The 113,001-nt window shown below is 61.9% G+C and carries 104 protein-coding genes, 1 tRNA gene and 2 rRNA genes (1 of these 107 only partly in view); 58 read left to right on the forward strand and 49 right to left on the reverse strand.

Annotation, left to right across the window (positions count from 1 at the left end; all coding sequences use genetic code 11):
- The 10 genes from rrf (ACB031_RS18725) to ACB031_RS18770 all read left to right on the forward strand — a co-directional run.
- A 5S ribosomal RNA gene (rrf, locus tag ACB031_RS18725) occupies positions 1-103 on the forward strand; the annotation flags it as partial.
- 47 nt (positions 104-150) lie between these two features.
- Positions 151-226: transfer RNA gene (locus ACB031_RS18730), tRNA-Thr, on the forward strand.
- A gap of 22 nt (positions 227-248) precedes the next feature.
- Positions 249-363 (forward strand): 5S ribosomal RNA (rrf, locus tag ACB031_RS18735).
- A gap of 154 nt (positions 364-517) precedes the next feature.
- Positions 518-1,483, forward strand: coding sequence for a transcriptional regulator EbgR (gene ebgR / locus ACB031_RS18740; RefSeq protein WP_010635499.1), 966 nt, complete (start codon positions 518-520; stop codon positions 1,481-1,483).
- Positions 1,484-1,804: 321 nt separating this feature from the next.
- Positions 1,805-4,879 (forward strand): beta-galactosidase subunit alpha, encoded by a 3,075-nt coding sequence (ebgA, locus tag ACB031_RS18745; protein ID WP_371140057.1) that lies wholly within the window; start codon positions 1,805-1,807, stop codon positions 4,877-4,879.
- On the forward strand, positions 4,876-5,331 hold the full coding sequence (locus ACB031_RS18750; protein WP_371140058.1) for a beta-galactosidase subunit beta: 456 nt from the start codon (positions 4,876-4,878) through the stop codon (positions 5,329-5,331). The genes ebgA and ACB031_RS18750 overlap by 4 nt, the downstream gene beginning before the upstream one ends.
- A gap of 101 nt (positions 5,332-5,432) precedes the next feature.
- Positions 5,433-6,878, forward strand: a complete 1,446-nt coding sequence (locus tag ACB031_RS18755) for an amino acid permease (RefSeq protein WP_324039955.1) — start codon at positions 5,433-5,435, stop codon at positions 6,876-6,878.
- A gap of 76 nt (positions 6,879-6,954) precedes the next feature.
- Positions 6,955-7,293 carry a tRNA-binding protein gene (locus tag ACB031_RS18760; protein ID WP_058056268.1) on the forward strand — a complete coding sequence of 113 codons (339 nt, stop codon included), beginning with the start codon at positions 6,955-6,957 and terminating at the stop codon, positions 7,291-7,293.
- Positions 7,294-7,459: 166 nt separating this feature from the next.
- Positions 7,460-8,899: an amino acid permease gene (locus ACB031_RS18765; protein ID WP_371140059.1), complete on the forward strand. Its 1,440-nt coding sequence runs from the start codon at positions 7,460-7,462 to the stop codon at positions 8,897-8,899.
- A gap of 211 nt (positions 8,900-9,110) precedes the next feature.
- A complete protein-coding gene (locus ACB031_RS18770) occupies positions 9,111-10,082 on the forward strand; it encodes a bile acid:sodium symporter family protein (RefSeq protein ID WP_371140060.1) in 972 nt (323 codons plus the stop codon).
- A gap of 57 nt (positions 10,083-10,139) precedes the next feature.
- Here ACB031_RS18770 and ovoA read toward each other — a convergent pair whose 3' ends face one another.
- Positions 10,140-12,290, reverse strand: coding sequence for a 5-histidylcysteine sulfoxide synthase (ovoA, locus tag ACB031_RS18775; RefSeq protein ID WP_017778651.1), 2,151 nt, complete (start codon positions 12,288-12,290; stop codon positions 10,140-10,142).
- A 364-nt stretch (positions 12,291-12,654) separates the two neighbouring features.
- Between ovoA and ACB031_RS18780 the strand changes: the two genes are divergently transcribed.
- Positions 12,655-13,377 (forward strand): head GIN domain-containing protein, encoded by a 723-nt coding sequence (locus tag ACB031_RS18780; protein ID WP_371140061.1) that lies wholly within the window; start codon positions 12,655-12,657, stop codon positions 13,375-13,377.
- A 53-nt stretch (positions 13,378-13,430) separates the two neighbouring features.
- Here ACB031_RS18780 and fghA read toward each other — a convergent pair whose 3' ends face one another.
- Positions 13,431-14,267, reverse strand: a complete 837-nt coding sequence (gene fghA / locus ACB031_RS18785) for an S-formylglutathione hydrolase (protein WP_371140062.1) — start codon at positions 14,265-14,267, stop codon at positions 13,431-13,433.
- 49 nt (positions 14,268-14,316) lie between these two features.
- Positions 14,317-15,444, reverse strand: coding sequence for an S-(hydroxymethyl)glutathione dehydrogenase/class III alcohol dehydrogenase (locus ACB031_RS18790; RefSeq protein ID WP_005307638.1), 1,128 nt, complete (start codon positions 15,442-15,444; stop codon positions 14,317-14,319).
- A gap of 118 nt (positions 15,445-15,562) precedes the next feature.
- Between ACB031_RS18790 and ACB031_RS18795 the strand changes: the two genes are divergently transcribed.
- Entirely contained in the window at positions 15,563-16,468 is a 906-nt protein-coding gene (locus tag ACB031_RS18795) for a LysR substrate-binding domain-containing protein (protein WP_005307641.1), read from the forward strand.
- A gap of 59 nt (positions 16,469-16,527) precedes the next feature.
- On the opposite strand, the gene ACB031_RS18800 is transcribed toward ACB031_RS18795, so the two are convergent.
- The 4 genes from ACB031_RS18800 to ACB031_RS18815 all read right to left on the reverse strand — a co-directional run bounded on the left by ACB031_RS18800 (position 16,528) and on the right by ACB031_RS18815 (position 21,356).
- A complete protein-coding gene (locus ACB031_RS18800; RefSeq protein ID WP_024943032.1) occupies positions 16,528-17,493 on the reverse strand; it encodes an ABC transporter permease in 966 nt (321 codons plus the stop codon).
- Positions 17,494-17,495: 2 nt separating this feature from the next.
- Positions 17,496-18,611, reverse strand: coding sequence for an ABC transporter permease (locus tag ACB031_RS18805; RefSeq protein WP_005307647.1), 1,116 nt, complete (start codon positions 18,609-18,611; stop codon positions 17,496-17,498).
- 82 nt (positions 18,612-18,693) lie between these two features.
- On the reverse strand, positions 18,694-20,274 hold the full coding sequence (locus ACB031_RS18810; RefSeq protein ID WP_054543849.1) for an ABC transporter ATP-binding protein: 1,581 nt from the start codon (positions 20,272-20,274) through the stop codon (positions 18,694-18,696).
- An 83-nt stretch (positions 20,275-20,357) separates the two neighbouring features.
- Entirely contained in the window at positions 20,358-21,356 is a 999-nt protein-coding gene (locus ACB031_RS18815; protein WP_024943029.1) for a BMP family protein, read from the reverse strand.
- Positions 21,357-21,788: 432 nt separating this feature from the next.
- Between ACB031_RS18815 and uvrD the strand changes: the two genes are divergently transcribed.
- From uvrD to ACB031_RS18830, 3 genes are all read left to right on the forward strand, one after another.
- Positions 21,789-23,960: a DNA helicase II gene (gene uvrD / locus ACB031_RS18820; RefSeq protein ID WP_371140063.1), complete on the forward strand. Its 2,172-nt coding sequence runs from the start codon at positions 21,789-21,791 to the stop codon at positions 23,958-23,960.
- Positions 23,961-24,180: 220 nt separating this feature from the next.
- Positions 24,181-25,602 carry a deoxyguanosinetriphosphate triphosphohydrolase family protein gene (locus ACB031_RS18825; RefSeq protein WP_268037831.1) on the forward strand — a complete coding sequence of 474 codons (1,422 nt, stop codon included), beginning with the start codon at positions 24,181-24,183 and terminating at the stop codon, positions 25,600-25,602.
- Positions 25,589-26,395, forward strand: coding sequence for a hypothetical protein (locus ACB031_RS18830; protein WP_371140064.1), 807 nt, complete (start codon positions 25,589-25,591; stop codon positions 26,393-26,395). Before ACB031_RS18825 ends, ACB031_RS18830 begins: the two co-directional genes overlap by 14 nt.
- A gap of 135 nt (positions 26,396-26,530) precedes the next feature.
- Here the strand turns inward: ACB031_RS18830 and ACB031_RS18835 are convergent, their stop codons facing one another.
- The 6 genes from ACB031_RS18835 to ydfZ all read right to left on the reverse strand — a co-directional run bounded on the left by ACB031_RS18835 (position 26,531) and on the right by ydfZ (position 31,953).
- Complete coding sequence (locus ACB031_RS18835) at positions 26,531-27,061, reverse strand: transposase (RefSeq protein WP_371140065.1); 531 nt, start codon at positions 27,059-27,061, stop codon at positions 26,531-26,533.
- 212 nt (positions 27,062-27,273) lie between these two features.
- The gene (locus tag ACB031_RS18840) at positions 27,274-27,711 is read right to left on the reverse strand and encodes a DUF2846 domain-containing protein (RefSeq protein WP_124250699.1); all 438 of its coding nucleotides are present in this window, start codon (positions 27,709-27,711) and stop codon (positions 27,274-27,276) included.
- Positions 27,712-28,003: 292 nt separating this feature from the next.
- Positions 28,004-29,164, reverse strand: a complete 1,161-nt coding sequence (locus ACB031_RS18845; protein ID WP_371140066.1) for a glycosyltransferase — start codon at positions 29,162-29,164, stop codon at positions 28,004-28,006.
- 486 nt (positions 29,165-29,650) lie between these two features.
- Positions 29,651-30,544, reverse strand: coding sequence for a LysR family transcriptional regulator (locus ACB031_RS18850; protein WP_371140067.1), 894 nt, complete (start codon positions 30,542-30,544; stop codon positions 29,651-29,653).
- A 148-nt stretch (positions 30,545-30,692) separates the two neighbouring features.
- Entirely contained in the window at positions 30,693-31,478 is a 786-nt protein-coding gene (locus ACB031_RS18855) for a hypothetical protein (RefSeq protein ID WP_371140068.1), read from the reverse strand.
- Positions 31,479-31,755: 277 nt separating this feature from the next.
- A complete protein-coding gene (gene ydfZ, locus ACB031_RS18860) occupies positions 31,756-31,953 on the reverse strand; it encodes a putative selenium delivery protein YdfZ (protein ID WP_010635475.1) in 198 nt (65 codons plus the stop codon).
- A 262-nt stretch (positions 31,954-32,215) separates the two neighbouring features.
- Here ydfZ and ACB031_RS18865 point away from each other — a divergent pair, with 262 nt between their 5' ends.
- Together ACB031_RS18865 and ACB031_RS18870 are read left to right on the forward strand one after the other, a co-directional pair.
- Entirely contained in the window at positions 32,216-32,716 is a 501-nt protein-coding gene (locus ACB031_RS18865; protein ID WP_213344305.1) for a DUF1993 domain-containing protein, read from the forward strand.
- Positions 32,717-32,904: 188 nt separating this feature from the next.
- Positions 32,905-33,570: a hypothetical protein gene (locus ACB031_RS18870; RefSeq protein WP_371140083.1), complete on the forward strand. Its 666-nt coding sequence runs from the start codon at positions 32,905-32,907 to the stop codon at positions 33,568-33,570.
- Positions 33,571-33,649: 79 nt separating this feature from the next.
- Here the strand turns inward: ACB031_RS18870 and ACB031_RS18875 are convergent, their stop codons facing one another.
- The 4 genes from ACB031_RS18875 to ACB031_RS18890 all read right to left on the reverse strand — a co-directional run bounded on the left by ACB031_RS18875 (position 33,650) and on the right by ACB031_RS18890 (position 35,936).
- On the reverse strand, positions 33,650-34,099 hold the full coding sequence (locus tag ACB031_RS18875; RefSeq protein ID WP_005307686.1) for an SRPBCC family protein: 450 nt from the start codon (positions 34,097-34,099) through the stop codon (positions 33,650-33,652).
- A gap of 78 nt (positions 34,100-34,177) precedes the next feature.
- Positions 34,178-34,690: a cupin domain-containing protein gene (locus ACB031_RS18880; protein WP_117405644.1), complete on the reverse strand. Its 513-nt coding sequence runs from the start codon at positions 34,688-34,690 to the stop codon at positions 34,178-34,180.
- A 124-nt stretch (positions 34,691-34,814) separates the two neighbouring features.
- Positions 34,815-35,177, reverse strand: coding sequence for a cystatin domain-containing protein (locus ACB031_RS18885; RefSeq protein WP_017788678.1), 363 nt, complete (start codon positions 35,175-35,177; stop codon positions 34,815-34,817).
- A 102-nt stretch (positions 35,178-35,279) separates the two neighbouring features.
- Positions 35,280-35,936, reverse strand: coding sequence for a DUF3313 domain-containing protein (locus tag ACB031_RS18890; RefSeq protein WP_362817317.1), 657 nt, complete (start codon positions 35,934-35,936; stop codon positions 35,280-35,282).
- A 270-nt stretch (positions 35,937-36,206) separates the two neighbouring features.
- Between ACB031_RS18890 and ACB031_RS18895 the strand changes: the two genes are divergently transcribed.
- The gene (locus ACB031_RS18895) at positions 36,207-36,881 is read left to right on the forward strand and encodes a chromophore lyase CpcT/CpeT (RefSeq protein WP_010635469.1); all 675 of its coding nucleotides are present in this window, start codon (positions 36,207-36,209) and stop codon (positions 36,879-36,881) included.
- A 9-nt stretch (positions 36,882-36,890) separates the two neighbouring features.
- On the opposite strand, the gene ACB031_RS18900 is transcribed toward ACB031_RS18895, so the two are convergent.
- Positions 36,891-37,775, reverse strand: coding sequence for a LysR substrate-binding domain-containing protein (locus ACB031_RS18900; protein ID WP_371140069.1), 885 nt, complete (start codon positions 37,773-37,775; stop codon positions 36,891-36,893).
- Between the two features lie 101 nt (positions 37,776-37,876).
- Between ACB031_RS18900 and ACB031_RS18905 the strand changes: the two genes are divergently transcribed.
- Positions 37,877-38,497: a LysE family translocator gene (locus ACB031_RS18905; protein WP_025202405.1), complete on the forward strand. Its 621-nt coding sequence runs from the start codon at positions 37,877-37,879 to the stop codon at positions 38,495-38,497.
- 96 nt (positions 38,498-38,593) lie between these two features.
- On the opposite strand, the gene ACB031_RS18910 is transcribed toward ACB031_RS18905, so the two are convergent.
- On the reverse strand, positions 38,594-39,703 hold the full coding sequence (locus tag ACB031_RS18910) for a YeeE/YedE thiosulfate transporter family protein (RefSeq protein ID WP_226009158.1): 1,110 nt from the start codon (positions 39,701-39,703) through the stop codon (positions 38,594-38,596).
- A 1,232-nt stretch (positions 39,704-40,935) separates the two neighbouring features.
- Between ACB031_RS18910 and mgtA the strand changes: the two genes are divergently transcribed.
- Positions 40,936-43,698 (forward strand): magnesium-translocating P-type ATPase, encoded by a 2,763-nt coding sequence (gene mgtA / locus ACB031_RS18915; protein WP_371140070.1) that lies wholly within the window; start codon positions 40,936-40,938, stop codon positions 43,696-43,698.
- Positions 43,699-43,797: 99 nt separating this feature from the next.
- On the opposite strand, the gene ACB031_RS18920 is transcribed toward mgtA, so the two are convergent.
- The 6 genes from ACB031_RS18920 to ACB031_RS18945 form a co-directional block, all read right to left on the reverse strand.
- On the reverse strand, positions 43,798-44,445 hold the full coding sequence (locus ACB031_RS18920; RefSeq protein ID WP_005307710.1) for a LysE family translocator: 648 nt from the start codon (positions 44,443-44,445) through the stop codon (positions 43,798-43,800).
- An 80-nt stretch (positions 44,446-44,525) separates the two neighbouring features.
- Positions 44,526-45,344: a helix-turn-helix domain-containing protein gene (locus tag ACB031_RS18925; protein WP_371140071.1), complete on the reverse strand. Its 819-nt coding sequence runs from the start codon at positions 45,342-45,344 to the stop codon at positions 44,526-44,528.
- A 66-nt stretch (positions 45,345-45,410) separates the two neighbouring features.
- On the reverse strand, positions 45,411-46,313 hold the full coding sequence (gene rarD, locus ACB031_RS18930) for an EamA family transporter RarD (protein WP_017766217.1): 903 nt from the start codon (positions 46,311-46,313) through the stop codon (positions 45,411-45,413).
- 125 nt (positions 46,314-46,438) lie between these two features.
- A complete protein-coding gene (locus tag ACB031_RS18935) occupies positions 46,439-46,612 on the reverse strand; it encodes a hypothetical protein (RefSeq protein WP_005307716.1) in 174 nt (57 codons plus the stop codon).
- 125 nt (positions 46,613-46,737) lie between these two features.
- A complete protein-coding gene (locus ACB031_RS18940) occupies positions 46,738-48,234 on the reverse strand; it encodes an aldehyde dehydrogenase (RefSeq protein WP_319906874.1) in 1,497 nt (498 codons plus the stop codon).
- A 260-nt stretch (positions 48,235-48,494) separates the two neighbouring features.
- Positions 48,495-49,037 carry a cupin domain-containing protein gene (locus ACB031_RS18945; protein ID WP_005307724.1) on the reverse strand — a complete coding sequence of 181 codons (543 nt, stop codon included), beginning with the start codon at positions 49,035-49,037 and terminating at the stop codon, positions 48,495-48,497.
- A gap of 185 nt (positions 49,038-49,222) precedes the next feature.
- On the opposite strand from ACB031_RS18945, the gene ACB031_RS18950 reads away from it, so the two are divergent.
- The 6 genes from ACB031_RS18950 to ACB031_RS18975 all read left to right on the forward strand — a co-directional run bounded on the left by ACB031_RS18950 (position 49,223) and on the right by ACB031_RS18975 (position 55,811).
- A complete protein-coding gene (locus tag ACB031_RS18950; RefSeq protein ID WP_017778620.1) occupies positions 49,223-50,554 on the forward strand; it encodes an aspartate aminotransferase family protein in 1,332 nt (443 codons plus the stop codon).
- Positions 50,555-50,652: 98 nt separating this feature from the next.
- Positions 50,653-52,149 (forward strand): CoA-acylating methylmalonate-semialdehyde dehydrogenase, encoded by a 1,497-nt coding sequence (locus tag ACB031_RS18955; RefSeq protein ID WP_216973673.1) that lies wholly within the window; start codon positions 50,653-50,655, stop codon positions 52,147-52,149.
- A gap of 84 nt (positions 52,150-52,233) precedes the next feature.
- Positions 52,234-52,989, forward strand: a complete 756-nt coding sequence (locus tag ACB031_RS18960; protein ID WP_017778618.1) for a glutamine amidotransferase — start codon at positions 52,234-52,236, stop codon at positions 52,987-52,989.
- Positions 52,986-54,101, forward strand: a complete 1,116-nt coding sequence (ald, locus tag ACB031_RS18965) for an alanine dehydrogenase (RefSeq protein WP_010635456.1) — start codon at positions 52,986-52,988, stop codon at positions 54,099-54,101. The genes ACB031_RS18960 and ald overlap by 4 nt, the downstream gene beginning before the upstream one ends.
- A 119-nt stretch (positions 54,102-54,220) precedes the next feature.
- Complete coding sequence (locus ACB031_RS18970; protein ID WP_139431002.1) at positions 54,221-55,060, forward strand: PfkB family carbohydrate kinase; 840 nt, start codon at positions 54,221-54,223, stop codon at positions 55,058-55,060.
- Positions 55,061-55,358: 298 nt separating this feature from the next.
- Positions 55,359-55,811, forward strand: a complete 453-nt coding sequence (locus ACB031_RS18975; RefSeq protein WP_005307739.1) for an Rrf2 family transcriptional regulator — start codon at positions 55,359-55,361, stop codon at positions 55,809-55,811.
- A 60-nt stretch (positions 55,812-55,871) separates the two neighbouring features.
- Here ACB031_RS18975 and ACB031_RS18980 read toward each other — a convergent pair whose 3' ends face one another.
- Entirely contained in the window at positions 55,872-56,384 is a 513-nt protein-coding gene (locus tag ACB031_RS18980) for a ferredoxin-type protein NapF (RefSeq protein ID WP_005307741.1), read from the reverse strand.
- Positions 56,385-56,522: 138 nt separating this feature from the next.
- On the opposite strand from ACB031_RS18980, the gene ACB031_RS18985 reads away from it, so the two are divergent.
- Both ACB031_RS18985 and rmuC read left to right on the forward strand, forming a co-directional pair.
- Positions 56,523-56,738 carry a hypothetical protein gene (locus tag ACB031_RS18985; protein WP_042005813.1) on the forward strand — a complete coding sequence of 72 codons (216 nt, stop codon included), beginning with the start codon at positions 56,523-56,525 and terminating at the stop codon, positions 56,736-56,738.
- Positions 56,735-58,075, forward strand: a complete 1,341-nt coding sequence (gene rmuC / locus ACB031_RS18990; protein WP_048018446.1) for a DNA recombination protein RmuC — start codon at positions 56,735-56,737, stop codon at positions 58,073-58,075. Before ACB031_RS18985 ends, rmuC begins: the two co-directional genes overlap by 4 nt.
- A gap of 128 nt (positions 58,076-58,203) precedes the next feature.
- Here the strand turns inward: rmuC and ACB031_RS18995 are convergent, their stop codons facing one another.
- From ACB031_RS18995 to def, 5 genes are all read right to left on the reverse strand, one after another.
- Entirely contained in the window at positions 58,204-59,646 is a 1,443-nt protein-coding gene (locus tag ACB031_RS18995) for a TrkH family potassium uptake protein (protein ID WP_005307750.1), read from the reverse strand.
- Between the two features lie 96 nt (positions 59,647-59,742).
- A complete protein-coding gene (gene trkA / locus ACB031_RS19000; protein ID WP_005307752.1) occupies positions 59,743-61,119 on the reverse strand; it encodes a Trk system potassium transporter TrkA in 1,377 nt (458 codons plus the stop codon).
- A gap of 147 nt (positions 61,120-61,266) precedes the next feature.
- A complete protein-coding gene (gene rsmB / locus ACB031_RS19005) occupies positions 61,267-62,559 on the reverse strand; it encodes a 16S rRNA (cytosine(967)-C(5))-methyltransferase RsmB (RefSeq protein ID WP_201885362.1) in 1,293 nt (430 codons plus the stop codon).
- Positions 62,560-62,615: 56 nt separating this feature from the next.
- On the reverse strand, positions 62,616-63,560 hold the full coding sequence (gene fmt / locus ACB031_RS19010; RefSeq protein WP_371140072.1) for a methionyl-tRNA formyltransferase: 945 nt from the start codon (positions 63,558-63,560) through the stop codon (positions 62,616-62,618).
- A 12-nt stretch (positions 63,561-63,572) separates the two neighbouring features.
- A complete protein-coding gene (gene def / locus ACB031_RS19015) occupies positions 63,573-64,085 on the reverse strand; it encodes a peptide deformylase (protein WP_011704266.1) in 513 nt (170 codons plus the stop codon).
- 108 nt (positions 64,086-64,193) lie between these two features.
- On the opposite strand from def, the gene ACB031_RS19020 reads away from it, so the two are divergent.
- From ACB031_RS19020 to ACB031_RS19060, 9 genes are all read left to right on the forward strand, one after another.
- A complete protein-coding gene (locus ACB031_RS19020) occupies positions 64,194-65,282 on the forward strand; it encodes a LysM peptidoglycan-binding domain-containing protein (protein ID WP_017778614.1) in 1,089 nt (362 codons plus the stop codon).
- Position 65,283: 1 nt separating this feature from the next.
- Positions 65,284-66,399, forward strand: coding sequence for a DNA-processing protein DprA (gene dprA, locus ACB031_RS19025; RefSeq protein ID WP_010635448.1), 1,116 nt, complete (start codon positions 65,284-65,286; stop codon positions 66,397-66,399).
- Positions 66,392-66,865, forward strand: a complete 474-nt coding sequence (locus tag ACB031_RS19030; protein ID WP_005307774.1) for a DUF494 family protein — start codon at positions 66,392-66,394, stop codon at positions 66,863-66,865. The genes dprA and ACB031_RS19030 overlap by 8 nt, the downstream gene beginning before the upstream one ends.
- A 55-nt stretch (positions 66,866-66,920) precedes the next feature.
- Complete coding sequence (locus ACB031_RS19035; RefSeq protein ID WP_201971803.1) at positions 66,921-67,478, forward strand: type I DNA topoisomerase; 558 nt, start codon at positions 66,921-66,923, stop codon at positions 67,476-67,478.
- 74 nt (positions 67,479-67,552) lie between these two features.
- Positions 67,553-68,056 carry a 5-(carboxyamino)imidazole ribonucleotide mutase gene (gene purE / locus ACB031_RS19040; RefSeq protein WP_005307779.1) on the forward strand — a complete coding sequence of 168 codons (504 nt, stop codon included), beginning with the start codon at positions 67,553-67,555 and terminating at the stop codon, positions 68,054-68,056.
- A 133-nt stretch (positions 68,057-68,189) separates the two neighbouring features.
- A complete protein-coding gene (locus ACB031_RS19045; RefSeq protein ID WP_211027863.1) occupies positions 68,190-68,750 on the forward strand; it encodes a Sua5/YciO/YrdC/YwlC family protein in 561 nt (186 codons plus the stop codon).
- A gap of 106 nt (positions 68,751-68,856) precedes the next feature.
- Positions 68,857-69,765 carry an oxygen-dependent coproporphyrinogen oxidase gene (gene hemF, locus ACB031_RS19050; RefSeq protein WP_005307785.1) on the forward strand — a complete coding sequence of 303 codons (909 nt, stop codon included), beginning with the start codon at positions 68,857-68,859 and terminating at the stop codon, positions 69,763-69,765.
- A gap of 102 nt (positions 69,766-69,867) precedes the next feature.
- A complete protein-coding gene (gene aroE, locus ACB031_RS19055) occupies positions 69,868-70,689 on the forward strand; it encodes a shikimate dehydrogenase (RefSeq protein WP_211027864.1) in 822 nt (273 codons plus the stop codon).
- Positions 70,686-70,946, forward strand: a complete 261-nt coding sequence (locus ACB031_RS19060) for a DUF1488 domain-containing protein (protein WP_005307791.1) — start codon at positions 70,686-70,688, stop codon at positions 70,944-70,946. Before aroE ends, ACB031_RS19060 begins: the two co-directional genes overlap by 4 nt.
- Before the next feature lie 790 nt (positions 70,947-71,736).
- Here ACB031_RS19060 and yihA read toward each other — a convergent pair.
- Entirely contained in the window at positions 71,737-72,387 is a 651-nt protein-coding gene (gene yihA / locus ACB031_RS19065) for a ribosome biogenesis GTP-binding protein YihA/YsxC (protein WP_005307794.1), read from the reverse strand.
- A gap of 142 nt (positions 72,388-72,529) precedes the next feature.
- Between yihA and ACB031_RS19070 the strand changes: the two genes are divergently transcribed.
- The 4 genes from ACB031_RS19070 to hemN all read left to right on the forward strand — a co-directional run bounded on the left by ACB031_RS19070 (position 72,530) and on the right by hemN (position 76,408).
- Positions 72,530-73,147, forward strand: a complete 618-nt coding sequence (locus tag ACB031_RS19070) for a cytochrome c (RefSeq protein WP_005307797.1) — start codon at positions 72,530-72,532, stop codon at positions 73,145-73,147.
- Positions 73,148-73,977: 830 nt separating this feature from the next.
- Positions 73,978-74,556, forward strand: coding sequence for a Der GTPase-activating protein YihI (gene yihI, locus ACB031_RS19075; protein ID WP_371140073.1), 579 nt, complete (start codon positions 73,978-73,980; stop codon positions 74,554-74,556).
- 11 nt (positions 74,557-74,567) lie between these two features.
- Positions 74,568-75,008 carry a DUF2489 domain-containing protein gene (locus ACB031_RS19080; RefSeq protein WP_005307801.1) on the forward strand — a complete coding sequence of 147 codons (441 nt, stop codon included), beginning with the start codon at positions 74,568-74,570 and terminating at the stop codon, positions 75,006-75,008.
- Positions 75,009-75,034: 26 nt separating this feature from the next.
- A complete protein-coding gene (gene hemN, locus ACB031_RS19085) occupies positions 75,035-76,408 on the forward strand; it encodes an oxygen-independent coproporphyrinogen III oxidase (RefSeq protein WP_371140074.1) in 1,374 nt (457 codons plus the stop codon).
- A 68-nt stretch (positions 76,409-76,476) separates the two neighbouring features.
- Here the strand turns inward: hemN and add are convergent, their stop codons facing one another.
- The 5 genes from add to glnA form a co-directional block, all read right to left on the reverse strand.
- Positions 76,477-77,478 carry an adenosine deaminase gene (add, locus tag ACB031_RS19090; RefSeq protein WP_371140075.1) on the reverse strand — a complete coding sequence of 334 codons (1,002 nt, stop codon included), beginning with the start codon at positions 77,476-77,478 and terminating at the stop codon, positions 76,477-76,479.
- A gap of 141 nt (positions 77,479-77,619) precedes the next feature.
- Positions 77,620-79,038 carry a nitrogen regulation protein NR(I) gene (gene glnG / locus ACB031_RS19095; protein WP_005307804.1) on the reverse strand — a complete coding sequence of 473 codons (1,419 nt, stop codon included), beginning with the start codon at positions 79,036-79,038 and terminating at the stop codon, positions 77,620-77,622.
- A 9-nt stretch (positions 79,039-79,047) separates the two neighbouring features.
- The gene (glnL, locus tag ACB031_RS19100) at positions 79,048-80,103 is read right to left on the reverse strand and encodes a nitrogen regulation protein NR(II) (protein WP_005307805.1); all 1,056 of its coding nucleotides are present in this window, start codon (positions 80,101-80,103) and stop codon (positions 79,048-79,050) included.
- A gap of 80 nt (positions 80,104-80,183) precedes the next feature.
- On the reverse strand, positions 80,184-80,765 hold the full coding sequence (locus ACB031_RS19105; RefSeq protein ID WP_201882193.1) for a DUF4124 domain-containing protein: 582 nt from the start codon (positions 80,763-80,765) through the stop codon (positions 80,184-80,186).
- Positions 80,766-80,856: 91 nt separating this feature from the next.
- Complete coding sequence (gene glnA / locus ACB031_RS19110; RefSeq protein ID WP_005307807.1) at positions 80,857-82,266, reverse strand: glutamate--ammonia ligase; 1,410 nt, start codon at positions 82,264-82,266, stop codon at positions 80,857-80,859.
- A 352-nt stretch (positions 82,267-82,618) separates the two neighbouring features.
- Between glnA and typA the strand changes: the two genes are divergently transcribed.
- The 3 genes from typA to dtd all read left to right on the forward strand — a co-directional run bounded on the left by typA (position 82,619) and on the right by dtd (position 85,992).
- Positions 82,619-84,430: a translational GTPase TypA gene (gene typA / locus ACB031_RS19115; protein WP_005307808.1), complete on the forward strand. Its 1,812-nt coding sequence runs from the start codon at positions 82,619-82,621 to the stop codon at positions 84,428-84,430.
- A gap of 171 nt (positions 84,431-84,601) precedes the next feature.
- Complete coding sequence (locus ACB031_RS19120) at positions 84,602-85,474, forward strand: virulence factor BrkB family protein (protein WP_017766237.1); 873 nt, start codon at positions 84,602-84,604, stop codon at positions 85,472-85,474.
- Positions 85,475-85,554: 80 nt separating this feature from the next.
- Positions 85,555-85,992, forward strand: a complete 438-nt coding sequence (gene dtd / locus ACB031_RS19125; RefSeq protein ID WP_005307813.1) for a D-aminoacyl-tRNA deacylase — start codon at positions 85,555-85,557, stop codon at positions 85,990-85,992.
- On the opposite strand, the gene ACB031_RS19130 is transcribed toward dtd, so the two are convergent.
- Complete coding sequence (locus tag ACB031_RS19130; RefSeq protein ID WP_005307819.1) at positions 85,981-86,658, reverse strand: spermidine synthase; 678 nt, start codon at positions 86,656-86,658, stop codon at positions 85,981-85,983. The two genes, dtd and ACB031_RS19130, sit on opposite strands and share 12 nt — an antisense overlap.
- 51 nt (positions 86,659-86,709) lie before the next feature.
- On the opposite strand from ACB031_RS19130, the gene ACB031_RS19135 reads away from it, so the two are divergent.
- On the forward strand, positions 86,710-86,844 hold the full coding sequence (locus ACB031_RS19135; protein ID WP_371140076.1) for a hypothetical protein: 135 nt from the start codon (positions 86,710-86,712) through the stop codon (positions 86,842-86,844).
- A gap of 109 nt (positions 86,845-86,953) precedes the next feature.
- Positions 86,954-87,862 carry a bifunctional GNAT family N-acetyltransferase/hotdog fold thioesterase gene (locus tag ACB031_RS19140; protein ID WP_005307835.1) on the forward strand — a complete coding sequence of 303 codons (909 nt, stop codon included), beginning with the start codon at positions 86,954-86,956 and terminating at the stop codon, positions 87,860-87,862.
- A gap of 62 nt (positions 87,863-87,924) precedes the next feature.
- Here the strand turns inward: ACB031_RS19140 and ACB031_RS19145 are convergent, their stop codons facing one another.
- The 4 genes from ACB031_RS19145 to gntU form a co-directional block, all read right to left on the reverse strand.
- Positions 87,925-89,991: an AsmA-like C-terminal region-containing protein gene (locus ACB031_RS19145; protein WP_371140077.1), complete on the reverse strand. Its 2,067-nt coding sequence runs from the start codon at positions 89,989-89,991 to the stop codon at positions 87,925-87,927.
- A 141-nt stretch (positions 89,992-90,132) separates the two neighbouring features.
- On the reverse strand, positions 90,133-92,202 hold the full coding sequence (gene recG, locus ACB031_RS19150) for an ATP-dependent DNA helicase RecG (protein ID WP_371140078.1): 2,070 nt from the start codon (positions 92,200-92,202) through the stop codon (positions 90,133-90,135).
- 178 nt (positions 92,203-92,380) lie between these two features.
- Complete coding sequence (gene pssA, locus ACB031_RS19155; protein WP_005307852.1) at positions 92,381-93,730, reverse strand: CDP-diacylglycerol--serine O-phosphatidyltransferase; 1,350 nt, start codon at positions 93,728-93,730, stop codon at positions 92,381-92,383.
- Between the two features lie 146 nt (positions 93,731-93,876).
- The gene (gntU, locus tag ACB031_RS19160) at positions 93,877-95,217 is read right to left on the reverse strand and encodes a gluconate transporter (RefSeq protein WP_214454437.1); all 1,341 of its coding nucleotides are present in this window, start codon (positions 95,215-95,217) and stop codon (positions 93,877-93,879) included.
- Positions 95,218-95,462: 245 nt separating this feature from the next.
- Here gntU and ACB031_RS19165 point away from each other — a divergent pair, with 245 nt between their 5' ends.
- Genes ACB031_RS19165 through ACB031_RS19175 form a run of 3 tightly spaced genes read left to right on the forward strand, consistent with a single transcriptional unit; the run spans position 95,463 to position 98,416 of the window.
- Positions 95,463-95,972 carry a gluconokinase gene (locus ACB031_RS19165; RefSeq protein WP_005307862.1) on the forward strand — a complete coding sequence of 170 codons (510 nt, stop codon included), beginning with the start codon at positions 95,463-95,465 and terminating at the stop codon, positions 95,970-95,972.
- A complete protein-coding gene (gene edd, locus ACB031_RS19170; protein WP_371140079.1) occupies positions 95,969-97,765 on the forward strand; it encodes a phosphogluconate dehydratase in 1,797 nt (598 codons plus the stop codon). The genes ACB031_RS19165 and edd overlap by 4 nt, the downstream gene beginning before the upstream one ends.
- Before the next feature lie 9 nt (positions 97,766-97,774).
- The gene (locus tag ACB031_RS19175) at positions 97,775-98,416 is read left to right on the forward strand and encodes a bifunctional 4-hydroxy-2-oxoglutarate aldolase/2-dehydro-3-deoxy-phosphogluconate aldolase (protein ID WP_371140080.1); all 642 of its coding nucleotides are present in this window, start codon (positions 97,775-97,777) and stop codon (positions 98,414-98,416) included.
- A 97-nt stretch (positions 98,417-98,513) separates the two neighbouring features.
- Here ACB031_RS19175 and ACB031_RS19180 read toward each other — a convergent pair whose 3' ends face one another.
- Positions 98,514-99,521: a substrate-binding domain-containing protein gene (locus ACB031_RS19180; RefSeq protein ID WP_005307868.1), complete on the reverse strand. Its 1,008-nt coding sequence runs from the start codon at positions 99,519-99,521 to the stop codon at positions 98,514-98,516.
- A gap of 90 nt (positions 99,522-99,611) precedes the next feature.
- On the opposite strand from ACB031_RS19180, the gene ACB031_RS19185 reads away from it, so the two are divergent.
- Positions 99,612-100,262, forward strand: a complete 651-nt coding sequence (locus ACB031_RS19185; protein WP_017778597.1) for a Qnr family pentapeptide repeat protein — start codon at positions 99,612-99,614, stop codon at positions 100,260-100,262.
- A 110-nt stretch (positions 100,263-100,372) separates the two neighbouring features.
- On the opposite strand, the gene ACB031_RS19190 is transcribed toward ACB031_RS19185, so the two are convergent.
- Positions 100,373-101,713: a peptidoglycan DD-metalloendopeptidase family protein gene (locus ACB031_RS19190; protein WP_017788649.1), complete on the reverse strand. Its 1,341-nt coding sequence runs from the start codon at positions 101,711-101,713 to the stop codon at positions 100,373-100,375.
- Between the two features lie 9 nt (positions 101,714-101,722).
- A complete protein-coding gene (gpmM, locus tag ACB031_RS19195) occupies positions 101,723-103,252 on the reverse strand; it encodes a 2,3-bisphosphoglycerate-independent phosphoglycerate mutase (RefSeq protein ID WP_025202381.1) in 1,530 nt (509 codons plus the stop codon).
- 325 nt (positions 103,253-103,577) lie between these two features.
- On the opposite strand from gpmM, the gene ACB031_RS19200 reads away from it, so the two are divergent.
- From ACB031_RS19200 to gpsA, 3 genes are read left to right on the forward strand one after another with little or no spacing between them, the layout of a single operon-like run.
- Positions 103,578-104,009, forward strand: coding sequence for a rhodanese-like domain-containing protein (locus ACB031_RS19200; protein WP_005307875.1), 432 nt, complete (start codon positions 103,578-103,580; stop codon positions 104,007-104,009).
- Between the two features lie 47 nt (positions 104,010-104,056).
- Entirely contained in the window at positions 104,057-104,527 is a 471-nt protein-coding gene (secB, locus tag ACB031_RS19205; RefSeq protein ID WP_005307878.1) for a protein-export chaperone SecB, read from the forward strand.
- Positions 104,528-104,529: 2 nt separating this feature from the next.
- Positions 104,530-105,534 (forward strand): NAD(P)H-dependent glycerol-3-phosphate dehydrogenase, encoded by a 1,005-nt coding sequence (gene gpsA, locus ACB031_RS19210; RefSeq protein WP_005307887.1) that lies wholly within the window; start codon positions 104,530-104,532, stop codon positions 105,532-105,534.
- A gap of 83 nt (positions 105,535-105,617) precedes the next feature.
- On the opposite strand, the gene nfuA is transcribed toward gpsA, so the two are convergent.
- Together nfuA and ACB031_RS19220 are read right to left on the reverse strand one after the other, a co-directional pair.
- Positions 105,618-106,196, reverse strand: a complete 579-nt coding sequence (gene nfuA, locus ACB031_RS19215) for a Fe-S biogenesis protein NfuA (RefSeq protein WP_371140081.1) — start codon at positions 106,194-106,196, stop codon at positions 105,618-105,620.
- A gap of 80 nt (positions 106,197-106,276) precedes the next feature.
- The gene (locus ACB031_RS19220; protein ID WP_005307894.1) at positions 106,277-107,005 is read right to left on the reverse strand and encodes a ComF family protein; all 729 of its coding nucleotides are present in this window, start codon (positions 107,003-107,005) and stop codon (positions 106,277-106,279) included.
- Positions 107,006-107,042: 37 nt separating this feature from the next.
- On the opposite strand from ACB031_RS19220, the gene bioH reads away from it, so the two are divergent.
- From bioH to ACB031_RS19240, 4 genes are all read left to right on the forward strand, one after another.
- On the forward strand, positions 107,043-107,807 hold the full coding sequence (bioH, locus tag ACB031_RS19225) for a pimeloyl-ACP methyl ester esterase BioH (protein WP_267996344.1): 765 nt from the start codon (positions 107,043-107,045) through the stop codon (positions 107,805-107,807).
- 71 nt (positions 107,808-107,878) lie between these two features.
- Positions 107,879-108,112, forward strand: a complete 234-nt coding sequence (locus ACB031_RS19230; RefSeq protein WP_005307918.1) for a flagellar basal body rod C-terminal domain-containing protein — start codon at positions 107,879-107,881, stop codon at positions 108,110-108,112.
- A gap of 1 nt (position 108,113) precedes the next feature.
- Positions 108,114-108,911 (forward strand): putative metalloprotease CJM1_0395 family protein, encoded by a 798-nt coding sequence (locus ACB031_RS19235; protein ID WP_017778594.1) that lies wholly within the window; start codon positions 108,114-108,116, stop codon positions 108,909-108,911.
- Positions 108,912-108,999: 88 nt separating this feature from the next.
- Complete coding sequence (locus tag ACB031_RS19240; RefSeq protein WP_005307922.1) at positions 109,000-109,278, forward strand: hypothetical protein; 279 nt, start codon at positions 109,000-109,002, stop codon at positions 109,276-109,278.
- Between the two features lie 57 nt (positions 109,279-109,335).
- Here ACB031_RS19240 and ACB031_RS19245 read toward each other — a convergent pair whose 3' ends face one another.
- Together ACB031_RS19245 and greB are read right to left on the reverse strand one after the other, a co-directional pair.
- A complete protein-coding gene (locus ACB031_RS19245) occupies positions 109,336-111,645 on the reverse strand; it encodes a Tex family protein (RefSeq protein WP_274181981.1) in 2,310 nt (769 codons plus the stop codon).
- A gap of 279 nt (positions 111,646-111,924) precedes the next feature.
- The gene (greB, locus tag ACB031_RS19250) at positions 111,925-112,398 is read right to left on the reverse strand and encodes a transcription elongation factor GreB (protein ID WP_011704309.1); all 474 of its coding nucleotides are present in this window, start codon (positions 112,396-112,398) and stop codon (positions 111,925-111,927) included.
- 225 nt (positions 112,399-112,623) lie between these two features.
- Between greB and ompR the strand changes: the two genes are divergently transcribed.
- On the forward strand, positions 112,624-113,001 hold the 5' portion of the coding sequence (gene ompR, locus ACB031_RS19255; RefSeq protein WP_005307934.1) for a two-component system response regulator OmpR. The gene runs 342 nt beyond the window's last position; the window shows 378 of its 720 coding nt (coding positions 1-378); it begins with the start codon at positions 112,624-112,626; its stop codon lies beyond the right edge, outside the window.

Raw genomic sequence — 113,001 nt, forward strand, 5'->3', positions numbered from 1 at the left:
AGCGCAGTGGAACCACCTGACCCCATGCCGAACTCAGAAGTGAAACGCTGTAGCGCCGATGGTAGTGTGGCATTCGCCATGCGAGAGTAGGACACTGCCAGGCACCCAATTTTAGATTACGCGGTGAGCGTGGTCTTTACCGGTTAGTGTGCTGATATGGCTCAGTCGGTAGAGCGCATCCTTGGTAAGGATGAGGTCCCCAGTTCGATTCTGGGTATCAGCACCATTTTCAAGTAGTACAGCTTTTGCCTGACGGCAATAGCGCCGTGGAACCACCTGATCCCATGCCGAACTCAGAAGTGAAACGCGGTAGCGTCGATGGTAGTGTGGCATTCGCCATGCGAGAGTAGAACACTGTCAGGCACCCATTTAGAAGAGGCCTCCCATTCGGGAGGCCTTTTTGCATTGGAAATTTGCCGTTCTGATGGGTTTCTTTTAGTAAAAATGCTGGGATGTCAGCACGTTGCCCGTTACTCTTGGTCTGGTGTTGTCGCGCGTCATTGCCAGAGGAGTATGCATGGCCACGTTGAAGGAAATTGCACAGGAGGCGGGGGTATCCCAGGCTACCGTGTCGCGGGTGCTCAATGAAGATCCGACGCTGAGCGTCAAGGAAGAGACCAAGCAGAAGATCTTCGAGATCGCCGAGCGGCTGGAGTACAAGACCAGTGGTGCCCGCAAGGGGGTTCACAAGAGCAAGCTGCACTTCCTGGCGGTCTATGCCTACCCGCAGAGCACCGAGGTCAACGATCCCTACTATCTGGCCATCCGCTACGGCATCGAGACCCAGTGTGCCCGCCTCAACATCGAACTGACCCACTTCTACAACGGTGCCGAGGGGCGTGAGCTCTCTGCCGTCGACGGTATCCTGGTCATCGGCCATCTGCCCGCAGAGCGTCTTGCCGCGCTTCACTCCCTCTCTGCCCAGCTGGTGTTCGTGGATTGCCGCTCTCAAGGTGACTTTGACTCGATTGACGTGGATCTGGCGCTGATCAGCCAGCAGGTCGTGGATTTCTTCATGGCCCAGGGGCACCAGCGCATCGGCTATATCGGCGGTCAGGATGATGGCCCGGATCTGCGCGAACTGGCCTTCCTCGACTACGGTCAACGGCTGGGTGTGGTGCAGGAGAGCGACCTCTATCGCGGGGATTTCTCCAGCGCTTCCGGCTACACGTTGGCCAAAGAGATGCTGGCCGGGAATTGGCCCAAGGCACTGTTTGTGGCCTCCGACTCCATCGCCATCGGCGTGCTGCGTGCCATCCACGAGAAGGGACTGGCGATTCCCCAGCAGATCGAGCTGATCAGCGTCAACGATATCCCGACCGCCAAGTTCACCTTCCCGCCACTCTCCACGGTGCGGATCCACTCCGAGTTGATGGGCTCCCAGGGGGTCAATCTGCTGGTTGAACGGCTGCGTGACGAGCGGGATATCCCGTTGCGGGTGCTGGTACCGAGCAAGCTGACCCTGCGCGGCACCACACGATAATTTTAGTAAAACACCCCTGTTTTTAGTCGCGCCATCTTGCGGTGGCGCAACACCTCTCCCAAGCAAATCTCTTTCCCATCTCTTCCAAGAAACTAATATCATATTGTTTTATAGTTAATTTAATTACATCATGGCCTGCTGTTATCAACATCCATGCCACTCATCCATATCTTGCCCTCCTTTATCTCCCGCTTCTGATCTCGCTCACAAAACCATCTGTTCATTGTGATCAGGTTAAAACTTTACCAATTCAAAGCTGATATTTAGTAAATGTTTATCTAGAGTTTACCCAGTTAACGTTGCCTTGTTCCGGGAGGACATGTGAATAACTGGGAAAACGTCCAATTCGTTGGTGAAAACAGGCTGGCCCCGCGCGCCTACTTCTTCTCTTATGCCGACCACGGGCTGGCGGCCACCATGCAGCGCGAGCTGAGCCGCCGTTTTCTGAGCCTGAGCGGCCAGTGGCAGTTCCACTACTTCGACCACCCCCTGCAGGTGCCGGAGGCCTTCTATCACAGCCCCATGGACGAGTGGGGCCAGATCACCGTGCCCAACATGTGGCAGATGGAAGGGCATGGTCAGCTGCAGTACACCGACGAGGGTTTTCCCTTCCCCATCGATGTGCCCTTCGTGCCGACCAACAACCCCACCGGCGCCTATCAGCGCAGCTTCACGCTGAGCCCGGCCTGGGACGGCGAGCAGGTGATCATCAAGTTTGACGGGGTGGAGACCTACTTCGAGGTCTATGTAAACGGCCACTACGTCGGCTTCAGCAAGGGGAGCCGCCTCACCGCCGAATTCGACATCAGCGCCTATGCCAAAACCGGCGAGAACCTGCTCTCGGTGCGGGTGATGCAGTGGGCGGACTCCACTTACATCGAAGATCAGGACATGTGGTGGATGGCGGGTATCTTCCGCGACGTCTACCTGGTGGGCAAACCGGCGGTCCATGTGCAGGACTTCTTCATTCAGACCGCGCTGGCTGACGACAACCAGAGCGCCACCCTGAGCTGTGATATCCAGCTCGAAAACCTGGGCGAGTCGGCCAAGGATCACCGTCTGGTCTGGTCGCTGCTGGATCAGGGCAGCGAGATCGCCAGCGGCTCGCTCGACCATCTCGCCATCGACGGCAAGCTCGACTGCCGCTTCACGCTGGATCTGGCCAACCCCCATCTGTGGAGCGCCGAAGACCCTTACCTCTATCAGCTGCAACTCTCCCTCTACAACGCTCAGGGCGAGCTGCTGGAGGTGATCCCGCAGCGGGTCGGGGTGCGTGAAATCACCGTCAAGGATGGCCTCTTCCATGTCAACGGCCACTACCTCAAGCTGCACGGGGTGAACCGCCACGACAACGACCACCTCAAGAGCCGCGCGGTCGGCATGGACCGTGTTGAACGCGATATCGTGCTGATGAAGCAGCACAACCTCAACTCGGTGCGCACCGCCCACTACCCGAATGACCCGCGCTTCTACGAGCTGTGCGACCAGTACGGTCTGTTCGTGATGGCGGAGACCGACGTGGAGACCCACGGCTTTGCCAACGTCGGCGATCTCAGCCGCATCACCGACGACCCCTTCTGGGAGCCGGTGTTCGTGGATCGCATCGAGCGCCACGTGCACGCCCAGAAGAACCACCCCTCCATCATCATCTGGTCGCTCGGCAACGAGTCCGGCTACGGCTGCAATATCAGAGCCATGTACCAGCGCTGCAAGGCGATCGACCCGACCCGGCTGGTGCACTACGAAGAGGATCGCGATGCCGAGGTGGTGGATGTGGTGAGCACCATGTACTCGCGCGTCTCCCAGATGAACTGCTTCGGCGAGTTCCCTATGACCAAGCCGCGCATCCTCTGTGAATACGCCCACGCCATGGGCAACGGCCCGGGTGGCCTCAGCGAATACCAGCAGGTGTTTGACCGTCATCCCCACATTCAGGGTCACTACATCTGGGAGTGGTGCGATCACGGCATCCTAGATCAGGACGAGCAGGGGCGCCCGGTCTACAAGTACGGCGGCGACTACGGCGACTACCCCAACAACTACAACTTCTGCATGGATGGCCTCATCTACCCGGATCAGACCCCGGGGCCGGGCCTGCGCGAATACAAGCAGGTGATCTGCCCGGTCAAGGTGCGGGCGCTGGATCTGGCGAGCGGCAAGCTTGAGCTGGAAAACCGCTACTGGTTCTCCACTCTCGACGACATCCGTCTGCTGGTCGAGGTGAAGGCCGAGGGCGAGCTGCTGGCCAGCCAGCAGATCCGGTTGGAAGGGGTGGCCCCCGGTGCCACCACAGATCTGCAACTCGAACTGCCCGCTCTCGATGGGCGGGAAACCTTCGTCCAACTGCGGGTCATCAAGGCCAGTGCGACCCGCTACAGCGCGGCGGAACACGAGCTGGGCCAGTACCAGTTCCAGCTGAAGGCATCGACTCGTCAGCTGCGACCTTTTGCCAACCCCAACGCGACCCCGTTGCACATTGCCGATGAGCGCCTCGCGCTGACCTTGAGCGGCAGCGGCTTTGCCCTGCGCTTCTCGCGCCTCGACGGCAAGCTGGTGAGCTGGCAGCAGGATGGCAATGAGCTTATCGAGCGCTCGCCCCGCCTCACCTTCTTCAAGCCGATGATCGACAACCACAAGCAGGAGTACGAGAGCCTGTGGCACCCGAACCACCTGCAGATCATGCAGGAGCACTTCCGTACCTTGAGCTGGCGTCAGCTGGGCGAGGCGGTCGAGGTGACGGTCGAGAGCCTGATCGCCCCGCCGGTGTTCGACTTCGGTATGCGTTGCCGCTACGTCTACACCCTGAGTCCGAACGGTCAGCTGCATGTGGCGCTCTGTGGCCAACCCTATGGCGGTTATGACGACATCATTCCCAAGATCGGCTTCGAGCTGGGTATTCGTCAGGATCTCGATCGGGTGCACTACCTTGGCATGGGGCCGGGTGAGAACTATCAGGACAGCCGCCAGAGCAACTGGATCGACAGCTTCAACAGCACGGTGGGCGAGATGTGGGAGCATTACCCCTTCCCGCAGGACAACGGCAACCGTCAGCAGGTGCGCTGGGCGACCCTGACCAACCGTCACGGCGCCGGTCTCTACGTGCGGCCCGATGCCCCCATCAACCTGAGCGTCTGGCCCTACAGCTGGGAGCATATCCACGCGGCGCAGCACATCAACGAGCTGGAGCCCTGCGGTTATCTCACCCTCAATCTGGATCACAAGGTGCTGGGGCTGGGTTCCAACTCCTGGGGCTCCGAGGTGCTGGACTCCTGGCGGGTGCGCTTCGAGCCGTTCAGCTTCGGCCTGACCCTGCTGCCCATCGCCCGTGGCAACCTCAATCCGGCTGCGCTGGCCGGGCTCGATCTCACCATCAACGGCGGGAGGAACCTCGCATGATCACCCTGGACAACCTGACCCTGTTCAAAAATATCTACCGGGAGGGCAAGAAGTGGGGCCGCTGCGTGGAGGCCATCAACAACCTGCCGAACCTCAAGCCCGGCATCTGCCACTCCATCGGTGACTCCCTCACCTACCGCTTGCAGGAGGGGGCCAGCCCGGCCACCTCACTGTTCGAGGGGCAGCGCCGCTACTTCGACGTCCACTACTACCTGGAAGGGGCAGAGACGGTGGAGTGGGCTGCCAAGTCGGAGCTGCGGGTCGAACAGGCTTACGACGACACCACTGATCGCGAGTGGCTGGCTGGGGAGGTGCGTGAGCGCCAGCAGGTGGGCAACGGTCAGGTGGTGATCTTCGAGAACGACGAGGCTTACCGATTCGTCGGCGACAGCCCGGTGCGCAAGCTGATCATCAAGGTCACCGTCGAAGGCGGCTACTTCAAAAACAAATAACAAGCCGCTGGTTCTGCACTGACAAAGCCGGAAGGGCGGGGCTCACCCTACAAATCATGCCCCGCCTTTTCGCGAGATAACTACGGGTCTGGAGATGCACCATGTCTGATTCCAAACGCAATACGATCGGCAAGTTTGGTCTGCTGTCGCTTACCTTCGCGGCGGTATTCAGCTTCAACAACGTCATCAACAACAACATCGAGATCGGTCTGGCCTCGGCCCCGATGTTCTTTCTGGCCACCATTTTTTACTTCATTCCGTTTTGCCTGATCATTGCGGAATTTGTGTCGCTGAACAAAAACTCCGAGGCGGGGGTGTATGCCTGGGTGAAGAGCTCCCTCGGCGGTCGCTGGGCCTTTATCTCCGCCTACACCTACTGGTTCGTGAACCTGTTCTTCTTTACCTCCTTGCTGCCGCGGGTCATCGCCTACGCCTCCTATGCCTTCCTCGGTTACGAGTACATTCTCACCCCGGTAGCGACCACGGCCTTGAGCATGGTGCTGTTCGCCTTTGCCACCTACGTCTCTACCAACGGCGCCAAGATGCTCGGCCCCATCACCTCGGTGACCTCGTCCCTGATGCTGCTGCTGACCCTATCCTACATCCTGCTGGCAGGTGCGGCTCTGGTGGGCGGCGTGCAGCCGGCAGACCCCATCACGGTAGAGGCCATGATCCCCGATTTCAGCTGGGCCTTCTTGGGTATCACCACCTGGATCTTTATGGCGGCTGGTGGCGCCGAGTCGGTGGCGGTCTACGTCAATGACGTAAAAGGCGGCTCCAAGTCCTTCGTGAAGGTGATCATCGTCGCCGGGATCTTTATCGGGGTGCTCTACTCCATCGCCTCGCTGTTGATCAACGTGTTCGTACCGAGTGGTACCCTGAAATATACCGGCGGCTCGGTACAGGTGTTCGAGGGGCTGGCGGCCTACTTCGGCCTACCGGAGATCCTGATGAACCGCTTCGTGGGGCTGGTCTCCTTCACCGCCATGTTCGGCTCCCTGCTGATGTGGACCGCGACCCCGGTGAAGATCTTCTTCTCCGAGATCCCGGCCGGCATCTTCGGCAAGAAGACGGTCGAGCTCAACGAGAACGGCGTGCCCGCCCGCGCAGCCTGGATCCAGTACCTCATCGTGCTGCCGCTGATGGTGATCCCGACCCTGGGCTCCAACACCGCACAGGATCTGATGAACACCGTCATCAACATGACCGCTGCCGCTTCCATGCTGCCGCCGCTGTTCATCATGCTGGCCTACCTCAATCTGCGGCTGAAGCTCGACCACCTGCCGCGGGAGTTCAAGATGGGCTCGCGCACTACCGGCATCGCCGTGGTGTCGGTGCTGATCGCCATCTTCACGGTGGGCTTCCTGGCCTCCACCTTCCCGACCGGCGCCGACATCATGACCATCATCTTCTACAACGTCGGCGGCATCGTCATCTTCCTGGGCTTCGCCTGGTGGAAATACAACAGATATGAGGCCTCCCTGAGTGCCGAGGCGCGTGAGCAAGAGGCCAGGCCGACGGCCCAGGTCTCCATGCCGGCGTCATGAGCGCCGTCCTTACCCCAGATCAGATCGGGTGGCAGTTGGCCACCCGCAAACCGTTGAACCAGAGAAGGAGAAGAGCATGAGCGAGACGATCGAGTTTGCCGAATTCAAGCGGGTCGAGATGAAGGTGGGCAAGGTGCTGGAGGTGGTGCGCCACCCCGGTGCCGACAAACTCTACATCGTCCAGATCGACGTGGGTGGCGAGCGGCCACTGCAGACCGTCACCAGTCTGGTGCCTTACTACAGCGAAGAGGAACTGATGAGCAGCGAGGTGGTGGTGCTGACCAACCTCAAGCCGACCAGGATGCGCGGCGAGCGTTCCGAGTGCATGTTGCTCTGCGCCGAGACCCCGGACGAGAGTCAGAGCGTGCTGCTGCAGCCGCGGGTGCCGATGGCGCCGGGCACCCCGATCGTCTGACTGAGATTGCGAGCCGGTGCGGGAGACTGCACCGGTTCACCAAGGAGGCCGTCCACGCGGCCCGATCATAACAAGAGAGTAAAGGGCGGGGCCGACAGACCCTTGCCGAACACATCACAGAGTCACTGCGTTACCCGCAGGGAGCGCGAGTCCACTGGAGGACACCATGTCTGAATCCGTACGCGGCACCATAGGCAAGTTTGCCCTGTTGTCGATGACCTTTGCCGCCGTGTTCAACGTGCGCAACATCGTCAACAACAACATCGAGCTGGGGCTCAGTTCCGCTCCCATCTTCCTGCTGGCGACCCTCGTCTACTTCATCCCGTTCGTCTTCATCATCGCCGAGTTCGTCTCGGCCAACAAAAACTCCGAGTCGGGGATGTACGACTGGCTTAAAAAACCGCTCGGCACCCGGATGGCCTATCTGGGTTCGTTTCTCTACTGGTTCGTGAACCTGTTCTGGTTCGTCTCATTGCTGCCCAACGTCATCGCCTACGCCTCCTACGCCATGCTGGGCTATGAGTACAGTTTCTCGCCCATGGTCACCTCGATCATCTCCATCGTGCTGTTTGCGGCGGCGACCCACATCTCCACCAAGGGGGCGAGCTGGCTCGGCAAGATTGCCGAGATCGTGGCCTACGGCGTGTTTGCCCTGTTCGCCATCTATGTGCTGGGCGCCCTGATGGCTTTGAGTGGCGATCATGTACCGGCCCAGCCCATCACCCTGGAGGCGATGACTCCCACCGTCAACTGGGCGACGCTCGGCATCATGTGCTGGATCTTCCAGGCGGCGGGCGGTGCCGAGACGGCGGCGGCCTACCTCAATGACGTGAAGGGCGGCCAGAAATCCTTCATCAAGGTGATCATCAGTGCCGGCATCGTCATCGGTGCCATGTATGCGGTCGGTTCCCTGCTGGTGAACGTGTTCGTGCCGCGCGAGAGTCTCACCTATGCCGGCGGCATGGTGGAGATCTTCACCGGCATGGCCCAATACTTCGGGCTCTCCGAGGCGCTGGTGGGCCGATTTGTCGGCGTGGTGCTGTTCATCGCCATGTTCGGCTCCATGATGATGTGGACCTCGGCGCCGGTGAAGATCCACTTCTCCGAGATCCCGCAGGGGGTTTACGGCGAGAAGACCACCCAGCTCAACGAGCACGGCGTGCCGGTGCGCGCCGCCTGGTGGCAGTTTGCCTTCGTGTTCGTGATGCTGGTGGTCAACGGGTTCGGCTCCGAGTCGGTGCAGCAGATGATGAACACCGCCATCAACCTCACCGCCGGTACCGCCATGCTGCCGCCGATCTTCATCATGGTGGCCTACTTTGTGTTCCGCTGGAAACATGACGACACCCCGCGCGAGTTCCGCATGGGGTCGCGCAAATTCGGGATGGGGGTGGTGTCGGTGCTGATCGCCATCTTCGTGGTGAGCATGAGCGCCTCCGCCTTCCCAGCCGGGGTGGATCTGGTGCGCGCCTTCTTCATCAACGTCTTCATGACCGCGGTCTTCTCGGCGCTGGCCTACTGGTGGATCTCCCGCTTCGAGAAGCGTCAGGCCCGCAGGCTGGCCAGGGGGGCGAACGACAGCGGCACGCTGGCCAAGCAGAGCTGAAGCACAAGGCTGGCCGGCTCCGGTGGCCAGCCGGGTTTGCTTAATTTCCGGCAGATAAAGAGGGGTCGCTCAACTTTGCGCCTCCCGCTTATCGGGGTAAGCTGGGGATCCGTTTCAACAGGAGCTGTGCCACAGCTCCTGTTGTGTTTCCTGTCGTCCCCGATCACCGGCCCCGCGCGGGGACGGGATCTGCTTTCACCGGAGACCGCTCGTGCGTCTGGATCCCTTTACCTCTGTACTGATTGTGGTGGTCGCGCTGGCCTCCTTCTTCCCCTGCGAGGGGCAGGTGGCCGTCTGGTTCGGTCTGCTGACCAAGCTGGCGGTGGCGCTGCTGTTCTTCATGCATGGCGCCAAGCTGTCGCGCCAGAACCTGCTGGCGGGCCTCGGCCACTGGCGGCTCCATCTGGTGGTGATGCTCAGTACCTTCGTGCTGTTTCCGCTGCTGGGGCTGCTGCTCACGCCACTGGTGCCCCACTGGCTGAGCCCGGCCATCTACCTCGGTTTCTTGTATCTGTGCGCCCTGCCCGCCACCGTGCAGTCGGCCATCGCCTTCACCTCCATGGCGGGCGGCAATGTGTCGGCGGCGGTGTGCAGCGCCTCGGCCTCCAGCATCCTCGGCATCTTCCTCTCGCCGGTGCTGGTGGGGTTGATGATCAATGTACAGGGGGAGGGGGTCGACACCTGGCACTCCATTCAGGCCATCATGGTGCAGCTGATGCTGCCGTTCGTGGTGGGCCATCTGTCGCGCCCGCTCATCGGTCGCTGGGTCGATAGCCACCGGCCGCTCATCGGCAAGCTGGATCAGAGCTCCATTCTGCTGGTGGTCTATGTGGCCTTCAGCGAGGCGGTGGTGCAGGGGATCTGGCATCAGGTAGGCTGGTACGATCTGGCCAGTATCGTGCTGCTGAGCTGCGTGCTGCTGGCACTGGTGCTGGGCTGGAACGTCTGGATCAGCCGCCGCCTCGGCTTCAACAGGGCGGACGAGATCACCATCGTCTTCTGCGGCTCCAAGAAGAGCCTGGCCAACGGGGTGCCCATGGCCAACGTCATGTTCCCGGCTGCCAGCGTCGGGGTCATGGTGCTGCCGCTGATGATCTTCCACCAGATCCAGCTGATGGTGTGCGCCGTGCTGGCCCGCCGCTACCACGAGCAGGAGGCGGTGCCTCAGGTGCAGCAGGGGTAAGCCATCGGGATAAAAAAGAGGGAGGCCATGGGCCTCCCTCTTTCGTTTGTCGCCTCGTCAGCGCTTGCGCCAGACGGTGAGCTGGGCCACCGTGTGCTGGTACTTGCGGGCGGTCTCGCGGATGACGAAGGGGACGTCCCGCGGGGGCATGTGCTCCTCGAACTCCGCCGCCAGCAGCCGTTGCAGCGCCTGATAGGTGCCGAGGGCCTCGCCGTTCTCGCGCACACCGCCGAGCCAGTTGGCTTTGGGGGTGTAGTCGGTTAGCCAGGTGTAGGGGCTGGTGAGCACCAGCAGGCCTCCGCTGCGCAGTCTGGGAGCAATGTCCCGCAGGAAGCGGGCGGGTTCCCGCAGCCGGTCGATCAGGTTGGAGGCGAGCACCAGGTCGTAGTCGCCGTACTTGGGCTTGAGGTTGCAGGCATCCCCCTGGCTGAAGTGGACGCGATCGGCCTGCTCACGGCCGAGCTCATGGCGGGAGAGCCGCGCCTCGCAATACTCCACCAGCTCCCCTTCCACCGGCACCGCATAGCGGAAGCTGTCCTGTCTTGCCAGGGTCAGGGCCACGTCGATGAAGCGGGCCGAGTAGTCCACTCCATCCACGTGGGCGAAGCGGCGAGCCAGTTCGAAGCTGGCGCGACCGGTGGCGCAGCCGATGTCGAGCGCCCGCTCATGGCGGCCGCAGAGCTCGCTGGCAAGACCGGCCAGAGCCTGGGCGTAGTTGGCGACCCCGAAGTGGCTTGGGCCGTACTGGAAGTCGAGGTACTGAGCGACGAGCGTGTCGGTTTCATAAGGATTCACGATGACGGGCTCCTGATGGCGTGAGACCAGGTAGCGGAAGCCCGCGTGCTGGAAGAAGTGGCGACGGAAGGCGTAGCGGGAGGACTTGAGCGCCTCGTTGCCGGTACTGATCCAGCTGCCCCCCTTGATGAGGGTGTGCTTGCCATCGAAGGTGGGGGTGGAGAAGTCGTCGTAGAGGGGATGCACCTTGAACCCCTCGAAGCCGTCGATGGCGGTGCTGGTCCACTGCCAGACGTTGCCCACCAGATCGAAGAAGCTGCCCTGCGGGCAGGCATCCACCGGACAAGACGACGCGAAGCGGGCCAGGTTGATGTTGCCGGGCGCCTCGATCCAGTCTGGCTGGTCACCAGCCAGCTGTTCGCGCAGCAGCATCCACTCCGCCTCGCTTGGCAACTGGACGGGCAGACCGGTCTGGGCCGCCTGCCAGCGACAGAAGGCGGCGGCCTCCAGCTGGTTCACCTCCGCCGGCCAGTCCCAGGGCATAGGGACCTGCTCGGTCATCAGCCGCAGTTGCAGTTGCTCGGGTTCGAGGGGGTCGCCGACCCAGAAGGTGGGCATGCGCGCCCCGGCATACTGGCGCCAGCCCCAGCCTTCATCATCCCACCAGGCGCGGGTCTCGTAGCCGCCCGCCTGCACGAAGTCGAAAAATTCTGCGTTGCTCACCAGCATGCGGCTGGCCTGGAAGGGGGCCAGTTCGATGTGGCGCTCGCCGTATTCGTTGTCCCAGCCGTAGGTGGCGTCCTGTTTGCCGAGCCGCACCCGGCCGCCGGCCACCGGCAGCAGGCTGTTGGCGGGTACCTCGTCACGGCGATGGCGCGCCTCGGGGCAGACCGGCCACTGGGGTTGGCTGCGCACCCAGGCCAGCGGCAGCTGGCGGATCAGTACGCTGGAGGTCTCGAGGTGGATGCGCTCGTGCTCTATCCCCATCAAGATGACCCAGGCCGGGCTCTGCCAGTCGATGGGCAGGGTCAGCGGCATCCGCTCGATGAAATCACACACCAGGGCGCGCACCCGGCCACGATAGTCGCGCAGCTCGCTGACGGAGGGCCAGTCGTAGTGGGTCTCGTCCAGATCGTCCCAGCTCATCTCGTCCACCCCGATGGCGACCATGGCCTCGATGCGGGCGTCGAGTCGCCCCTCGATGAGGCGGGCCGCCAGCAGCTTGTTGATGAAGAAGGCGGCGGTATGGCCGTAGTAGAAGATGAGCGGGTGGCGCAGGGGGATCGCCTTGTCAAACCAGGCGCGCTCGTCGGCCAGGCAGTCGAACAGCGAGTCGTAGAGATCGAAGGTCTGGCAGAAGTAGGCGAGCAGCTCGCGGCGTTTTTGTTCGGGATCGCTGCCGGTCAGCAGCGGGGTTCGGGTAGGTTCCGGCAGGCCGGTGGCGGTGGAATAGAGAAGAGTGGCTTGGGTCACGCTCTGACTCCTTGTTGGCAGTGAAGACTGACAAGACAGTGGTAATGGCATTACCGCAATGGAGAGCTTTGTACGCACAAAGTATCACTATTGGCTCAACAGACCGGTTCGGCAACCAAAAACTTCCACGGCTTGTCAGCATAGCGACCCCGCGAACGGCTCGCCAGCCAACCCTCCGCCTGCCCGTTCGGGGATGGTCAGATTCGCCAGTTTATGGTCTGAATGACTCTCTCTTTGCTGTGCCCATGTGGAGTGAAAATGGATATCTTCTTGAAAATCATGCGGTTGATTAACTGGCACAGGCTTTGCGATGGATGCTGACCAAGGGGCCGCGACTGGCCAATACACAATGAGGAGAGTGGCGATGAAATGGATGATGGGCGTGGTGCTGGCGGTCGGGCTCAGCGGGTGCAGCTGGTTGGATGATACCCGGGTGAGCGGGGCGGGGGCCGTGATCGAGCAGCAGCACGGGATGGGCCGGCAGGTGACCCGGGTGCTGGCCGGGGTGCCTGCCAGTGTCCATCTGGTGGCCGGTGAGCCGCGCGGGGTACACATCCGTGGGCAGGAGAACCTGCTGCCTTACCTAGTGCTGAGCGAGCGGGGCGACAAGCTGGAGATCGAGGTAAAGGACGGCTACCGGCTCGATCCGACCGAACCGCTGGAGATCACCATCACCCTGCCCGCGCTTCATGAGCTGGCGCTGGCAGGGGTTGCCAGCGGCGAGCTGCGCGGCTTCAAGGGGGAGGCGCTGGTGCTGTCGGTGGCCGGGGTCGGTGACATCGTTGCCGACGGGCTCGAACTGGATCGGCTGGAGGGCAACATCGCGGGCACAGGCAGCCTGGATCTGGGGAACAGCACGGCGAGGGCCGTCGAGCTCAACATCGCCGGCTCGGGGGATGTGCTGGGGACCGGGCTCAAGGGTCGCGAGGTGGAGGTCAATATCGCCGGCAGCGGCGACGTGGAGGTTCGGGCGCAGGATCGGCTCAAGGTGGGCATCGCCGGCTCTGGCTCGGTCAGCTACTGGGGTGATCCCGTGCTGCAGAGCGAGATCGCCGGCTCCGGCGAGGTGAGCCGGCAGGGCAGCTGAATGGTCTTGTCCACCGACAAGAAGAAAACAGGCCCGTGACGGGCCTGTTTCGATCAGAGGTGGCGGGCGTGAAAGCGCAGGTGCGCCTCGATGAAGCTCGCCACGAAGTAGTAGCTGTGATCGTACCCGGGGTGGCGGTTGAGCTCCAGCGGCCACTCCTTGCTGGCGGCCACATCGGCCAGGGCGTCGATGTGCAGCTGTTCGGCCAGGAAGGGATCGTCCAGCCCCACGTCTACCAAAGTCGGCAGTGGTTTGACCGACTCATTGCGCAGCAGCTGGCAGGCGTCCCACTCCTGCCACAGCAAGGGGTTGTTGCCGAGGTAGGCACCGAGCGCCTTCTGGCCCCAGGGGCAGCGGCTCGGGTGGCTGATGGGGCTGAAGGCCGACACCGAGCGGTAACGACCTGGCTCGCGCAGAGCGACGATGAGCGCCCCGTGACCACCCATGGAGTGGCCGCTGATGGCGCGTTTCGTCGAGACCGGGAAGTGGGTCTCGATGAGCTCGGGCAGCTCGCGGGTGATGTAGTCGTACATCTGGTAGTGATCGCGCCAGGGATGCTGGGTGGCGTTGACGTAGAAGCCGGCGCCCATGCCGAGATCGTAACCGGGGTCGTCCGCGACGTCTTCGCCGCGCGGGCTGGTGTCCGGCGCCACCAGGGCGATGCCGAGCTCGGCGGCGATGCGCTGGGCGCCCGCCTTCTGCATGAAGTTTTCATCGGTGCAGGTGAGGCCGGAGAGCCAGTAGAGCACGGGCACCTTCTGGCCGGTGAGGGCCTGGGGCGGCAGATAGATGGCGAAGCGCATCTCGCAACCCAGCACCTCGGAGGCGTGGCTGTAGCGCTTGTGCCAGCCGCCGAAGCTCTTGTTGCTGCTGATTATGTCCAGATTCATCGGGGGAACTCCTGCACCCCGCCCACGGTGGCGGGCGGGGTGATCATGCTCAGTAGTGGATGACGCTGCGGATGCTCTTGCCTTCGTGCATCAGATCGAACGCCTCGTTGATCTGCTCAAGCCCCATGGTGTGGGTGATGAAGTCGTCCAGCTTGAACTCGCCCTGCATGTAGCGCTGTACATAGCTCGGCAGTTCGCTGCGACCGCGCACTCCGCCGAAGGCGCTGCCGCGCCAGACCCGGCCGGTGACCAGCTGGAACGGACGGGTGCTGATCTCCTGGCCGGCGCCGGCCACGCCGATGATGACCGACTCGCCCCAGCCCTTGTGGCAGCACTCCAGCGCCGCGCGCATCACCTTGACGTTGCCGATGCACTCGAACGAGAAGTCGACGCCGCCGTCGGTGAGCTCGACGATCACCTCCTGGATGGGCTTGTCGTAGTCGTTCGGGTTGATGCAGTCGGTGGCGCCCAGCTTGCGGGCCAGTTCGAACTTGCTCTCGTTGATGTCGATGGCGATGATGCGGCCGGCCTTGGCCAGGCGAGCGCCGATCACGGCGGAGAGGCCGATGCCGCCCAGCCCGAAGATGGCGACGCTCTCACCCTCTTTCACCTTGGCGGTGTTCATCACGGCGCCGATGCCGGTGGTGACGCCGCAGCCGAGCAGGCAGACCTCTTCCAGCGGGGCGGCCGGGTCCACCTTGGCGATGGAGATCTCGGGCAGTACCGTGTACTCGCTGAAGGTGGAGGTGCCCATGTAGTGATAGATGGGCTGGCCATCCTTGGAGAAGCGGGTGGTGCCGTCCGGCATCAGCCCCTTGCCCTGGGTGGCGCGGATCTTCTGGCACAGGTTGGTCTTGCCGGATTTGCAGAATTTGCACTCGCCGCACTCGGGGGTGTAGAGCGGGATCACGTGATCGCCCACCTTGACACTGGTGACGCCCTCGCCGACGGATTCGACGATGCCGCCCCCCTCGTGACCGAGGATGCAGGGGAAGACCCCTTCCGGATCTTCACCGGAGAGGGTGAAGGCATCGGTGTGGCAGACGCCGGTGGCGACGATGCGTACCCGCACTTCGCCCGCCTGGGGCGGCATGACCTCGACTTCTTCGATGGAGAGGGGCTGGCCCGGGCCCCAGGCGATGGCGGCCTTACACTTGATGCTTTGAACCTGTGCCATGACGGATGTCCTTATTGTTGAGCAGCGTGAGGAGAATGGGTTCGGACATCAGTGTAGTTTCCCGCTTATTTGGTGATAATAAGGCGAAATCTGAAATCACTTTTACAGACAGGTAATAATGTTCGGCTGGGAAGGGATCTGTGAATTTGTCAGCGTGGCGGAGCAGGGGGGGTTTACCCCGGCGGCGCGCAAGCTGGGGGTGTCGGTGGCGCAAGTGAGCCGGCAGGTGGCACAGCTGGAGGATCGTCTGCAGGCCAAGCTGCTGCTGCGCACCACCCGTCAGGTGCGGCTCACCGAGCTCGGCGAGATCTACTATCGCCACTGTCGCCAGTTGCTGGACAACCTCTACGAGGCGGAGCTGGCGGTGGGGCGCCATCAGGCTGTGCCGCAGGGCACCCTGCGCATCACGGCCCCGGTCTCCTACGGCGAGAGCCGCATCGCCCCGCTGGTGAACGACTTCATGGTGCGCTTTCCCCAGCTGGAGGTGACCCTCAACCTCACCAACCAGCTGCTGGATCTGGTGCACGAGGGCTACGATCTGGCGCTGCGACTCGGCCACCTCAAGGATTCCAGCCTGGTGGCGCGCAAGCTGGCGCAGCGGGTGCCCTATGTGTGTGCCTCGCCGGCTTATACCGCCCGCCACGGCATGCCCAACAGCCTCTCCGAACTCACCCGCCACACCTGCCTGGTGGGCAACAGCGACGAGTGGCACTTCACCCTGGATGGCCGCCCCCACAGCGTGCGGGTGCACGGCCTGCTGCACTGCAACAGCGGCCACGCCCTGCTGGATGCGGCGCTCAAGGGGATCGGCATCATCCAGCTGCCGGACTACTACGTGAGCGACCACCTGGCCCAAGGCGAGCTTATCGAGCTGCTGCCGGAACTGCGGGCGCCGGCGGAGGGGATCTGGGCCCTCTATCCCCACAACCGCCATCTCTCTCCCAAGGTGCGGCTGCTGGTGGACTATCTGGCGGAGCGGCTGAGCGATCCCCATCAGCCCGCGCTGGTGCGCCCCGTCGGCTGACTTCGCTCAATAAAAAAGGCCCGCATGTGCGGGCCTTTTGCATGGTATCAAGGGGAGCGCTATTCCCGCTCCTTGACGTAGGGGGTGCCGAGCGCCTTGGGTGCCACCGCCTTGCCGATGAAGCCGGCCAGCAGGAACACGGTCAGGATGTAGGGCAGTGCCTCGATGGCCTGCACCGGGATCGGGAAACCACCGATGCTGACCCCTTGCAGCCGGATGGCGACCGCATCGAGGAAACCGAACAGCAGGCAGGCCGCCATGGCGTTCCAGGGACGCCACTTGCCAAACACCAGCGCCGCCAGCGCCATGAAGCCCTTGCCCGCGCTCATGTTGGGGATGAACTGGGCAGTCTGGGCCACCGCCAGGTAGGTGCCGCCGATGCCGGCCAGCAGGCCGCCGATGATGAGCGCCGTGTAGCGCATGCGCACCACCGAGATACCGGCGGTATCTACCGCTGCCGGTGCCTCGCCCACCGCCCGCAGGCGCAGGCCGAAGCGGGTACGGAACAGCACCCACCAGGCCAGCGGCACGGCGGCGAACGCCACGTACTCCAGCAGGGAGTGGCCGCTCAAGAGCTCGCTGTAGAGCTGGCCAACGACAGGCACGTCATACAGCTCCTTGGCATAGGGCAGGTCGATGGGGGCGAAGCGGGCCGCGCCGGACAGTGCCGGGGTCTGGCCGCCCTGATCGAACCAGTAACGGCCCAGGGTGACGGTGAGGCCGGCCGCCAGGATGTTGATGGCCATGCCGCTCACCACCTGATCACCGCGGTGGGTGATGGTGGCAAAGCCGTGCATCAGGGCGAACAGGATGGAGACACCCACCCCGGCACCCAGCCCAATCCAGGCAGAGCCGGAGACGGCTGCCGCCGCCGCGCTGGCGAACGCCGCCGCCAGCAGCTTGCCCTCCAGGGCGATGTTGACCACCCCGGAACGCTCGCAGAACATGCCGGCCATGGCCGCCAGGATCAACGGTGGCGCGGTGCGGATGGTGGCATCCAGCATCAGGATCAGAATTTCGAACATGATCAGGCCCCCTTGACTTGCGCAGAGCGGTTGGCAAACGCCAGATAGAGCTGCTCGATGCGCGGACGCATCATGTGCTCAAGGGCGCCACAGAACAGGATCACCAGACCCTGCAACACCACCACTATGTTGCGGTCCACCCCGAACTCGAAGCTCAGCTCGGCGCCGCCCTGATAGAGGAAGCCGAACAGCAGGCTGGCGATGATGACGCCGACCGGGTGGTTGCGTCCCATCAGCGCCACTGCGATACCGGTGAAGCCGAACCCTTCCACGAAGTTGAGCTTGATCTGGTGCAGTTCACCCTGCAGCACGTTGAGGGCGAAGAAGCCCGACAGCATGCCGGAGATCACCATGGCCAGGATCACCACCTTGGGATAGGAGATGCCGGCATAGGCGGACGCACTCTGGCTGGCGCCGACCGAGCGGATCTCGTAGCCCCAGCGGGTATGCCAGATGAAGACCCATACCAGGGCCGCGCAGAGCAGTGCCCAGAAGAAGCTGATGTTGAGCGGGCTGTTCGACATCTCCATGCCGAATGCCCCCGCCAGTTCGCTCATCTTCGGCAGCCAGCTCGCCTCAGCGAACACCTTGCTCTCGGTGGCCATGGAGCCCGCCGGCTTGAACACCTCGACCAGCAGGTAGGCCATCAGGGAGGCGGCGATGAAGTTGAACATGATGGTGGTGATGACGATGTGGCTGCCGCGCTTGGCTTGCAGCCAGGCCGGGATGAAGGCCCAGGCCGCACCGAACAGGCCGCCGGCGATGATGGCCAGCGGCAGCAGCAGGGCAAATGGCAGGGAGTCACCCAGCAGCAGACAGACTAGACCGACGCCGAGGCCGCCGATATAGGCCTGCCCCTCGCCACCGATGTTGAACAGGCCGGCGTGGAAGGCCACCGCCACCGACAGACCGGTAAAGATGAAGCCGGTCGCGTAGTAGAGGGTGAAACCGACCCCTTCACCGGTGCCGAAGGCGCCGTACCACATGATCTCGGCGGCATCGACCGGGTTGATGTCGAGGTAGTAGAACAGGATGGCCGACACCAGGAAGGCCAGCAGGATGTTGACCGCGGGCAGTACGCCCACGGAGATCCAGGCAGGGATACGTGCTTGGCTCATGGGCGAGCCTCCTTGGCAATCTGGTCGGAGACGGGGGGGTTGACCATCAGCAGGCCGAATCCGTTACAAGTGGCGGTGACCTTCATGATGTGGCTCCTTGTGATTGGCTTGCCGCCACCTCGTCAGGAACTATGTTCGCCATCATCAGACCGATGGTGCGCTCATCCGCCTTGGCGGCATCCAGCTCACCGACGATGCGACCGTCGGCGATGACCAGAATGCGGTCAGAGAGGCTCATGATCTCGTCCAGCTCCACCGAGACCAGCAGCACCGCCTTGCCCTTGTCGCGCATGGCAATGATCTGCTGGTGGATGTACTCGATGGCGCCGATGTCGACCCCGCGGGTCGGCTGGCCGATCAGCAGCACGTCCGGGTCCTGCTCCACTTCCCGGGCGATCACCAGCTTCTGCTGGTTGCCGCCGGAGAAGTTGGCGGTCTTGTGCTCGGGATGGGGCGGGCGCACGTCCCACTTGTCCATCTTGGCCTGGCAATCCTGCAGGATCGCCTCCTTGTTCTGCAGCCAGCCCTTGTTGTACTGGGGGCGGCGGTGATAACCGAGGATGAAGGCCTCTTTCGCCTCGAAGCGGTTGATGAGACCCATCTTGTGTCTGTCTTCCGGCACGTGGCCGAGACCGAAGTTGCGCACCCGCTCCGGGTCGGCCGGGTGGCTCACGCTCACCTCGTGGGCCTGACCGTTGCCGGTGATGGTGAAGCTGCCTTTGCTTGGCTTGAGGATGCCGCCGAGCAGGCTGAGCAGTTCGGACTGGCCGTTGCCGGAGACACCGGCGATGCCGACCACTTCACCGGCCCGCACCTCGAAGCTGACGGATTTGACCCGCTCCACCCTGGCGTCGTCCACATAGCTGAGGCCATCGACCTTGAGCTTGGCGTCGCCAGGCTGGGTCGGCCCCTTGTCGACCTTGAGGCGCACCTTGCGGCCCACCATGAGTTCGGCCAGCTGCTCCTTGTCGGTATCCCTGGTGGCGACGTGGGCCACCATTTCACCCCGGCGCATGATGGAGACCTGATCCGTGATGGCCAGGATCTCGCGCAGCTTGTGGGTGATGAGGATGATGGTGGCGCCCTGATCGCGCAGCTTCTTGAGCACCTCGAACAGGTGATCCGCCTCTTGCGGGGTCAGTACCCCGGTCGGCTCGTCCAGGATCAGGATGCGGGCGCCGCGATAGAGCGCCTTGAGGATCTCGACCCGCTGTTGCAGGCCCACCGGCAGATCTTCGACCTTCTCGTGCAGCGGCACTTCGAGACCATAGTCCCGTGCCAGCTCGCCCAGCAGCTTTTCGGCCGCCGCCAGGCTCTGGCCCAGGTGCCAGCCGTTTTCCGCGCCGAGAATGACGTTTTCTAACACTGTAAAATTGTTCACCAGCATAAAGTGCTGGTGCACCATGCCCACGCCTGCGGCGATCGCATCTTGTGAGCCATGGGGTTTGAAGGGGTTGCCGTCGATGAACATCTCGCCTTTGTCGGCGTGGTAGAAACCGTAGATGATGCTCATCAGGGTCGACTTGCCGGCGCCATTTTCGCCGACGATGCCGTGAATGCTGCCTTTACGAACCTTAAGGTCGATCTGCTTGTTGGCGTACACTTCGCCAAACCGCTTATCGATACCCCTTAATTCGATGGCATAGCGATCTGTCTGGTCCATGATGCAGTCCTTGCGGGTCATGAAAAGAGACTAAAAACCGGCCCGTGCGGGCCGGTCGTTGGGTTGAGAGTAGTAGCGGTTACTCAGTATTTGCAGGTGCTGTCGCTCATATAGTCGTGCACCTTGACCTTGCCGGAGATGATCTCGGCCTTGATGGCCTCCACCTTGGCTTTCATCTCGGGGGTGATCAGTTTCTCGTTGTCTTTGTCGAGTGCCCAATCCACCCCGCCCTCGGCCAGGCCCAGGTTCTTGATACCCGGTTTCCAGGTGCCCTTGGCGGCGTCATCCCAGGTCTGGTAGGCGGCGAGGCCCACCGACTTGACCATGGAGGTCAGCATGGTGCCCGGTTGCAGGTGGTTCTGGTTGGAGTCCACGCCGATGGCCAGCTTGCCTTCGTCCTTGGCGGCCTGGTAAACACCGATGCCGGTACCGCCGGCGGCGGCATAGACAACATCGGCGCCCTTGGCGAACTGGGACTTGGCCAGTTCCGCACCCTTGGCCGGGTCAGCAAACGCCGCCGGGGTGGAGCCGGTCATGTTCTGGAACACTTCGATCTTCGGATTGACGTACTTGGCGCCCTGCTCGTAGCCGCACTCGAATTTGCGGATCAGCGGGATGTCCATGCCGCCCACGAAGCCGACCTTGCCGCTCTTGGAGGCGATGGCCGCCAGCGCGCCTACCAGGAAGGAACCTTCATGCTCCTTGAAGATGACGGACTGGACGTTCGGCTTGTCGACCACCATGTCGATGATGGTGAACTGGGTTTTCGGGAACTCGGTCGCGACCTTCTCTACCGCGGAACCCATGTTGAAGCCGACGGCCACGATCGGGCCATTGCCACGGCTGGCCAGACGACGCAGACCCTGCTCGCGCTGGGCTTCGTTCTGGGGTTCGAACTCCTTGACCTTGACGCCTTTGTCCTTGTTGTAGACTTCGACGCCATTGCGGAACACGGCTTCGTTGAACGATTTGTCGAATTTGCCTGCGGTGTCGTAGATGACGGCGGGCTGGGAGGCTGCCTGGGCAGAAAGGGCAGCGAGAGTGAGGGCGGCAACGGTGGCCAGCTTGAGCACTTTAGTCACGATCGTATCCTTGATTGTTATGTGAGGGTCCACAACCTGCCGGGGCAGGCCATAAAGCACGCCGGCTAACTGTAAGTGAGCCGTGGTACGGGTCAAGGAGATCATAAAGGAAAAACGTTTGCGTTAACGGTTTGAAATATAAGCAAATGACTTTATAAGTTGTTGTTTTGATGCCTGTTTTTAGATTTAAATTCTGTGAATAATTGGCTCCAAATGACATTTCTGTTTGTATTCATGAGGTTATAAGCAAGCGTTTTCCTTAAGTCGGCCAAAAAGTGGCTTCCAATGGTGCCAGCTGATGGATTTTTCTCGGTTGGAACGCCTCGGCCGGGGTGACAAGAAACCGGGCCGTGGTGATCACCCCTACGCCGATTTGGTCTGTGGCGCCGCAGGTCGTATAATCCCCGCCTGTATAAATAAACAGGAGTGGTGATGGACGTTTCAACCCTGCTCGACGGGCTCAATGACAAGCAAAGAGACGCGGTGGCGGCCCCCCGTTGCAACCTGCTGGTGCTGGCCGGTGCCGGTTCGGGCAAGACCCGGGTGCTGGTGCACCGTATCGCCTGGCTGATGCAGGTGGAACGCTGTTCACCCTTCTCCATCATCGCGGTGACCTTTACCAACAAGGCGGCGGCCGAGATGCGCGGCCGGGTCGAGAAGGTGATTGGCGACGGCGTGCGCGGCATGTGGATCGGCACCTTCCACGGCATCGCCCACCGATTGCTGCGGGCCCACCATCTGGATGCGGGGCTGCCGCAGGACTTCCAGATCCTCGACTCCGACGACCAGTACCGCCTCATTCGCCGGGTGCTCAAGGCCCTCAACCTCGACGAGAAGCACTGGGCCCCGCGCGCCGTGATGGGCTACATCAACGGCAAGAAGGACGAGGGGCTGCGCCCCGGCGACATCGACCTCTACGGCGACCCTGTCACCCGCACCTATCAGCAGATCTACAAGACCTATCAGGAGACCTGTGATCGCTCCGGTCTGGTGGATTTTGCCGAACTCCTGCTGCGCGCCCACGAGCTGTGGCTCAACAAGCCCCACATCCTCGAGCACTACCGCGACCGCTTCCAGAACATCCTGGTGGACGAGTTCCAGGATACCAACGGCATTCAGTACGCCTGGCTGCGGATGCTGGCCGGCGACACCGGCAAGGTGATGATCGTCGGCGACGATGACCAGTCCATCTACGGCTGGCGCGGCGCCAAGATCGAGAACATCCAGCGCTTCCTGACCGACTATCAGGGGGCGCAGACCATCCGCCTGGAGCAGAACTACCGCTCCACCGCCAACATCCTGAAAGCGGCCAACTGCGTCATCGCCAACAACGCCGAGCGCCTTGGCAAGGAGCTGTGGACCGAGGGGGCCGAGGGTGAGCCGATTTCGCTGTACGCCGCTTTCAACGAGGTGGACGAGGCCCGCTTCGTGGTCGGCCGCCTCAAGGATTGGAAAGAGAAAGGTGGCCTGCTCGCCGATTGCGCCATCCTCTATCGCTCCAACGCCCAGTCACGGGTGCTGGAAGAGGCGCTGATGCAGGACGCCATGCCGTACCGCATCTATGGCGGCTTGCGCTTCTTCGAGCGCCAGGAAATCAAGGACGCCATGGCGTACCTGCGCCTCATCAACAACCGGGGCGATGACGCCAGCTTCGAGCGAGTGGTCAACACCCCGACCCGCGGCATCGGCGATCGCACCCTCGAGATACTGCGCAACAACGCTCGCGATCAGGGCCAGAACCTGTGGCAATCGGCCAAGGCGCTGCTCAACGACAAGGTGCTGACCGGTCGCGCCGGCAACGCGGTGCGCGGCTTTGTGGAGTTGATCGACGCGCTGGAGGAGCAGGTTTCCATGCTGCCGCTGCACCAGCAGGCGGATATCGCCATCCAGCACTCCGGCCTCAAGGCCATGTATCTGGCGGAAAAAGGCGAGAAATCCCAGGCGCGGGTAGAGAACCTGGACGAACTGGTCACCGCCTGCCGTCAGTACCAGCGTCCTGACGAGCTGGAAGACATGAGCGATCTCTCCGCCTTCCTCGCCCACGCGGCGCTGGAATCCGGCGAGAATCAGGCGGACGAATATGCCGACGCGGTGCAGCTGATGACCTTGCACAGCGCCAAGGGGCTGGAGTTCCCGCTGGTGCTGCTGGTCGGCGTCGAAGAGGGCATGTTCCCCAGCCAGCAATCGACCGAGGAGTCGGGCCGCCTGGAAGAGGAGCGCCGCCTCTGTTACGTCGGCATGACCCGCGCCATGGAGAAGCTCTACATCTGTTATGCCGAGAGCCGCCGCATCTACGGCCGCGAGATGTTCCACAAGCCGAGCCGCTTTATCCGCGAGATGCCCGCCGAGTGCCTGGAAGAGATCCGGCTGCGCACCCAGGTCAGCAGACCCACGCAATATGGCCGCTTTAGCCAGAACGAGGTGCAGCAGAGCTTTGACGCCAGCGGCATCAAGCTTGGCCAGCGGGTACTCCATCCGAAATTCGGGGAGGGGATAGTGCTCAACTTCGAAGGGGTCGGCCAGCAGAGCCGGGTGCAGATCCAGTTCGACGACGTCGGCGCCAAGTGGCTGGTGACGGCGTATGCCCGCCTTGAGGCGCTGTAATCTGTGTCTTTCATTCAATTATTACTGGTCTGGATTTAGTTCATCTTTTCGTATAGTTATGAACATTTCAGTACCAGCAACACGTTCCATCATAAGAAGGAAAAGAAGATAGTGTTTTTGTGATGGCTGCGATTGTGATACCTAGTTCATCTGTCGCAGCATCCAAAGAATTGATTTAAGATGTGTCACATTGACAAGAACATTTCTGAGTAGGTCGCGTATGAACTGGGATGTATTGCTAAATAGTGAGAGACGGAAAGATAACAACCCAAGTCAACCTTCTACAGGTACTGCATTTGGCAGAACTGAGTTGGAAAGAGATTTTGACAGAATTTTGTTCTGTGCACCAACGAGAAGATTAGCAGATAAAACTCAGGTTTTTCCCTTAGAGCCTAACGATAGCGTCCGGACGAGGTTAACACATTCCTATGAGGTCTCGAATTTAGCTAGAGGTATTGGTACCCGGCTTGTATTCGAGTTACACGAAAAAATATTCCCATCTATTACTGATCAAATAAGAAGAGATGTTCCTTCACTTCTTGCTGCAATTGGTTTAGCTCATGATCTTGGTAACCCTCCATTTGGTCATCAGGGGGAGGTTGCAATACAGAAATGGTTTTTTAGGAACAAAGATAATCTTTTGGTTCCACCAGAAGAAACTTTCATGATGAATGATTTCATTAAGTTTGATGGTAATTCTCAAACACTACGTTTACTTACACGTCTGCAGATACTGAATGATAACTATGGGCTTAACCTTACATACGCTACAATTGCAGGCCTTATTAAATATCCACTAAGTTCGGCGACCAAAAGCGAGCATCCTTGGAAAAAGCATGGCTTCTTTTTATCTGAAAAAGATATTGTAAGTGATGTGTGGGCTAAAACTGGGTTAGGCGAGGGAGTTAGGCATCCATTTACATATATTATGGAGGCGTGTGATGATATTGCATATTCCGTTTTGGATGCAGAAGATATAGTGAAGAAAGGTTTAGCATCCTTCCATGACTTAATGGATGAGCTGCAATCCACTTTAACTAAGGCGAAAACCACTGCTGAATTCAGTCAGGCACAAATCGAGCTGCTAGAACGTGTGGTGACTAAAAGTATAAGTAAAAATAATGCATATAAGAAAGAAGGTGTTTCCCCCTCAGAACTAAATGATCTGAGTATGCAAATGTTCAGAGTTTTTGCAATAGCTGAACTTATTGATAGTGTTGTAGTTTATTTTTCTGATAATTTCACTTCACTTCACCTTAAGGATATAATCAGCAAGTCGAATGGTGCTTTGCTTTGTAAGGCTCTCAAAGGATTTGATAGTACATTAGGTTACCAGCATAAGTCAGTGCTGAAATTAGAACTTCATGGCTTTAACTACATTAATAATTTAATGGACATGCTTTGGGTTGGTATACACGGAGCTATAGAAAAAAGCCATAAATCTCAAACCGTTTTTGGCAGATATGTTTATGGAAAGATTTCTGAAAATTATAGGCGTGTATTTGAATCAAAGGATAATACACTCCCTATTTGGTATAAAGAGGCTCAGCTCCTAACTGATGCGATTTCAGGTATGACTGACGGATATCTTATTTCTTTGCATGATGAGCTAATTAAGTTGTACAAGCATGAGTATTGTTAAGAATAAGTCCTCACTGCAGAAACGTATTGGGCGTTTTTTTGATTATAAAAAAAACGAACGATACTCTGCGGTAGACTTTCTCATTTCAATATCAAAAACACAAAAAGTCTACATTTTTGGTGGGATGATTAGAGATATTGCCACCCTTGGTCTATCCGCTTTTAAATCAGATATAGACTTAGTTGTTGATGCGTCTCGGGATGAAATTTACTCATTCCTGATATCACATAATCCAGAGAGCTTAACTAAGAACAAATTTGGTGGTTTTCGTGTGCATCTCGGGCTATGGGATATTGATATTTGGTCTATTAGAGATACATGGGCTATTAAAAATGACATGATTACTTATACAGGTATAGAAAGCATTTTAAATACCACACTCATGTCTTGGGATTCCATATTATATGATGTGCAGGATAAAAAAATTATTTGTGGGGAGAAATACTTTTCAGATTTGATTCGTGGGAGGCTAGAGTTAGTGCTTTCCAAAAACCCGAATTCCCTTGGCTCAATAGTTAGGATTTTTAGAACAATAATAGGTAAGCATGCTGATATCTTAGGGTATAAAATATGTGATTATATATTGTATTCATTAAGCATCTTTTCTGAAGGCGATATAATTTCATATGAAAAAAATAACTACCGCTCCCTTTTTATTACAAAGGAACGTATTGATTTAGTTAAAAGGAAAATAGAGAGCAAGTCTTTTAAAAAAAGTCCTGATGAGGATTTATTTATCGGTGATTTGTCATTGTCGCCGAGACAATTAGATTTTTGGAAAGATAAATATTAAGCGTGAAAAAACTGGGATATCCATCTTTCTGATAGACGGTGGTAGCGGGCCATCAGGGCCGTAGGTTCGATTAGCGAAGCGTAATCGGACGATCGCGTAATCGGACGCTTACAACAGAACAACCCTTTTAGGGATTTACTCCAATCCCTCCAACACCCCATCCACCGATCCACACCAATCCGGCGGATAGATGCCGCTCGCCACATAACGATGGAAGGTGGAATACGGCCAATCGGCCACCCGTGTGACATGACCATGTTTGAGGGGGTTGATATGGACATAATCCATATGGTGGCGGTAATCCCGCTCATCCCGGATCAGGTGTTCCCAGTAGTGACGTTGCCAGATGCCCCGCTCCCCGTTGCGTAACCGGGTCTGGCTGCGGCGCTCGTTCACCGGCAAGGCGCGAGAAAAGTGGCTTTTGATCAACCGCCAACGCAGGGGGAAATCGGTGTCCCCTTCCGGCAAAGAGAGAATGCAGTGGAGATGGTCGGGCAGCACCACCCATGCGTGGATGGTGAAGGGGTGATCTTGTTGCACCTTGGCAACACTGTGGCGCAGCAGGTCGATCTGCTCCACCAGTAACCGGTTGTTGCGCCGCTCCAGCAGGTTGACGGTAAAGAACCAGGTTCCTCCGGGCCACCATGCCCGCCGCCAGTTGGCCATACCCTTCCTCTCGCCTCGGCCGAAAAGCCAAGCATAGCCTTGCCTCACTTCGATCTGCTTGCAGGCCATGATTACGCGGATGTTCCATTACGCGATCGTCCGATTACGCTTCGCTAATCGAACCTACACGGACAGGAAATATGGGCCACCCACCTTTCTGACAGAGGCGTAGCTGATAAGGCTACGCCGTGTTTGTTAGGGGAAATATCTGGTCACTTAACCAACTTGCTCTCCATCACCCCTTGCTTGCCTTCCTCTTCACTGACCTGACTCAGCTTGGTGCGGGCCATCAGCAGGCCCATCTTGACCTCCTGCCAGACGTAGTAGTTTTTGCCCGCCTCGGTGCTGAGGGTCAGGGTGGCGTCGTTCTCCGACTTGGAGGTGATGGTGTGGCTACCCGGCGTCACCTGCTTGAGGATATAGGTGTGGGCCACGGTGTCGCCGACCGCCACACCATCCACCAGCAGCGGCATTTTCACCGCCGCACCGAAGGTTTCGTTGCGATAGATATAGAGGTTGGCCGCATCTTTGGGCGCCACAAACTGCTTGGCCTGCGCGTCTGCGGTGGCATCGGCCATGGGAACGGAAGCACAACCGGAAAGCAGCGCCGCCGACAGCAGGGCAGCACTCATCATTATTTGCCTGAACATAGTGTTTGGTTTTAGTGGGTTAACGGGATTTAAAGGTTCGCATGAGGCTTTGTGGCCGGGCAACCACTCAAACCGCTGCCGGTGTGACGGGATTCAATATTCCGGCAATTTACCGGCATGGCGCGGCACTTGGACGGTGCAGCGAACCGCGGCATGCCGCTTGTCATTGATGCCTAAATGGATGCTGACGCTACGCAGGCCAGGGACTTAGGTTCGATTGCACCTCGCTGATCGAACCTGCACGGGCTGACAGGGGGTATGGCCACTCAGCGTCTGATATCAAACAGGGCCGTCAGTTATTCGAATGCGCTTTTACGTCAGGGTGTTGCATGCTTGCCAGCTCACTCTGGACAGTCTGGAACAAGCTGATCAGGCGCGCTCGATAGGTGTGGTGGGTCAGCACCGTCTGCTGCCCATGGGCGGCGATGGCGGCGCGCTCTTCCTCGTGGCTCAGGTAATAGCGACAGATCTCCAGCAGATCCTGCTTGTCGCGGAAGATCACCAGATCCTTGCCCGGGGTGAAGAGATGGTGCAGATCCTCCTTGTCGTTGGTCACCATGAATCCACCGGCGCCAAGAATATCAAACACCCGCATGGGGAGCCCCGACTCGACGAAACTGCGCACCAGATTCAGGTTGATCCTGCTGCGTTGAAACAGGCGTGGCATCGCTTGGTAATGTTCTGCGTATCCGCAATAGCTCTGCGTGTGTGTCGCCCACTCCGGGTTTCCGTACACGGCGACCCGTTCAAACCGGGCCGCCAGAGCCTGGATACAGGACACCCTTTCACGATAGGAGTGTTCACGGCCCAGCAGATAGGCCAGTTTTTCATATTCGCTCAGGTAGGGTAGCCCGCTCAGCGGGTACACCTCTTTCACAAGCCGTAGATGAGATTCCGTGAGTTGTGCGGTCAGGGGCCGCCCCTCCAGGTGCGCATCGATGTGCCCAATCAACTCTTCCAGCGTTTGCTGCGGTCCCGGGGCCAGCCGTGGCTTGATGTGGGTCTGGTATTCCGGCGGGGTCAGGTTGGCGATGAAGGAGATATCGTGATCATAACCCGGCTCGGCTGGCAGTTGGCGCTGCTCGTTGATGGCGACCGGCAGGTAGTAGACGTTGCCATTGCTCCGCTCCTTGAGCCTGCTTGCTACGGCAAGGTCGTAGACAAACGTGAAGGAGAGGGGGTTGGAGATGGCGTCATGATGCATGCCATAGCAAGGCGTATCGACCACCCAGGCGATGTAGGGCTTGCGCAACGCTTCGGCCGCTTGAGAGAGGAGGGGGTTGAAGTTGATGCTGAAGAGGTAATCAAAATTGAGAAATGGCAGCCTGGTAAACACCTCGGCAGAATAGGCGATGCGAATCACGTTAAACCCCAGCGCCTGGAGCGTGTCCATGCAGTCTCTCGCGATAGTGACATGTTCAAAGCAGAGTACGGTTGCAGCCTGATCCTTCATGTTTGCTCCCCTGTGTCTGGTCATGGAGAGGGGGTGATCTTGCAGGCTCCTGCGTCATGTCATTGAGCCCTGTACCCTCGTCATGTCCTGATGACTGTTTTGCTGCCTCATCATGGGATGGGCCTGTTTTTGGCCCTGGCCTTCTGGCTTGTCAGGACAGAGGGGTCGTCAAGGCGACGTTGTCCATACTGGTCTCAATTGTCCCTGGATAACGCGATGACGAGTCTCGCACGAAGCTTGGTGATCAACAATCACCCAGGCAGGGTGTCAACGAGTGACACATCTTCAGATGCGGGCACCCGTCTAGCTCCCCATATGCCCGATGACGCTTGGTCAATCGAACCAACATGTCGCTCTTGGCGGTAACTCGGGGGCAGAAAAGCGTGTGGGCGTAGGCAAGAGGGTTGGCAAGGCCGTAGGTGCGATTACGCTTCGCTAATCGAACCTACATGCAGGCGGGTTCCAACAGGCATCCGCCTATCGGGCTCACCTCAGCTGAAACGCTTTGACGATAAATTCGATAAAGAGCCGCACGTTGGGGGACTGCTCCTTGTGGAAGGGGTAGACGGCGAACAGGGCGTGGGAGTCGGGTTGCCAGTCGGGGAGCAGGGTCACCAGGGTGCCGTCCACCAGTTCGTTCGCTACGAACTCGTGCGGCACCAGGATCACCCCAAGCCCTTGCAACGCTGCCTGTTTGAGGGCGATGCCGTTGTTGGCGCAGAAGCTGGCGGGGCGTACGTCCACCGCCAGGCTCTCCTCTGCCCGGCTAAAGCACCACTTATCGGGGGAGGAGGAGAGGCTGTAGCGCAGGCAGTTGTGCTCTTTGAGATCCTCCGGGTGGGCGGGCTGACCCGCCTCTTTGAGATAGTCGGGGGCGGCGCAGAGCACCCGCTGCACCTGGCACAGGGGTTTGGCGCGCAGGGTGGAGTCCTCCAGGGTGCCAGCCCCCCGGATCACCACGTCCAGCCCCTGATCCACCAGGTCCATATAGGCGTCGCTCAGGATCACCTCGATACCGATCGCCGGATAGCGGCGCTGAAACTCGCAGACCAGGGGGTTGAGCCGGATCAGCCCGTAGGACATGGGCATGCCGATCCTCAGCCTGCCCCTGGGGGTGAAAGAGGTGGCCATGATGGACTGGTCGGCGGCGTCCAGGCCGTCCAGCACGGCGCATATCTGGCGGTAATAGGTCATGCCGGCTTCGGTGACGCTCAGCCGCCGGGTGGTGCGGTTGATGAGGGCGATGCCGAGATAGGCTTCCAGCTCGTTGATGTTCTTGCTGACCGCCGCCTGTGAAAGGTGCAGGTCATCTGCCGCTGCCCTGAAGGTGCCCATCTCCACCACCCGGCGAAAGACGTTCAGCGCCGTGATCTTGTTCATCCTGCCCCCGATAATTCACCACTGGTAAACGATGGTGCCATCATGGCGCGGTGAATTCACCCAATCCGGTTCGCCGGGCGCCAGGAAAGAGAGATATGCAACAAGGGCGGCAGGGCCTTGACCCGACCGCCCGGTGCCGCGCGAAGGCTTATTGCACCTTGCTGGGGGTGGGGGGCAGGCTGATGCCGACATCGGCCCAGGGGTTGGTGCCGAGCAGTTGGGCGTGGGGCACGTCGGCCTGGTAGCGCATGGTGAACTCCCTGGGGCCGTGGGCGAAGGCCACCAGCAGCCCCTGTTTGGCATCCATCAGTCCGGCGTGCATGCCCAGCCCGTGATAGCTGATCCGCACGGCCTTGTCCTCAAGGCCCACCTTGTCGATCTGGAAGCGGGCGATGCTGCCGTCTTTGAGGGTAAAGCCCCAGCGGAACGGCCCGCCGCTGACCACCGTCATCACCTCGTCGATATCGGTGCCGTCTTTCGCAGAGTTGACGTGCATGCGGCCATATTTGCCGAGCACGGCGCTGCGGGTGCGCTCGTCCAGCGCCATCAGGTCATAGACCTTGGGGTAGGGGCCGACGCCTGTCTCTTCGGTGGCGACGCCACCACCTTGCACCGCTGGCTCGCGGCCTGCGAGCCTGGCCTGCTCCAGCAGCTCCCCCTGACTCAGGTTGAAGGCTGCAATCAGGGCGCCGTGCTCCGCTTTGGTCAACGCGCGGCGGTGGGAGGCCTCCAGCAGCGGCCTGGCGGCCTCGGGAATGTCGACAGTGACCACGTTGACGCCGATGGGGTTGAGCGCTTTGTTGACCGCCTCGACCCCGGTCACGGCGGGGCGGCCATCGCTGAACTGCACCGAGACCAGGTCACCGGCGAAGGTGTTGAAAGAGAGGGCCGAAGCGATGGTGCCGGCTAGCAAAGTGATATGGGTGAGTTTCATACAAGACTCCTCGTTAAGGTTCGATGAGCAGTCTAGGGCGGTGGAAAGTGCACTGAAATAGCATCAAATGAATATCAAAATTCACTACTGGTAATCAATCGTATGGGTGGCCGCCATCATGCTGCCCGGAGCCGCAGGGGCAAGGTTGATTGACGCATCCTTGCTCGAACCAGCGTAGACACGGGGAACATAGGGAAGGGAGAGCAGAAACCCGGCCCCAACGGGGCGTGGCGGCCGGGTGAATTGTAAAGAGTAGGGTGACAGGTAACGCCGGGTATCAGCCTAGTCTAATCAACTCGATGGGGGCGTAGCGCTCCCGGGAGTTGGCCAGCAGCACGCACTGCTCGTGCTCGGCCTGATAGGGGGTCAGGTTGTCGGTGTGGGCCTCTTTCAGTACGTCGACGGCGCCGGTGGCGGCGATCATCACCCGCTGACCCGGTGTGAGAGCATTGCGGTTTCGGTCATAGATTTTCATGGCACTCTCCTTTTGTGGTGCCCGGCGGCATGCCCGGGCTGCGCGAATCAGCCTACGCCCCTGCCAAAGAGTGATGCATGTCACAGATCAAAAAAGAGCCAAAGAGGGCCTCGGCATATCGGCAGCCGCAGGGGCCGTCCAATCCTGTCGCTGGGCAGCTGGCCGGGGCCGGCATTTTGCGGGGGCGGGCTCGAACAAACGGGGGGATACGCTATAGTGGATGCCGCTCGTGCAACCGCCTTCAACCAACCGAGAGCGCATTATGAATCGTGAGATCGCCGCCCAGTTTATCAAGATGCTGACCAACCTCGACCACTGTCTGGCCAAGGCCGAGGCCCATGCCGCCGCCAAGAAGTTCAACGTGGAGAACTTCTTCAATGAGCGGCTCATCGTCGACATGCTGCCGCTGGCCAAGCAGGTGCTGATCTGCTGCGACAGCGCCCGTGCCGTGGTGGCCACCGCCAGCCTGAGCGAGCCGCCGGTGCTGGGGGATGACCCCAAGACCATGGCGGATCTGCGCGCCCATGTGACCAAGACCCTCACCTATCTGCAGAGCAAGCTGGATGCCGACTTCAGCCAGTATGCGAGCGGCCACTACACCCCCTACTGGGCCGGTGGCAAGGGAATGGACGGTCACACCTGCGTGCACGAGTACGGCATCCCCAACTTCTACTTCCACCTCACCATGACCTATGCCCTGTTGCGACAGGCCGGGGTCGAGCTCGGCAAGGGAGATTACCTGGGCGCCATCAAGCTGCAATAAGCTGTATTCAGGAACGAAAATGCCTGCCCGCTGGCAGGCTTTTTTTATCCGCGAACGGGGGGCGAGCCAGATCTAGCGGCATGGTCGCTGGCGACGGCTCTGGGCATAAAGGCGTGGTCTTCGGCCCTCGCGCGGTTACAATCCGGCGTCAAAGTAGAAAGGGTAAGAGAAACATGAAGATCCGAGTAATAATGCTGGCGGCCTTGCTGTGCCATGGCGCCGCGCAGGCGCAGGAAAGCGTCGCCGCAAGCTGGCCCGACACCCCCGTCACCCGTCTCAAGGCGCAGGCGCTGCTGCAGACCCTCAATGCCACCCTGCTCAGCAACCCGAGCGCCACCGTCACCCTGCAGAACTGGTGCGCCGACCACCGGATGGCCGGTGAGCCGCGCATCCGCGCCCTGCGTGATCTGGATACCCGCAAACCGGCCGATGCCGCCGTCCGCGAGCAGCTCAAGATCGCGGCCGACGAGCCCGTCGGCTATCGCCGGGTACAGCTCGCCTGCGGCGATCATGTCTTCTCCGAAGCGGACAACTGGTACGTGCAAAGCCGCCTCACACCCGAGATGAACCGGCTCCTCGACACCAGCGATACCCCGTTTGGCCTGGCCGTCAAGGCGCTGAACTTCAGCCGCCGGACCCTCTCTTCCACCCTGCTGTGGGCCCCCCTGCCGACCGGTTGGGAGATGCAGATGCCCACCCTCACCAGCAGTGACCAGCCGCTGGCGATCCCCGAGCGGGTGCTGCAGCATAGGGCCATCCTCTCACGGGGGGATGGCGTGCCGTTCAGCCTGGTGGTCGAGACCTATCGCCGCGATCTCTTCGCCTTCCCGCTGGACAAGGCCCCCGGCCGCTGAGCCCGGATGATGGTTTGGCGCACAGGCCGCCAGCAATAAAAAAAGCCTGCCGGCTGGCAGGCTTTTTCGTGGGCGTCACTCAGCCCGGCGGGATCTCCGGCTCCACCAGGGCCGCCAGCTGGGCCAGGGACTCCTGCCAGCCGAGATAGCACATCTCCACCGGGATGGCTGCGGGGATCCCCTCCTGCACGATGACGAGTTCGGTGCCGCACACCACCCCGGTCAGGATCACGGTCACGTGCATCACCCCCGGCAGGTTGGGGTCGTCGAAGCTGTCGGTGTAGCGAATGCGCTTGCCCGGTTCGAGCTCCAGGTATTCGCCGCCAAAGGCGTGGCTGTGGCCGTTGCCGAACTGGGTGAACGCCATCCGGAAGTGGCCGCCGACCCTGGCCTCCAGCTGTTCCACCTGGCAGGTGAAGCCGTGGGGGGGCAGCCATTTGGCCAGCGCATCGGCCTCGATAAAGGCCCGGTAGATCCGCATCGGCGGCGCCTTGAGCACCCGATGCAGTCGCACTGTTCCTGTCTTCATCTCTCTTCCTCGTTGCCTTGGGTCCATCAAGGATAGTCGGTTGCGTCCGCTTGCCGACCAGGGGCCGGCCGCGGCGGCCTAGAAGGGGCCGTTGCGCTCGCGCAGCTGGTCGGGCAGGCCGTCGTGATCCCCCAGCTCGCGCTCGGGTACCGTATCCCAGTGCCGCGCACCGATGAAGCGGTTGCGCTCAGGGTGCAGGGCGTAGTGGATGTGGTTGTCCGCCCGATCGGTGTCGCCCACGCAGAGCAGCCGCACCGGCTGATCGGTATTGTTGATGAAGGTATGGGCCAGCCCGTCTCCCGCCTTGAAGCCGACCGAGTCACCGGGTTGCAGCCGATGGAGCACGCCGTCGAGCCAGACATCCGGAGTGCCTTCCAGCACGTGGACGAACTCGTCCTCGGTCTCCTCGGCGTGAGGCCAGCTGGTGCGCCGGCCCGGCGGCAGCAGCTCGTGGTGAATGCCGAGACGGGCAAAGCCGTAGTGTCTGCCGAGGGCACTGCCCAGAGAGAGCGGCTCCTCGCTGCCGGAGTAGCGGCCGGGTTCGGGCTCCTGCAGCTCGCGCCAGTGCTTGATGCTGGGGTGACGGGTCATAGTGGTTCCTTTTCTATGGGGATGTGGTCACGGGAAGGGTCATCCTGACTGCCGGAGTGCGGGGAGAACAGCAGAGATTTGCTGGTCAGATGAGCCCCTCTGGCGAGGGGCCCGATGGTCGCGGCTATTTGGCCTTGACGCAAGGCATGGCGGGCAGTTCCCCCTGGGCGGCCGGTCGGGTCATCTGGTAGTGGCCGGCGAGATCCCGATAGACGCGGGTATTCCACACCTCGCCGTTGTCGAGCTGGAAGGCGATGTCGTAGTTGATCCCGGAGACCACCTGGCTGCGCACCTCGAGAATGCGCTCCAGCCTGGCGGAGGTGTTCATGCGCGCCAGCACGCTGGCCAGCGCCGCTTCGGCCTCTGCGTTCGGCAACGGCTGACTCTGCCATCCGCCAGCCATGGGGGCGCACTCCTGCTGCTGCGGAGCCATGCTGCAGGCGCTCAGCAGGCCGGCAACCAGAATGGGAAACAGCGCTTTTTTCATCTCGTTTTCTCCAGCCAATAAAGTAATGACCTTATCAACATTCAGGCGATAACGCAGCTGCTATGGCTCCAAAAGCCCCCCTTTTGGGGGCGGCCAGCCCGTTCAGCGCCCCAGGTTGTCGGCCAGTTGCTTGGCGCGGCCGGCGGCCCACTGGTCGATCATTTTCGCCATCTCGCCGGCGGTGATGGGGCTCTCCTTGTGGGTGGTGTCCGGGCTCTCGCGTGCATCCATCACCCGCACCAGCAGCTTGCCGCTTTGGGAGTCGAGCAGCTGGGCCATGCTGCCCACCCTGAGCAGATAGGGTTCCTTGCCGATCACCTCGCGGGTGACGTTGATGGCGATCTTGGCGGGCAGCAGATCCCGCAGCTTGGGGTCGGGCCGGGTCAGGTCGAAGTTGGTGATGGCGGCCTGCACCCGCAGCACGCCGGGGCCGGGGGCAGTGGCAATCTTGACGCCGTGGTTTATCAGCTCGCGCTGGAAGGTGGCGTGGTAGTAGCGGCCGATCTCGTTCTGCTCGTTGGCGGTCAACAGGTACCACTGGCCGTTCTCCTGCCGGATAAACTGGAGCGGATCGAGCAGCACCTCATTGTATTGGCGCAGATCCACACCGGGCTCCTTGTAGATGCGCTGGTTGGGGTTGCTTTCACTCTGCTGGAAGGCGGTCAGCGGGATCGCCTGCAGGCTGTGGGAGACCTGGTTCTTCACCGCGCAGCCACTCAGCAGAATGGCCACCATGCCCGCGATTACGGCTCTCTTCATCTCTTGCTCCTGATTGCGCTGCTTGTCTGACCCTGGCATCCGCTGCCCAGGGCATGGCAAGAGAGATAACCGATTCAAAGAGCGCCCACAAGGACAGAATGCGGGGTGTTCAGGCCGGATCCAGCCTGGCGTAGATGGCTGTCCGGTTGCCGGGACATGACGCTAATACGATGATTTTGCTTCGGATCGGCAATCATTTGATCAAGGTTGCGGATATTGACGCCGTTCGCTCATATAATCGCCGCCATGACACTGATTCGGAAGGATTCGATGACCAGCCTGATGGCGGCCCTGTGGGGGCTGCTCTTCTCCTGCCTGGCCTGGGCGGCACCCAGCCCCTTCGTCACCACGCCCCCTGACAGCACCACCACGGCACCCTCCGCCAGCATGGAGCCGCTGCTCTCCTGGTTTACCGGCGAGTTCTCCAGCCGCGAGCAGGCCAGCTACGACAGCCGCTTCACCAGCGCCGAACTGCGGTTGGTGGAGATCTGGCCCGGCTACAAGGGCTTTCGCTGGGTCTATGCCGAGCAGTTCCTGACCGAGCGGGCGGTGCGCCCGTTTCGCCAGCGCATCTATCGCTTCTCGCTGGTGCCCGATGGCCGCATCCTGATGGCCGAGCTGACCATGCCGCGAGCCATCGACTTTGCCGGTGCCTGGCGCCGGCCCGAACTGCTCGACTCCCTCACTCCGCAACAGCTCTCTTTGCGCCAGGGCTGCGAGATCTGGCTGACTCGCCAGCCGTCGGGGGAGTATGCCGGCCACAGCAAGGTGGGCAGTTGCTCCACCAATTTCGGCGGCGCCAGCACCCTGGTGCAGTACCTCTGGATCGGCCCCCACAGCGTGCGACTGCTGGATCGGGCCTACGACACCGATGCTCATCAGCGCTGGGGCAGCCCGGGGGAGGGCTATGTCTATCTGCGCCGGGTGAAGCAGCGCGGCGAGTAGGGCTGCGCCCTACAGCTGGTGGCGCAGCTCGATCAGGTAGTCGATGAGCAACCGCAGGCGCAGCGGCAGCGGCTCCCTGGCCGGGTAGAGCAGGTTGACCGGGCGCGGGGCGGGCAGCGCATCCGCCAGGATCTCCTGCAGGGTGCCGCGCGCCAGCTCCTCGCTCAGCAGGGCGCGCGGTTGCAGCAGGATGCCGGCGTGGTTGAGGGCGGCCACCTTGAGGGCGCCGCCGTGGTTGCTGATGAAGGGGCTGTCCCACAGGTGCAGCTGTTCGAGGGGAAAGGCCTTGGCCAGGCGCGACTGGCCGAGCCAGGGGCTGAATCCCAGACAGTGGTGGCTGGCCAGATCCGCCAGCGTGAGGGGAGTGCCGTGGCGTTGCAGATAGTCTGGCGAGGCGCAAAACACCGAGCCCGTGCTGGTCAGTGGCCGGGCTATGTAGCCGGCATCCTTGGGCTGGCCGATCCGGAAGATGAGGTCGAAGCCGTCGCCGATGACGTCCACCAGCCGATCCGACAGATCCAGCTCGATGCGGATCTGCGGGTAGTGCTCCATGAAGCGGCACAGCAGCGGCGTCAGCCGGTAGCTGCCGAAGGTGACGGGGGCGTTGATGCGGATCCTGCCCGCCGCCTGGCCGGTATTGGCCAGGGTGTTCTGCTCCAGCTCCCGGTAGTGCTGCAACAGGCTCTGGCAGCCGGCGAGGTACTCCTGGCCCGCCTCGGTCAGGCTCTGGCAACGGGTGTTGCGATTGAGCAGGCGGGAGCCGACCCTGGCCTCCAGCCACTTGATGTACTTGCCGATCATGGCCGGCGTCATCGCGAAGCGCTCCGCCACGGCGGCGAAACTGCCCGCCCGGGCAACCTCGACGAAGATCTCGATGGCGGTCAAGCGGTCCACTCTAAACTCCTGGTTTATAAAGCCCGGCGCCACTATGTCTGGCTGGCGTCGCGGCTGTCAATATACTGGGCGGCAGCCAATCCACGCTGGAATCTCTCTCGATGACGCTCGACTATTACGCCCTCTATCTGCTGCTCGCCATCGGCACAGTGCTGAGCCCGGGACCCGCCGTGATCTACACCATAGGCAACACCCTGACCCGGGGTGCTCGCCATGCCATCGCCGGCTTTTGCGGGGTGGCGGTGGGCATCCTGCTGGTGGCGAGCCTGGCCTCGCTGGCGGTGCTCTGGTTCACCCGCTGGCTGGCCGCGGGCCAGCAGATCCTCACCCTGGGCGGCGCCCTATACCTGCTCTATCTGGGGCTCAACTCCTGGCGCCAGCGGGCGGTGAGCCTGGTGCCGGGGGCCGGGCCGGATCGGGATTGCCGCCGCAGCTTCATCAAGGGGGCGCTCATCAGCCTGCTCAACCCCAAGGCGATCATCTTCTTCACCAGCCTGTTCCCCCAGTTCATCGACTTTCAACACGGGGCGCTGGGTCAGTGCATGCTGCTGGCGGTCACCTTCAGCGCCGTGGTGCTGGTGGTGCATGGCGGCTACTGCCTGGTGTTCCACTGGGTGGGGGCGCAAGGCTATGGCGAACGCTTCGCCAGGGGGATCAACCGGCTGTCGGCGGTGATGTTCACCGGTTTTGCCCTGTTGCTGCTGTTTAAAGGACTGCGATAGAGAAGAGGGGGTTGGGGGGCTGCGTGGGATCGGCGCACCGGCGTGGAAGGGGAATCGTGACGGGATGGCGTTTAACCGCGCCATCCCGTTGTTTTATCAGAGCTTGAACAGCGGGCGCAGGCGGATGCCGATCAGGCTGCCGGCGAGGGCCATCAACATCCAGACCCAGCCGTGCAGGCTGCCCGATGCCGTGCCGTCGAAGAAGCCGCCAAGGTTGCAGGCGCTGTACATGGCGCCCATTCCCATCAGCAGGCCGCCGAGGATGGAGGCCAGGCTGTTGCCAAGCCGCATCGGGGCGAATTGGCCGCCACCGCTGATGCAGCGAGCCAGCATGGCCCCCAGGATCCCCAGCCAGAACATGCCGACCATGGGGTTGATGAAGAGCGGCTGGGCCAGCTTGGGGTGCCCCTCGAACAGACCGAACAGGGAGGCACCGCGCAGCGCCATGTCATAGACGGCGCCTGTGATGGTCCAGGCCGAGCCGTGCAGGGCGACCACGCTGGAGTTGAGCACGGCGATGATGATGCCGCCGGTCAGCACGGTGAAGCGGCCGTCGCGCCAGAACAGGTTGCCGCCGCTGAAGAGGGGCTTGAGCTCACCGGTGCGCTTGAGTTCGCTCTTGCGAAACAGCAGGAACAGCGCGGCGACCAGCGCCAGGTTGAGCAGCATGCCGCTCCAGATATTGCCGGTCAGGTCTTTTGCCAGCACCACATGGCTGGAGAAGGTGGCCTCCAGTTCGGGGCGGAACTGGTTGCTGATCAGAGTGCCGATGCCGTAGCAGAGCAGCACCAGCCAGAAGCGGGGTTGCCCCTCGCCGCAGCAGTAGAGGGTGCCGGTGGCGCAGACGCCCGCCAGCTGCATGCCGATTCCGAACAGGAAGGCACCGACGATGAAGGGAATGCCGATGGCCATCACGTTGCCCACCATGGCGTCGCCAAACAGGGCGTGGCTAAAGGAGAGGAAGCAGGTGAACAGCAGAATTTCGATGGCGATGGTGAGCAGGTGAACCCGCACGTAGTAGCTGTTGCGCTTGGTCAGCATCTCGCGCCAACCGAACACGATGCCGAAGCGGCTGAAGGAGAGGGTGAAGCCGAAGCCGAATCCGATCAGGGCCATCAGAGCCCATTTCATACCAAAGGTGTTGCCGAGCCAGAGTAACGCTCCCCCCGCGATTGCCACGATGGGGAGCGACCATTTTCGATTCATGCCTGTTGTTTCCTGTGCGTCATGGATGGAAGCCGTGCATCCTATTCCCACATTGAGTCCGATTCCAGCCCGGATCCGGTGGATGGCAGGAAAATTCGGGCAAAACCCCATCCAGATCAATTAACCCTGCGTTGCAGAGCGAAATGAGGATGAATCCGTTTTCGAGCAATAATTAATATTTCTGCCGTCCTTAATTGGAATTTGATGGCGAAAGATGAATTTATATTTTGCGCCACCAAATATTTCTGGGTAGAATCTTGGCGTGTTATCAACAGGTGGAAGGATATTATGGACAGCGACAGTTGTAGCCGATTGCACAGCGCGATGTGGGCTAATCAGAACTGAGGTTGATATCCCTTCTTCTCCCTCACTCTGATCGCTCAGAGTGTGGCATCTAGCGAGTCATCCCGACTCTTGCAACCCAGTCCCGCCGGGACCTGCGTTGCTCCCCGGATTGTTCCACTCCCTCTGCGAGCCATGCCGCCTCGCGCCCCAGCAATTGCACGCCTTGTCACGCGAGCCCTTGGTAATGGGCACGTGTCTGCTCGTCATGGCCGCTCGAAGGTTTCTTCGTGAGCATGGTCAGCCAGGCTGGCGTGAAATAACAGGATGGACCGTGTGTATTGAAAGCAATGTTGTTTTCGATAGGACGGGTTGCGAATTTAAATAATGAAAGTTTCTGCCATATATATTTCAAAATATGCCTTGGTGCTTTTGAAATATATTCATGGGGTACGGTTGTTTCCCTGCTTAACCGGCCCATGAGCTGCCGCTCGTTATTGTTCGACCATCATGCCGTTATGGTTGCTTGCCGTTATCCTGATCTTCTTTTGTGCAATGAGTCGCCGTCGTCGCGATTCATGCCCTGTCGATAATGCCGCCGCGCGGATCTGCCCGCCGGCGATGACCAGCTGTGCCCTCGATATGTCGGGCCGGCTTGCTGCAGCCCAACTCGGAGGAACCGCCATGACCGAAGAGCCCAAACCTAGACCCTCGGGGTCCACGCCTGCCCACTCCTGATCCCTGCGGGACGGGATGCGGTGTCCTGACCCCTGATCCGACCTAACCATGCCGGTTGGCACGACGGCAGACATGTGTCTGACGGGCCGCCCTGCGCGCGGCGATTGACCGTGCCGGCATTGTGTTGGGTTCACAGCCTTCGATTTCAGTACTGACGCCAGGCCCGGTCCGCGACAGCGCCCGCCTGCGCGTAAAAATCAGGATAAAGAGTCATGAAACAACAACATACCGCCAGCCGGCACAAGCAGAGAGGGTTCGTCGCCCCGGGCAGCCAGAAGGAGAAGCTCTCCTCCCGGGTGCTCGACGAGGCCGACAAGTCTCTCGAGTACACCCTCACCGCCGTGTGCGGCAACATCGACGGCCTCACCGCGACTGAGGCCGCCAACCGCCTGATCCAGTTTGGTCCCAACGAGGTGACCCACGACAAGCCGCCCCATGCGCTGATCCAGCTGCTGCAGGCGTTCAAGAACCCCTTCGTGATGGTGCTGATCGTGCTCGGGCTGGTCAGCTACGTGATGGACGTATTGATGGCCGAGCCGGGCGACGAGGACTGGGTCAAGGTGATCATCCTCGGCGTCATGGTGGGGCTGAGCGGTCTGCTGCGCTTCTGGCAGGAGTACCGCTCGGCCAAGGCGGCCGAGGCGCTCAAGTCGCTGGTGCGCAACACCGCCACCGTGCAGCGTCGCCCCTCGCCCGGGGTTGCCCCCCAGCGCAAGGAGGTGGCGATGACCGAGCTGGTGGCCGGTGACATAGTGCACCTGCAGGCGGGGGACATGATCCCGGCCGACATCAAGCTGATCGAATCCCGCGATCTCTTCATCAGCCAGGCGGTGCTGACCGGCGAAGCGCTGCCGGTGGAGAAGTACGACACCCTGGGTGCCGTGGCCGGCAAGTCGGCGGACGGCACCGGCGCAGGGGAGGCAGGATTGCTCGATCTGCCCAACATCTGCTTCATGGGTACCAACGTGGTGAGCGGCACCGCCCGCGCCGTGGTGGTGGCCACCGGCAGCGACACCTACTTCGGTTCGCTGGCCCGCAACGTGGTGAGCCACAAGCGCATCGAGACCAGTTTCGATCGCGGCGTGAACAGCGTCACCAGGCTGCTTATTCGCTTCATGCTGGTGATGGTGCCCATCGTCTTCATGCTGAGCGGGGTCAGCAGCGGGGACTGGATGTCGGCGCTCACCTTCGCGCTGGCGGTGGCGGTGGGGCTCACCCCCGAGATGCTGCCGATGATCGTCTCCGCCAACCTGGCGCGGGGCGCGGTGGCCATGGCCAAGCGCAAGGTGGTGGTGAAGCGGCTCAACTCGGTGCAGAACTTCGGCGCCATGGACGTGCTCTGCACCGACAAGACCGGCACCCTGACCCAGGACAAGATCATCCTCGAGCACCACTACGATGTGCGTGGCAACCGAGACGACTGGATCCTGCAGCTGGCCTGGCTCAACAGCTTTCATCAGAGCGGCATGAAGAACCTGATGGACATCGCGGTGGTCGAGCACGCCGATGCGCTGGGGGAGAGCTGCAAGCCGGCCAACTACCGCAAGGTGGACGAGCTGCCGTTCGACTTCGTGCGCCGCCGCTTGTCAGTCATTGTGCAGGACGATCTGGGCCAGCAGCTGATGGTCTCCAAGGGGGCGGTGGAAGAGATGCTGGCCGTCTCCAGCCAGATCGCCGATGGCCAGGAGGTGCGGGAGCTGACCGACGCCGATCGCCGCGCTCTGCTGCGCCAGAGCGAGGAGTTCAACGCCGAGGGCTATCGGGTGCTGATCGTGGCGACCCGCGAGATCCCGGCTGACGAGTGCAAGCAGAGCTATCAGACCCGCGACGAGGCCAAGCTGGTGGTGCGCGGCTTTCTCACCTTCTTCGATCCGCCCAAGGATTCGGCCGCGCCGGCCATCCGTGCCCTTAACGACTACGGGGTGGCGGTCAAGGTGCTGACCGGCGACAACCCCATCATCACCAGCAAGGTGTGTCGTGATGTGGGGCTGGCGCCCGGCGTGCCGCTGCTCGGCAAGGATATCGAGGGGATGGACGACGTGGCGCTGTGCGAGGCGGTCAAGCAGACCACCATCTTCGCCAAGCTCACCCCGCTGCAGAAGTCGCGGGTGGTGAAGGCGCTGCAGGCCAACGGCAATACCGTCGGTTTCCTCGGTGACGGCATCAACGATGCGCCGGCGCTGCGGGATGCAGACGTGGGGATCTCGGTGGACAGCGGTGCCGACATCGCCAAGGAAACCGCCGACATCATCCTGCTGGAGAAGAGCCTGATGGTGCTGGAGGAGGGGGTGATCAAGGGGCGCGAGACCTTTGGCAACATCTTGAAGTACCTCAACATGACCGCCAGCTCCAACTTCGGCAACGTCTTCTCGGTGCTGGTGGCCTCCGCCTGGCTGCCCTGGGCACCCATGCTGGCGATGCAGATGCTGATCCAGAACCTGGTGTACGACGTCTCCCAGATGCTGCTGCCGTGGGACAAGATGGACCCCGAGTTCCTCAAGCGGCCGCGCAAGTGGGAGGCGAGCAACATCAAGCGTTTCATGCTCTGGCTTGGCCCGACCTCCTCGGTGTTCGATATCAGCACCTACTGCCTGATGTGGTTCGTGTTCGGTGCCGGTGCCCTCTATGCCACCGCCAACGGCAGCATGGATCCGCTGGTCAACGGTCAGGCCATCATGAACTCCGGCTGGTTCATTGAGGGGCTGGTGTCGCAGACCCTGGTGGTGCATATGCTGCGTACCCGCAAGATCCCCTTCCTGCAGAGTACCGCCACCCTGCCGGTGCTGCTCTCCACCTCGATCGCCATCGCCATCGGCTGCTACCTGCCGTTCTCGCCGCTGGCTGAGCACTTCGGCTTCATCACTCTGGATGGGCCCAAGTACTTCATGTGGCTGGTGATCACCATGCTGGCCTACATGGGGCTGACCCAGACCGTCAAGACCCTCTACATCAAGCGCCACGGTCAGTGGTTCTGATGAAGGGTGAGTGAGAGGGCCGGTTACCCGGCCAGGAGCAATGAACGCAAAGAGGGATGGCCCGGGCCATCCCTCTTTTTCATGGCTGCAAAACAGATGTCAGGGCAGGACCAGGGCGTAGGCCTCGCCGGCCATGCCGGTCAGGATGGAGAGGCTGACGGCGCCGAACAGCAGGCCGGTGACCAGGTTGAGCGGACGCTGCACGCGGCCGAGCAGGCGCTGGGCCCGCACGGTGGAGAGACTCCAGGCCAGCACCCCGAACCAGGCCAGCGAGAGCAGGAACAGCTCCAGCACCAGCAGGCCGCGGGTCAGGCCGTCCACCTGGGGCGTCACCATGGCGGCCAGCAGCCCCATGAAGAACAGCAGCGCCTTGGGGTTGAGCAGGTTGGTGGCAATGCCGCGCTGCACCCCCTTGCGCCAGCCCTGCGCTTCGCCGCCGGCGTGCAGGGCGAGCTCGGCCGAGCTGTGCCAGGCCGCCTTCAGCGCCCCCCAGCCAAGCCAGCCCAGATAGAGGGCGCCGACCACCTTCACCGTCATGAATAGCCAGGGGTGTTCGGCAATCAGCAGGCTGATGCCGGTGAGGCTGAGGGTGGCATGTACCACAATCGCCAAGGCGATGCCCAGCGCTGCGCCGAGGGCGGTGGGCCTGTGCAGGCTGGTGCGCAGGATCAGCGCGAAGTCCGGGCCCGGGCTCGCCAGGGCGATGAGGTGGATGAGACCTATGGTCAGAAACAGGCTGGTGAACATGGTGAAACCTCGATGATGGTACGAGGCGACAGCATGGCGGATCGCGAAGGCGCCGGATTGTAAAAGATTGCAGTGCGGGGCTAGTCGGTGCGCCCGCTGGCGGCCTGCATCTGCTGGCGAAAATCGGCGGGGGTGAGACCGAACGCCTGCCGAAAGCCGTGGTGGAAGTGACTCTGATCGAAGAAACCGACCGCCAGCGCCACTTCGCTCACCGGCAGGCCGCTGCCGAGCAGACGCTTGCTCTGCTCGAGCCGCAGCCGCTTGAGCCAGGCGTAGGGGGTCATGCCGGTCTTCTTCTTGAACTGGCGCAGGAAGGCGAAGCGATCCAGCCCGAACAGGGCGGCCAGATCCTCCAGGCTGTGGCGCTGATCCAGCCGGGCCATCAGATAGTCGCGCAGGTACCTGAGCTGAGGGTCGGCCAGGGCGTGGCGCTCGGGGGCGATGTGCAGCAGCTCGCCGAGCAGGGCCAGCAGTTGGCTCTCCGCCAGCAGGCCGTCGGGGCTGGGGTTGTCCAGGTACATGTGCAGCCGGGCGAAGCCCTGATAGAGATCGGGGCGGCTCTGCAACCCCTTGTCGAAGAAAGGCTCCGGGCTGTCTGGCAGCCAGCGGGCCAGCTGCTCGGGGGCGATGGCGAACACCCGCACCTCGTACCCTTCCGGCCGCAGGCTGAGGCCGTCGTGCATCTCGTCCGGGTTGACGGTGGAGAGCTCGCCACGCACCAGGTGGTGGCTGTTGCCCTTGTGGATGAATTTCTGGCCGCCCTGCTGCACCAGACCTATGTGGTAGTCCAGGTGAACATGGCGGCCATAGCTGAACTCCCTGTGGTGGGAGTGGGAGAGTTCAACCCCCGGCAGCAGCCGGGATTGCCAGTAGTGGATGCGGGATTGGGGTGCGCTCATCGACTATTGATAACCTGAAACCCGAACGCGGGCTTGTAGATTATTGCAGCGCCGGGCGGCGTCCCGTCAAGCCTGCTCCGCAGCCTGCCGGCGCTTGCCGCTGCGCAGCCCGTCCAGACTGAACAGCACCAGCGCGCTCCAGATGAAGGCGAAGGTTATCATCTTGTCCAGCGCCAGCGCTTCGCCATAGAGGGTGACCGCCAGGATGAACATCAGGCTCGGCCCTATGTACTGGAAGAAACCCAGGGTGGAGAGCTTGAGCCGGGTGGCCGCGGCGGTGAAGCAGAGCAGCGGCGCCGTAGTGACGGCACCGGCGGCGATCAGCAACAGGTTGAGGTGCCAGTCATTCTGGGTGAGATGGCTGGTGGGGCTGTCGGCGATGCCCCACAGATAGATGGCGGCCGGCGGCAGCATGATCAGGGTCTCGATCAAGAGGCCGGTCAGCGCGTCGAGGGCCAGCTTCTTGCGAATGAGGCCATAGATGGCGAAGCTCGAGGCCAGCACCAGGGCGATCCAGGGCAGGGAGCCGAAGGCGATGATCTGGATGGCGACACCGATCGCCGCCAGTCCCACCGCCCACCACTGCAACCGGCGCAGCTTCTCGCTCAGGAACAGCATGCCGAGCAGCACGTTGAACAGCGGGTTGATGTAGTAGCCGAGGCTGGCATCCAGCATGTGGCCGTTGTTGATGGCCCAGATGAACAGCAGCCAGTTGCCGCCGACCGTGATGGAAGTGAAGGCCAGGGTGAGCAGCACCTTCGGCTGGCGCAGTACCGCCTGCACCTTGTGCCACTGGCGGCCGAGCAGGGTCAGCACCAGCAGCAGGGCGCACGACCAGATCATGCGATGGGTCAGGATCTCGGCGGCCGGCACGGCGGCGATGGTCTTGAAGTAGATGGGCGCTAGGCCCCAAAGGGTATAGGCGCACAAGGCGTAGATGACGCCCTGGCGCTGAACGTGTTGCTGCATGCGGATAACCTTCACTGGAGAGGCGGATGCTGGAACGCATCGCAAAAAATCAGTGTAGCGATCCTTTTGCGGGGAAAGAAGCGAATAAATGGTGATCAGCGGATTTTAACGGCGTACTGCCCTGCTCAGCGGCCTCCGCCGCGGCGGATCTTGTCCACGTCCAGCAGCAGCCACAGCATGAGTGCGATGGCGGAGATCCACGGACCCCAGGTCACGTAGGCCTCACCGTGTCCCAGTATGTAGAACAGCAGCGGCAGTCCTATTACCAGAAACAGTACACTTCCCAGAAAAAATAACATTTTTATCTTTATATTTAAGGGCTTGTCTATTTGATGATTATATCGATTGAGGCCGGCGATGAAAGGGTAAAAATGAAAAAGGGGGATTTCTCCCCCTTTTCGATAAATGAACGTCATTTCTGATGCTATTCGAGCTGGATCCAGGTGCTTTTCAGCTCGGTGTACTTCTCCAGCGCATGCAACGACTTGTCGCGACCGTTGCCGGACTGTTTGAAACCGCCGAACGGCATGGTCATGTCGCCGCCATCCCAGTTGTTGACGAACACGGTGCCGGCGCGCAGGGCGCGGGAGCCTTTCACCGCCTTGTTGAGATCCGCCGTCCAGATTGCGGCCGCCAGGCCGTAGTCGGTGTCGTTGCCCAGCGCAATGGCCTCATCCAGGGTATCGAAGCCGGTTACCGCCAGCACGGGGCCGAAGATCTCCTCGCGGAAGATGCGCATCTCTGGGGTCACCTCGTCGAAGATGGTGGGCTCGATATAGAAGCCGCCGCTCTCGGTATTGGTGCGCTTGCCCCCCAGCAGCAGTTTGGCACCCTGCTGCTGGCCGATGGCGATGTAGTTGAGCACCTGCTCCATCTGGATGTGATCCACCATGGCGCCGATGCGGGTGGTGGGGTCGAGCGGGTTGGCCGAGATCCACTCGCGGGCATGGGCCAGCAGCCGCTCCATGAACTGCGGCTTGATGCTGTTTTGCACCAGCAGGCGGGAGGCTGCGGTGCACACCTCGCCCTGGTTGTAGAAGATGGCGCCGGCCGCGCTGCGGGCGGCGGCGTCCAGGTCAGGCGCATCCGCCAGTATGATGTTGGGGCTCTTGCCGCCGCACTCCATGAAGGCACGCTTGAGGTTGGACTTGCCGGAGCACTGCACCAGATGCTTGCCGATCTTGGTGGAGCCGGTGAAGGTGATGCAGTCCACGTCCATGTGCATGGCCAGCGCTTCACCGACCGTGTGGCCGAAGCCGGGCAGCACGTTGAACACGCCGTCGGGGATGCCAGCCTCCTTGGCCAGAGCAGCGATGCGCAAGGCAGTGAGCGGGGATTTCTCGGAGGGTTTGAGGATAACCGAGTTGCCGGTGGCGAGCGCCGGGCCCAGCTTCCAGCAGGCCATCACCAGCGGGAAGTTCCAGGGGACGATGGCGGCCACGACGCCGAGCGGCTCGCGGGTCACCAGCGCCAGGGCGGACTCCTCGACCGGCGCGACCTGATCGTAGATCTTGTCGATGGCCTCGGCGTTCCAGGCGATGCAGTTGGCGGCGGCGGGGGCGTCATAGCCCATGGCGTCACCGATGGGCTTGCCCATGTCGAGCGATTCCAGCAGCGCCAGCTCCACCAGATTGAGCCGCATCAGTTCGGCGAAGCGCTGCAGGACCTGCTTGCGCTGCTTGGGCGACAGACCGCTCCAACGTTTGTCGTCAAAGGCGGCGCGGGCGGCCTGCACCGCCAGTTCGGCATCGGCGGCGTCGCAGGCGGCAACCTTGGTCAGCAGCTTGCCGTTGGCCGGGTTGATGCAGTCGAAGGTGGCGCCGTTGATGGCGTCCCGGTAGCTGCCGTCGATGAAGGCTTGCGAGGGCAGGGTCAGGTGGGAGGCCTTGTGTTGCCACTGGGCCAGGGTCAGGTCACTCATGTTCACTCCTTGAACCGGCAAAAAGTCAGTTTCCGCGTATCAATATGCTAAACATCCTGCCGCTTGTAAATCCATCTTGTAACAATTCGTTAAACACCTTGCCGGTTTGGCCTCATCCGGAATCCGTCCCGGCGAGGGTATCCGGCAGGGCAAACCGCACCGCAAGAGTGGCCATCGACGCCTGCCGAACCGCAGGCCGGTGCTAAGGGGCTGGTCGTGCTGCTGGGTCCGCCGAGGGGCGGGATCTCCCCTCTCATGGCTTAGAAGCTGGCGGGGGTGTTGGCCGAGATCAGCACGCATTCGTGCTCATCCACATTGCGAAAACGGTGCGGGGTGCGGCTGTCGAAGTAGTAGCCGTCTCCCGGCGCCAGCAGATAGACCTGCTCGCCGACGGTGACCTCCACCTGGCCCTGGATGACGATGCCGCACTCTTCGCCTTCGTGGCTCAGCATGTCGTCGCCGGTGTCGGCGCCCGGTGGCAGTATCTCCTGCATCATGCCGATGGCGCGGTTGGCGCGGCTGTGGCCCACCAGGCGGTAGCTGATGGGGTGGGTGCCGAGATCCGGCATGTCGGCGGCGCGGAAGATCACCTCGGAGTCCATCTCCGTCTCATCGGTGAAGAAGGTGGCCAGCGACATGGGGATCCCTTCCAGCACCTTGCGCAGGGAGGCGACCGAGGGGCTCACTTGATTTTTCTCGATCTGGGAGATAAAGCCGTTGGTCACACCGGAGCGTTTGGCCAGCTCGCGCTGGGAGAGGGCGGCTTTGGTGCGAACCGCCTTGAGGCGGTGACCGATATCCATCGATAGACACTCCTTGACTGTTTACTATTATTAAATTTGTGTTAAATATCTTATACCACCCCGCTCAGAGCAGCTAGCCGGGTGACACCATATGGGGCAAGTTTGAGCCCTTTTTTAAGATTTTAGGTGTTTAATTTAATAGGCATTGGCCGATAGTTACTAAACACCTTAAGGATGAGGTGACCATGAAACCGATCAGCGACATCAATACGCCCTCCGACATGTCCGCTTTCTGGATGCCGTTTACCGCCAACCAGCAGTTCAAGGCGGCGCCGCGCATCCTGAAGTCGGCCGAGGGAATGTATTATCACTCAGAGGATGGCCGCAAGATACTGGATGGCACCGCCGGGCTCTGGTGTTGCAACGCGGGTCATGGTCGGCGCGAGATTGCCGAGGCGGTTTCCCAGCAGATTTCCCACCTCGATTTTGCCCCCACGTTCCAGATGGGGCACCCCCTGCCATTCGAGCTGGCCAACCGGCTGGTGGAGATCGCCCCCAAGGGCTTCGGCCACGTCTTCTATACCAATTCAGGATCGGAATCGGTGGATACCGCGCTCAAGATCGCGCTGGCCTGGCAGCGGGCGCGCGGCCAGGGCACCCGTACCCGGCTCATCGGCCGTGAACGCGGCTACCACGGGGTCGGCTTCGGCGGCATCTCGGTGGGGGGCATTCCCGGCAACCGCAAGTGGTTCGGCTCCCTGCTGACCGGGGTGGATCACCTGCCCCACACCCTCAACATCGCCAAGAATGCCTTCACCAAGGGGCTGCCCGAGGAGGATGTGGCGCTGGCCGACGAGCTGGAGAAGATCGTCTTCCTGCACGACGCCAGCAACATAGCGGCGGTGATCGTCGAACCCATCGCCGGCAGTACCGGCGTGCTGATGCCGCCCAAGGGCTACCTCAAGCGGCTGCGGGAGATCTGCACCAAACACGGCATCCTGCTCATCTTCGACGAGGTGATCACCGGTTTCGGCCGCCTCGGCTCTCCTTTCGCCGCCCAGGAGTTCGACGTCATCCCCGACATGATCACCTGTGCCAAGGGGCTCACCAACGGGGCCATCCCCATGGGCGCCGTGCTGGTACAGAACCACATCTATGACGACATGATGGCGGCCGGCAAGGGGGCCATCGAGCTGTTCCACGGCTACACCTACTCCGGCCATCCGGTGGCCGCCGCCGCGGGCCTCGCGACCCTCGAGATCTACCGCAACGAAAACCTGCTGAGCCGCGCCGCCGATCTGGCGGGTTACTGGGAGGAGGCGGCCCATTCGCTGAAGGGCTGCAAGCACGTGAAGGATGTGCGCAACTACGGGCTGGTGGCGGGCATCGAGCTCGAGTCCATGCCGGATGCACCGGGCAAGCGCGCCTACGAGGTGTTCGTGCGCTGCTTCGAGAAGGGGGCGCTGATTCGGGTCACCGGCGACATCATCGCCCTGTCGCCGCCCCTCATCATAGAGCGCAGCCAGATCGACGATCTCTTCACCCTGCTGCAGGACGCCCTGCAGGCCCAGGACTGACTTTCAACCGGTTGATGGCGCCCGTCGCGGCGCCACTTGCCCGTGCCTGCTCCCCGGGACGGCGCGGGCAGGGACGAATAACCCATCACGGAGGATTTATGACATACAGGGTCAGCAACTTCATCGACGGCGAGACGACCGAGAGCCGCAGCGAGCGCTTCGGGGCCATCTTCAACCCGGCCACCGGCCAGCAGCAGGGCCAGGTGGTGCTCAGCACCGCCGCCGAGTGCCAGGATGCCATCGCCAGCGCTGAGCGCGCCCTGGCCGACTGGGCGCAGACCCCGCCCCTGGTGCGGGCCCGGGTACTGTTTCGCTTCAAGGAGCTGATGGAGCAGCACAGGGATGATCTGGCGCGGCTGATCAGTCGCGAGCACGGCAAGGTGTTTTCCGACGCCCAGGGCGAGCTGACCCGGGGTCTGGAGGTGGTGGAGTTTGCCTGCGGCATTCCCCATCTGCTCAAGGGGGAGCACTCCCTCAACGTGGGCCGCGGGGTCGACAGTCACTCCATGATGCAGCCGGTGGGGGTCTGCGCCGGCATCACTCCGTTCAACTTCCCGGCCATGGTGCCGCTCTGGATGTTTCCGGTGGCCATCGCCTGCGGCAACACCTTCATCCTCAAGCCCTCCGAGAAGGATCCCTCCCTCTCCCTGCGCATGGCCGAGCTGCTCAAGCAGGCGGGCCTGCCGGACGGGGTGCTCAACGTGGTCAACGGCGACAAGGAGGTGGTGGACGTGCTGCTGACCGACCCGCGGGTCGGTGCCGTGTCGTTCGTCGGCTCCACCCCCATTGCCCAGTACATCTATGCCACCGCCTCGGCCCACGGCAAGCGGGTACAGGCGTTGGGCGGCGCCAAGAACCACATGGTGGTGATGCCGGACGCGGATCTCGATCAGGCGGTCTCCGCCCTGATGGGGGCGGCCTACGGCGCCGCCGGCGAGCGCTGCATGGCCATTTCGGTGGCCGTGGTGGTGGGTGACGACACCGCCGATGCGCTGGTGGCCAGGCTGTCGCCGCTGGTGGCGGCGCTGCGGGTGGGCCCGGGGCTGGGCCAGAGCCCGGAGAACGAGATGGGGCCCCTCATCAGCCGCGAGCACCTGGCCAAGGTGCGTGGCTATGTGGATCAGGGGGTGGCTGAGGGGGCCAAGCTGGTAGTGGACGGCCGGGGCCTGAGCCAGGGCGAGGGTTACTTCATCGGCGGCAGCCTGTTCGACCGGGTGAGCCCGGAGATGCGCATCTACCGGGAGGAGATCTTCGGCCCTGTGCTGGCCATCGTGCGGGCGCCGGACTACGAGACGGCGCTCAAGCTCATCAATGAGCACGAGTACGGCAACGGCACCGCCATCTTCACCTGCGACGGCGACACCGCGCGGGACTTCACCGCTCGCGTGCAGGTCGGTATGGTAGGGGTGAACGTTCCCATCCCGGTGCCCATGGCGTTTCACAGCTTTGGCGGCTGGAAGCGGTCCATCTTCGGGCCGCTCAACATGCACGGGCCGGATGGGGTGCGCTTCTATACCCGGATGAAGACGGTGACTGCCCGCTGGCCCCAGAGCCTGCGGGCGGGCGCGGAGTTCTCCATGCCGACCATGAAGTAATCAACCATGCAGCAGCTAGCCCGGACATGGCCCGGTGGCAGGAATCCACCTTCGTTCGCCGCTATCACTGTGAAGGAGTAACAGATGCGACTGGGAATTCTCGATTGTGACCGGTTGGACCCCGATTTGGCGGGGGACTTCGGCCCCGTTTACTCCGAGATGTTTATCAAGGGCTTCCGGGCCCTGGCCCCCGGGCTGGAATTTCGGGTCTGGTCGGCGCTCGATGGCGAGCTGCCGGCCGATCTGCACGAGTGCGATGCCTGGCTCATCACCGGCTCGCGCCACGATGCCTACAGTGACATCCCCTGGATCCAGGCGCTGCGCGACTGGATCCGGCGCGCCCACGATGCCGACGTCAAGCTGGCGGGGGTCTGCTTCGGCCACCAGGTGATCGCCCAGGCGCTGGGGGGCGAGGTGGTGAAGTCCACCAAGGGTTGGGGGCTGGGGGTGTCGGTCCATCCCATGCTGGCCAGGCAACCCTGGATGGAACCCGGGCTCGAGACCATCCGGATCCTGGCCAGTCACCAGGATCAGGTGGAGCAGCTGCCACCGGGGGCCACCCGGCTGGCGGGCAATGATTTTTGTCCCAATTTCATGTTTTTGCAGGGTGACCACATAGTGGCCATCCAGGGACATCCGGAATTCTCGGTGGCGTACAACCGGGCGCTGATCGAACGGCGGCGGGATTTGCTGCCGGACGATCGTTACCAGCGCAGCCTCTCCTCGCTGGAGGGAGAGGTGGATTCGGCCACCATGATGCAGTGGTTGTTGCAATTTTTGGGCATCCTGCCCGGCGCCGACACGGCCGCCGGCGGGATCACAGCAGGAGAGCGAGCATGATTATTGGCGTACCCAAGGAAATCAAAAACCATGAATACCGGGTCGGCATGACTCCCGCCGGAGTGCAGGAGCTGACGGCCCGGGGACACAAGGTGCTGGTGCAGCAGCAGGGAGGCGAGGCGATCGGGCTGTCCGACGCCGAGTACCAGGCAGCCGGTGCCGAACTGGTGGCCAGCGCGGCGGAGATCTTCGCCCGGGCCGAGATGATAGTGAAGGTGAAGGAGCCCCAGCCGGAGGAGTGCGAGCTGCTCAGACCGGGTCAGCTGCTGTTCACTTACCTGCACCTGGCGCCGGATCCGGTGCAGACCCAGCTGCTGGTGCACTCGGGGGCGGTGGCCATCGCCTACGAGACGGTGACCGACGATCGCGGCGGCCTGCCGCTGCTGGCGCCCATGTCCGAGGTGGCGGGGCGGATGGCGATCCAGGCCGGCGCCCACAGCCTGGAGAAGGCGCAGGGGGGCAACGGCACCCTGCTGGGCGGGGTGCCGGCAGTGGCACCCGCCAAGGTGGTGGTGCTGGGGGGCGGGGTGGTCGGTGTCAACTCGGCGCGCATGGCGCTTGGACTGGGGGCCGACGTCACCATCCTGGATCGCTCCCTGCCGCGGCTGCGGGAGCTGGACAGCCTCTACGGCCCGGCCCTCAAGACCCTCTACTCCACCCGCACCAACATAGAGGCGTGCATCGCCCAGGCTGACCTGGTGATCGGTGCCGTACTGATCCCGGGGGCGGCGGCGCCCAAGCTGCTGACCCGCGACATGCTCAAGCTGATGCGCAAGGGCTCGGTGCTGGTGGACGTGGCCATCGATCAGGGCGGCTGTTTCGAGACCTCCCACCCGACCACCCACGAGGAGCCCACCTACGTGGTGGACGGCATCATCCACTACTGCGTGGCCAACATGCCGGGCGGGGTGGCGCGCACCTCCACCTTCGCGTTGACCAACGCCACCCTGCCGTTCGTGCTGGCGCTGGCGGACAAGGGCTATGCCCGGGCGCTGCAGGAGGATCGCCACCTGCGGGCCGGTCTGAACGTGTTCAAGGGCAAGATCACCCAGGCGGCGGTGGCGCAGGCGCTCGGCTACGAGTACGTCAGCGCCGAGGCGGTACTGGACTGACGCTGCCGTCGCGGGTCCGCCCGGCAAACGTCGAGCGGGCTCACAAACCCCGCGATTTCAGGGAGGGCCGCTGCGGCCCTTTCTCATATACTGGGCTCCCCTGTCAGTGAGGTCTCTTCATGTCCCGCATTCTGCTGCTCGCCAATCTCAACTGTGATCACGTGCTCTCCCTCTCCGAACCCCTGGTGGCCGGTGCCCGCCTGCAGTACGTGGATCAGGGCCGCCGGCTCGGCGGTGGCGCCGCCAACACCGGCATCGGGCTGGTGTGGGCCGGCCACGAGGTGAGCATAGCGTCGCGCATCGGGCTGGACGAAACCGGCGACTGGCTGCTGGAGCAGGCGGCGGGCTATGGCCTGGATTGCAGCCATGTGGAGCGCTTCGGCGGCGAGACCGGCGAGCTGCTGATCCTGGTGGACTCCACCGGCGAGCGCACCATCCTCAGGCGGCCACGGCGTCCGGATCTGCCGGGGGATCTGCCGAGCGAGGGGGTGGACTGCCTCTACGTGAACTATCCCGGCACCGCCATCATCGGCTACATGCGCCAGATGCTCGGCAAGAGCTTCGTGGTGGCCCAGTACCCCAAGGGCGGCCAGGCGCGTCGCCCCTGCCACGTGCTGGTGGCCTCCCGTTCCGATCTCGGCGAGGTGGACGACCTCTGGCAGCATGCCCGCCAGATCGCCGGCGAGCAGCTGGCCTGGCTGGTACTGACCGAAGGCAAGGCGGGGGCGGTGGCCATTCACGGCGAGGAGCAGATCCGGGTGGCGGCGCGGCCGGTATCGGTGGTGGACACCACGGGGGCGGGGGATGCCTTCGCCGGCGGTTTGATCCACGGGCTGGCGCGGGGCATGGCGATCCGGGAGGCGCTGCAGTGCGCGGTGGACTGGGGCGCTTTTGCGGTCGCCTCCGAGAGTTCCATCCCTTCCAGCGCCCTGAAGAACTGGCTCAAGCAGCCCCATTGAATCGGCAAAAACGGTTGCGAATGACACATGGCAGCATCGGCGGGGGCGAGGGAGGAAACCGGCGAATTTAACCGTCAAAACCCGCCAAAACCTTGGGCTAACCCTGCAAGTTTGCGATCAATCAAAGAAAGTGTCGATTTATGTGCATCTTCATCGACACCCGCCTGAGCTGCTCTTAACCTTGACCTCCACGACTCAGATTAAGAGGCGGACGCTGCGCGGGCGCAGGGGTTCCCCTACCTCTTAGCTTTAGGTCGTCGTCCTGATTTCTGGCTTGTAGTAAGAGGCAAGTGCGACCATGCAACTGACACGATTTACCGACTATGCCCTGCGTACCCTCACCTTTCTGGCCGTCCAGCCGGGAGATCGCCTGTCGACCATCACAGAGGTGGCCGATACCTTTGGCATCTCCCGCAACCATGTGGTCAAGATTGTCCACCAGCTCGGCATCAAGGGGTACATAGAGACGGTGCGTGGCAAGCATGGCGGCATCCGGCTCGGTCGCTCCGCCGTCTCCATCAACCTGCGCGACGTGGTGATGGACATGGAGCACGTGCTCTGCCCGGTGGACTGCAAGCGTGAAAACTGCCGCCTCTCCGGTGGCTGCCGCATCCAGGGCATTTTGCGTCGCGCCATGAACGCCTTCCTCGAGGTGCTGGGTGAATACACCCTGGCCGATGCGGTGCGCGACCCGACCCGGCTCTGCCACCTGCTCGGCATCGAACAGGATTCCATCCTGGCCATGGCATAAGCCAGGTAAGCACGACAAAGGGGCCCGCGGGCCCCTTTGTCGTTTGCGCCGGACGCGGGATCAGGGTTGGGGGATCAGGGTGATGGCGCCGTGCAGGCAGGCGAGGCCGCAGGCGCCGCAACCGTCGCAGGCCGCCATGTTGATGCTGACGCCGTCGGCGCAGGCCTTGATCGCCTGCTGGGGGCAGGCATCTTCACAGAGCAGGCAGTAGAAGCCCTGGCGGGCCTGACAGCTTGCCTCGATCCGCACCCGGGTCTGCACCTGACGGCCAAGTTGCAGGTCGAGGGCGCCGGTCGGACAGGCTCTGGCGCAGCTGCCGCAGTAGCTGCACTGGCCGCAGGCGAGATCGAGCAGCGGCGTGCCGGCGATGGGGGTGCCATCGTATTCGGGCTGGGTGGCCGGCTTGAGCAGGCCGTTGGGACAGGCCTTGAAGCATTCGCCGCAGCGGGAGCATAGGGAGAGGAACTGGGACTCTTCGATGGCCCAGGGGGGACGGGCTTCATGGCAAACCACCTCGGGTTTGCGGGAGCCTCCCAATGCCTGCGTCAGCCAGCGACAGAAAAAATGCGTCATGCCCACCCCTGATACCTATTAGGGGTTAATTTTATCCAAGTTTCCCTTTGCAAGCCAGAGAATAGCGCCGGCCAGGATCGCAAGCCGGGTTGCCCTTGTGTAAGCTAGGCGGGTCTTTTTGCAGGATTGAATGAACTCATGTGGTTATTTCTGTGGCGTGCTTCTCTGCTCTATATCTTCCCCTTGCTGATGTGGGGCTACTGCCGCATCAAGGGGATCGAATTCGTCGAGCTCGACACCGGGGTTAACAGCCACAAGTGGGTGGTGCTGGCCGCCTATCTGCTCTACGTGCTGATCTGGCTGCTGCTCAACCGCTATCTCGAGCTGTTCCTGCGCCAACGGGGTCGCAAATGATCGAGCCCGGGCTCTGGGCCCTGCTGCTGCCGGGTGCGCTGCTGGCCATCGGCATTGGTTGGGGGATCGGGCGGCGCAGCGGTACGGCGCAAGCCCGGGAATTGCTGCTGAGCCAGGAGCGCCTGCAGGCGCTGCAGGAACGTTATGACGAGCTGCAGGATGAGCGGCTGCTGGGCCAGCAGAAGCTGGATCAGCAGCAGACCCTGCTGATCAAGCTCACCGCCCGTCTCAAGGATGCCGAGGCCACCCTGCGCAGCGAGCGGCTGGCCGCCGCCGAGAAGCTGCAACTGCAACAGGAGGCGGAGGCTCGCCTCAGCCAGCAGTTCGAGAACCTCGCCAACCGCATCTTCGAGCAAAACTCGGGCAACTTCCGCGAACTGAACCAGAACAGCCTGGATCTGCTGCTCACCCCGCTGAAAGAGCAGCTGGAAGGCTTTCGCCGTCAGGTGGGGGAGACCCACGCCCAGGAGACGGCCCAGCGCCACAGCCTCAAGTTCGAATTGGAGCGCCTCGCCGAACTCAACGCCCGCATGACCGAGGAGGCGGCGGCGCTGACTCGCGCCCTCAAGGGCGACAGCAAGCAGCAGGGCAACTGGGGCGAGGTGGTGCTGGCGCGCATCCTCAGCGAATGCGGCTTGCGTGAGGGTCACGAGTACCACACCCAGGTCAACATCGAGGTGGACAAGGGCAAGCGCTATCAGCCCGACGTCATCGTCCACCTGCCGCAGGACAAAGACATCATCATCGATGCCAAGGTGTCGCTGACCGCCTACGAGCGCTGGTACAACGCCGCTGACGAGCTGGAGAAGGCGGTCGCGCTGAAAGAGCACGTCGCCTCGGTGCGCAACCACATCCGCGAGCTGGGCCGCAAGGATTACCAGCAGCTGCCCGGGGTGCGCACCCTCGATTACGTGCTGATGTTCGTGGCGGTGGAGCCTGCCTTCCTCACCGCGGTAGAGGCCGACCCCTCGCTGGTGCGCTACGGTCTCGACAACAACATACTGCTGGTGAGCCCCACCAACCTGATGGTGGCGCTGCGCACCATAGAGAATCTGTGGCGCTACGAACGGCAGAACCAGAATGCCCGCCAGATCGCCGAGCGGGCCGGCCGCCTCTACGAGAAGCTGCGTCTGTTCGTGGAGGAGATGCAGCAACTGGGGGGCAGCCTGCACAAGGCACAGGAGAGCTACGACAAGGCGATGGGGCGGCTGGTCAACGGGCGCGGCAACCTGATCGCCCAGGTGGAGCGCTTTCGCGAGCTGGGGGTGGAGGTGACCAAGACCTTGCCCGAGCCGCTGGTCAACCGGGCGCTGGAGCGGGAAGACCCGGCCGAGTGAGGCAGGGCCTCATGCTTCATGCAACAAGAAGGGCAGCCAGTGGCTGCCCTTTTGTATTTCTGCGTCCGCACAGGCTTTGCTCTTCGAACGTGTGAACTCACCGGCATGCGGGTTGTTGCCCTGGTCGGTTATTGCCGCCAGAAGGAGGGGAAGAAGATCACCGCCACGGTCAGGATCTCGAGACGCCCCAGCAGCATGCCGAACGACAGGATCCACTTGGCCGAGTCCGGCAGGGAGGCGAAGTTGGCGCTGGGGCCGATGACCGGGCCCATGCCCGGGCCTACGTTGGCCACGGCGGTGATGGAGCCAGAGATGGCGGTCAGGGGATCCAGCCCGATGGCGCCGAGCAGGGCGGCGATCAGCAAGATGATGGCGAAGTAGGCCAGCACGAACGAGATCATCGAGCGGATGATGGCGTCGTTGACCGGCCGGCCGTTGTACTTCTGCGGGAAGACCCCGGAGGGGTGCATCAGCTGGCGCATCTGCTTCTTGAACAGGGCGAACGCCACCTGCACCCGGAAGATCTTGAGACCGCCGGCGGTGGAGCCGGAGCAGGCGCCGAGCGCCAGCAGCACGATGAAGATGATGCTGGTGAGCGGGCCCCAGGTGCCATAGTCGCCGAGGCCATAGCCAGTGGTGGTGAGCACGGAGACGATGTTGAAGCTGCTGATGCGCAGGGCATCCGTGAAGTCGTAGGTGCCCCGCAACCAGAGATAGACGGTGACCACCAGGGTGACCCAGACCACCAGCCAGAAGAAGCCCCGCACCTGGGCATCCTTGAGCAGGCTGTGATCGCGCCGGCTCAGGCTCTGCACGTAGAGCAGGAAGGGCAGGCCGCCGAGAAACATGAAGAGGGTGCCGATCCAGTGCGCCGAGTTGGAGAAGTGGGACATGGATTGATCGGAGGTGGAGTAGCCGCCGGTACTCAGGGTGGTCATGGCGTGATTGACCGCCTCGAACAGGGTCATGCCGCTCACCCAGTAGGCCAGGAAGCAGAGCATGGAGAGCACCAGATAGACCAGCACTATGTTGTTGGCCACCGTCTTGGCGCGCGGGGCACTTTTATCCGACCAGTCCGAGCTCTCGGTCTGGAACAGCTTCATGCCCCCTACGTTGAGGTAGGGCAGTACCGCTACCGCCATCACGATGAAACCCACCCCGCCCAGCCACTGCAGGATGGAACGCCACAACAGGATGCTGTGGGCCATGTTGTCGAGCCCGGACAGCACGGTGGAGCCTGTGGTGGTTACCCCCGACATGGTTTCGAAGTAGGCGTCGGTGAAGTTGATGTGGGTGATGAAGAAGAAGGGCAGGGCGCCAAAGATGCAGGCCACCACCCAGACCGAGGTGGTGAGCAGGAACATCTCCCGCACGCCGAGGTGAAACTCCGCCTTGCGGCCGTAATGAAGGCAGAGCAGGGCCGCGCCGTGGGTGATCAGCACCGACTTGAGAAACTCGACGAACCCCTCTGAGCCGGTCAGCAGGGCCAGCAGGGTGGGCAGCCACATGAACAGGGCCAGTTTGGAGAGCACCAGCCCGAGGGTGAAGATGATGGGACGCAGCTTGATCATGCAAGATAACCTGGTCGTTGATTGACAAAAGACCCGGACAACCCCCTGGAGAGGCGGTGCCGGGTCTGCTTTGCGCTGCCTGGGTACATGGGCAGGTTACAGGAAGAAGGGACTTGGCTGGAACAAGCGTTCCACTTCCGGAATGTACTTCTTGTCCACCAGGAACATCACCACGTGGTCGTCCTGCTGGATCTGGGTACGGTCGTGGGCGATCAGTACTTCATCCCCCCGAACCACGGCACCTATGGTGGTACCGGGCGGCAGCTTGAGTTCGCCCACCGTCTTGCCGACCACCTTGGAGGTGTTCTCGTCACCGTGGGCGATGGCCTCGATGGCCTCGGCGGCACCGCGACGCAGGCTGTAGACGTTGGCGATGTCGGCCCGGCGCACATGGGTCAGCAGGGCCGAGATGGTGGCCTGCTGGGGCGAGATGGCGATGTCGATGGAGCCGCCCTGCACCAGATCCACGTAGGCGCTGCGCTGGATCAGCACCATGGTCTTCTTGGCGCCCATCTTCTTGGCGAGCAGGGCCGACATGATGTTGGCCTCGTCCTCGTTGGTCACCGCGATGAAGACGTCGATCTGGTCGATGTGCTCCTCCGCCAGCAACTCCTGATCCGCCGCATCGCCGCAGAAGACGATGGTGTGCTCCAGCACCTCGGAGAGCTGCTCCGCCCGCTTCTGGCTACGCTCGATCAGCTTCACGCTGTAGCGCTTCTCCAGCTGACGGGCGAGGCCGGCGCCTATGTTGCCGCCGCCGACGATCATGATGCGCCGGTAGGGGCTCTCGAGGCGCTGCAGCTCCGACATCACGGCGCGGATATGGCCCGCTGCCGCCACGAAGAACACCTCGTCATCCGCTTCTATGATGGTGGTCCCCTGCGGACGGATGGAGCGGCCCTGACGGAAGATGGCCGCCACCCGGGTCTCGATGTTGGGCATGTGATCGCGCAGGGTGGAGAGGGCGTTGCCCACCAGCGGACCGCCATAGTAGGCCTTGACTGCCACCAGTCCCACCTTGCCGCCGGCGAAGTCAACCACCTGCAAGGCGCCCGGGTATTCGATCAGGCGGCGCACGTAGTCGGTCACCAGCTGCTCGGGGGCGATCAGGTGATCCACCGGCACGGATTCGGGCAGGAACAGCCGATCCCGCTCCACCAGATAGGCCGGCGAGCGAATCCGCGCCACCTTGTTCGGGGTGTTGAACAGGGAGTAGGCCACCTGGCAGGCGATCATGTTGGTCTCGTCGCTGTTGGTGACCGCCACCAGCATGTCGGCATCCTGGGCGCCTGCTTCGCGCAGCACCTTAGGATGGGCGCCGTGGCCGTTCACCACCCGCAGGTCAAACTTGTCCTGCAGTTCGCGCAGCCGATCGCTGTCGGTATCGACGATGGTGATGTCGTTGTTCTCGCCGGCCAGGTTCTCGGCCAGGGTGCCGCCGACCTGACCGGCGCCCAGAATGATGATCTTCATAGAACCGCCTCATGGACGTCACCCTTGCCAGCTCTGCCTGTGTGCGCGGGGACAGTCATCAACATCATGAATCTCATAGGGAAAACGTGCTCGATATTGGGCAGTAACGGGTGCCGACCAGCGGCACCCCCGTACTTGCGGCCCTGCTTAGCGCTTGCTCAGCCTGGCGTAGTAGAAGCCGTCCATCTCGGCCTCGCCCGGCAGGAACTGGCGCCCCGGGCACTCCGGTGTGTCCTCTGCGTGCAGGGGCACCAGGGTGGCATCCGGCGTGGCCGCGAGGAAGGCGCGGATCTGATCGCGGTTCTCTTCCGGCAGCACGGAACAGGTGGCGTAGAGCAGAGTACCGCCGCTTTTCAGTTTCGACCAGAGGGCACCGAGGATGCGGCGCTGCAGTTCAGCCAGCTCGCGAATGTCCTGATCCCGGCGCAGCCACTTGATGTCGGGGTGGCGGCGGATGACGCCGGTGGCGGAGCAGGGGGCATCCAGCAGGATGCGGTCGAACTGCCCCTCTGGCCACCACTGATCCGGCGTGCTGGCATCGCCGTGGATCACCTTGGCGCTGAGGCCGATGCGATCCAGGTTCTCCTGCACCCGCTTGAGGCGGTTCTCGTCGGCATCGACGGCGACCACGCCGGCCAGCTTGGGCTGGCGCTCCAGCAGGTGAGCTGTCTTGCCACCGGGGGCGGCGCAGGCATCCAGTACCCACTCGCCCGGCTGCGGGTCGAGCAGGGCGGCCGCCTGCTGGGCGGCACCATCCTGTACCGAGCAGTCGCCGACCTCGAAGCCGGGCAGCTTGGTCACGTCGCAGGGACGCTCCAGCAGGATGCAATCCTCGCCCTCTTCACCGGCCACCGCATTGATGCCGGCGTCAGCCATGCGGGCCAGCATCTGCTCGCGGCTCTGGCGCTGGCTGTTGTTGCGGATCCACATGGGCGGGCGCTGGTTGTTGGCATCCATGATGAACTCCCACTCATCCGGATAGGCCTGACGCAGACGCTTGGTGAGCCACTCGGGGTGGCCGAGGCGCACGCTCGGTACGCGGTCGATACGCAGCAGAATGACTTCGGCGCTGCGCTGGAAGTTGCGCAGCACGCCGTTGATGAGGCCGCGCAGAGAGGTACCTTTGAGCAGCTTGACGGCGTTGACGGTCTCGGCCACCGCGGCGTGAGCCGGAATGCGGGTGTAGATGAGCTGATAGAGACCGACCAGGATGAGGTAGTGGAAGATGCGGCTCTTGTTCTTGAGCGGCTTGTCCATCATCTCGCCGACCGCCGCATCGAGGCGGGGCAGCCAGCGCAGGGTACCGTAGCAGAGTTCTTGCAGGAGGGCGCGATCGCGGGGCGCAACCTTCTCCTGGGCAGCAGGCAGAACGGCTGAGAGGGACTGGCCCTGATCCAGCACCTGTTGAATGACGAGAGCAGCCTGTGCGCGTGTTTTCATAGTGTTACCTTAGATGCGCAAGTCGGGGCCTGGGCCCCGCCTTGTGTCAATTCAGTTCAATTCAATTGCGTGCCGGGTTCAAACCAGTCGCGGCGAGAGTTGAGCAGATCCGTCACGGACATCGCCTTCTTGCCGGGCGGCTGCAGGGTCAGCAGGCGCAGTACCCCCTTGCCGGTGGCGACATCGATCCCCTGCTTGTCGGCCTTGAGCAGGGTGCCGGCGCGCTGGCCGTGATCCTGTGTGATGACCTCGGCCTGCCATACCTTGACGGTCTGATCGGCTACCTCGAACCAGCTGATGGGCCAGGGATTGAAGGCGCGGATGCAGCGCTCGATAGCGGCTGCGTCCATCGACCAGTCGATGCGGGCCTCTTCCTTGGAGAGCTTCTCGGCGTAGTTGGCCAGCGCATCGTCCTGCGCCTCGGCGGCGATGTTGCCGGCGGCCATGGCGTTGATGGTGTCGACCAGCGCCTGCGGGCCCAGCTCGGCCAGCTTGTCATAGAGGCTGGCGGAGGTCTCGTCGGCGGCGATGGGGCAGCTCACCTTGCGGATCATGGCGCCGGTATCCAGCCCCACATCCATCTGCATGATGGTGACGCCGGTTTCGGCATCGCCCGCCCAGATGGAACGCTGGATCGGGGCGGCGCCGCGCCAGCGCGGCAGCAGGGAGCCGTGCACGTTGATGCAGCCCAGACGCGGGGTATCGAGCACCACCTTGGGCAGGATCAGGCCGTAGGCCACCACCACCATCAGGTCGGCGCCAAGGGCAGCCAGTTCGGTCTGGGCCTCTTCCTTGCGCAGGCTAGCCGGTTGATAAACCGGCAGATCGTGGGCCAGCGCCAGCTCCTTGACCGGGCTGGCGGTGAGCTTCTGGCCGCGGCCGGCGGGCTTGTCCGGCTGGGTATAAACGGCGACGACCTCGTGGTCGGAAGACAACAACGCCGCCAGGTGACGGGCGGCGAAGTCGGGAGTACCGGCAAAAATCAGTTTCAGCTTATTCAATGGGGCAGATCCTCAGAGGACTTTGCGATCTTCACGGGCCATCTTTTCCAGCTTCTGGCGAATGCGCTGGCGCTTGAGCGGGGAGAGGTAATCAACAAACAGCTTGCCGACCAGATGGTCCATCTCATGCTGGATGCAGATGGCGAGCAGATCGTCTGCTTCCAGCTCGAATGCCTTGCCGTGGCGATCCAGTGCGCGCACCTTGACCCACTCGGCGCGGGGCACCAGGGCACGGCTGCCGGGCACGGAGAGACACCCTTCCTCGATGCCGGTGCTGCCGGCCTGCTCGATGATCTCGGGGTTGATCAATACCAGAGGATCTTCACGGTTTTCAGAGACATCGATCACTATGATGCGCTGATGAATGTCGACCTGAGTGGCGGCAAGGCCGATGCCTTCCTCCGCGTACATGGTTTCGAACATATCATCTACAATGTGTTGTAACTCGGGTGTAAAGGTCTCGACAGGGGCTGCGACGGTACGCAGACGCTCATCGGGGAAACGCAATACATCTAGAATGGCCATAGTTTTTTCTTTAGTTTCGTATAAATGCAGTCAATATTGGCGTAATTCTAGTCATTTACGCCGACAAAAAACAGCAACACTTTGCGCGCAGAAGTAACAGGGAGTGTTATGTATCTGAAGCAAACCATCCTCGCCTGCCTGTTGGCCACGTTGAGCCAGGGAGCTCAGGCCGACCAGCTCAAACTGAAGGCAGGCTATCCCGAGACCTATGTGGTGCAAAAAGGCGACACCCTCTGGGATATTTCCGGCCAGTATCTGGCAGAGCCCTGGCTCTGGCCAAGGCTCTGGAACATCAACCCGCAGATCGCCAATCCCCACTGGATCTACCCGGGTGACGTGCTGCACCTGAGCTGGGTCAATGGCGAGCCGCGGCTCGGCAAGGCAACCCAGGGCGGCAAGCAGGTGATCCGCCTCTCTCCCAAGAGCCGCTACGAGAACAAGGCCAATCCCATTCCGACCCTGCCGCTCAGCGAGATAGGCCCCTTCCTGCAGACCGACCATATTCTGGCAAACAGCCAGCAGGCGAAGCAGTTGCCCTACGTGCTTGGTAATGATGAGGCCCATATCGGCATGCTGGAGGGCGATACCCTCTACGTGCAGGGTTCGCTGATCCCGGGCCAGGATTACGGCATCTACCACCCTGGCGCCATCTACAAAGATCGGAAAACCGGCGAGCAACTTGGGCAGGAGGCGGTCTTCGTCGGTACGGCCAGGGCGGAGGCCCTGCTGCCGGATGGCCGTACCCGGGTCACCCTCAGCCACAGCAAGCGGGAAGTGTATCAGGGAGACAAGCTGATGCCGTTCCCGCCGCAGGAGAGCCTCTCCGCCGTGTTTACACCCAAGGCGGCCCCCGTCATCTCACCCGGCTATATCGTCGATCTGCCGAGCAAGGCCCGGGGCGGCGGCAAGTTCGATGTCGTGCTCATCAACAAGGGTCTGCGGGATCAGGTGGCACCCGGCGATGTGCTGGAGATCCTGCGACCCGGGACCCGGCTGGTGAGCAAGAATGGCAAGGTCGCCTATCGGGAGTACTCTTCCGTCTATGACAAGGCCTTCTATTCTGCCGGCAAACCACCGCTCCCCTCGGAGGCGGTGGCGCGGGTCATGCTGTTCAAGGTGTATGACAAGTTGAGCTACGGGCTGATCCTGCAAAGCCAGAACATGGTCGGCACCGGCTATCAGGTCAGCAACTTCTGACGTGACGCTTCCATCCGGGCGACTCGCGCTGTGGCTGACACTGGATGCCGTCACCGGTATCGGCCCGGTCACTGCCGCTCGTCTGCTCGCCCATTTCGGCGGCGACATCGCCGCCCTGTTCGACTCGGAAGACGGCACCTTGCGAGAACTGGGTCTGCAAAGTGCCCAGATCCGGCAGATGCGATGGCCTCTGCCGGTGGTCGAACAGGGGCTGAGCTGGGCAGCCGAGCCCGGCAATCATCTTCTCTGCCCCGACGATCCCGCCTATCCACCTCTGCTCAAGGAGATCCCAGCCGCCCCTCTGTTGCTCTACTGCCGCGGCAATCTGGCAGCACTGTCTGTTCCCCAGCTGGCGATGGTCGGCACGCGCCACCCGACCTATGCCGGCAAGGACAATGCTGCCCGCCTCTGCAGCGAGCTGGTCGCGTGCGGATTGGCCATTACCTCAGGTCTGGCGCTTGGCATCGATGGGATTTGTCATCAACAGGCGCTGACAAACGGGGGGATCACCCTGGCAGTGCTGGGTTCAGGGCTCGACAGCCTCTACCCCAAGCGTCATCAGGGGCTGGCAGAGCAGATCCTGGCGCAGGATGGTGTGCTCATCTCCGAGCTGGTGCCCGACAAGGGGCCGCTGGCGGAACACTTTCCACGGCGCAATCGCATCATCAGCGGCCTGTCGCTGGGCACCCTGGTGGTGGAGGCTGCCGAGCAGAGCGGTTCGCTCATCACGGCCCGTTACGCGCTAGAACAGGGACGGGATGTCTTCGCCGTGCCGGGGGCACCGCAGAACGGGCAGGCGCTGGGCTGCAACAAATTAATCCAGCAGGGGGCCAAACTTGTGTTGAGCGCGGCCGATATAGTGGAAGAGCTGCCGGGATTCTGTGCCCTGAGCCATCAAGGGACGGATATGTCTGAGCAGCAGCATAATAGCGAATTGCCTTATGCCGATTTGTTGGATAACGTAGATTACGAGACCACGAGCGTGGATACCGTTGCCGAGCGGACCCAGCTTCCTGTCGAAGTGGTATTGGGCAGGTTGGTTGAGCTGGAGCTGGCCGGAGCAGTGATGGCGGTAGCCGGTGGATACGTCAGAGCGAGGAGGGCGAATCATGTTTGATGTACTGATGTACCTTTTCGAGACCTACATCCACAGCGATGCAGATGTGACGGTCGAACAGAACGAACTCACCGATGAACTGAGCCGCGCCGGTTTCGACAAGGAGGAGATCGAGAAGGCACTCGACTGGCTGGAAAGACTGGCCAATCTGCACGACAGCGAGCGGGAGGTCTACGTGGCCGCCAGCACGCAAGGCTCGATGCGCATCTATGCCCCGCAAGAACTGGCCCGTCTCAGCACCGAGTGTCGCGGCTTCCTGCTGTTTCTGGAGCAGGCCCAGGTGCTCAACGCCGAAACCCGCGAAATCTGCATCGAGCGTCTGCTCGAGCTGGACAAGCCGGATATCGAGCTGGATGACCTGAAGTGGGTGGTCATGATGGTGCTCTTCAACGTTCCCGGCAGTGAAAACGCCTACCAGCAGATGGAAGAGCTGGTGTTTGACGAGTCAGATGGCGTCATCCACTGACAGCCCGCAGCCGCGCTGGTAGAATCCGGATCATCTGGATTTCAAGGCGCGGCCCATGTCAAAGATCGATCACCACCTCTTTTCTGCCCACGAGCATGCGCTTGAACGTGAGCAATGCCCGCAGTGTGGTGCCGAGCTGGTGATCCGCCAGGGCAAGCACGGCCCTTTTCTGGGCTGTTCCGCCTATCCTGCCTGCGACTTCATTCGCTCCCTGACCCCCTCCGGCCGTGACATCGAGAAAGTACTCGAAGGTTCTGCTTGTCCGGACTGCGGTCAACCGCTGGCGATCAAGAAGGGGCGCTATGGGTTGTTCGTGGGCTGTACCCAATATCCGGCCTGCCAGCACATCGAATCCCTGCAGGAGAGTGACGATACCCAGGTACTCTGTCCCGAGTGTGGCAAGGGTCATCTGATCAGTCGGACCTCGCGTTATGGCAAGCAGTTCTACTCCTGCGACGGCTATCCCCACTGCAAATACGTCGTCAATGACAAGCCGGTTGCCATGCCTTGCCCGCAGTGCGGCTGGGGCATCATGGTGGAGAAAAAGGTGCGGGGGAGCGTGCGCTGGGTCTGTCCGCAAAAGAAATGCGGTCACCAGAGCGAGCGGGTATAATCGCGCCGCCTTGAGCGAATTGAAACGTTTTCGGCAACCTTCCACCCCCCACTTGGAGTAAGGAAATTCCCGCCATGACTAAACCTTTCGTTGCCGTATTGATGGGCTCTGATTCCGATTTTCCCGTGATGCAGACCACTCTTGAGGTTCTCAAGTCGTTCGACATCGCGGTGGAAGTGAAAGTGACTTCCGCACACCGTACCCCGGCGGCGACCCACCAGTACGTAACCGATGCCGAAGCCCGTGGCTGCAAGGTCTTTATCTGCGCCGCCGGTCTGGCCGCTCACCTGGCAGGTGCCGTGGCTGGCATCACTACGCGTCCCGTGATCGGCGTGCCCATCGATGGTGGCCCGCTCAAGGGGCTGGATGCCCTGCTTTCCACCGTGCAGATGCCGGGTGGTGTGCCGGTGGCAACCGTGGCTATCGGTAAAGCCGGTGCCAAAAATGCCGGCTATCTGGCAGCCCAGATGCTGGCGGTGGCCGATGATGAACTGGCGGCCAAGGTTCGGGCCGAGCGCCAGAAGAATGCCGACGAGGTGCTGGCCAAGGATGCCGCCCTGCAGGCTCAACTCAAGTAAGCCCTGAGACGGCAACCTCGGTCAGTCTCGCTCTCTGTTGTTGGCAGGGGGATAAAGAGGGCTGCGGTGGTTGCCACCCTGCGGGGTCAACCTTAATTGATGATGAGGCGACAGCCCGGCTGTCGCATTTTTTATGTCCAAAGAATTTGAACTTGCTGTTGCCGCACTCCAGCACGATGGAGTGATTGCCTACGCTACCGAAGCGGTTTTTGGCCTGGGATGTGACCCCGATTCCGAAGCGGCGGTACAACGCCTGCTGGCGATCAAGCAACGACCGGTAGAGAAAGGATTGATCCTGATTGCCGCCGGTCTGGCCCAGCTGCAGGATTACATCGATTTGGACCAGCTTACCAGCGAGCAGCTGGCCAGGGTGGAGGCCAGCTGGCCCGGTCCCTTTACCTGGATCATGCCGGCTCGTCCCGATACGCCGGCCTGGCTGACCGGACAATTTGACACCCTGGCCGTGCGCGTCACGGCACATCCACAGGTACAGGCGCTGTGTCGTGCCTTTGGCAAGCCGCTGGTCTCCACCAGTGCCAATCTGACTGGCGAGGAGCCTGCCCGCCGGCTGGCCGACATCGGCGAATTGCTGGCCAGCCAGCTGGCCTATATCCTGCCCGGCGAGGTGGGGGGGCAGGCCAACCCATCCGAGATCAAGGATGCCAGAACCGGTGCCGTCATTCGCCCCTCCTGAGCGGCGTTGGTGACGAGGTCTGGTGGCTATGCGGACGGGCGGAGTGCCGGTTCGAGGACATCACAATAATAGGGTCAGGCGACGATCCTGGCTGACTGGAGACAAGATGAGCAAACCGGATGTAGCCCAGGTCAAGGCCTTCCTGCTGCAGTTGCAGGACGACATCTGCCGTGGACTGGAGCAGGCTGACGGTGCCGGGCACTTTGTGGAGGATGCCTGGCAGCGTGAGGGGGGCGGCGGTGGCCGTACCCGGGTGCTGCGCCATGGCGCCGTGATCGAACAGGGGGGAGTCAACTTCTCCCATGTTTATGGCGATGCCATGCCAGCTTCCGCCACGGCCCATCGCCCCGAGTTGGCCGGCCGCAGGTTCGAGGCCATGGGGGTGTCGCTGGTGATCCATCCACACAACCCCTACGTGCCGACCAGCCATGCCAACGTGCGCTTCTTCATCGCCGAAAAAGAGGGGGAGGCGCCCATCTGGTGGTTCGGAGGGGGCTTCGATCTGACGCCGTTCTATCCGTTCGAAGAGGACGTTCGGCACTGGCATCAGGTTTCCCACGACCTCTGCCAGCCGTTTGGCGATGACATCTATCCCGAGTTCAAAGCCTGGTGCGATCGCTACTTCTTCCTCAAGCATAGAGGCGAGACCCGTGGTGTCGGCGGTCTCTTCTTCGACGATCTCAATCGCTGGCCGTTTGACGACAGTTTTGCCTTCATGCGAGCGGTGGGTGAAGGCTACCTCGCCGCCTATCTGCCGATTGTCGAGCGACGTAAAGGAGATGCCTATGGCGAGCGGGAGCGGGAGTTCCAGTTATATCGCCGCGGTCGCTACGTGGAGTTCAATCTGGTGTACGACCGCGGTACCCTGTTCGGTCTGCAGACGGGGGGGCGTACCGAGTCGATCCTGATGTCGATGCCGCCACTGGCCCGCTGGGAGTATGACTGGCAACCTGCGGCTGGCAGCCCGGAGGCGCAGCTCTACACCGACTATCTCAAGCCGCGTGAGTGGCTGTGAAGCAAGGGGCCATCGCGGCCCCTTCTTGTTGCCGATATTCGACTTGTTCCCGCGGGGGAAAACCCGTTAAATCGGGAGATTGCCCTCTAAAGGAACGCCTTGATGGATCGTTATCTGGTTTTTGGCCACCCGGTGCGCCACAGCAAATCCCCCTTCATTCATACCCTCTTTGCCCGGCAGACCCAGCAAGAGCTGGAATATGGTCTGGCCGAGCCGGCAGTCGAGGAGTTCGCCACCGCATTGCGTGCCTTCTTTGCCCAGGGCGGCAAAGGGTGCAACGTCACAGTCCCCTTCAAGGAGCAGGCATTTGCCCTGGTCGACCGGTTGAGCCCCAGGGCCAAACGGGCGGGGGCGGTCAATACCATCAAGTTGACCGATGACGGCGTATTGCTGGGGGACAATACCGATGGGGCCGGGCTGGTGGCTGACCTCAAGTCCCACGGGATGAATTTGGCCGGCAGCAGGATCCTGTTGCTAGGAGCGGGTGGTGCGGCGCGCGGTGCGCTGGCGCCCTTGTTGGCCGAACAGCCGGCCGAAGTGGTGATCGCCAACCGGACCCACGCCCGGGCCGAGCAGCTGGCAGCCGAGTTTGCTGATCTGGGGGCCGTCAGTGCCCAGACTTACCCACAGCTGGTTGGTTCTTTTGATCTGATCATCAACTCCACCTCCGCCAGTCTGCAGGGAGAGCTCCCACCGCTGGATCCTGCCCTGATCCATGCCGACATCGCCATCTACGACATGATGTATGGTGCGACGGATACCCCTTTTATTGGTTGGGCCAGACAACATGGTGCCCGCCAGACCATGGACGGGCTGGGTATGCTGGTGGAACAAGCTGCCGAAGCATTTACCGTGTGGCGCGGAATCCGGCCAGGGACTAAACAGGTATTGAGAGAACTGCAACGCAATCTGGGGACCCTATGAATCAAGGCATCCTGTTTCCCGAGCTGGCGGACTGGCAACCGCATGAACAGCGCATCCATTTTCCCGCCCAGCAGATGGGTGCACTGGTCGACTGCTACATCAGCCGCCGGCGACTGGAAAAAATGACCGGTCTCTCCTTGGCCAGGGAGGAGGACATACTGCGGGCCTTCGAAAGCGTGCGTTTTGACATCGAAGAGATGGCTGAAAAACTCATTGAAGAACAAGAGTTTGCCGAAGATGGTGCAATCTATCTGTGATTTCTACGAGTTTTTTCTCAAAGCAGCGGAACTTGTACCAAGAGACGTGGACTAACTAGATAGTTGAGGAAGTGCTAGCTAGTCACCTTTATAACGCCCCGGTATTCGTACTGGGGATTTTTTTATCTGCATGAAAAGTAAGAAAATTTATGTAATTCATTTTTTGTGAAACTAAATTACATAAATTACTTTCACTTTCTGCTGCTTTGCTATACAGTTAGCAACGTAGGGTACAGAGGTAAGATGTTCTATCTTTCAGACCTTTTATTTCACGTAATTGAATGTGGCTGAATAGCAGCCCCGGTGAGTTATCATCGGGGCGTTTTTTTATGGGTTGCGTTTAGAGTAAATGCTTTAATGTTGGTGAATATTTGTTAGAATGAAAGGGCTTCTTGAGGAAAAACCAGTCGTCTTTGTTCTCAAGATTTAGCTTCTTCCCAATTTTTGAACTGATTGTTTAAGGCCGGTACTGCATCTGCAGCATCGGCCTCATTTTTATCCCTCCGCCACAGAAAATGTAATTAAATTTCATTTTGGTACTTATTAAGCGATATCGCTGCTTTTCCTCTGCATGAATTTGAAAACGTTGCCAATGGGATGAAAAGTTAATTGTTATATAAAATTAACTGTTTATCCCATTGATCAATATGGTTATTCAGATTTTTAGAGGGAGGTAAGCCAAGCGTGGATGGAGGGCAGAGAAGGGGGCTCACAGGCTGAAAGCCTTTCAATCAGCGGAGGAGTCGCTCCGCCAATTGCATGGTTGCTTGTCGCGTCAACAAGAGGGGAGCTATTCCTCGATCGACTCTTGTTCGTCGTCAATCACCTCATCGGCGCCAGCCTGATACCAGCCGGTCAGCGTCTGGGCCAGCTTTTCCACCCCGATGTTGTTCAGCGAGGAGAAGGCTTCTACTTGGATATGCGGGCCCAATGCCGCCACGGCCTGACGTACCTTGATGACCTGATTGTTGCGCGGGCCCGGGCTCAGCTTGTCGGCCTTGGTCAGCAGCAGCATGACAGGCAGTGCGCGGTGGGCGCTCCACTCCAGCATGTTCATGTCGGTATCTTTGAGCGGATGACGGATGTCCATCAGGATCACCAAGCCTTTCAAAGACTCGCGACGCTGTAGATATTCAGCCAGGGACTTTTGCCACTTAAGCTTCATTTCCAGCGGAACTTGCGCATAACCGTAACCCGGCAGGTCGACCAGACGCTTGCCCGGCTCCAGCTCGAACAGGTTGATCAACTGGGTGCGACCCGGGGTCTTACTGGTACGCGCCAGGTTCTTGTGCTTGGTCAAGGTATTCAATGCAGATGACTTACCGGCGTTGGAACGGCCGGCAAACGCAATCTCGACACCCCCATCATTTGGCAGGTGACGGATGTCGGGTGCGCTGGTCACAAAATGCACCTTATTGAAATTCAGAGTTTGTGTATCCAACGTAAATTCCCCATAGAGATAGAGGGTTATAGAGTTACTTTTTTGTGAAATCGTGTAAAATGGCGTCGCTTAAACGCGTTTATTTTAACATGCCTTCAGCGGCATGGGATCTGGAAGCCTAATAACGAGAAGTTGGAACGCCATGAAGAACCTAGTCATTACTCTTGCTCTGATGGTTGGCGTAACGGGGATGGCACAAGCCAAGGGCGATGCCGCTGCGGGACAAACCAAGGCTGCCGTTTGCGCGGCCTGTCACGGACCGGACGGAAACAGCCTTGTCGACATGTATCCCAAGATTGCTGGTCAGCACGCATCATATATCAAAAAGCAGTTAGTTGAACTGAAGGCTGCAGCTTCCGGCCAAACTGGTCGGGTTGCTCCCATCATGGGGCCGATGGCGCTTCCCCTGTCCGAGCAGGACATGGAGGACCTGGCTGCCTACTTCTCCAGCCAGAAGGTGACGCCGATCGCCGTGCCCGATGATGCTGTGGCGGCAGGCAAGGCGCTCTACATGGGGGGCGACATGAGCCGCGGTCTGGCTGCCTGTACCGCCTGTCATGGTCCTCGTGGTTCCGGGGTCGAGCAGGCCAAGTATCCGAGCCTCTCCGGGCAGCACCCTGCCTACATCAAGGCTCAGCTCACCGCCTTCAGGGCTGCTGCTCGTGACAATGATCCAAACGGCATGATGCGGGACGTGGCCAAGAAGCTGACCGATCAGGATATCGAAGTGCTGTCCAAATATGTGGCGGGTCTGCACTGATTGCGGTCGTTTATCCAGCCCGTTGATATTGACGAGGAGCCAGCGGCTCCTCGTTTCTTTTTGGCCTTTAACACCATTTGGCCAATTTTTTCTCGCATTGTTGTAAGAGATCTCCCATTCATGAGCCTGGCCAGGGCTTAAAAAATTCGGGAATAATGCTTAGTAATTCATTAATTTCAATATGTTAAATGACAATAGATGGATTATTTCCGTTTGAAAACGTTCCTGGTGGATTGAGCCACTTTATTAAGTTGATACAGTGGATGCATGGAGTGGCCCGCAGGGCAGTTCACGACAGGGATGACGTGAAAGACAGGATGTCTAGACGGCAGGACGCCACGGAGCCATGCAAGTGGCAGGCAAAGGATTGAAAAACCAGGATGGTGACCGTTCAGGAAGAGCGGGGCTGCGGGAGGCAACCACCCCAGAAGATGACCGGACGTCGTCGGCATGGGTCAGGCAAGCACACGCACATTCAGGATCGACCAATTAAGGTCAGGACGACCACACACAAAGATATGATGCGCAGACGTATCACCACGGACAGGGTGATTTGCAGCCAGGGATGGGACTCGCATAAACATATCAAGGCAGCTTCGGCTGCCTTTTTTCTTTTGGGTCATTAACCCGCCCGGTCATTCTGTGTCAAAATACCAGCAACATGCCCAGAGGATGCCGATCCTGCGGTATTTGGCGGTCATTCATGGCCGGATGGGGGCGGGATCCCACTTTTTGTTTCTCGTCCATCACTCCCGGTATCAGCATCCTCCTTGGCCCACATCAGGCCGGGAACGGGTTTCAATCCAGTTATTTGTCGGAGTCAGTCATTCATGTCGGCTAAACAACCCAATCGCAAGCCCGCCGGTAAGCGCAAAGAATCAGAGGCCAGTGCCCAGGAAGGCCGTGAGCGCAAGCGCGCCGCCAAGCGCAAGGGCTTGAAGGCCGGATCCCGCCAGCAAGTCGAGCAGAGCGGCAAGAAAGGCGGCACCAAGCAGGCCAAGGACCCGCGTATCGGTTCCCGCAAGCCCGTCGCCCTGATCGTGGAAGATAAGGGTGGCAAGCCGGTGGCGCCCAAGCCGGCCAAAGAGAAGAAGCTGGTGATGACCCCCGAGCAGGAGCTGGCCTCCATCGAGAATGATGATCGCCTCAATGCCCTGCTGGATCGTCTGGATGCCGGTGAAACCCTGGAAGCGACCGAACAGGCCTGGGTCGATCAGCGGGTCGATCGCTATCAGGTGCTGATGGACGAGCTTGGCATCATCGACAACGATGACGACGAAGACGACATGGACTTTGATGATGTCGACTTTGACGAGCCGAACCAACCTGCCTCCGAAGAGGAGCTGTGGGATCGTTTCACTCAGGTTGACTATCAGCCGGAGCCCAAGCCTGAGCCGAAGAAAAAGTGATGAGTGGATGGATGCTGGCCGCCCTGTTGGGCGGCCTGATTTTGTTGGGGCTGGCCTTCTATGCCGGTTCCCTGCTGGCCCGTCTCAAGCGCCAGCACGACAGCCAGCAGCAGGCCATCGCAGCTCGCAATGAGCGTATTCTCGAGAGCGTCAGGGTCATCGCCCACGCGGTACGAGATGGCCAGTGCGACTACTCCGAAGGTGCCATCCGGCTGACCAACCTGCTCGATGCACTGCAGATCAAGGGCGGTCGTGCCTTTGCCGGTGAATTTCCGGGTCTGTACGGTCTCTACGAGAAGGTGAAAGAGATGCCGACCCATGAGGCGAGGCGGGCCCTCAAGCGCAATGAAATCATGAAGATGGATCTCGAACGCAGTGGCTATGAGGCCGAGCTGGAGGCGCAGATCCTCAAGGATGTGGCCCGACTGAAGGATTTTCAGTTAAGCCGGTGAGCCAATAACAACAAGAGGAAGCAAGCGTGCAAGCAGAACAGATTGTGTGGGATCAGGCCCTGATCGAAAAATATAATTACAGCGGCCCGCGTTATACCTCCTATCCCACTGCGCTGGAGTTCAACGAGGGCTTCGGTTATCCGGACTTTGTCCAGGCCGCGAGCCAGTATCCGGCGCGCAACCTGTCGCTTTACGTGCACATCCCCTTCTGTCACAAGCTCTGCTACTACTGCGGCTGCAACAAGGTGATCACCCGTCACCGCCACAAGGCTGACCAGTACCTCGATTACCTCGAGCAGGAGATCAAGGCACAGGCCCCGCTGTTCAAGGAGCGGCTGGTGACCCAGCTGCACTGGGGCGGCGGCACGCCCACCTATCTGGATGAACCCCAGACCCGCCGACTGATGACCATGTTGCGGGAGCACTTCCATTTCGCCGAAGAGGGGGAGTTCAGCATCGAGGTGGATCCGCGCGAGATCGAGCTCTCCATGCTGGACGTGCTGCGGGAAATCGGCTTCAACCGCATCAGTCTTGGCGTGCAGGATTTCAACAAGGAGGTCCAGGTCGCGGTCAACCGCGAGCAGGACAACGACTTCATCCGCGCCATGCTGGAGCGAGCCCGCGAACTGGGTTTTCGTTCCACCAACCTGGATCTCATCTACGGCCTGCCACATCAGAACCGAGAGAGCTTCCACCACACCCTGGAAGAGGTGCTCAAGACCGACCCGGCGCGCCTCTCCATCTTCAACTATGCCCACCTGCCGAGCCGTTTTGCCGCCCAGCACAAGCTGAAGGAGGCGGACATGCCGGCGCCGCAGGAGAAGCTGGCCATGCTGCAGGACACCATCGCCTTCCTGACCGGTCAGGGTTACCAGTTCATCGGCATGGATCACTTCGCCAAGCCGGACGACGAACTGGCGGTGGCCCAGCGTGAGGGCAAGCTGCATCGCAACTTCCAGGGCTATACCACCCAGGGGGATTGCGACCTGCTGGGGCTGGGGGTCTCCTCAATCAGCATGATCGGCGATGCCTATTCCCAGAACCAGAAAGAGCTCAAGGCCTACTACGCCCAGGTGGAAACGCTGGGGTACGCCCAGTGGAAGGGGTGTTCCCTCAATCGGGACGACCTGATCCGCCGCGAGGTGATCAAGCGCCTCATCTGCGATTTTTCCCTGAACTTTGCCGCCGTCGAGCAGGCCCATGATCTGGTGTTCAATGAGTACTTCGCCGAGGATCTCAAGCTGCTGCAGACCTTCATCGATGACGGCTTGGTGCACATGACCGAAGAGGGGCTGGAGGTAGTCTCTACCGGTCAGCTGCTGATCCGCAACATCTGCATGTGTTTCGATGTTTACCTGCGGAGCAAGGCGCGCCAGCAGCAGTTTTCCCGGGTGATCTAAGCCGGTCGATGCTGTTGGAAAATAAAAAAACCGCCTCTCGGCGGTTTTTTTATTGGGCCTGGCAGTACTCAGCGCTGGGCTGCGCGGGCGCTCAGCTCAGCCTTTTCGCTCTCGCTCAGGAAGGCCAGGGTCAGGCCATTCTGCTGGGCGGTGCGGATCTCGCTCATCGTCATGCCGGCAGCCGGGGCCGCCACCTCGTATTCGTGGGGCAGGTCGATCCCCTCTACCGCCGGGTCGTCGGTGTTGAGACAGGCCAGCACGCCGGCGGCCAGGAACTGGCGGATCGGGTGCTCGATCAGGCTCGCCACCGTGGTGGTTTGAATGTTGGAGGTGAGGCAGGATTCGATGCCGATGCGGTGCTCGGCCAGATAGGCCATCAGGGCTGGATCCTGAATCGCCTTGACGCCGTGGCCGATACGTTCGGCCCTCAGCTCGCGAATGGCCTGCCACATGCTTTCGGGGCCGGCGGCTTCACCGGCGTGCACGGTGACGCGCATGCCCGCATCGCGCACCCGGCGGAAGTGCTCGGTGAACAGCTCGCCCGGGAAGCCCAGCTCGTCGCCGGCCAGATCGATGGCAACCAGCTTGTCGCGATGAGCCAGGCAGGCATCCAGCTCCTGCTTGCACTGCTCGGTGCCGAAGGTACGGCTCATGATGCCGATCAGGTTGGTCTTGATGCCGAAGTCGCGGCTACCGGCCGCTACGCCGTCGATGATGGCTTCGACCACGCCCTGCGGGTGCAGCTTGTGGGCCATCGCCATGTAGGCCGGGCTGAAACGCAGCTCGGCATAGTCGATGCCGGCGCGCAGCAAGTCTTCCACGTTCTCGTAGGCCACCCGGCGGCAGGCATCGTAGTCGGCCAGCACAGCTACGCCCCAGTCCAGTTTCTTCAGGAAGGCGACCAGGCTCGGCTCGTTCTCGACGATCTGCACATGCGGGCGCAGCGCTTCGAGTTCGTCTGCCGGCAGCTGGATATTGTGCTGACGTCCCAGCTCGAGGATGGTCTGCGGACGGATGTTGCCGTCCAGATGGCGGTGCAGGTCGGTCAGGGGAAGAGATCTGTCAATCATGATGGCGCCTTCTTCGAGTCGGGTTGGAAAGCCTGCCATTCTAGGCGGGGCTTCCAAAAAAGATACCCCGTTTGAAATCAAACGGGGTCTTATTGGTCGGCGATTTGCCAAGGCGTGATGGGAATCGTTTTTCCTCGGGACTCAGGAGAGGTCGAGTTCCTTCAGCTTGCGGGTGAGGGTATTGCGTCCCCAACCGAGCAGGCGTGCCGCCTCCTGTTTGTGGCCATGGGTATGGTCCAGCGCGGTTTCCAGCATGATCCGCTCGAACTGGGGCAGGGCATCGGCCAGGATGTCGGTCTCCCCCAGTGCCAGCTTGGCGGCGACCCAATCCTGCAACTGCTGTTGCCAGCCGCCGGACAGCGCCGGCTGGCCCGGCTCAGCGGTGCTGGTGATGGGGGTCAGCAGCTCGGTGGGCAGGTCGCTCACCAGCACCTCCTGCCCCGAGGCCATCACGGTGAGCCAGCGGCAGACGTTCTCCAGCTGGCGCACGTTGCCGGGCCAGGGCAGACGGCTGATATAGGCCTGGGTATCCGGATGCAGGCTCTTGGCCTCGACGTTCAGCTCCTTGGCTGCCCGCAGCAGAAAGTGACGGGCCAGTTGGGGAATGTCTTCGCGCCGCTCCTTGAGGGCGGGAATGTGGATGCGGATGACGTTGAGGCGGTGGAACAGGTCTTCCCGAAACTCGCCGTCGGCCACCCGCTTCTCCAGGTTCTGGTGGGTGGCGGCGATGATCCGCACATCCACCTGCACCGGCTGATGGCCACCGACCCGGTAGAACTGGCCGTCGGCCAGCACCCGCAGCAGCCGGGTCTGCACGTCGAGCGGCATGTCGCCGATCTCGTCGAGAAACAGGGTGCCGCCGTCGGCCTGCTCGAAGCGGCCGTGGCGGATGTTGTTGGCACCGGTGAAGGCCCCCTTCTCATGGCCGAACAGTTCCGACTCGATGAGATCTTTCGGGATGGCCGCCATGTTGAGGGCGATGAAGTTCTTGTGGGCGCGTGGGCTGTGCTTGTGCAGGGCGTGGGCGACCAGCTCCTTGCCGGTGCCGCTCTGGCCGTTGATCAGCACCGAGATGCTGGAGCGCGACAGCCGGCCGATGGCGCGGAATACCTCCTGCATGGCCGGCGCCTCGCCGATGATCTCCGGGCTGCTGGCCGGATCCTGCTGGCGAGCCTTGCGCTTGGTGCGCTGCTCCTTGAGGTGATTCTCGGCGCGGCGCACCAGGGTGACCGCCTCGTCGATGTCGAACGGCTTTGGCAGGTATTCGAAGGCGCCGCGCTGGTAGGCGTTGACTGCGCTGTCGAGATCCGAGTGGGCGGTCATGATGATGATGGGCAGGTCGGCCTGGCGGCGATGGATCTGCTCAAGCAGGCTGAGGCCGTCGATGCCGGGCATGCGGATGTCGGAGAGGATCACGTCCGGCGAGCGCATTTCCAGCGAGCTCAGCAGCGCCTCGCCATCGGCGAAGCTTTCGCACTCGAAGCCTTCACTGCCGAGGGTGCGCTCCAGCACCCAGCGGATAGAACTGTCGTCATCGACGATCCACACTTTTGCTGTCATGACGTTCCCTTATTTGCGAAGCGGTAGAAAGATGGTGAATTCGGTATGGCCGGGCCAGCTGATACAGTCGATCCGCCCCTTGTGCTGGTCGATCAGATTCTGGGCGATGGAGAGGCCGAGCCCGGTGCCTCCCTCCTTGCCGGTGATCATCGGATAGAAGAGGGTGTCGCGGATGGCATCCGGGATGCCGGGGCCGTTGTCGATGATCTTGATCTCGGCCGCCAGCCGGTAGCGCTGGCCGTGGATGGTGATCTGGAACGCTGTGCGGGTTTTGATGCGGATGAGGCCGGTCTGCTCGCCGATGGCCTCGGCGGCGTTGCGCACCATGTTGAGAAAGGCCTGCTGCAGCTGGTCCGGCTCCATCTCGAACTCCGGGATACTGGGATCGTAATCCCGCTCGATACGCACCGTCGGCGGTAGCTCCAGCTCCACCAGCCGGCGCACCTGCTCCAGCACCGAGTGCACGTTGTGCATCTGGTGGCGACCGGGCCGCTGGGGGCCTAGCAGCCGATCGACCAGTACCCGCAGCCGGTCGGCCTGCTCGATGATGATGCCGGTGTACTCGCGCAGGGCGGGGTCGGGCAGCTCCTTTTGCAGCAGCTGGGCCGCGCCGCGCAGACCGCCGAGGGGATTCTTGATCTCGTGGGCCAGGCCGCGTACCAGCTCCTTGGCCGCCTGTTGCTGGGCATGCTGCTGCAACTCCTGACTGATCTTCTTCTGCTGGTCTATCTTGCGCAGCTCCACCACCATCAGCCGCTGTTCGTGGTCGGCCAGTGGACTGACGCTCATCTCCACCAGCCTGGGCTCCCCCTCCACCACCAGGGTGACTTCGCTGTCGGTGAAGCCCTGCCCCGAACTGAGGCACTGCTTGAGACGCTGCAGATCGAGGGAGATATGTTCCAGCAGATGGGGCAGCTCGATGCCGATCAATCGGCGCTGACTGAGGGAGAGCAGCTGCTCGGCAGCGGGGTTGACGAATTGGATGCAGAGCCGTTCATCCATCAGGATGACGGCAGTCAGCAGGTTGTCGAGCAGTATCCTGGCTTGATCCGGGCGGGTTGGCACTGGTTTCTCCCTAAAACGGTGCTATACACCAGCTATGCACCAATGTGGTGCATTTAGTCTACCCGTATCGAGGCACAGGATCACCCCTTGTTGTTGAGCGGGGTCGCTTTGGGGGCTGAATTGATGTTGGCCCGGTGCAGGTAGAAGGTGACTGCCTTGGATTTAGCAAGGATCGTACCGTCTTTGGCGAGCAGCTCGAGCTGGGCCTCGTGGGCACCGCGATCCAGGTTTTCGACCCGGATGGCGAGGGCATTGTTGACGAGAGGGGCCGCCTTGCCGTCCAGGGTCAGGCGCACGTCATACTGGGTGGGGGGCTGGGGCCTGACCTGGCCCTGGAACACCACGTTGCCTGTGTTGTCGCGCAGGGTGCTGCCCTGTTCCGGGGAGAGCAGTTCGATCACCAGCTTGGCCGCTTCCTTCTCTTTTTTGGCATCTACACCGGTCAGGCTGTTGAAATTGTCCACCTGGACCGAGCGGGGGGCAGTGCCGATGAAGGGGGCGACGCGCAGATCGACCTCCTTGGCCTTCTGTCCCGGGGGCGGTGCATCCGTGTAGTGGACGACCCCCTGGTTGTCGGTCCAGGAGTATACCTTGGCGGCCTGGGCGGCACTGGTGGCCAGCAGCAACAGGCTCAGCATCCATACTGGGTAGGCGGTTTTCATCCATCTCTCCTTGACGGGATTCTGCTTAATCCTATCAGAGAAAAAACCCGCCTGTCGGCGGGTTTGGTCAAGTTCTGAGCTGGGATCCGGATTAAACGGAGTAGTACAGTTCAAATTCCAGCGGGTGCGGGGTCATGCGCACACGGTCAACGTCCTGCTGCTTCAGCTCCAGGTAGGAGTTGATGAAGTCGTCGCTGAACACGCCACCGCGGGTCAGGAACTCGCGATCCGCATCCAGCGCGGCCAGGGCTTCGTCCAGAGAGCCGGCCACGGTCGGCACTTCGGCTGCTTCTTCCGGCGGCAGATCATACAGGTTCTTGTCCATGGCATCGCCCGGATGGATCTTGTTGATGATGCCGTCCAGACCGGCCATCAACTGGGCAGCGAAAGCCAGGTACGGGTTGGCAGCCGGATCCGGGAAGCGGACTTCAATGCGGCGCGCTTTCGGGCTCGGTACCACCGGGATACGGATGGAGGCAGAGCGGTTGCGGGCGGAGTAGGCCAGCATGACCGGTGCTTCATAACCCGGAACCAGACGCTTGTAGGAGTTGGTGGTCGGGTTGGCGAAGGCGTTGATGGCCTTGGCGTGCTTGATGATGCCGCCGATGTAGTGCAGCGCCATCTCGGACAGACCGCCGTACAGGTCGCCGGCGAACAGGTTGACGCCGTTCTTGGCCAGAGACTGGTGGCAGTGCATGCCAGAGCCGTTGTCACCGAACATGGGTTTCGGCATGAAGGTGACGGTCTTGTTGTAGGCGTGGGCCACATTGTGGATCACGTACTTCAGTACCTGTACTTCGTCAGCCTTCAGGGTGAGGGTGTTGAAGCGGGTGGCGATCTCGTTCTGACCGGCAGTGGCCACTTCGTGGTGGTGAGCCTCAACGACCTGGCCCATCTCTTCCAGCACCAGACACATGGCGGCGCGGATGTCCTGAGAGGAGTCGACCGGGGCAACTGGGAAGTAACCGCCCTTCACGAACGGACGGTGGCCTTTGTTGCCGTGCTCGTAGTTGGTACCGGAGTTCCAGGCGGCTTCTTCGGATTCGATCTTCACGAAGCTGTGACCCATGGTGTTCGAGAAGGTGATGTTGTCGAACATGAAGAATTCCGGCTCCGGCCCGAACAGCACGGTGTCGGCGATACCGCTGGCTTTCAGGAAGTCTTCGGCACGTTTGGCGATGGAGCGCGGATCGCGGTCGTAACCCTGCATGGTAGCGGGTTCCAGCACGTCACAGACGATGTTCAGGGTGGTCTCTTCGGTGAACGGGTCCAGCTTGGCAGAGGCAGGATCCGGCATCAGCACCATGTCGGATTCGTTGATGCCTTTCCAGCCGCCGATGGAGGAGCCGTCGAACATCTTGCCGTCTTCGAAGAAATCTTCGTCGACCTGGTGGGCAGGGATGGATACGTGCTGCTCTTTACCCTTGGTATCGGTAAAGCGCAGGTCGACAAACTTGACTTCGTGTTCCTGGATCAGGGCCAAAACGTTCTGGGCTGACATGCTAAGTAACCTCCGGTGTTAAAACTCTTAGGGTGAATGCGTCATCACATTCACATAAGCCAGTATCGTGCCAAGTTTGTGACAGCTTGATTTCAGGGCATTTGCGACTACGGGCCTGCCCCGAGACTCGCTATCTCAGCGCGTTACGCCTCAAAGTAGTGCAACCTTGGATCGTTTTGGTGCACTAAAATGGTGCGTGGTATACGGTCGGCCCCTATCTAAGCAGGCTTTGATGAGAAGGTCTATGATCCTGATCCCCTGTTATGCGCGAATGTACTGCAATTCTGCTAGGCAGATCACAAAGGCGAGAGTACAATTAGCGCCCAATTTTACCCGGTGATTTGAGGCGAGAATGTTAGAGAATTTACGCAATATTGCGATTATTGCGCACGTTGACCACGGCAAAACCACGCTGGTGGACAAGCTGCTGCAGCAATCCGGCACTCTGGATCGCACCAGCGAAGGTCAGGAACGGATCATGGACTCCAATGATCTGGAACGGGAACGTGGCATCACCATTCTCGCCAAGAACACTGCGATCCGCTGGAACGACTACCGCATCAACATCGTGGATACCCCGGGTCACGCCGACTTCGGTGGTGAAGTTGAGCGTGTGCTCTCCATGGTTGACTCCGTACTGCTGCTGGTTGACGCCGTTGACGGCCCGATGCCGCAGACCCGTTTCGTGACCCAGAAGGCGTTCGCCCAGGGTCTGAAGCCGATCGTGGTCATCAACAAGATCGACCGTCCGGGTGCTCGTCCTGACTGGGTAATGGATCAGGTCTTCGATCTGTTCGACAACCTGGGCGCCACCGATGAGCAACTGGACTTCAAGGTTGTTTACGCCTCTGCACTGAACGGTTGGGCCACCCTGGATCAAGACGTCGAGTCCGAGAACATGGAACCCCTGTTCCAGGCCATCGTCGACAACGTGGAAGCGCCTGCCGCGGACACCGACGGTGCCTTCCAGATGCAGATCTCCCAGCTGGACTACAACTCCTACGTAGGCGTTATCGGTATCGGCCGCATCACCCGTGGTCGCGTCAAGACCAACCAGCAAGTGACCGTAGTGGGTGCCGACGGCAAGACCCGTACCGGCAAAGTTGGCCAGGTACTGGGCTACCTGGGTCTGTCCCGTACCGAAGTGGCCGATGCGCAAGCTGGCGACATCATCGCCATCACCGGTCTGGGCGAGCTGAAGATCTCCGACACCATCTGCGACAACGGTGCCGTTGAAGCGCTGCCGCCGCTCTCCGTTGACGAGCCGACCGTGAACATGACCTTCCAGGTCAACACCTCTCCGTTCGCCGGTAAAGAGGGCAAGTTCGTGACCTCCCGCAACATCCTGGAGCGTCTGAACCAGGAGCTGGTCCACAACGTGGCCCTGCGTGTGGAAGAGACCGACGATCCGGACAAGTTCCGTGTCTCCGGTCGTGGTGAACTGCACCTCTCCATCCTGATCGAAAACATGCGTCGCGAAGGTTACGAGCTGGCGGTATCCCGTCCGGAAGTTATCCTGCGCACCGTGGACGGCGTTCTGCAAGAACCGTTCGAAACCGTAACCGTGGACGTGGAAGAAGCGCACCAGGGTTCCGTTATGGAGCAACTCGGCCTGCGTAAGGGCGAGATGACCAACATGACCCCGGATGGCAAAGGCCGTGTTCGTCTCGACTTCATGATCCCGAGCCGTGGCCTGATCGGCTTCCAGACCGAGTTCATGACCCTGACCTCAGGTACCGGTCTGCTGTACCACACCTTCGACCACTACGGTCCGCACAAGGGTGGCAGCATCGGTGAGCGTCAGAACGGCGTGCTGATCTCCAACGCCACCGGCAAGGCGCTGACCTATGCCCTGTTCGGTCTGCAAGACCGTGGTCGTCTGTTCATCGGTCACGCGACCGAAGTGTACGAAGGCCAGGTGATCGGTATCCACTCCCGTTCCAACGACCTGACCGTCAACTGCCTGAAGGGCAAACAGCTGACCAACATGCGTGCCTCCGGTACCGACGAAGCCCAGGTGCTGACTCCGCCGATCCGCATGTCTCTGGAACAGGCTCTGGAGTTCATCGACAACGACGAACTGGTTGAAGTCACTCCGAAGAGCATCCGTATCCGCAAGAAGCTGCTGACCGAACTGGACCGCAAGCGCGCCGGTCGTGCTTGATCTGCTGCATCAGCGATGAAAAGAGGCCTGCGGGCCTCTTTTTTTATGGTCGTTTCCCACAGAAGGGGTCGCAGTCGCGCCCGGACGAGTCGCATCCGGCCGGCTCGCGGGTGGTCAAACGGTGACGGGATCTGACACAATGTCGGCATGATGAAGACATCGGGAAGCACAATGCAGCTGAAATCCGGTGGCCGTCTCGGTCACGCCCTCTCTTTCTTGCGCCATGATGGGCGCCATTTCGCCCAGTTCGTCTGGGGCCGTTTCCAGCAGGACAGGCTGACGGTTACCGCCGGCTATCTGGCCTATGTCACCCTGCTCTCCCTGGTGCCCATGATCGCCGTGGTGTTCGGCATGATGTCGGCTTTTCCGGTGTTCCAGAGCCTGAAGCAGGCAATGGAGCAGTTCGTCTATCACAACTTCGTACCCACCGCCGGCGAGATGCTCAAGGAGTACATCGACGGCTTCGTGGCCAACGCCACCAACACCACGGCGGTCGGCATCGGTGCCCTGATCGTGGTGGCGCTGATGCTGATCTCGGCCATCGACAAGAACCTCAACTACATCTGGCGTTCGACCCGGAGCCGGCCGCTGGCCCAGGCTTTCGCCATGTACTGGATGATCCTAACCCTGGGCCCCGTGCTCATCGGGGCCAGCATCGCCATCTCCTCCTATATTTTCTCGCTGCGGCTGTTCGGGGCCGAGAGCCTGTTCGGCATCGGTTACTTGCTGCTGCGCGGCCTGCCATTCCTGTTCTCTGTACTGACCTTCCTGCTGGTCTATACCGTGGTGCCCAACTGCAAGGTGCGGCTGATGCACGCCTTCATCGGCGCCCTGGTGGCGGCCACCCTGTTCGAGCTGGCCAAGCGCGGTTTTGCCATCTACATCACCAACTTCCCCTCCTATCAGGCCATCTATGGCGCCCTGGCGACCATTCCCATTCTGTTTGTCTGGGTCTACCTGAGCTGGCTGGTGGTCTTGCTTGGCGCGGAAACCACCGCCTGCCTCGGCGAATATGAGCGACCGGGTGCCGATGAGTTGGCCTGACCCGGCCCCTTGCTGTTAGCATCGACGACCGCCCCCGTCAGCAGATGGGGGCGGTCGTTTCGTTTTGAGAGGAGAGGGATGTGATAGCACTGATTCAGCGGGTCAGCGAGGCCAGCGTAACGGTAGAGGGCGAGGTGACCGGGGCCATTGGCCAGGGTCTGCTGGTGCTGCTCGGCGTGGAACAGGGGGATGACGAGGCCAAGGCGGACAAGCTGCTGCACAAGGTGAGCGGTTACCGCATCTTCTCCGATGAGAATGGCAAGATGAACCTCAACGTTAGCCAGGCCGGCGGCAGCCTGCTGGTGGTCTCCCAGTTTACCCTGGCGGCGGACACCAACAAGGGGATGAGGCCCAGCTTCTCCGGCGGCGCTCATCCGGTCGAGGCCGAGCGGCTGTACGACTACTTCGTGGCGCGGGCCGCCGCCAGCGGCATACCGACTGCCACCGGCCGCTTCGCCGCCGACATGAAGGTGGCGCTGGTCAACGACGGCCCGGTCACCTTCTGGCTACAGGTCTGACGCCAGCGGATCGCGCGGGCTGGTGTGCAGCAGTATGTTGCGCAGCCCTGGCACCGGGTAGGGGGTGGTGGGGCCGACCCACTGCTCCAGCAGCATCAGTACCCGGGTCAGCTCGAGGCGGGTGCGCGGCAGCAGGTTGATGATGAGCTCGCCGTTGAGGCGGGGGGCCAGCGCCTGATAGATGCGCTCCTGGAACAGCAGCGGCGGATTGCCGTCCTGGCTGAACAGATCGAGCAGGATGAGGTCGTACTGCGCCTCGCTCTGCTCCAGAAAGGCGAGGGCATCGGCCTGGTGCAGGGTAGGTGTACGCTGGCTGCCTTGTTCGGGCTGAAAGAACAGTTGATAGAGGGTGATCACCTCTTCATCGAGGTCGACGCACTCGTGGCGGGCATCGGGCCAGCGTCGACGCAGATGGCGAGTGAGATCGCCGCCCCCCAGCCCCAGTTCGAGGATGCTGGCGGCCTGTTCGGGCAGCAGGTAGGCGATCACCTGTTGGTGCGGCAGGCAGAGGGTGGCGGGCTCGGCCAGGGACATGGCCGACTGCACCACGCCGTCGATCTCCAGCCAGCGGTGATGGGCATTTTCCTGCACGGTGAGCCGGCGCTGGGGCTTGGCGCTGAGGTGCAATAAGTGGTCGGCTTGGTACGCTTGCAGATTGAAGTCCATGAATTTGCACGGCAAGATGGTTTTCGACCAGTGTAACTCAAGGATGGAACTATGTACCGGGTGGTCACCCCCCAGACGGCAGCCGAGCTGGATGCCCATTATCAGTTGAGCTGGGAGGCATGGGTGCGCAAGCCCTTCACTCTGTCCGTCGGCGCCAACTCAAGGAGCGCTTTATGTACCGGGTAGTCACCCCTCAAACCGACGCCGAGCTGGATGCCCATTATCAATTGAGCTGGGAGGCATGGGTGTGCAAGCCCTTCACTCTGTCCGTCGGCGCCAACTCAAGGATCGCTTTATGTACCGGGTAGTCACTCCTCAAACCGACGCCGAACTGGATGCCTACTACCAGTTGCGCTGGGAACTGCTGCGTAAACCCTTCAATCTGCCTCTCGGTTCCGAGCGGGACGAATACGACACCGTCGCCATTCACCGGCTGATGCTGGCCCCCGATGGCACACCCATCGCGGTGGGGCGGCTGTTTGTCGGCGGTGACGAGGCGCAGATCCGCTTCATGGCGCTGCGCCCCGAATTTCGCGGTCAGGGGCTGGGTGCCCGCATGGTGCAGGATCTCGAACAGCTGGCCTGCAGCGAGAAGGTGAAGCGACTGGTGATGAATGCCCGCCAGGAGGCGGTGGAGTTCTACCGCAAGTGCGGCTTTCTGGAGGTGGGGGAAGGTCCCGTCTCCTTCGGCCGCATTCCGCACCGCCAGATGATCAAGTCTCTGAGCCCGCTGCAGACCATCCAGTACCGCCCCGAGTGGTGCCAGGATCTCACCACCCGCTGGTCGCAGGGCATTCCCATCAGCGAGAAGATGGGGGTGCACATCACCCACTACGACGGTCAGACCTTCCACCTCAAGGCCAATCTGGCGGCCAACCTCAACGTACATGACACCATGTTCGCCGGCAGCATCTACAGCCAGTGCGTGCTGGCGGGTTGGGGCCTCATCTGGTTGCAGCTCAAGGAGGCGGGGCTGGTGGGGGATACTGTGCTGGCGGAGGGCAACATCAAGTACTACCGGCCGGTCAAGGAGGAGCCGGAGGCGCGGGTGGCCCGCGAAGGCATGCCTGCCGTGCTCGAGCCGCTCAAGGCCGGTGAGTCCGCCAAGTTCAGCCTCAAGATCAAGCTGTTCAGCGGCGACAAGCTGGCCGCCGAGTTCCTCGGTCACTACGTGGTGCAGCCGGTCAAGCGGCCGGGTCAGTAGCGGCGCGCGGGCTCCCATCAAACAACAAGGCCTCATCACGAGGCCTTGTTGCTTTTTATCGGCTAGCCATTGGCCGCCTGTGTGGCCGGGGCCTTCGGCGCCGGTCGCCAGAGCGGGCTGCCGTTGCCCTGGGGCGGGTAGCGCACCCCTGTCTCCCAGCCACAGCCGTCCGGTTTTTGCTGGAAGCCCCAGCTGAGGGTCGGCTCGGCGAGCGGCCCGCGCCACTGACCGAGCAGCTCGGCGCAGTGCTGGCCGTTGAGAACGCCCAGATCCAGCTGCCACTGCTCATTGACCAGATCGACGCTGCCCTGCAGCCCCAGCAGGTGGGTGATGGTGGAAGCGCCGGCCTGCTCGATCTTCAGCTGGCCCTGGGCCACCTTGCCCTGCAGCTTGATGCGATAGAAGGGGGTGTCGCCCTCCTGCATCGCCTGCCAGAGCTCGGCAGGGGTGAGGGTCGGCGCCGCCGCCTGCTTGAACCACTGATCCAGCAGCGGATCTATCTTCACCTTGTCCCAGAAGGGTTCGGTGGCATCGAGGGCAAAATTCCCCTGCAGGGAGCTGCGCCAGGCGCCCGGGGTGCCGCCGTGCAGCGCCTGCAGATCGGCGCTCAGATCCAGCTTGCCGGCGAAGGAGACGGGGGAGTGGAGGATCTTGCCCCACTGCACCAGATCCAGCTTCTCGCCCTTGAGCTGCAACCGACTGGTCTGGCCCGGCTCGCGTCCCCACTGGCCGCTCAGGCTGAGGCTGCCCTCATCCGGCAGCGAGCTGGTGAGCTTGTTGAGCTGCCAGGAGCCGGCACTCAGCTCGCCATCCAGCTCGCCGTTGCGGGCGCTGAGGCCGTCCCACACCAGCTCGAACCAGGCGCTCTCGAGGCGGGCTCGGCCCAGCAGCGGCCCTGGCTGATTGCCGCGCAGGCTGAGGTCGGTCAGATAGAGCTGCCAGCCGGTCAGGGAGAGGGGCAGGGTATCGTCGAAGGAGAGCACCTTGAGCTTGTCGAAGGCCAGCTTGCGGATGTCGATCTGCTGCGGGCGCCAGCTCTGCCAATCCTGCCACCACCCTTCCGGCAGGCTGATGTCCATGCCGCTCAGCGCCATGTCCTTCAGGGTCAGCTTCTGCTGCAGGGGATCGAAGGAGAGCTCCAGGTTGAACTCCCCTTCATAGGCCTTGCCCTGCAGCTCGGCATCCAGCTGCTGGGGCGAGAAGGCGACCTTGCCCTGAATGGCCTCCAGCTGGAACAGGCCACGGCCGAGATCGCCGAGGGTTCCCGAGAAGTAGCCGCTGGGCGTGCTGCCGGCCTGCCAGTTGAAGGCGGTCAGCTGGCCGCTGAGGTTGTTGAGGGCCAGCTCCTGCTCGATGTCGTTGAAGCTGAGATCCCGGATCTGGCCGAGATCCAGGCTGACCTGGCGCAGGGGAGATTCGACTTTGGCGAGGGTGCCCCACTCGATGCGCATGCCCTGGCTCTTGAGGTTGTTCAGCCGCAGGCTGCGGGCGGGCCAGTCGAGCACCATGCCGGTCTCGAGCAGACCGTCGAACAGGTTGGCGGTCAGCTTGTCGGTGCTCAGCACCTGCCCCTCCAGCCGACCGGCCAGGTTGAGGCGGGAGAGGGCCCAGGCCGGGGTCGCCAGCTCAGTGATGTTGAGGGTCAGGTTGGCCTGGGGCGGTCGCACCGGATTGAGCAGCTGCCAGTCGCTCAGGGTGGCGTTGAGGCCGCGCAGGGTCAGCCCGTCGCTCTCCAGGCTGAGCCGGTCGATGGTGCTGTCGGCGATGGTGAGGGAATGTACCGGCAGGATCGGCAGCTGATTGGGCAGCGGCAGCTTGATGGCCGGGCGAATGAGGTCGAGATGGGCGATGCGCACGTCCCGGCTCAGCCAGTCGATGCTCTCTATCTCGAGATAGATCTTGTCGAGGGTCACGGCGTTGCCGTAACTCACCTGCTCTGCCAGCAGGGTGTAGGGGTGAAGCGGGTTGAACACCAGTCGGCCTATGGTGACGGGTACGCCAGTCTGCTGGCTGAGCCAGCCGGCGATGGGCCCCTTGGCCCGCTCGGCGTCGAACAGGCCGAGCCCGACCCAGACAAACAGCAACAGGAAGGCAAGGGTGTAGAGCAGGCCGCGCAGCCAGGAATTCATCAGTGCTTTCCTCCTGTATTGGTTGAGTGATCAGGCGTTGGCAGCGTGATCCCGCAGACCGAGCCAGCGGCGGATCAAGGGTTCGACATGGCCTGGGTGTCTATCCATCAGGCATGTGCCCATCTTCTGCCTCTGCCTTGGTCAGGCATTGGAGTAGTGATCCCGCAGGCCGAGCCAGCGTCGTATCAAGGGCTCGACATGATCTGGGTGGCGGTCCATCAAGAAGCGCGCCATCTTCTGCACCTGCGGGATGAGCGGTTGATCCCGCACCAGATCGGCGATCTTGAGGTCGGCCAGACCGGTCTGGCGGGTGCCGAGCAGTTCGCCCGGGCCGCGCAGCTCCAGATCGCGCTGGGCGATGAGGAAGCCGTCGTTGGTCTCCCGCAGCACTCCGAGCCGGCTCTGGGCCGTCTTGGACAAGGGAGCATGATAGAGCAGCACGCAGTGGGAGGCCACCGAGCCGCGCCCGACCCGGCCACGCAGCTGGTGCAGTTGCGCCAGCCCCAGTCGTTCCGGGTTTTCGATGATCATCAGGCTGGCGTTGGGCACGTCCACCCCCACCTCGATGACGGTGGTGGCGACCAGCAGTTGCAGTATGCCTGCCTTGAACTCCTCCATCACCCGCTGTTTCTCGACCGGTCGCATCCGGCCGTGTACCAGCCCGATATGCAGGCCGGGCAGCAGGTTCTGCAGCTCTGCGGCGGTGTCCTCGGCGGCCTGGCACTCCAGTACCTCCGACTCCTCGATCAGGGTGCAGACCCAGTAGGCCTGCTTGCCCTCCTCGCAGGCCAGTCTGACCCGTTCGATCACGTCCTTGCGGCGGCTGTCCGGCAGCGCCACAGTGGTGATGGGGGTACGGCCCGGCGGCAGCTCGTCGATGATGGAGGTATCGAGGTCGGCATAGGCGGTCATCGCCAGGGTGCGGGGGATGGGGGTGGCGGTCATGATGAGCTGGTGGGGATGTACCCCCTCCCGCTCTCCTTTCTCCCGCAGGGCAAGGCGCTGATGCACGCCGAATCTGTGCTGTTCATCGATGATGACCAGGGCGAGGCGCTGGAACACCACCTGCTCCTGGAAGATGGCGTGGGTGCCCACCACCATCTTGACGCTGCCATCGGCGATGGCAGCCAGGGCTTCTTCTCGTGCCTTGCCCTTCTGCTTGCCCGCCAGCCAGCCGACCCCGATGCCGAGCGGTTCCAGCCACTTGGCAAAGTTGATGGCGTGCTGCTCGGCCAGCAGCTCGGTCGGTGCCATCAGCCCCACCTGACAGCCGTTGCCGATGGCCTGCAGGGCGGCCAGCGCCGCGACCAGCGTTTTACCTGAGCCCACGTCCCCCTGTACCAGCCGCATCATGGGGTGGCTCTGTTGCAGATCCCGGCCGATCTCCGCCACCACCCGGTTCTGGGCACCGGTGGGGGTGAACGGCAGGGCTCCGAGCAGCTGTTCCACCAGCGCCGGGGCCGGCTTGAGGGCGCGGGCCAGCTGGGTCTGTGCCTGGGCCCGCACCTTCAAGACCGAGAGGTTGTGGGCCAGCAGCTCTTCCAGCACCAGCCGCTGCTGGGCCGGGTGCTGACCGCTCTCGAGCAGGGCCAGCGCCACCGAGGGGGGCGGACGGTGCAGCAGTTTCAGGGCCGCGGCCAGATCGATCTGCTGGGGATAGAGGCCGGCTGGCAGCAGCTCCTCCACGCCGTAGAGGTCGAGCTGGGCCAGTGCCTGATCGGTGAGGCTGCGCAGGGTGAGCTGGCGCAGCCCCTCGGTGGTCGAGTAGACGGGGGTGAGCGCCTCTTCGGTCTGGCCGGCCTGCTCCTCGCCGAGCAGCTTGTACTCGGGGTGGGCCATCTCCAGCCCGTACTTGCCGGGGCGCACCTCGCCGAAGCAGCGCATCAGCCGGCCCGGGCTCAGGCTGTTCTTCTGGGCGGCGGTGAAGTTGAAGAAGCGCAGGGTGAGGGTGCCGGTGCCATCGCTGATGCGGCAGACCAGCATGCGGCGACGCCCCATCACCAGCTGGGTGTCCTGGATCTCCCCCTCGACGGCGCCGTGCAGGCCGGGCGGCAGATCGCCGATGGGCCACACCTGGGTGCGGTCCTCGTAGCGCAGGGGGAGGTGGAACAGCAGATCCTGCACTGTGGCCAGCCCCAGCCGCTCGAGCTTTTCCTGCATCTTGCTGCCGACGCCCTTGAGGTTGTCGAGGGAGATTTTATCCAATTTCATCAATTAGATGCCCGAAAACACTGTAAATATGTCCAGATGATAGGGTTTATTGCCGTCCCGACGCAAGCCGCGTTGCGCGGTTGGTGGAGGTCAGCGGGGCTCGGGGGCAGGAATGAAAAAGGCCTGCCGAGATGTGGCAGGCCCTTGTGAGGATACCCGAGGTCGCGATGCGCGCCGGTCAGATGATGCGCTTGAGCAGGATATGGGCCTTGACCCTGTGGATCCGGGCCAGCAGCTTGCGCACCTGATCCGGGTAGTCCTGGATCTGCTCGATCTGATCGAAGTGGCTGATGCGCTTGGTGTTGGTCAGGATGTTCTCGCGCTCGGCGTTGAACTGGGGCCGCAGCAGGTGGCGGCGATCGTAGACCAGCAGGCCGTTCTCCAGATCCAGCGCCCAGGCGCGGGGATTGAGGTTGTTGCCGGTGAGCAGGGCCCACTCGTCATCCACGAAGATCCCCTTGAGGTGGTAGGAGTTGCGCTCGCAGCACCAGAGCATCAGGTTGAGACGGCCGGCATCGATGTGATGCTGGTTGCGCTCGGCGAACTTGCGCAGGTTGGTCTCGTACAGATAGGGCAGACCGCCGATGGTGGAGAATTTCTCCTCCGGCGGAATGAAGAAGTCGTTGGCAGTCTTGTCGCCCACCACGATCGTCACCTTGCAGCCGCGCTTGAGCAGGGCCTCGATATCCTTGTTCAACTCCTTGGGCGGGTTGAAGTAGGGGGTGCAGATGAAGATCTCCCGCTCGGTGGCCCGCACCAGGGTGCGGATCATCTTGTTGAGCTGGTTGCCGCGCTTACCCAGGCCGCTCATCGGGGTGATGGCCACCTCCTGGCTGTTGACCGGCATGGTGTCGAAGCGGTACTGGCCGAGGCGCAGGTTGTGCTTGAAGCGACGGATCGGTCCCTTCAGCTGCTTGGCGCTGGGGATGTCGGTGCGATCCAGTCGCTGCACCGCCTCGCTGCGCAGGAACAGGTCATCCACGTAGTTGACCATGCTGCGGGTCAGCTCCGGGCTGGTGATCTGGTGATAACGGTCGAAACGGTAGCGATCCTGCTGGTGCAGGTAGATGTCGTTGAGGCTGGCACCGGAGTAGAGCAGGGTGTCATCGAAGATGAACCCCTTGAGGTGCAGCACTCCGAGCAGTTCACGCCCTTTCACCGGCACGCCATAGATGGCGATCTGGTGCTCATGGCGAGCGGCCATCTCCTGATACATCAGGTGGTTGCCACCTTGCTTGCCCTTGCCGATCAGGCCGCGCTGGGCACGGTGGAAGTCGACGAACACCTTGACGTCGAGGGCCGGGTTGCGCTGTTTGGCGGCATAGAGGGCGGCGAGGATCTCCCGTCCCGCCTCGTCATCCTGCAGATAGAGCGCCACCAGATAGATGCGGCGAGTCGCGCTGGCGATGAGCGAAAGGATCCGGCTCTTGAAGTCCTTGGCGCTGCTGAGCACTTCAAACTGGTCTGCGGCGACGGCGATCTGGGGCAGGCGCGCCAGCAGCTGTCGATAATGTGCCGATGAATGCATAGAGAAACCTGAAATCACTGCGTTAAGCGTTCCACTCGGAGCGATGGATAGGCGATTCTAGCAATCTCGCCCTGTTAGCCAAAGAAAGAATCGTCATAAAGATGAAAAAGGCCTCACATCGGAGGCCTTTTTCTGCACGGTCGCGATCAGAGGAAGCTGTAGATCAGCATGGCCATCACGCCGCCCGTGGTGCCGATGATGGTTTCCATTACGGTCCAGGTTTGCAGGGTCTGCTTCTCGGTGAGACCTAGGTAGCGGTTGGCCAGCCAGAAGCCGGAGTCATTGACGTGGGAGAGCACTATGGCCCCGCCGCCGATGGCGATGGTGACCGCCGCCAGCTGGGCGCCGTTCAGGCCGAGCGGCTCCAACATCGGCAGCACCAGGCCGCAGGCGGTCAGCATGGCGACGGTGGCGGAACCCTGAATGACCCGTACTGCGGCCGCCAGGATGAAGGCCAGCGCGACGATGGGCAGGCCGGAGTCCGCCAGCATGTTGCCGAGGGCGGCGCCCACACCGGAATCCACCAGCACCTGCTTGAACACGCCACCGGCACCGGTCACCAGGATGATGACGCCGGCCGGCTGGATGGCGCTGTTGCAGACGCTCATCACCTCGTCACGGGACATGCCGCGACGGATCCCCAGCAGGTAGAAGGCGGCCAGGCAGGCGACCATGATGGCGGTGAAGGGGTGGCCGATGAACTCCAGCCAGCCGTGCAGGGGCGTACCGGCCTCGACGAAGCGGCCGACTATGGTCTTGAGACCGATCAGCAGCAGCGGCAGGCCGATGAGGCCCATGGCCAGCCCGAAGGAGGGCAGGTTCTGGCCGTCGTCATGGGCGCTGCTCTGGGCGTCGGCCGGCAGCGGCACGTCCACCACCTTGCTGATCAGCTCGCCAAACAGCGGGCCGGCCAGGATCAGGGCAGGAACGGCGGCGATCAGGCCGAACAGGATCATGTAGCCGAAGTCGGCCCCCAGCTGGGAGGCCACCAGGATGGGGCCCGGTGCCGGGATCAGGAAGGCCTGGCAGGTGGCGATGCCCGCCAGCAGGGCGATGCCGATCTTCACCACGCTGCCGCCACCGCGGCGGACGATGGCGAAGGCGACGCCGATCAGCAGCACCACGGCCACATCGAAGAAGAGCGGCAGTGCGCAGACGAAGCCGGTCAACGCCATGGCCCAGTTGGCGCGCTTGACGCCGAACTTGCCGAGCAGGGTGTGGGCCACCCGGTCGAGGGCGCCGGTGACTTCCATCACCTTGCCGAACATGGCACCCAGTGCCACCACAACGGCGACGAAACCGAGGGTGCCGCCCATCCCTTTCTGGATGGTGGCGGCGATGTCGGCCGGGTTCATGCCGGCGGCGAGCCCCGCCACCATGGAGACCAGGATGAGGGAGACGACCGCGTGCAGGCGGGCCTTCATCACCAGAAAGAGCAGCAGCACGATGGAGCCGGCGGCCGTCATGATCAGGGAGAGGTCAGACATTGTTGTGCATTCCTTGTTCCAAGTTCAGTATCGACACCCTGCCGATCCATCGGCAGACCATATCTTTATGATTTATTTAGATTTATGGCCAGGGCTCAAACTCGCTTGCCCAGGTGACTATGAGTGCGCTCAGTCTGTGGCAGACTTCACAATTCTTGTTGTTACCGGTAACATGTTACCGGTAACGTGCTAAGTTAGAACCCATCGGCAGCACGTTTTTTGAAAAATGAGATAGAGGTCAAACAATGGCGGGTAAGAGCATTATCGTGATGGGTGTGTGTGGTAGCGGCAAGTCCAGCGTGGGCCTCAAGGTGGCCAGCGTGCTGGGCGCCAAGTTCATCGACGGTGATGATCTGCACCCCAGGGCCAACATCCAGAAGATGGCCGGTGGCAACCCCCTCAACGACGAGGACCGCGCCCCCTGGCTGGAGCGGATCCGCGACGCGGCCTACAGCCTGGAGCAGAAGAACGAGGTGGGCGTCATCGTCTGCTCGGCCCTCAAGAAGCAGTATCGCGACCAGATCCGCGAGGGCAACGAGTCGGTCAGCTTCCTCTTCCTTGACGGCAGCCAGCCGCTGATCCTCGAGCGGATGCGGGCCCGCAAGGGCCACTTCATGCGCGAAAGCATGGTACAAAGTCAGTTCGATACCCTGGAGCGCCCGGACGGCGAAGCCGGTGTATTCCACATCGATATCGACGGCACCTTCGAACAGGTGGTTGATCGCGCCGTCACCGCATTGGAGCAAGCCCAATGATCCATCAGGTTATTTCCAGCGTCACCGCCCGCATTCGCGAGCGCAGTGCCGCCCGTCGCCAGGCCTTCCTGGCCCGCATCCAGCGTCAGGCCGATCAGGGCAAGACCCGCGCCGCGCTGGCCTGTGGCAACCTGGCCCACGCCGTGGCCGCCTCCAGCTGTGACGAGAAGGGGCGCATCCTCGACATGACCCGCGCCAACGTCGGCATCGTCACCGCCTACAACGACATGCTGAGCGCCCATCAGCCCTATCAGGGCTATCCGGACATCATCAAGGCCGCGCTGGCCGAGATCGGCCACAGCGCCCAGGTGGCCGGCGGCGTGCCCGCCATGTGTGACGGCGTGACCCAGGGCCAGCCGGGGATGGACATGTCCCTGTTTTCGCGCGATCTCATCGCCCAGGCGACCGCGCTGTCGCTCTCCCACAACACCTTCGATGCCACCCTGCTGCTCGGCATCTGCGACAAGATAGCGCCGGGCCAGATCATGGGAGCGCTCTCCCACGCTCATCTGCCCACCGCCTTCGTGCCGGCCGGCCCGATGGCGAGCGGCATCAGCAACGACGAGAAGGTGAAGGTGCGCCAGCAGTACGCCGCCGGCGAAGTAGGCCGCGACGCCCTGCTGCAGATGGAGTGCGGCGCCTACCATGCGGCGGGCACCTGCACCTTCTACGGCACCGCCAACACCAACCAGCTGGTGTTCGAGGCCATGGGCCTGATGCTGCCGGGCTCTGCCTTCGTGCACCCGCACAGCGAGCTGCGCCACGCCCTCACCGAAGAGGCGGCCCGCCGCATCAGCGCCATGATCCCGGGTTCCCCGGCCTATCGCCCCCTGAGTGCGGTGATCGACGAGCGCTCCCTGGTCAACGGGCTGGTGGCCCTGCTCGCCTCCGGCGGCAGCACCAACCACAGCATCCACATGGTGGCGCTGGCCCGCGCCGCCGGTCTGGTGCTGACCTGGGACGACATCAGCGATCTCTCCGACGTGGTGCCGCTGTTGGTACGCATGTACCCGAACGGCCCGGCCGACGTGAACGCCTTCGAGCAGGCGGGTGGCGTGCCCGGCCTGATGCGCCGGCTGGCACAAGAGGGGCTGATCCACCTGGATGCCACCCCGGTCTTCGGCGAGATGCAGGATTACCTCAGCCGCCCGGCACTGGTGGATGGCAAGCTGGTATGGCAGCCGGTGGGCGAGAGCGGTGATGCGAGTGTATTGTCGCCTTCCGGTAGCCGGTTCCAGGCCACCGGCGGCACCAAGCTGCTCTCCGGCAATCTGGGCCGCGCCGTGGTCAAGGTCTCCGCCGTGGCTCCCGAATATCGGGTGATTGAAGCTCCGGCCCGGGTCTTCTCCTCCCAGCATGCGGTGGAAGCGGCCTACAAGGCGGGGGATCTCAATCAGGACGCCGTCATCGTGGTGCGTCACAATGGCCCTGCCGCCAACGGCATGCCGGAGCTGCACAAGCTGATGCCGGTGCTCGGCAACCTGCAGAAGGCGGGTCACAAGGTGGCGCTGGTCACCGATGGCCGTCTCTCCGGCGCCTCCGGCAAGATCCCGGCCGCCATCCACGTCACCCCGGAGGCGCTGCACGGCGGGGCCATTGGCCTGCTTGCCGATGGCGACTTGCTGCGGGTGGACGCGGTAACCGGCAGCCTCGACTGCCTGACCGATTTGAGTGGCCGTACCCAGGCCGAGATCGACCTCACCCTGGAACAAGAGGGGTGGGGCCGTGAACTGTTCAGCGTGATGCGTCGCGCGGTATCGAGCGCCGAGTGCGGCGCCACCATCTTTGACTAAGGAAGAGCTATGCAGAACTGGAAAGTGACCCCTGCCGAGGTGTTTGCCGCCTCCCCGCTGGTACCCGTGATGGTCATCAATGAGCTGGAGCAGGCCCTGCCGATGGCCAAGGCGCTGCTGGCCGGCGGCATCTCGGTGTTCGAAATCACCCTGCGCACCCCGGTGGCACTCGATGCGATCGCCCTTATCGCCAAGGCGATGCCGGAGGCCATGGTCGGTGCCGGTACCGTGCTCAACTGCGCGCAGTTTGATGCCGCCGTGGCCGCTGGTGCCCGCTTCGTCATCTCCCCGGGGATGACCCCGGCCCTGCTGGCCCACGCGGCCAAGAGCACGGCGCCGCTGATCCCGGGCGTGGCCACCCCGTCCGAAGTGATGCAGGCGCTGGAAGCGGGCTACGACCACCTCAAATTCTTCCCGGCCGAGGCGAACGGCGGCACCAAGGCGCTGGCCGCCATCGCCGCGCCGCTGCCCCAGGTGAAGTTCTGCCCCACCGGCGGTATCGGCCCGAAAAACGTGGCCGACTACCTGGCGCTCAAGTGCGTCGCCACCGTCGGCGGCTCCTGGATGCTGCCGGCAGAGGCTGTGAAGAACGGTAACTGGGAAGAGGTGACCCGCCTCTCCCGCGAAGCCGTCGCCCTGGTCGCATCCTGATTTGACGCCGGCGTGAGCCGGACCTTCCGTTTGCCAAGCAAGCAGGCCACCCTCGGGTGGCCTGCTCTGTTATGGCTGAATGGCGGGGATCTGGACCTCAGCCCAGGCTGTCACCTTCGTACAGGGAGAAGCCCATGTCGAGCCGGGTGTCGGCCAGCGGCTGGCCGTTGAGGCGGGCCAGCAGCATGGTGGCGGCCGCACGGCCGATCTCCTTGCGCGGCGTGACGATACTGGCCAGCTTGGGGGTCATGGCGTGGCCGATGTCGAGGGCGTTGCTGCCGGCGATGGCGATCTGCTGGGGGACGGGTATCCACTTGGCCTGACACTGCAGCAGGGCACCCACCGCCAGGTCATCGTTGGTGCAGAACAGGCCGTCCAGATCGGGATAGCGTACCAGCGCCTGTTCCAGCAGCTGGCCGCCAAGGGTGAAGCTGGAGGATTGCTCGGTCAGCAGGTGCTGGCCGCTCAGGCCGAAATCCTGCATTGCCTGGTAGTAGCCCTCCATCCGCAGCTGGGTGCGCACGTCGAGCCGTGCGCCCAGATAGACCAGCTTGCGTCGGCCCCGGCGCAGCATCTCTGTTACCATGGCCCGGGCGGCTGCCCGGTGATCCATGCCGACCACCATGTCGATGGGGCTCTGCGGCAGATCCATGGTCTCCACCACCGGGATGCCGGCGGTGGCGATCATCTTGCGGGTGCGCTCGGTGTGCTGGCTGTCGGAGAGGATCAACCCATCCACGTGATAGGAGAGCAGGGAGGCGACCTGCTCCTCTTCCCGCTCCGGGCTGTAGCCGTAGTGAGCCAGCAGGGTCTGGTAACCGGCGGGGCGGGTCACCGACTCGATGCCGTGCACCACGGCGGAGAAAACCTGGTTGGAGAGGGAGGGGATCAGGATGCCGATCGCCTTGCTGGTGGCGTTGGAGAGAATGTCCGGCGCCCGGTTGGGGATGTAGCCGAGCTCTTCCACCGCGGCGGCGATCCGCTCGCGGGTGCCCTCGGCCACGGCTTGCGGGTCGCGCAGGTAGCGGCTGACGGTCATCTTGGTGACCCCGGTCAGGTCGGCTATGTCCTGCAGGGTGGGACGGCGCTTGCGGGTATCGTTCATCTCTGGATCCGGGACAAATGTTACGTGTAACATTACCGTTTTTTTGTAACAAAGTCAGCATATGACGCCGTCAACAAGGGGAATCTCAGGATGATCAAGGCCAAGTGCTTTGAGGGTGTGCGCTTCGAGCAGCAGGACCTGGCTGGGGAGCAGTTTCAGGGATGCCGTTTCATCGGCTGCAACTTCTCCAGGCTCGATCTCGGCGAGAGCCGTTTCGTTGACTGCAGCTTCTACGATCGGGAGAGCGAACAGAACTGTTTGCTGCAGGGCTGCAATCTGCGCGAGGCGAGTTTTCTGCGCTGCGATCTCACCATGGCCGACTTCAGTCACAGCCAGTGCCTCGGGCTCGAGCTGCGCGACTGCCAGGCGATGGGGATCAACTTCTCCCGCGCCAGCTTTGCCAACCAGATCACCGTCAAGAGCTACTTCTGCGAAGCCCATCTCACCGGTAACAACTTCAGCTACGCCAACTTTGAGGGTTGTCTGCTGGAAAAATGCGAATTGAGCGGCAATCGCTGGCAGGGGGCCAACCTGTTCGGCGCCTCGCTGGCGGGCTCGGATCTCAGCGGTTCCGAGTTTGGCCAACTGGACTGGAGCCGCATCAACCTGCAGGGCTGCGATCTGCGTCAGTGCGATCTGCCCGGGCTGGATCTGCGGCGGGTCAATCTGCACGGGGTGCAGATCAACGAAGATCAGCAGCAGGCCTTGCTGGAGCAGATAGGGCTGGTCGTCTTCCCTTGAACAGCCTGAAAAAGAGGTAATTTTTCACCAAAGGTAGCGCGTCGCCGCGCGCTGCCGGAGGGATGACAGCCTGCGCAAGGCAGGCTGTCGGGGGAGGAGGCAAGTTGGCGTCAGCGCTTGGCCAGCCACTTGGTCGGGTTGATGGCCTCGCCCTGGTAGCGAATTTCGAAGTAGAGGCCGGGTCTGTCCTGGCCGCCACTGTCACCGACCAGCGCCACCGGTTCACCCTGTTCCACGTTCTGGCCCACCTGGCGCAGCAGCGACTGGTTGTGACCGTAGAGGCTCATGTAGCCGCGGCCGTGATCGATCACCAGCAGCATGCCGAAGCCGTCCAGCCAGTCGGCATAGACCACCTGGCCCGGTGCCACCGCCTTGACCTGGGTCCCTTCGCTGGCGCCGATCAGAGTGCCCTTCCACTTCAGCTCGGCGGTGCGTGGCGAGCCGTAGGCGATGAGGATCGGCCCCTGTACCGGCCAGCGCAGGCTGCCATTGGTCTTGAGGCCGCTGTAGTAACCGGCGCTGCTGATGCCGGAGCCCCGCTCAGGCTTGCTGGTGGTGCTCTCCCGGCTGGCGGTCTGCTGCTGGGCCGCCTTGCTCTGCTGGGCGGCGAGCCGCTCCTGTTCGGCGCGGCGTTGTTCGGCCAGCTTGCGTTGCCGCTCCTGTTCCGCCTTCAGCTTGGCAAGGCGCTCCCGCTCGCGACGCTCCTGCTCTTCCCGCTGGCGGCGCAACTCTTCCAGCCGGGCCTTCAGCGCTTTCTCCGCCTTGACCAGCTTGGTCAGCTTCTGTTCGTCATCCTGTACCGACTGCTGCAGCTGGTTGCGCACCTTGGCACGGCTCTGCTGGCTGGCCAGCAGACTTTGATGGTGTTGCTGCTGTTCGGTGAGCAGGGATTGCAGCCGGCTTTCGGTCTCTTTGGTGGCCTGCTGGTTTTTGGCCAGCTTGGTGCGGGTGGCCCGCAGGGCTTCGATGGCCTCGATGCGTGCCTTGTTGAGGTAGTCGTAGTAGTCGAGGGAACGGCTCAGTTTGGCCGGATCCTGCTGATTGAGCAGCAGTTTGAGGTAATCGTGGTTGCCGGCGGTAAAGGCGCTCTCCGCCTGTTTGGCCAGCAACTGCTTCTGGTGGCTGGCCTGCTGCTCCAGATCCAGCTTGTCCTGTTGCAGCCCCACCAGCTTCTGCTGGTTCTCTCTGAGCCGCTGTCTGGTCTGGTCGAGCTTGGCGGCGGCGGCCGAGATGGCCTGCTCATCGGCCTTGAGCTGGGTGTTGAGCTTGGCCAGCTCCTGCTTGCTGAGCTTGATGGTCTGCTGCTGTTCCTTGATCTGGGACTGCATGGCGCCCAGCTGCTGGTTGGCAGCCCAGGCCTTGCCCGGCCCGAACGACAGACAAAAAAACAGCGCGCCGGCCAACAGGCCGACGCGACTGGTTTTGGTTGAAATCACTTCGCATCCCCGCATGGGGAAGGATTATTTCAGAATCATCAGGGGCTTGCCAGTCATTTCCGGTGGTACCGGCAGACCCATAAGAGTCAGCATGGTGGGGGCCAGATCGGACAGTTTACCGCCTTCCAGCACCTCGGCCTTGCGACCGAAGTAGATGAGCGGAACCGGCAGATTGGTGTGGGCGGTATGGGCCTGACCAGTCTCTTCGTCCATCATCTTCTCGGCGTTGCCGTGGTCGGCGGTGATCAGGCACTCGCCACCCACTTCGGCCAGGGCCTCGGTGACGCGACCGATGCAGTGGTCAACGGCTTCACAGGCTTTGACGGCCGCATCGAACACGCCGGTGTGGCCGACCATGTCACCGTTCGGGTAGTTGCAGATGATGACGTCGTACTTGCCGCTCTTGATGGCGCCGACCAGCTTATCAGTCAGCTCTTCGGAGCTCATTTCCGGCTGCAGGTCGTAGGTGGCCACTTTCGGGCTGGCAACGATCTCGCGATCCTCGCCAGTGAAGCAGGCCTCTTCGCCGCCGTTGAAGAAGAAGGTGACGTGAGCGTACTTCTCGGTCTCGGAGATGCGCAGCTGGGTCTTGCCCTGCTTGGCCAGCCACTCACCCAGGGTGTTGACCAGGGCGGTCGGCGGGTAGGCGCAGGCGGTTTTGATGTCGGCCGCGTACTCGGTCAGCATCACGAAGTTCAGCGCCGGGGTGGCGGTGCGGGCGAAGCCGGTGAAGTCGCTGTCAACGAAGGCGCGGGTGATTTCACGGGCGCGGTCGGCACGGAAGTTCATGAAGATCAGCGCATCGCCATCCTGCATGGGGGCGGCTTCGCCGATACGGGTCGCCTTGACGAACTCGTCGTTCTCGTCGCGAGCATAGGCGGCGGCCAGGGCTTCGCTGGCGCTGTCGGCGGTGAACTCGCCCTTGCCCTGAGTCATCAGGTCATAGGCTTGCTGTACGCGATCCCAGCGGTTGTCGCGGTCCATGGCGTAGTAACGGCCGATCATGGAGGCGAAGCGACCCTTGCCCAGACGGGCGAACAGGGCGTCGAACAGCTCGATGGAGGACTGGGCGGAACGCGGCGGTACGTCGCGGCCATCCAGGAAGGCGTGGAAGTAGATCTGCTCGGCGCCACGCTTGGCGGCCATCTCGATCATGCCCATGATGTGCTCTTCGTGGCTGTGTACGCCACCCGGGGACATCAGGCCCATGATGTGGACGGCCTTGCCCTTGCTCACGGCAGTGTCAACAGCCTTGGCCAGCTCGACGTTCTCGAAGAAGGGACCGTCCTGGATGTCTTTGGAGATGCGGGTCAGTTCCTGATAGACGATGCGACCGGCGCCGATGTTGACGTGGCCCACTTCGGAGTTCCCCATCTGACCGTCCGGCAGACCCACGTCCAGGCCGGAGCCGGAGATCAGGGTGCTGGTGTAGTCACGGGCGAGACGGTCGAGGTTGGGAGTCTTGGCGGCAGCGACGGCGTTGTGCTCTTGCTTGGTGCTGTAGCCCCAACCGTCCATGATGACCAGAACCAAAGGTTTCTTAGCTGTTGACATAAGGCTATGTCCTCTCGGATAGGAATGAATTGCGGGAAGTGAAACTAGCGTAATATTACTACATCTGCCGAAATAGTCACCTGATAGCCAAGCCCCGTCCGGCGGGGCCCGCACCCTGTTGCCGAGCTGTTTCTCCTTTGTCGCCGGCTTGTCGCATTGCACGACGAATCCTCGGTCAGGCCTGCTCTATACCGCTTTTTATGTTGCTGTCGCATCCCGCATCCAGCCGATGGGAGCCGGCTCCCGCTTTGCCGCCAAGATGGCTGATCTTGGCTGGGTCCCCATGTATACTCGGGCACTTGTCTTGGTCCCTGGATAGTAGAAGATGCAAGAGTATTTGGATTTTGCGGCCCGCAACCCGCTGCTGACCGCAGCCTGGTTCGGCCTGGCGGGCACTCTGGTTTACACCACGGTGCGTGCCCGTTTTTCTCCGGTCAAGTCGGTGAACAACCACACCGCCACCCTGCTGATCAACCGTGAAAACGCCACCGTGGTGGACATTCGCAGTCAGGAAGAGTTTGCCAAGGGCCATCTGGCCGGTGCCCAGCACCTGCCGCTCAGCCAGATCCAGAGCAATAACCTGGGCCCGGTTGAAAAGCATAAAGATGCCCCCATCATAGTGGTGTGCGAGTCGGGGATGACCGCTGGTGGCGCGGGTCGCCAACTGAGCAAAGCCGGCTTCAAGCAGGTGTATGTGCTCAGCGGTGGCATGGCCCAGTGGCGTGCAGAAAATCTGCCGGTGACCAAAAAACGCTGATTTAAGGGCCTGCGCCCACCTATTTTCATAAAAAGGAATCAAACAAAATGGCTGAAGAGATCAACAACCAGGAAGTACAACCGGAATTCCACATCCAGCGCGTCTACACCAAGGACGTCTCCTTCGAAGCGCCGAACACCCCGCACATCTTCCAGAAAGAGTGGCAGCCGGACGTCAAGCTGGACATGGACACCAAGACCAACATCCTGGCCGACAGCGTCTATGAAGTGGTACTGACCCTGACCGTCACCTGCAAGCTGGAAACCGAGACTGCCTTCCTGTGCGAAGTACAGCAGGCCGGTATCTTCACCATCGGCAACCTGCCGGAGCCGCAACTGGCCCACTGCCTGGCTGCCTTCTGCCCGAACATCCTGTTCCCGTATGCCCGTGAAGCGGTGGCCAACCTGGTGAGCAAGGGTTCCTTCCCGCAGCTGAACCTGGCACCGGTCAACTTCGATGCCCTGTTTGCCCAGCACATGGCACAGGCTCAGGCCCAGCAGGCGACTGCGGAAGCCTGATAATGGCCGACCAGATCGCTATCTCGGTCTTGGGGGCGGGGTCTTATGGCTCCGCCCTTGCCATTTCTCTGGCGCGCAACGGTCATCCGACCCTGCTGTGGGGTCACGACCCTGCCCATGTCGCCGAGCTGGAACAGGACCGCTGCAACAAGGCATTCTTGCCGGATGTCCCCTTTCCCGCCGATCTGCAGCTGACCGCGGATCTGCAACAGGCGGTGCAAGCCGCCCCCGTACTGCTGCTGGTCGTGCCGAGCCATGTGTTCGGCCAGGTGCTGGCCCGGGTCAAGCCCTTCCTGCGCCCCGATACCCGTATCGCCTGGGCCACCAAGGGGCTGGAGCCGGACAGCGGCCGCCTGTTGCAGGACGTGGCCCGCGAAGTGCTGGGTGACGAGATGCCGCTGGCGGTCATCTCCGGCCCTACCTTCGCCAAGGAGCTGGCCGCCGGTTTGCCGACCGCCATCTCGGTGGCCTCGACCCACGACGATTTCGCCGACGATCTCTCCCTGCTGCTGCACTGTGGCCGTTCGTTCCGGGTCTATACCAATCCGGACTTCATCGGTTTGCAGCTGGGCGGGGCGGTCAAGAACGTCATCGCCATCGGCGCCGGTCTCTCCGACGGGCTGGGTTTTGGCGCCAACGCCAGGACCGCGCTCATCACCCGCGGTCTGGTAGAGATGCAGCGTCTGGGCGCCGCGCTCGGGGCCGACGCCAAGACCTTCATGGGGATGGCAGGGCTCGGGGACCTGGTGCTGACCTGTACCGACAACCAGTCGCGCAACCGTCGCTTCGGGCTGGCCCTCGGGGCTGGCAAGGATGTCGATACCGCCATGACCGAGATCGGTCAGGTGGTGGAAGGCTATCGCAACACCAAGGAGGTGCATCTGCTGGCGGCCCGCTGTGGCGTCGAGATGCCCATCTGCGAACAGATTTTCAAGGTGCTGTACGAAGGCAAGAATCCGAAAGAGGCGGCCATCGCCCTACTGTCGCGAGACAAGAAGGACGAATAATCTGCCTGCCGCAGAATGCAAAAGGCCCCGCCAGCTGGCGGGGCCTTTTCTTTGCAGCATGTCTTTACCACAAGGGCAGCAAATCAGTAGTAGGAGTGATCGCCGCGCTGGTGCTCGGTGGCATCCTTGACGCCGTTGAGCTCGCCCGGGAACTTCTCCAGCAGCTGCTTCTCGATCCCCTCTTTCAGGGTGTAATCGACCATGGAACAACCGTTGCAACCACCGCCGAACTGCAGGATGGCCAGCTTGTCCTCGGTCAGTTCGACCAGGGTGACCTTGCCGCCGTGACCGGCCAGCATGGGGTTCACCTCGGACATCAACACGTGCTCGATACGGTCGATCAGCGGGGCGTCATCGGCCACTTTGCGCATCTTGGCGTTCGGGGCTTTCAGGGTGAGCTGGGAGCCCATCTGATCGGTGACGAAGTCGATGGTGGCATCCACCAGGAAGGGGGCGCTCAGGGGATCGACCATGCAGTCGAAGCCGCTGAAGGGCAGGTGTTGATCTTCCGGATCGACCGCGTCGGGTGGGCAATATGATACGCCGCACTCGGCATTCTGGGTTCCCGGATTGACCACAAACACCCGGATATTGGTGCCGTCAGGCTGCTTTTCCAGCAATTTACGGAAATGGGCCTGGGCGGTGTCGGAAATGCTGATCATCACTATCCTCATAAACCTGAGTGTACGACTAGGGTATTCATGATAACTCTGTTGGCAAGGCTTGGGTAGCGTGCCGTTGGCTACTTGAGGTGCTTGAGGGTACGACAGATGGCCCACACTTCCACCTTTGTGACTCCGCTCTCATGCAGTAGGCGGGTGAGGTGGCCGGCGGTGGCGCCCGTGGTGACAACATCATCGAGCAGCGCCACGTGCTGATAATCATGGGGGCGGATCTGGAAGGCGCCGCGCAGATTGCGCCGCCGTTGGCCCGCACTCAACTTGGTCTGCTGCGGCGTTGCCCTGACCCGGCGCAGCAGCCGATTATCGCAGGGGATGCCGGTCAGCTCGCCGAGGGCGCGGGCTATCTCTTCCGCCTGGTTGAAGCCACGCCACCACTGGCGCCACCAGTGCAGGGGGACCGGAATGATGGCCTCTGGCGGCTCGCGGCAATCCAGATGATCCGCCAGCACCCTGGCGAGCAGCGGGGCCAGCAGGATCTGGCCGGAATACTTCAGCCGTGGGATCAGCATGGGGTAGGGTGGCCGGTAGTCACCGATGACCTGCAGTCGCTCCCAGGGCGGCGGCCTGCGCTGGCAGCGACCGCAGATCGGCTCGCGCGCTTCATCCCGTGCCGGCAAGGGGGCAGCACACAACCGGCAGCTGTGGTCAACCTGCTGCAGGGCCTGTCGGCACCAGCTGCACAGCAAGGGGTCAGCATCGCAAGGTTGCTGGCAGAGCAGGCAGCTGCCCTGCCAGTCGGCATGACTGCCGAGGATCGGACTTGCTTTGGCGAGCAGCCGCTTTAACATGCTGACCCCAACAGAGTGAACAGGATCTTGAGTCTAGATGAGCGTATCGGTAGAGCGGTTTGGTCAGGGGCCCGATCTGGTGCTGTTGCACGGATGGGGAATGAATGGCGCGGTCTGGCACGGTATTGTCCCGGCCCTGGCGGCTCGCTATCGCGTCCATCTGGTGGATCTGCCAGGCTTTGGCAACAGCCCGCTGGTGGGTGAGGCCGAGTACAGTCTGCCCTGGCTGGCGGAACAAGTTGCTGCCATCCTGCCGGAGCAGTGCCATTTGTTGGGTTGGTCCCTCGGTGGTCTGGTGGCCAGCCAATTGGCCTTGAACCATCCCGAGCGACTGCACTCCTTGATCACGGTGGCCAGTTCCCCCTGTTTCATGGCCCAGGGCGAGTGGCCGGGGATCGCCCCCAAGGTGCTGACCGGGTTCAACCAGATGTTGGCGGGGGACTTCAAGCAGACCATTGAACGCTTCCTGGCGATCCAGGCCATGGGCAGCGAACACGCCAGAGACGACATCCGTCAGCTGCGCCACTGGCTGGCGGAGCGTCCTGCTCCACAGCTGGCCGCGCTGGAGGCGGGGCTCGGTTTGCTGGCCGATGTCGATCTGCGCGATGAGCTGGTGCAGTTGAACCTGCCCTGGCTGCGGGTCTACGGCCGGCTGGATTCGCTGGTGCCCAAAGCCTCCATTCCTCTGCTGGACGAGCGCTACCCGGCCAGCCGCAGTGTGGTGCTGGAAAAGGCCTCACACGCGCCCTTTATTTCTCATCCACAGCAGTTCATTGAAATCATTGAACATTTTGTAGGTTGAAAAATAGCCAATTTGCTTCATTAATCCTCTGGGGTGACGGATAATTAATCCAGTGTCAGAGGAGAATTGTCATGCGTATAGATTCTGCATTGAACAGCGGTGTACAGGGGTTCCAGCGTGCGGAGCAGATCGCCGACAAGGCATCCAATCAGATCGCCAGGCTCAACACCCCGAGCGGTGACAAGGTGCAGTTGCCCGAGGAACTGGTGAACCTCAAGAGTGCCGAGGTGCAGGCCGGTGCCTCCGCCAAGGTGATCCAGACCGCCAGCGACATGATGGGAACCCTGATCGACATCCGGGTGTGACATGAACATCAATGTCAGTCTGCCAACCATCATTCCCAACCAGCTGCAACCGCAGACGGAATCGGCACGTACTGACAATCGCCGCGCAGCCCTCATCCCCCAGAGCCGCCAGACCGAGGCCTTCAATGCCGAGCCCGAGGTCGGCTCCCAGAAAGACAAATCCAGATCCACTCAGGCCAACGCCAATCAGACCTCCCAGCAGGCACGGGAGGGCTCCCAGACCGGCAACCCGCAGGCTGCCGTCGACAACCGTTTCGTCGAGGCCACCGGTGAAGACGGCCAGCGCAACAAGCAGCAGGATCCCAAACAACAAGAACAGCAGCAGAAACAGGAGCTGCAGGTCAAGGAGCTGGCAGACAGGGATCAGGAGGTGCGAACCCACGAGCAGGCTCATCAGAGCACTGGCGGTCAGTATGCCGGCAGCCCGACCTACCAGTTTGCCATGGGGCCGGATGGCAAGCGCTATGCCACCGGTGGCGGCGTTTCCATTGACATCAGCGTCATTCCCGGCGACCCCAGGGCCACCATCGCCAAGATGCAGCAGGTTCGTGCCGCCGCACTGGCGCCGGCACAACCCTCCTCCCAGGACCTGAGTGTGGCAAGGAGTGCCGCGGCCAAGGAGGCGCAGGCCCGCAAGGCGCTGATCTCTGCCGATCCGGACTCCACCTTGAAGGCCGATGGCAGTGCCAAGACCGGGGTGTTGAATGGCTACATGGAGCAGCGCAACCAGGTCATCGCCCAGCGCTATCAGCAGGCGGTCAAGCCGGCGACTCCGCAGAGTTTCAACCTGAGCGTCTGAGCCTGGCAATTCCCCCTGTTTTTCCCCCGCACGCGACTATTTGCAACTACTCTGAGGGGTAATCCCATCCACACTCACAGGAGTCGTCATGCACTTTGATGAAGTCAAACCGGAAGATTTTGCCACCTTCTCCCGTGTCCCTCCGCCGCACCTCCAGATGGAGCAGTTTTTGATGCAGCTCGGTGGGGGCGGTACCGAAGGCACTCATTTCAAGAAAAAGGTGATGCTGGCGGCAGGGTGGAGTCATACCGGCGTCGTCTCTTATGGCAAATATCCGCAAGAGGCCTGCAAGGCATTCAACCGGCTGCGGGAGGTGCTGGCGGCCCATCAGGAGGCCGACGCCATTCTGAGCGCACTGGCCGAGTGAAGCGGCTGCACCACCGGCACAAAAAAGCCCCTCGCGGGGCTTTTTGCATTCTGGGGCTTATTTCTTCAGTTTGGAGAGAGCGGCGGCGAAGGCGTTGCCCATGGCGCCGTCGGTCGGGGTGCTCTGACGGGGGGCCTGTTTCGACTTGGCGTTGTTACCGGTGTGACGCGGCTCGGCCGGTTTGCGGGCTGGCTGGCCGGCTTTTTCATCCAGACGCATGGTCAGACTGATGCGCTTGCGCGGTACGTCCACCTCCAGCACCTTGACCCGGACGATGTCGCCGGCCTTGACCACCTCGCGAGGATCCTTGACGAAGCGATCGGTCAGGGAGGAGATGTGCACCAGGCCATCCTGATGGACGCCGATGTCAACGAAGGCGCCGAAGTTGGTGACGTTGGTGACCACCCCTTCCAGTACCATCTCGGGCACCAGATCGCTGATTTTCTCCACCCCCTCCTTGAAGGTGGCGGTCTTGAACTCGGGGCGTGGGTCACGGCCCGGCTTGTCCAGCTCGCCGATGATGTCGGTGACGGTGGGCACGCCAAACTGCTCGTCCGTGTAGTCGGCGGGTTTGAGGGTGCGCAGCAGGCTGCTGTTGCCTAGCAGGCTGTCCACGGTCTGCTCCAGCTTGGCGAGGATCCGCTCCACCACAGGGTAGGATTCCGGGTGTACCGCCGAGCCATCCAGCGGGTTGCTGCCGCCACGAATGCGCAGGAAGCCGGCGCACTGCTCGAAAGCCTTGGGGCCGAGCCGGCTCACCTTCAGTAGTTGCTGGCGGTGTTGGAAGGCGCCGTGTTCGTCGCGGTAGGCGACTATGTTCTGGGCCAGGGTCTGGGAGAGGCCGGAGACCCGGTTGAGCAGGGCGACCGAGGCGGTGTTCACATCCACCCCCACCGCGTTCACGCAATCCTCGACCACTGCATCGAGCCGGCGGGCCAGCTGGCTCTGGCCGACGTCGTGCTGATACTGGCCGACGCCGATGCTCTTGGGGTCGATCTTGACCAGCTCGGCCAGCGGATCCTGTAGCCGGCGGGCGATGGAGACGGCGCCGCGCAGGGAGACGTCCAGATCCGGAAACTCCAGGGAGGCAAGCTCGGAAGCGGAGTAGACCGAGGCCCCCGCTTCACTCACCACGATCTTCTGCGCCTTGGCGGCCGGGTAGCGCTCGAACAGGTCGCTCACCAGGCGGTCGGTTTCCCGCGAGGCGGTGCCGTTGCCGATGCTGATGAGTTCGACCTTGTGCTTCTGGCACAGCTCGCTCAGGGTCTTGAGACTCTGGTCAACCTGGCGCTTGGGTTCGAACGGATAGATGGTCGCGGTATCGACCAGCTTGCCGGTGGCATCCACCACGGCCACCTTGACCCCGGTACGGATGCCGGGATCCAGCCCCATGGTGCAGCGCATGCCGGCCGGTGCTGCCATCAGCAGATCCTTGAGGTTCATGGCGAACACCTTGATCGCCTCCTCTTCCGCCGACTCGCGGATGCGGCCAATGAGCTCGGTCTCCATCTGCAGCGACAGCTTGATCTTCCAGGTCCAGCTCACCACCCCCTGCAGCCACTTGTCGGCCGGGCGACTTTGCAGGTTCAGTCTGAGGTGATGGGCGATGATCCCCTCGCAGGGGCTGGCGCTCTCGTCGTCACCGGTGACCAGCGCCAGGTTGAGGATCCCCTCGTTGCGGCCGCGCAGCATGGCCAGCACCCGGTGGGAGGGGGCCTTGTGCAGCGGCTCGTCGTGCTCGAAGTAGTCCTTGAATTTGGCCCCTTCATGCTCCTTGCCTGCCACCACGCGGGCGCGCAGGGTGGCGTTTTGCCACACATAGTCCCGCAGCTTCTCAAGGAGATCCGCCTGCTCGGCGAAGCGCTCCATCAAGATGTAGCGGGCACCGTCGAGGGCGGCCTTGTTGTCGCTGATCCCCTGCTCGGCATTGAGGAAGCGGGCCGCCTCCTGTTCGGGATCTTTCATCGGGTCGCTCAGCAGCAGGTCGGCCAATGGCTCCAGCCCCGCCTCGATGGCCATCTGCCCCTTGGTGCGGCGCTTGGGTTTGTAGGGGAGGTAGAGATCTTCCAGCCGGGTCTTGCTGTCGGCCTCGTTCAGCTCGCGAGCCAGCTCGGGGGTCAGCTTGCCCTGCTCTTCGATGGAGCGCAGGATCACCTGGCGGCGATCCGCCAGTTCGCGCAGGTAACCGAGGCGGCTTTCCAGGGTGCGCAGCTGGCTGTCGTCCAGACCGCCAGTCACCTCTTTGCGGTAACGGGCGATGAAGGGGACGGTGGCGCCTTCGTCCAGCAGGCGAACGGCGGCCTGCACCTGTTCCGGGCGGGCATTCAGCTCACCGGCAATCTGATGTTCTATTACGTGGCTTTGCATCGAGGGTCTCTGTAGTCGGGTCCAGAACAACGGGCTGGCGCGAGGGCGATGTCGCCGGGCAAGAGGCTGTCAGGGCGGTACTCAAGGTATCAGCCAGGCCACTGCCGCGCGGGCCGGTTGGCGCCGCAAGGCGCCGGGTGTGAGCACTATATGGGCTCGGGCAGCGGGATGCCAGCTCTGGTAGAGAGGGCTGTGTCCGCCCTGGATGAGAGGCGGAGCAAACCCATGCTGGCTGTGGTAGCCGGTTGGCAGAGCAGGTGGCTGTGGCGTGACAGCGGCTTATTTGGGATAGCTGATCTCATTGATGTACCAGCAGGCGTCACCGACTGGCGTACGCACTATGGCCTCGTCACCCACCTCTTTCTTGAGCAGGGCGCGGGCCATGGGGGAGTCGATGGAGATGTAATCCTTGCGCTCGAAGATTTCGTCATAGCCGACGATGCGAAAACGCTTGGTCTCTCCCTCCTCGTTTTCCACCTCGACCCAGGCGCCGAAGAAGACCTTGCCCTCCTGGGCGGGGGAGTAGTCGACGATCCCCAGCTCCTCGAGGCACTTGCGCAGGTAACGGACTCGCCGATCGATCTCCCGCAGCCGCTTCTTGTTGTACTGGTAATCCGCATTCTCGCTGCGATCGCCGAGGCTGGCCGCCCAGGCCACTTTGCGAGTGGTCTCGGGGCGCTCCTCGCGCCAGAGGAAATCGAGCTCCTGCTTGAGCTTGTTGTAGCCTTCACGGGTGATCAACTTGGTCTTCATGGAGGGTCCCTGTGTCGATGGGGCGGATGAGCCTCTTATGGCTCGGCAGATCTTATCCGCTGTCGCCTTGCTGTCGAGCAAAAACTGGCGGGTCAGATGACGTTGGGGGCAGGGGAAAAGTGGCGTCATGCCGGCAGCACGGGCAATAACCGGTAACATATTTATGCTTTGCCGTTACGAGTCCGGGCTCTAGTATTGGCAGCATATCGAGAGGAGAGGCAAGCAATGAGTCAGCAATACAAGGTTCTGGTCGTCGACGATGATTTGAAATTACGTTCCCTGCTGGAGCGCTACCTGACCGAACAGGGGTTCGTGGTTCGGGGCGTCGCCAATGGCGAACAGGCCGACCGCCTGCTGACCCGAGAGAACTTCAGCCTGATGGTGCTCGACCTGATGCTGCCGGGGGAAGACGGCCTCTCCATCTGTCGCCGCCTGCGCGAGGCTGGCAACCAGATCCCGGTGCTGATGCTGACCGCCAAGGGGGATGAGGTGGACCGCATCGTCGGCCTCGAGATGGGTGCCGATGATTACCTGCCAAAGCCGTTCAACCCTCGTGAGCTGCTGGCCCGGATCCGCGCCGTGTTGCGCCGGCACACCGTCGAG

Origin of the sequence: Aeromonas sp. S8(2024), from assembly GCF_041403085.1 — a bacterium.
Classification (GTDB): Bacteria; Pseudomonadota; Gammaproteobacteria; order Enterobacterales; family Aeromonadaceae; genus Aeromonas; species Aeromonas dhakensis.

What these genes read in the sequence shown, in the direction of transcription:
- ACB031_RS18845 (WP_371140066.1), bottom strand. Translation starts at nt 29,164, where the DNA reads ATGAAGGATCAGGCTGCAACCGTACTCTGCTTTGAACATGTCACTATC.
- ACB031_RS18750 (WP_371140058.1), top strand. Translation starts at nt 4,876, where the DNA reads ATGATCACCCTGGACAACCTGACCCTGTTCAAAAATATCTACCGGGAG.
- greB (WP_011704309.1), bottom strand. Translation starts at nt 112,398, where the DNA reads ATGAAGACCAAGTTGATCACCCGTGAAGGCTACAACAAGCTCAAGCAG.
- fghA (WP_371140062.1), bottom strand. Translation starts at nt 14,267, where the DNA reads ATGAATCTGGACATAATCAGCAGCAACAAGAGCTTCGGCGGCTGGCAC.
- ACB031_RS18910 (WP_226009158.1), bottom strand. Translation starts at nt 39,703, where the DNA reads ATGAATCGAAAATGGTCGCTCCCCATCGTGGCAATCGCGGGGGGAGCG.
- ACB031_RS18830 (WP_371140064.1), top strand. Translation starts at nt 25,589, where the DNA reads ATGAGTATTGTTAAGAATAAGTCCTCACTGCAGAAACGTATTGGGCGT.
- ACB031_RS18885 (WP_017788678.1), bottom strand. Translation starts at nt 35,177, where the DNA reads ATGAAAAAAGCGCTGTTTCCCATTCTGGTTGCCGGCCTGCTGAGCGCC.
- ACB031_RS18960 (WP_017778618.1), top strand. Translation starts at nt 52,234, where the DNA reads ATGCGACTGGGAATTCTCGATTGTGACCGGTTGGACCCCGATTTGGCG.
- ACB031_RS18905 (WP_025202405.1), top strand. Translation starts at nt 37,877, where the DNA reads ATGACGCTCGACTATTACGCCCTCTATCTGCTGCTCGCCATCGGCACA.
- ACB031_RS18955 (WP_216973673.1), top strand. Translation starts at nt 50,653, where the DNA reads ATGACATACAGGGTCAGCAACTTCATCGACGGCGAGACGACCGAGAGC.
- typA (WP_005307808.1), top strand. Translation starts at nt 82,619, where the DNA reads ATGTTAGAGAATTTACGCAATATTGCGATTATTGCGCACGTTGACCAC.
- ACB031_RS18950 (WP_017778620.1), top strand. Translation starts at nt 49,223, where the DNA reads ATGAAACCGATCAGCGACATCAATACGCCCTCCGACATGTCCGCTTTC.
- purE (WP_005307779.1), top strand. Translation starts at nt 67,553, where the DNA reads ATGACTAAACCTTTCGTTGCCGTATTGATGGGCTCTGATTCCGATTTT.
- ACB031_RS18975 (WP_005307739.1), top strand. Translation starts at nt 55,359, where the DNA reads ATGCAACTGACACGATTTACCGACTATGCCCTGCGTACCCTCACCTTT.
- rsmB (WP_201885362.1), bottom strand. Translation starts at nt 62,559, where the DNA reads ATGAAAACACGCGCACAGGCTGCTCTCGTCATTCAACAGGTGCTGGAT.
- def (WP_011704266.1), bottom strand. Translation starts at nt 64,085, where the DNA reads ATGGCCATTCTAGATGTATTGCGTTTCCCCGATGAGCGTCTGCGTACC.
- ACB031_RS19105 (WP_201882193.1), bottom strand. Translation starts at nt 80,765, where the DNA reads ATGAAAACCGCCTACCCAGTATGGATGCTGAGCCTGTTGCTGCTGGCC.
- ACB031_RS19175 (WP_371140080.1), top strand. Translation starts at nt 97,775, where the DNA reads ATGCAGAACTGGAAAGTGACCCCTGCCGAGGTGTTTGCCGCCTCCCCG.
- ACB031_RS18925 (WP_371140071.1), bottom strand. Translation starts at nt 45,344, where the DNA reads ATGAGCGCACCCCAATCCCGCATCCACTACTGGCAATCCCGGCTGCTG.
- ACB031_RS18790 (WP_005307638.1), bottom strand. Translation starts at nt 15,444, where the DNA reads ATGGCACAGGTTCAAAGCATCAAGTGTAAGGCCGCCATCGCCTGGGGC.
- ACB031_RS19220 (WP_005307894.1), bottom strand. Translation starts at nt 107,005, where the DNA reads ATGTTAAAGCGGCTGCTCGCCAAAGCAAGTCCGATCCTCGGCAGTCAT.
- ACB031_RS18935 (WP_005307716.1), bottom strand. Translation starts at nt 46,612, where the DNA reads ATGTTATTTTTTCTGGGAAGTGTACTGTTTCTGGTAATAGGACTGCCG.
- ACB031_RS19190 (WP_017788649.1), bottom strand. Translation starts at nt 101,713, where the DNA reads ATGCGGGGATGCGAAGTGATTTCAACCAAAACCAGTCGCGTCGGCCTG.
- ACB031_RS18940 (WP_319906874.1), bottom strand. Translation starts at nt 48,234, where the DNA reads ATGAGTGACCTGACCCTGGCCCAGTGGCAACACAAGGCCTCCCACCTG.
- ACB031_RS18850 (WP_371140067.1), bottom strand. Translation starts at nt 30,544, where the DNA reads ATGAACAAGATCACGGCGCTGAACGTCTTTCGCCGGGTGGTGGAGATG.
- aroE (WP_211027864.1), top strand. Translation starts at nt 69,868, where the DNA reads ATGGATCGTTATCTGGTTTTTGGCCACCCGGTGCGCCACAGCAAATCC.
- ACB031_RS19145 (WP_371140077.1), bottom strand. Translation starts at nt 89,991, where the DNA reads ATGAATTCCTGGCTGCGCGGCCTGCTCTACACCCTTGCCTTCCTGTTG.
- ACB031_RS19130 (WP_005307819.1), bottom strand. Translation starts at nt 86,658, where the DNA reads ATGGACTTCAATCTGCAAGCGTACCAAGCCGACCACTTATTGCACCTC.
- ACB031_RS19080 (WP_005307801.1), top strand. Translation starts at nt 74,568, where the DNA reads ATGCTGGCCGCCCTGTTGGGCGGCCTGATTTTGTTGGGGCTGGCCTTC.
- rmuC (WP_048018446.1), top strand. Translation starts at nt 56,735, where the DNA reads ATGATCGAGCCCGGGCTCTGGGCCCTGCTGCTGCCGGGTGCGCTGCTG.
- ACB031_RS19070 (WP_005307797.1), top strand. Translation starts at nt 72,530, where the DNA reads ATGAAGAACCTAGTCATTACTCTTGCTCTGATGGTTGGCGTAACGGGG.
- ACB031_RS18760 (WP_058056268.1), top strand. Translation starts at nt 6,955, where the DNA reads ATGAGCGAGACGATCGAGTTTGCCGAATTCAAGCGGGTCGAGATGAAG.
- ACB031_RS19165 (WP_005307862.1), top strand. Translation starts at nt 95,463, where the DNA reads ATGGCGGGTAAGAGCATTATCGTGATGGGTGTGTGTGGTAGCGGCAAG.
- ACB031_RS19245 (WP_274181981.1), bottom strand. Translation starts at nt 111,645, where the DNA reads ATGCAAAGCCACGTAATAGAACATCAGATTGCCGGTGAGCTGAATGCC.
- ACB031_RS19140 (WP_005307835.1), top strand. Translation starts at nt 86,954, where the DNA reads ATGTACCGGGTAGTCACTCCTCAAACCGACGCCGAACTGGATGCCTAC.
- ACB031_RS19020 (WP_017778614.1), top strand. Translation starts at nt 64,194, where the DNA reads ATGTATCTGAAGCAAACCATCCTCGCCTGCCTGTTGGCCACGTTGAGC.
- ACB031_RS18880 (WP_117405644.1), bottom strand. Translation starts at nt 34,690, where the DNA reads ATGACCCGTCACCCCAGCATCAAGCACTGGCGCGAGCTGCAGGAGCCC.
- ACB031_RS19240 (WP_005307922.1), top strand. Translation starts at nt 109,000, where the DNA reads ATGCACTTTGATGAAGTCAAACCGGAAGATTTTGCCACCTTCTCCCGT.
- ACB031_RS18995 (WP_005307750.1), bottom strand. Translation starts at nt 59,646, where the DNA reads ATGATCAAGCTGCGTCCCATCATCTTCACCCTCGGGCTGGTGCTCTCC.
- ACB031_RS18945 (WP_005307724.1), bottom strand. Translation starts at nt 49,037, where the DNA reads ATGGATATCGGTCACCGCCTCAAGGCGGTTCGCACCAAAGCCGCCCTC.
- trkA (WP_005307752.1), bottom strand. Translation starts at nt 61,119, where the DNA reads ATGAAGATCATCATTCTGGGCGCCGGTCAGGTCGGCGGCACCCTGGCC.
- yihI (WP_371140073.1), top strand. Translation starts at nt 73,978, where the DNA reads ATGTCGGCTAAACAACCCAATCGCAAGCCCGCCGGTAAGCGCAAAGAA.
- ACB031_RS19030 (WP_005307774.1), top strand. Translation starts at nt 66,392, where the DNA reads ATGTTTGATGTACTGATGTACCTTTTCGAGACCTACATCCACAGCGAT.
- add (WP_371140075.1), bottom strand. Translation starts at nt 77,478, where the DNA reads ATGATTGACAGATCTCTTCCCCTGACCGACCTGCACCGCCATCTGGAC.
- secB (WP_005307878.1), top strand. Translation starts at nt 104,057, where the DNA reads ATGGCTGAAGAGATCAACAACCAGGAAGTACAACCGGAATTCCACATC.
- ACB031_RS18835 (WP_371140065.1), bottom strand. Translation starts at nt 27,061, where the DNA reads ATGGCCAACTGGCGGCGGGCATGGTGGCCCGGAGGAACCTGGTTCTTT.
- ACB031_RS18865 (WP_213344305.1), top strand. Translation starts at nt 32,216, where the DNA reads ATGAATCGTGAGATCGCCGCCCAGTTTATCAAGATGCTGACCAACCTC.
- ACB031_RS19230 (WP_005307918.1), top strand. Translation starts at nt 107,879, where the DNA reads ATGCGTATAGATTCTGCATTGAACAGCGGTGTACAGGGGTTCCAGCGT.
- gntU (WP_214454437.1), bottom strand. Translation starts at nt 95,217, where the DNA reads ATGTCTGACCTCTCCCTGATCATGACGGCCGCCGGCTCCATCGTGCTG.
- ACB031_RS18895 (WP_010635469.1), top strand. Translation starts at nt 36,207, where the DNA reads ATGACCAGCCTGATGGCGGCCCTGTGGGGGCTGCTCTTCTCCTGCCTG.
- ACB031_RS18920 (WP_005307710.1), bottom strand. Translation starts at nt 44,445, where the DNA reads ATGTTCACCAGCCTGTTTCTGACCATAGGTCTCATCCACCTCATCGCC.
- ACB031_RS18840 (WP_124250699.1), bottom strand. Translation starts at nt 27,711, where the DNA reads ATGTTCAGGCAAATAATGATGAGTGCTGCCCTGCTGTCGGCGGCGCTG.
- ACB031_RS19235 (WP_017778594.1), top strand. Translation starts at nt 108,114, where the DNA reads ATGAACATCAATGTCAGTCTGCCAACCATCATTCCCAACCAGCTGCAA.
- ACB031_RS18800 (WP_024943032.1), bottom strand. Translation starts at nt 17,493, where the DNA reads ATGTTCGAAATTCTGATCCTGATGCTGGATGCCACCATCCGCACCGCG.
- ACB031_RS18875 (WP_005307686.1), bottom strand. Translation starts at nt 34,099, where the DNA reads ATGAAGACAGGAACAGTGCGACTGCATCGGGTGCTCAAGGCGCCGCCG.
- ACB031_RS19060 (WP_005307791.1), top strand. Translation starts at nt 70,686, where the DNA reads ATGAATCAAGGCATCCTGTTTCCCGAGCTGGCGGACTGGCAACCGCAT.
- rarD (WP_017766217.1), bottom strand. Translation starts at nt 46,313, where the DNA reads ATGCAGCAACACGTTCAGCGCCAGGGCGTCATCTACGCCTTGTGCGCC.
- ACB031_RS19135 (WP_371140076.1), top strand. Translation starts at nt 86,710, where the DNA reads ATGTACCGGGTGGTCACCCCCCAGACGGCAGCCGAGCTGGATGCCCAT.
- ACB031_RS18825 (WP_268037831.1), top strand. Translation starts at nt 24,181, where the DNA reads ATGAACTGGGATGTATTGCTAAATAGTGAGAGACGGAAAGATAACAAC.
- glnG (WP_005307804.1), bottom strand. Translation starts at nt 79,038, where the DNA reads ATGACAGCAAAAGTGTGGATCGTCGATGACGACAGTTCTATCCGCTGG.
- ald (WP_010635456.1), top strand. Translation starts at nt 52,986, where the DNA reads ATGATTATTGGCGTACCCAAGGAAATCAAAAACCATGAATACCGGGTC.
- nfuA (WP_371140081.1), bottom strand. Translation starts at nt 106,196, where the DNA reads ATGATCAGCATTTCCGACACCGCCCAGGCCCATTTCCGTAAATTGCTG.
- glnA (WP_005307807.1), bottom strand. Translation starts at nt 82,266, where the DNA reads ATGTCAGCCCAGAACGTTTTGGCCCTGATCCAGGAACACGAAGTCAAG.
- ACB031_RS19180 (WP_005307868.1), bottom strand. Translation starts at nt 99,521, where the DNA reads ATGAACGATACCCGCAAGCGCCGTCCCACCCTGCAGGACATAGCCGAC.
- mgtA (WP_371140070.1), top strand. Translation starts at nt 40,936, where the DNA reads ATGAAACAACAACATACCGCCAGCCGGCACAAGCAGAGAGGGTTCGTC.
- ACB031_RS18980 (WP_005307741.1), bottom strand. Translation starts at nt 56,384, where the DNA reads ATGACGCATTTTTTCTGTCGCTGGCTGACGCAGGCATTGGGAGGCTCC.
- gpsA (WP_005307887.1), top strand. Translation starts at nt 104,530, where the DNA reads ATGGCCGACCAGATCGCTATCTCGGTCTTGGGGGCGGGGTCTTATGGC.
- ACB031_RS18890 (WP_362817317.1), bottom strand. Translation starts at nt 35,936, where the DNA reads ATGAAGAGAGCCGTAATCGCGGGCATGGTGGCCATTCTGCTGAGTGGC.
- ACB031_RS18755 (WP_324039955.1), top strand. Translation starts at nt 5,433, where the DNA reads ATGTCTGATTCCAAACGCAATACGATCGGCAAGTTTGGTCTGCTGTCG.
- ACB031_RS19035 (WP_201971803.1), top strand. Translation starts at nt 66,921, where the DNA reads ATGTCAAAGATCGATCACCACCTCTTTTCTGCCCACGAGCATGCGCTT.
- ACB031_RS18805 (WP_005307647.1), bottom strand. Translation starts at nt 18,611, where the DNA reads ATGAGCCAAGCACGTATCCCTGCCTGGATCTCCGTGGGCGTACTGCCC.
- ACB031_RS18985 (WP_042005813.1), top strand. Translation starts at nt 56,523, where the DNA reads ATGTGGTTATTTCTGTGGCGTGCTTCTCTGCTCTATATCTTCCCCTTG.
- uvrD (WP_371140063.1), top strand. Translation starts at nt 21,789, where the DNA reads ATGGACGTTTCAACCCTGCTCGACGGGCTCAATGACAAGCAAAGAGAC.
- ACB031_RS18795 (WP_005307641.1), top strand. Translation starts at nt 15,563, where the DNA reads ATGTTCGGCTGGGAAGGGATCTGTGAATTTGTCAGCGTGGCGGAGCAG.
- ACB031_RS18765 (WP_371140059.1), top strand. Translation starts at nt 7,460, where the DNA reads ATGTCTGAATCCGTACGCGGCACCATAGGCAAGTTTGCCCTGTTGTCG.
- ACB031_RS18970 (WP_139431002.1), top strand. Translation starts at nt 54,221, where the DNA reads ATGTCCCGCATTCTGCTGCTCGCCAATCTCAACTGTGATCACGTGCTC.
- hemF (WP_005307785.1), top strand. Translation starts at nt 68,857, where the DNA reads ATGAGCAAACCGGATGTAGCCCAGGTCAAGGCCTTCCTGCTGCAGTTG.
- ACB031_RS19185 (WP_017778597.1), top strand. Translation starts at nt 99,612, where the DNA reads ATGATCAAGGCCAAGTGCTTTGAGGGTGTGCGCTTCGAGCAGCAGGAC.
- ACB031_RS19045 (WP_211027863.1), top strand. Translation starts at nt 68,190, where the DNA reads ATGTCCAAAGAATTTGAACTTGCTGTTGCCGCACTCCAGCACGATGGA.
- ACB031_RS18810 (WP_054543849.1), bottom strand. Translation starts at nt 20,274, where the DNA reads ATGGACCAGACAGATCGCTATGCCATCGAATTAAGGGGTATCGATAAG.
- ebgR (WP_010635499.1), top strand. Translation starts at nt 518, where the DNA reads ATGGCCACGTTGAAGGAAATTGCACAGGAGGCGGGGGTATCCCAGGCT.
- bioH (WP_267996344.1), top strand. Translation starts at nt 107,043, where the DNA reads ATGAGCGTATCGGTAGAGCGGTTTGGTCAGGGGCCCGATCTGGTGCTG.
- recG (WP_371140078.1), bottom strand. Translation starts at nt 92,202, where the DNA reads ATGAAATTGGATAAAATCTCCCTCGACAACCTCAAGGGCGTCGGCAGC.
- ACB031_RS18780 (WP_371140061.1), top strand. Translation starts at nt 12,655, where the DNA reads ATGAAATGGATGATGGGCGTGGTGCTGGCGGTCGGGCTCAGCGGGTGC.
- ACB031_RS19200 (WP_005307875.1), top strand. Translation starts at nt 103,578, where the DNA reads ATGCAAGAGTATTTGGATTTTGCGGCCCGCAACCCGCTGCTGACCGCA.
- ydfZ (WP_010635475.1), bottom strand. Translation starts at nt 31,953, where the DNA reads ATGAAAATCTATGACCGAAACCGCAATGCTCTCACACCGGGTCAGCGG.
- ACB031_RS18855 (WP_371140068.1), bottom strand. Translation starts at nt 31,478, where the DNA reads ATGAAACTCACCCATATCACTTTGCTAGCCGGCACCATCGCTTCGGCC.
- edd (WP_371140079.1), top strand. Translation starts at nt 95,969, where the DNA reads ATGATCCATCAGGTTATTTCCAGCGTCACCGCCCGCATTCGCGAGCGC.
- ACB031_RS19120 (WP_017766237.1), top strand. Translation starts at nt 84,602, where the DNA reads ATGCAGCTGAAATCCGGTGGCCGTCTCGGTCACGCCCTCTCTTTCTTG.
- pssA (WP_005307852.1), bottom strand. Translation starts at nt 93,730, where the DNA reads ATGCATTCATCGGCACATTATCGACAGCTGCTGGCGCGCCTGCCCCAG.
- gpmM (WP_025202381.1), bottom strand. Translation starts at nt 103,252, where the DNA reads ATGTCAACAGCTAAGAAACCTTTGGTTCTGGTCATCATGGACGGTTGG.